Origin of the sequence: Klebsiella sp. CN_Kp097, assembly GCF_040064495.1 — a bacterium.
Classification (GTDB): domain Bacteria; phylum Pseudomonadota; class Gammaproteobacteria; order Enterobacterales; family Enterobacteriaceae; genus Klebsiella; species Klebsiella aerogenes.
Genome location: NZ_JBEAIL010000007.1, coordinates 56,320 through 165,280, shown reverse-complemented (window position 1 = coordinate 165,280; position 108,961 = coordinate 56,320). Strand labels below are relative to the sequence as shown.

Below are 108,961 nucleotides of genomic sequence, written 5' to 3'. Positions count from 1 at the left end.
CTCACCTCTCCGTTTATGTTGCTGATAGCGAACTGCAAATCCTGCGTACCGTCGCTGTTTCTGGCTGGGATGGCGATATCGATAGCTGCGGCTGAAAAGGTTATAACAGCGCCATTTTCGGTCGTCGCTGTAATATCGTCGTAGCCCTTGCAGAAATAATGCACCGTCGAACCGATATTGATTTGCAACGTTTCAATGATGACTTCCGATCCGCTACTGGCATAAAGCCGGTTAAGCACCGTCATGCTTTGGCCACTCCCTGTTTAATGCGATATCAAGCAGTGAACTACCTGCTATCCACTCGGGGTAGTTACCCCACGGCGGAGGCAATAGTGGACGCTCCCATAACTCCAGCGTCGCCGAATACCGCCAGTAGATGGGAGCCACCAGCACTGGCCCCTGGTAGATATCCGTAAAACGACATTTGTAGAATTTTATGCCTGCGGGGGTTTGCAACTTCATCATGAACCAGGCCGCACCATCAGAGAGCGCATCGCGGTACCACGATTCAAACGTCAGCCCCTGAACATCGCTCTCCATAAACCAGAATACAGTCGCTTCCGTGGGAGTCGAGGTATACGCCCTGCGTTGTCTCGCCCGGCCTGTGGTGAGCTGAGTTCGTTTCAAAGGGCTGACTGGCTGGAATCCATAGCCTTCTTGTAAAGGCATAGGGAGATAGTCATGCGGATAAAATATTTCAGCCATTACCCTGTTCTCCGTCCAGTGTTATACCCCCCAGTTAATGCCTTGTGCACTTGGCCAACCCCTTTTGCCAGATCGTTAGCAACCTGCTGGTAACCTTGTTTTGCTCCTTCACGAGTAGCCTGCTGTACAAGCAGCACAGTCGCGTCAGAAGGATTTCCATTGATGGTTATTGGAGGAACCGTGACTGTGGGGCGGATGATGGTCGTTTGCTGGCTGTTGCTAACGTTCTGAACGCCAGTCCCAAACCCCGAACGCCCCAATGTGGCATCAAGTGGCTTGCCGTTCCGTAACGCCTCAAGTTGTGACACGCCGATTCGATTTGTAGACTCCTGGTCGAAAACGTACTCCCCTTTATGAACAATACCCGCTGGCTGATACTTTCCGCCTGAGCCAGTATATCCACCAGAAGCAAAGCCGACGGCGGCAGCACTGGAGATGCTGGACGTTATTGTAGCCATGAGGCCTGCAACAGTAGCCATTGCTGCTAAGTTGTATGGGAATGGCTGGCTTGAAAGCGCCTGCGCCATTGCCATTGGCAATTGAACAGCCGCCTGAGCAAGCGCAAAAGCTTTTTGCGTAACAAATGCCGCTTTATACATTACAGATTGCTCGCCGAACATCGCCCCCATCGAATCGGTGATACTGGAGAAAGAATTTTGCGCTGATTGCATCTGTGCGGCATAAACTGCGGTGCTTAGTGCTTGCTGGTTCTGTTGTCCTTGCTGTTGGAGAGCCAGCAATTGCTGCTGCTTCTGCTGCTCATTCAGTAAAGTACTTTGTGTGATCGCCTGCTGCTGCTGATTCAGCCAGGAAGCATAATCAGTCTGGGCTTGCTTCAGCTTTTCGATAACCTCAAGCTGCGGATCTATTTGCAGCCCTATCATGTTCAATCCCTGTCCTGACAGGTCACTATTGGTTGCTCCAGACGTCAGCGTACCACCGGCCTTGTTCACACCTGATATAACGGAATTAGGCAGCACTGATTTACCAATCAGGTCGCTCGCCTGCTTCCCTGCAGCCTCCGGCGTCAGTTTCTTCAGCTCAACCATCTTCTGAAGAATTTCGAGGCGTTTTTGCAACGTCTCATTTTGGCGCAATTCCTTTGGTGCAATTTGCTCCTGCATTTTCCGGTAGTCATCCAGCGTTTTAACTGAACTCTGCAAAGCCTCCTGCTGCTTATAGGCCTGCAATATTTCGTCAGAACGGGAAAGAATCGACTTCTGGTCGGCGGTTAGTTGCGTTTTAGATTTGAAGTCAGCGATCTGCTGTTCGAACTTAACCCGTGCCTGCGTAGCGCTATTAAGTTTATCGCTGGCATCCAACTGGGACTGCATCGCGGCAGTCTGCTGGTGTATCTGGTCAAGAAGCCGAGTTGCCGCGTCCTCTGCGTAGGCTTTTCCTTGAGGCGTCTTCGCGATCTTTGGTGCTTTTGGATCTTTATACATCTCGTTAATACGAGAAACATTTTTAGCGTACTGGTCTGCCGTGATAGCGCCAGCCTTCAAGAACTCACTCTGCTGCTTAATAGCTTTATTTCGCTTATCAGCATTGCTCAAGTATTGAAGGTTAACCCGATCCGCTTCCTGCTGAGTTTTAATGCGCTTTTGTTCTGCTTTGTCATGATCTGACAAAATATCATTGAGCGTATCTTCCGCTGTAATTTGCGACTGAATAGCATCCCGTTGTTTGAGCATCTCCGGAAGGTTACTAAACCGAGCATTTAACCCGTTCCAAAAACCTCCTTCCGCCTGACCTTTCTGCGCCTCGGCAATGTTTTCATTTAAGGTACTTAACTTGTCTTGTAGGGTCTGCTCGCGCCCAATGTTGAGCATCGCATCCCATGCACCTTTAGCTGCTTTCCCCAACGAGTACCAGGCACTTTCAAGAAGGCCTAGATTCTGATGAATATCATTTGCACGCTGCTGCATGGTATTGGCGTACGCATCGGTCGCTACGTGTGCCGCCTCTTGCTGATTCCCTTCATCCTGCAAGGCCTTAATCTGGTTGTAGGTTGCCAGAGTTAAAAAATGGTATTGGTCGTTTAGTTTAGTAATGGCCGCAACCGGATCAGCTGCAATATCGTTGAAGTCACTCACAAGTTTTTCAGTGGCTATTCCTGTCGCGTCACTGATTTTTATGACTGCAGTTGTTACACGCTCCAGTGAATCGCCTGCGACTTTTCCAGATGAAACTAACTGATTTAACGTTGAAGCGGCTTTCCCAGTGGTTGAATCAGCAACAGCTCCTGCACGAGCAGCCATATCAGCAAGTTGACCGGATGTTTTCCCTACCTGATTACCAGTTAATACGAGGGATTTATAAAATTCGTCCTGCTCTTGAGCGCCTTTATAGTAAGCAAGACCAAGAACACCAACAGCTGCGGCAGTAATCGTAAAAGGGTTAACCAACCCCATAACATAGGTACCAACTCCCTTAATAGCTGGCCCAATACCGCCAAACATATCTTTTAACTGCCCACCCTGCTGCATAAGCACCATAAAAGGGGATTGGCCTGTAGAAAGTCCGACTACGATATCCGTCATCTGAGCGGGAATCATGCGCATTGCAAAAGCTGTCTGGGCAGCAGACTGCCCAGTTTTTTTCAAGTCGTCACGAAAGCCGGTTAATTTGTTACGAGTCTCTTCAATTCGCTTTGAATAAAGCTCAAATGTATCTGTATCTACCATCCCTTTCGATTTGAACTTCGCCAAATCCTGTTGTTGTTTGTCCAACTTATTCAGGGCAGCATTCACCGGGTCAATACGATCGAGAAGTTCAGATAGAGCCTGCTTTTCTTCGTCCGTAGCCTTTGTCACCTTGCCAGCGCTCGAAGCAGCACGGTCTCCAGCCTGAGTCATTTTTACCAGTGCAGTTGCGAGATTATCGGCCTGTTTCTCTGCTCCGGAGCTATCAATAACAATGGCAAGGCGGGAGGTTTGTTCTGTCATTTAGCGATCTCCGGGCAATAAAAAAACCCCGCCGGGGCGAGGTTAGATTTTTAATAAACAATTACTGTCGATATATGATAATTGTTGCGATTAATGAAACAGAGACAATGGCAGCCAGAATTAACCTGAGACTTTGCTATCTGAACACTTAACTGTTTTAAGAGATTCAAGCTGCTGAAGACGTGCCTGCGCCTTTTTACGCGCTTCACTTTTGGCCATACCATTACCGATACCGAAATCTCCCAAAGCTCCCAATACGGTACGCCCATCGAACTGACCTGTAGTTTCGATTTCGTTCTGTATACTGTGAGTTTTAGCTATCTCCTGCTTAATTGCCGCACAATCTAACGCAGCAGACTCTTCGCTCGTAACGGATGGAGCTTGCGGATACTGCTTAGTAGCGCATCCAGAAATAACAAACATCCCAGCTATTACCATCATTAGTTTCTTCATTTTATGCTTCCTATGATTACAATCGGAAACATCCTAACACATGGATATGAGCAGACAATGATATGACTATTTCACTTTTTCCTGTCTTTTCTGCTCTGCTGCCCACTCGTCACGCCACGCATCGTCGAGCGCCAGGATAGCGGCGTCAAACTCGGTGCGGTCAAGCAGGATCGTGCGCGATGCCAAATATAGCTCAATATCATTCAGGGATAATGGGAGCGGTACTCCGGCCATGCCAGCATATTTCCTGCTGCGCGATATCATGGCATAGGCATTGAGGATCTCCCCTGTTACTGCATCAATTTCTGGCTCAGGAATCGGCGGAAGGTTTAATTGCTCCCTACGCCATTTAGCCTTATCTCCCCTTTCGCCCCCGAACTCCTTTAGCCACGCCTGCGCCTCTAGGGCTTTTTTACGGTTTCCTGAGTCTGCTGCTCCTTACCCTGAGCTATGTTCGCAGCCTCTGCCAGAATCAGCCAATACAACGCGGGGTTCTGCTTCAGTAACGCGACGCCAAGTTCTGGCGTATACGCTACAGCCTTCTCAATACCATCCACCAGCTCACCTACTCCCTCCCAGTCTTTCAAAAGGAAGCGCGCGCAGTTATCGATGAGCAGATCATCAATTGAGTCAATTTCACCCACGCTGGCGAGATCGAACGCGTCGGTACCGACCTGATAGCTCGCGTCCATTTTGTCGATATGGCGCCGCACCAGCGCATTGCGTGAGCGGTACTGTGGATTCTCGCTGCTGGCCACCAGCAGACGGAGTTTAAACAGTGCTTCTTCTTCCGGTGTGTATTTCTTTTTACGGACATCAGGCTTTTTAAAAGGGAAAAACCAACGCTCGCCACTCAGATCAAGTTGAGAAGAAATAATCAGCATACAGACTCCATAAAAAGCCCGAACCGCGATGTTCTGCGGAACGGGTCAGGGAAATTAAGGTGCGGTGACAGTGATTTCAGACGTTGCCGTAAAGGTGCGAGCCTTCCCGGTGATCGTGGCGTTACCGGCAGCATTGCGGGTCACTTTCGCCGTTTTTTTCCCGGTAGAAACTACGCTGGCAATCGCAGGATCAGATGACGTCCACTGGACGATATCTGTTGAATCAGCAGGCGTAAGCGTGGCGGTTAATGTCACCGTAGAGCCGACAGCGCCATTTGAAGTGGCTGGCGCAACACTGATTGCCGTCGCCGGTACTTTTGGCGCGCGGGTAATGGTTGGCGGCGTATTGGCGGCCGTGATATCAAGCTGAACCTGTACGATGTCAGTATTCCCGGCGTCCGGCCAGTCGCCAGATATCTGCACTTCAGGGAAGCTGAAGGTATAAGCGCCTTCGGCGTTCTCCAGCGTGAAGGTAAACGGCACCGTTTCGCCGGTGAAGGTTTTTTTATAAATCTCCCAGGCTGCCTTGGACCATGACAGCGTGATCTGGCCTGACGGTGTAAAGGTCGTCGGAATGTTTGCGCCAGCAAATGCTGAGCCGGTACCGATACAACGCTGAGTCTGCATGTTGTTATCAAACTGGATATTAAACGTATCCACACAGAAGCCAGCACCACCCGCCACCCCGTTCAGACTCAGGCCTGTCACTTCCTTAAACGAATAGCGCAGCGCGCCAGCACCATCCACCGGGTTAGTGAAATAGCTGGTATCGTCGGCTTTGGTTTCCCAGTCTAGCCCGGCGAAGGTAATGGTCGCAGTGATGTCGCCATCATTCGGGATTTCAATCTGGAAAGTGGCAACCTGGCAACCGCGGGCAATCTGTGCGATCCCTACATCATCAGCGTATGAAGAAACTGAAAAAGTAATGCGGTTGTTGCCCATCGTCAGCACATTATCGAGCCAATCCGCTCCGAAACAGCTCGCCAGAAAATCATCATGCTGATTCCAGCGAAATTTGGTGCCGACATCACCGCCGACATCAATCGTGCCACGGGAAACGCCCTGCGCCATACGGTCTCCGCCGATTTCATCGTTATCGTTGGTGTTCTGCGTTGGCATCAGCCCGAACGACGAACGGCGTAACAGGTTCCAGACACCAGCAGAGGGTGTCTCTCCCGGTGTGGTTTCGCGAATAAACGCGGTTACTACTTTTGCGCCTGAACTCACAGGAGCCTCCTGTTGATTGTGCGCTACAGAGCGCGATAAGGGATTTGAAGATTGAGCTGAGACCAGCCATCGGTTTCACCTGCCGGGATGGCGGATACGGCGAAATAACTCAGCGCTCCGTCGTCCTGAAACTCGAAGAGTTGCGTTAATTTGTCGGCGGCCTGAGTCAGCTGCAGAGTGCCTGAACCAACAGGGACGAAAAGCTGGATGATGAGAACCCCTGTTCGGTGGACAGTCGGGCCCGCTCCAATTTCGTTAGCACCTGCTTGTCCGGGGATGTCAGTAAGACGCGCCCAGATTTTTCGACCGCTGGGATCGAATACAGGACCGTTTGGATAATCCACCGCATCCTGGGCAATAGCGGTCTGCGTCGTCATTCGTCTGATGACAACGTTTCTTATTTCTGTGAGGGTCATTTGTAGGCCTGAATCACACCATTAAATGAGACGGCATAGACGCCTGTCGGCGCTTGCGTAGAGTGGCCATTCTCCAGCGGTACGGAGTAAGGAAGGTTTGACTGAATGTAAATCACCGAGTAGGCCGGCGCCTGATTGATGATATTTTTCCCGTTGAGGAATGTCATTGTTCCGCGCGGGTCAGGCTCGGATGGTATTGAATGATCTGGTTCTCCAATACTGACAAAGTGTGACGCCCGGAAAGTTCCTGCGCGATACTCAGCCGGACGCCGGATATCCATGCCATCGTTAACACGTGCTTTCTTTCTGAGACGGCCTGTCTTTGTCAGGTTGGCAGGATCGGCATAAAGAGATTCGTTCCATTCACCTACCGCTTTGTTGTACTGAACCGCAGTGGCGTTGATGGCCCACAGTTCCGGGTTACCTACAGGCGATCGCTGAACGATTTCATTCAGCAGCTGAATGGCGATAGTTCTCTGCCGTAACCTCACATCGTCCTCCACCAGCCCGGCGAATGCTGCCGGGTCAATGTTCCAGCCCTTAGCCATATCACGCCCTCCGCAGTTGAATGGAGTACGCAGCACCAGCAGAGTCGGCTGAAGCGGTGATGACCTCGTAACGCTGGAGTACGCCAGTAATCGGGTCAGGAGCCGTGATAATGTGCTCAACCGCTGGCTTGTCGGTGACCTCATTAACCAGGGCGGTGAGTTTCACATCACCATGAAGGATGTTAACGCCATCGATGCGGCGGAGTTTATAGCGCGCCAGCACTCCGCGCCCCGAGTAAGTCACGTGCGTTTCAGTGCCGGTTTCCGTAACCGGGTCCCAGTCACCTCGAACGGTGTATGTTCCAGTGAAATCCTTAACAGCATCCTGCAGGTCAGTATCGAATGCCGCGGCGACTTCGGTTTGCAGTTCGTCACGAATTCCCATTGCACCCACCACTACGCTGCTGAGGTTTAACGATCACCGTACCGTGAAGTTTTCGGGTATAAATTTCGTCGTTGCGCTTAACCCGCAGCGGGAGCGGAGCAAACTCAACAACGCCCTTTGCCGGGTTTGCGTAAACGACATGTCTGATCGGGTTTCCATTCACAAACACATCGCGAGGACCGAGTCCGTCACCGGCATAATGCACATCTGGATTTTGCATGTTCCCCCCTTACCGCCGCTCAATATGAGCATGGATAAAGTCGGTTTTAAGCGACTCCATAGCGCCAACCATCACATAAGGACGACCGCCGTTATGCCAGCAATCAATCGCGTTACCCTCATCATCAAGCAGTATCACTGCGACGCTGTGGCAACCGCCATTTTCTGCACGCTCCAGAGCCTGTTTCAGTAAGCGAATTACCTGATCATTATCGATGTCGTGATGGCTGGACTTTTGAAATGGGACCACTTTCAAATCGGACATATCACGCCCTCACAAAAAACGTCTGAAACGGGTTAAGCATCCACGGCTTGAGCATATCCAGCGCCAGTTGCAAATCAGGATCGAGTAATTCCGTGCTGGTGGTTGAGAGCTCAGCAAAAGTGCGGGAAACCTTCACATCATCGGCCTCGACGCTTTTGCTCGTCACCACCCCGGAATCTGTTTTTTGCTGATAAAGATTGCCTACAGCGGCTACGGAAGCGATAAACGCTCCGGCTTGCTTAACTTCTTCGGGAATATGTTCCGGGTCGATATCCTGAAGGTTAAGCGCCGTCATCCAGGTGTTTGCCTGGAGCACGGCTTTAGCCTTTTTGTCGGCGGCAGCCCAGGTATCCCCCAGCAACTCGTCAACGTCCTGGATTGTTATATAAACGGTCATCGGATCCTCACCAAAAGAAACGGGGCTTTCGCCCCGTCAGTTAACCACCCGCTGGAGCAGTGAACGCAATCGCTTCAGTTGTTTTCACCACGCCGTCAACGGTAGCCGTCACCGTGAAGGAGCCGGCCGTATCAGAGGTGAGCTTCACCGTCGAGCCACCAGCAGACCCTGTCTGTGACGTCGAAGCACTGAGTGTGCCGCCTGTAGACGTCCACGCTACAGATGCCCCGGAGACTCCTGCACCATTTCTGGTGTACTTGAGCGAAACGGTCACCGCGTCGGTACTGTCAGCAGTTGCGGAAGTTTTATCCACTGACAGGGTTACTCCCCCGCCGGGGCTTCCAGCTTAATCAGTACGCCTGCAGTGGATTTGTTACTGGTGAAATGTTTTTTCCAGTTCGCACCAGTGCCGATTTTGGTCAGGTCAGGGTTAGCGCCCTTCGTTTCATCCCAGCTGTAACCCAGCAGTTCAACGTTAACCGTCCCCTCTGCGCGATAACCTACTGCGAGGTTTTCCTGGTTGTTGATGTCGTAAGAACGGAAACCTGGAGCCTGTGATTCCGTTACGGATACCGCGCCGGCCACCAGCCCCAGAATCGCATCAACTGGCATGGTGTCGGTAACCAGTACAGGCTTACCGAGCGTACCTGGCTTTCCGCCATAAACCACCACGCCCGCTTCTTCGTAGATCTTGTTGTCAATAGACTGATCAACAATGTCGAAATAGGTCGTGGAATGCATAACGAACAGCGCAACACGGTTAAACTTATCGCCGTATTTACGCAGGCCGCGGGTCAGGGTTTTCTTACCATCAGTGGCAATATCCGCTGAAACCGTCATATCAGCATTTGCGCCAATGGCTGCCACAAGTCCCTGAAGTGCATACTTGATATAACCTTCAAGCGTTGCATCAGCGACGTCGACGCCGATCACCTCGGAGAATTCGCTTACATCGCGACCACGACGTTTAAACGCTTCTTCAGTGGTTTCATACGGGCCGTATTTCCACGGCGCCTTAACGCTGACAGATTCACCGGCACCGATTTTTTTCCCATTTACAGTGCTGGTGGAGTTAACGTCGCGCGACTCAATGGAGCCGCCAACTTTATAGAAGGTACGTTTACGGAAATCACCCTCAATCAGTTCGTTATCAAGAATGATTGCGCCATTTGAGGCGGCGTTGAAGACTTCCAGATTATCCTGGCGACGCTCAAGAAACGCAGTCTGCGCGAGGTCGTCATAGATAATCAGGTCACTGTTTACGGTCGTAGGCATTGATTAGTCCTTACTTAGGCAATTTGAGATAGGCCTGCTGGCCATGTTTGCGTATGTAGTCCGCTTTATCGCTTGAGCTCATTTCTGAACGTTTGAGGCTTCCGCCGCCGCTACCTGGCTTGTGACCACCAGCCCCGGAGCCTTCAGCACGTGGGAACAGGTGCGGGGCCGTCTCTTTCAGAGATTCAGCCCACTCGACAGGGGTGAGCGGAGTTTTACCGTCTTTACCGAACAGAACATCGCCATTTGCATCAACTGCTACGGCCTCGCCTTCGTCGTTGAGCTGGAAAGTGCCTTTAGCACGTAGAATCAGATCGTCGGATGCTTCTGGCAGCGCGCCAGCCTTAAGCGCTGCGCTGCGGATAGCATCACCCAGGACACGATCACGGAATTTGTTGGAGAACGCTTCCGCCTTTTCAGCGCGTTCATTAGCGGCTTTGATTTGCTTATCCGAATCGGCGCGGAGGCGTTCAGTACGCTTGTTCAGCACCTCATCAATTTTGCCGCCGGCAATAAGCTGCGCTTCTTCATCATCAGAGAAACGCTGGAGAATGGTTTTCACCGCGTCAGGATCGATACCATCAAAACGCTTTAGCGACTCAGCGGACTCTTTGAGCTTACCGAGAAGTTCGCTATTTTTATTTTTCAGGCCAGAGACCTGAGCATTGACCTGCTCATCGATCAGCTTTTGGATTTCCGGCGTAATCTCAGGTGCACCACCACCGGAGCCACCGCCATCACCACCTTCACCACCAGCTGCCGAATAATATTTAATGAGCATGTTACGAATAAGCATGTTGTCCCCTTGGGATAGTTACTGTGGGCCTGACCCAATAAAAAAGGCCGCCCGAGGGCAGCCTGATTGAAGAATGTTTGTTGATTAAACTCTGGCGTTCCTGAATGCCTGCTCATCCTTTGAGCGCAACTGGTCCAGCGTCAGCCACTCGCCCCTGTCGTTGTAGAACTCATCGGGAGACATGCCGCCATCACGAATCAGCCTGGCGCGCGTTTCTCCGACAATCTCAGCTTGTCGCGTGAACGACTGCCGGGAGAACCAGTCCTGGTAATTCGTATCAGCCGGAACCTGTCCATCCATACTGGCGCGCGAGCTTTCCTTGATTTCGCCGACTTTGATACCCAATTCCTCGGACGATTTCAGGATGTACGTTTCGGTGCTACGACAGCAAAAGTGGATTTTTCCAGGTCCCTGCAAATAAGGCACCTTGTGCCCTATCGGTTTGTTATCCAGCGTGTACTTGAGTCGGTCGCGGATCCGACAATCCTTTGATGTCCGGTTATCCAAAGTAGATAACCACTGCTTACCCTTCAGAATGTCGTCGTTCGCCGCCGCAAAACTTTGTCGGGCTGTCGATGCAAGATGCCCTACTGCCGTTTTTGCAATGCTGGCAGCATTGGCCCGGCTCATCTGCAGCGCGCCGTCCTGGTAACCACGATTAGCATGGCCACGGACCTTTTTTGCGATTTGCTCCTGCGTATCGCCCTGCAGGAATCCCTGCCTTACAGTATTGGATATCCGCGCCATCCGATCAGCTTCGAGGTTGCTGGCCCATTCACTCAGCAAACGTCCCTGGAATGGGCGCCCCATCGCCGCGGCATAAACCGCATCCGGGGAGATGCCCACCAGCGGATGAAGAGCAAGAACATCGTCAGGAATAGCAAACTGGAAGAGGCTCATCTGAAAAGTGGCTTCGTGCTTAGCTAGCTCCTGCAGTTCAGCAGTAAGAGCTGCATACATCGATTGAATCGCATCCTTGTTTATCGCCCTGACGCTTACCAGTAACGCTTCCAGACGCGAAACGGTAAAGCTCTCAGCGTCCAGCGTATCAATAGCCACCAGCAACCTTGCGGTAAGTTCGGCTTCGCTGTCATTCAGGACTTTTATCATCCTGTTGGCAACGCCGGTACTGTAGCGACTCACCCATATAGCGTGGGCTACAGATTCATCCAGCAGTTTGTCATTCGCCGTTGCCATTATTGCCACCAATCAGGTTAGGCGCGCCGTTACGAATAGCATCAATGACAGTTTCAGGGTCATCAGCGGGATCTATCAGGTCAAGCCTCTGCAACGCTCTGACCATATCCGTGTCGCGGATCGCACCGGACTGCCAGGCATTGACGATTGCCGTTACCATGCCGGATTCAGCGACTTTGGCAATGAACTCCTGATTAATACTGTAACGGTATCCGTCGCCTTTAATGCCGAGATACCTGGCGCACCAGCCGAGCGCCAGCGTGTAGGCCTCCGAGACATTGGAAACGCAAATGCCCAGCACCGATGTGGATGCGGTTTGTTCACCGCTCGATTGCGTGGCGGTTTTAACCGCGCTGTTTTGCTCGATAAGCCGGGCGCCAAGCTGAACAGAATAATCACGCTTACTGTCCATCGCCTCTTTAGCCAGGGTGTTTGGTTGCGCCTGAGCATACGTAAAACTCCCCTCCTTCGGCAGCAGGAAAGGAGAACGAGAACCGACACGAATTCCCTTATCCTGCAGCCAGTCACGCCATGCTGTATCAAGACCTGAAATCACCGGCTGCACCTGACCGCAGAAAAATACGCTGTCTTCGTAATCTGCCGAATTACGATAATGACCAAGGTTGATTTCAACAAGGGCAGCTAAAGGCGACTCATCGATGGTGGGATCGTTATTCTGCGCACCAACAAAGGTAAAGGGAATTTCATCCCAGAATTCCTCACCTTTTGGCTTCGGCTGATACTCGGAAGTGACGGAAAAAGAGCCTGCGTCAGCTGACTTTCGCCATACCCGGCAGACAAACTTTCCGTTCTCCAGAGCCAGTTCGCGATACTGGATTTCATCCTCGTACGCAAAACCATCTTCCTTTTCCATGCATTCACGTAAAACCACCAGCACGAGTTGATCACGTCCATTGATGCGTTTGGTGCGCCAGTTAATGATGCTTTCCGCCTGATAGCGAAGAATGATCGCCTCTTTGGTCTCTGCTGCATAATCCGTATAAAGCCCCTCGCGCGCGGCCTCCAGAATATTTTCTGTAACCTGCTGGGACTGCTGATAAATGCTTGCACCAGCACCGTCGGCGTTATCACGAAGATAATTCAGCTTATCCGGCGCGGTCATGGTCGGGTCTTTTCGGAATGCCAGCCCCAGTAACCCCACCTTTGTATTGCCCGTTATCGCGTAGAAAACGGCGCGCTGAATATAATCGGCATTGCGCTTTTTATTGCGTGCAGACTTATCGGACGGATCCAGAAAAGGGAGATATTCATTCCCGGCGGCCTTTACAGCATCAGCCCCTTTGCACACGTCACGAATTTTTTTCCACACGGGCATCGCCGCCCTGACCTCAGGGCGAACGTAAGTAATATCGTTATTGGCCATCAGAATGTCGTGTCCAGTGAAATAGAGAATGCAGGTCGAACGATTGGGAATTGCTTCACAATGAAGTAACCGGCGCCATCGTTGGGGTGATCGTTATCGCTCTTTTTATCCGGCTCGCCGTTTTTATCCCACACCTGTTGTTCCAGGCAGTCGGCATAGACCGGGCAGCGAGCCACATTCACCTTGTATCGGCGAGCGCCATTGCCATTGCAGAACATGGCGTTCATGGAGTTGATGCGGTCCTTTACTGGCGGGTTTGCGTCATCAACGATGACGTTAAATCCGGCCTGTCTGAGTTGCTCAATATCTGTTTTGCTGGCGTTGTTTGACTTCCTGGAATCACCAGAGGCATCCGGATAAATATAAATCTCGCGGACCTTGCGGTAGTCTCCGTCGGCATACAGCCAAAAACGCTCCTTGATGATGCGTATCATGTCGGGCGTATCGTAAGCGTTGATAATCTCTGTTACCGCGTGCGGTAAGCCGAGCCTCAATACATGGACGATCCCGGCCATCTTCCCGACGTTGAAGTCCATCCCGATATAGAGTGCTTCACCCGGCTGCTCTTCTTCGCTGGAGTTGTTCAGCACCCTGTCGAACTGGTGATAAATGGTGCCACTGGTCAGGTTAGTAAACTGGCCGTTCAGATATGCCTTGATCAATTCCGGCGGGTAACTTGCCAGGAGCGAAGGAATATAGTCATCCGGCAGGTTCTTTTCGTTGTCGAATGTCGAAGCCTGTACCAGACCATACATCGACCTCAGTTCAGGCTTTTCCCTCACAGCCTTAACAAACTGGTTATAGACGAACTTAAATCCTTCAGGTGTGGTGGTCACGTCAATGCCGTTACGGAGACCATCAACCTTATAACGCATACGCGCGATGATTTTTCGCCACGCCTGACGCGCCTTATCCGCTTTCAGAACGTCGAGCTCATCCACCAGCGCATTGCCGATTTTAAAGCCAACTATCGTGTCTGGCTTTTCCATCGAACGACAAATTGTCGTGCCGCGGTACTGGCGGCCACTGTAGAAATGGACCTCTTTGTTGCTCTCAACGATTTTGACTTTCAGTCCCCAGTCGTGAGCAACCTCTTCCACCGTGGGATAGAAAATATCGCGGATCTGAGGATAGGTAGGGGCAAAGTAGCCCTGGTTTATTTTGGGGAACTCCCAGAACCCTTTGCATATTCCACCGCAGCCAACCCACGTCTTACCGGATCCAAAGCCAGCCACATAGGCTTTGAACTTTTGCTGCATAGCCAGAAAACGAGCCTGGGGAACGTTAAGCGTCGGAGCTATCGCCATCCTCTTCCCTCACTCGCGCATCGACTACGTTGATATTGATTGCAACTGGCGTTGGTTCGTCATCCTCCGGGTCATTGGCCAGTTCTTTGCGAAGTTTGTCTATCTCCAGCTGCCGGCGCTCAATTTCTATCTGCTGCAGACGCTGGGCGAACTCACTATCAGCCAGGCCGAGCCGCTTCATCACCGCCTCGAACATTCGCTCGCGGCTGATAGCGGTTATCTCCACACCGTTCTTTCCGAGCTTCACGCCGGAATAGGCAAGCGCTGCATCAGGCGCCAGCTTGCGAGTATCGGCGAAGTATGGCTGGCCGACGCCATCACCATTGCAGCGTGGGCATGTGGGATTTGGCTCACTAGTGTGGTCGTAACCGTAGCCGCCTCTGTCGTTTGGCTCTTTCCCTTTCTTCGCTAAAGCCTCAGCCAGCTTTTCTTCAAACTCAACAGCATCACGCCATTGATACTGGTGACCGAAGCCCCAGCAGTAACGACAGCTCCCGCGGCGATACTGAGAAAGCTGGTTGGCGTCGAACGTTGCCAGCCGCCACATCTGCTCAAGTACTTCATCAGCACTTCCCAGCGTGCGCACGATGGATGCTTTCTGCTGCTGCGCAATGGCCTGAGCAACTGAAGTTTTCTGAAGCAGTTGATAGCCAATCTGTTCAGCGGTCTTCTTGCTGTAGCCAGCGCGAATAGCTGCCTGTGTGGCGTTGTTGTCTTTCAGGTATTCCGCGACAAATAAACGTTGTTGGCTGGTTAGGCCGTCACCATCCACCAGCTCTTCTGCGCACTTTTCCTTTTGCGCAGTGCGCAATTTCTTCTGCGCAGGTTTTTGCGCAGTTTGCGCAGTGGGTTTCTTGATATATCGGCGGGCAGTAGCGTAATTCAGTCCCTGCGCTTCACACCAATCCTTCGGTGATACGCCGGTTGCGGCATGATCGGACAGGAACCGTTGCTGAAGCTCGCCCCAGTCCGGTTTTGCCATGGATTATTCCTATTTAACGTGAGGGAGGAAAAGGAATTAATGATTCTCCATAAAATATTCACTTTTATGTTTTGGAATTAAGGCTCTTTAGCTCAGGAGTTATTATGAAAAGAATTATGCTTGCTGTTTTTGTGATCTGTGGTGCGCTGTCTCTTTCAGGATGCATCCTTCCGCCTGGCCCCCATGGCGGCGGACATGGGGGAGAACACTTCCATGGTCCAGAGCATCGTTAACCGCCTGAGGGCTTTCATTTTAGAAAGATGAAAAAGGCCGCAAAAATATGCGGCCTTTAGTCACTACCAGCTAGCGTATAAAGAATCTCTTTGGAGTCCCCCTGAAAAACAGACAATAATGTCAGTCCATTGTCTGACGGGCATTATCACAGGCGCTCAGTGAATGCCTGCTGTAATGTTTTAGCTCGCCGGCTCTGCGCTGGTATCAAACAACGCCAGCGCTTCGGTCGCTTCCTGAATCGCCTTGCGGGTTTTCGAGACAATCTCACTTTCCGTGTAAACACGATCGAAAGAGTCTGCAAATAGCTCAGCTTTCAGATTACTGTCGCCAACCCAGTCAATGGCCAGCTTCGCCGCGGCAGTGTCGTAGTTAACTTTCTTGATGATGGTCAGGCGAATTTGTTCTGCAGGTGTAATTTCTGACATGTCTTACCTCTATGCGATGGGGGAGCATTATCGAGGCCACTTTCGAAGTGTCTTCTGTAATGCCATTAAAAAAGCCACCCGGAGGTGGCCTATGCAATGAATATGAATGCAGAATGAATGAAGAGGTTCTCAACTCTATGCTATGCGGTTAGCCGGATGGAGTTTTGAGTTTGAAATATATAGTTTTTGTAAGGTCCTGGCTCGGTTTATTGGTTTCATAACGCCATTGTGACATTGCAGCAATAACTGCAGAGTCGAAGAGGTGTTGGGGTTCTGATTTTAGGATCCATACCTTCGATATTTTCCCATCAACTCCTACGTTATATCTGACTGTCACATCTCCTTCAATCCTGTTAGCCAGTGCGTAATACGGATATGCAGGGGTTGGAGAATATAGCAACTTTGGATGCGGGTTTTTAACGGGGCTGGCACACCCCAGAAGCATACCACACAGGAAGAGCGTACCGATAAATCCCTTTTTCATGACAACACCAATATCGTAAATGATAATCAACATTATCAAGGTACAGCCTTCACGTGTAGATGAGAACACCTATTAATAGTAGACATTGGGGTCCTCATCCGAGGAGAGGTTTCTTTAATGCTTAATCTTCCAACTGAAGTACACCGTGCTTTTCTGACTCAGAGTAGACGACAAGGCCCTCTTAACCCGGCACAGTGCTGCCGTCATCAGCTTCAAATTCGGGGATGCAGGCCTGAGTGATCGTATAAGCGGGTTGACCATCCTGTTCGGCGAAGTCTGCCAGAGCTTTGATTTGCTCTGCGGTAAGAATTAATGGAGTCATGTTTTATCCTTTTATTGGGATATTGTTGGCGTTATCCCTTAATGGGGTTAGTAATCATCGTCAGTCAGGGCAACCGAACGGCACCCTAACATGCACGCCTTTTACATTTCAGTTTTAGCCATAGCAATACAACAAGGAGCAGCATCTCCATCTTACAGGAACTCCATCTGGTCTATCTCAACCAGACGATTCAGGACGTATGTCGCATTTACACCAACCAGATCATTGCGTTGCGCTTTAAGTTCGGCAATTCTTGACTGGATGTCAGGTTTTGACAGGTTTTCGGATGCGGTACGGTTAGCTGTCTTTGCGCTGTACCCCGCCCGAATAGCCGCTTGCGTGGCGTTTAAATCGATGAGGTACTCGCGACAGAACATCTCTTGCTTGTCGGTGAGTGCCATAACCCCTTCTTTAAGGAAACTGCGATGGTTGTTCAAACAAAATCTATTAAACCGAAATTTAAACTTGGTGATTCTGTATACCTAAAATCAGGAGGTCCAGAAATGTCTATCTATGAAGTTCATACAAGAGGAGTGCAAGATGTATTTTCTGGAACTTATCGTTGCCAATGGTTTGCTGGTAAAAAACTTGAAAGCGGCGTATTCGCAGAAGACTCTTTAACAGCAACAAACCCAAAGCCTTAAACCCAAGCGCTACCAAGTTAACTGTCTCTGATGTGTCTGATTGGATGATGTTAAACCTTCAGTCTGATAGATGCCTATATCAACAAGACGTTGTAGATTATCTCATCAAAAAAGGTAACGAACAGCATCTAAAAGAGAACGCTGATGGTAACCAAGCGCTATCAACAAAAGTAATTAATAAATTCAGAGTTGATAGCGGTATTGATGTCGTTTGGGTTAAGCCTGAAAAATACTGGCGTTACCGCGTCCCTGAGGATGAAGACGGCCGAGAAGCCCGCGGTTAATACACAGGGCGTTCATTCGCCCTTTCTTCAACGCTCACTACCAGCGGCCTGAACTGCACGCGCTTCACATCGGCAAGAGCGAAGTACATCCACTCACCGGTCTCGGTCACCAGCGGCACAAAGCCGTTAACCAGCTCAGGTTAACGTCGCGACATCTTGCCCGTGAAGATTTCGCCTGTTTGGGTGGTTAACGTGATTTGGTAGATGTCGGACATTGAGAGCCTCTTTATCCGCTTGTGGGGATACTTGGGTGATTATCCGCTGCAGGGTATATTTCCATTACAATGGTTCAGCCCATTCTGATGACAATGTAACTATACGTAGCGGCAGAAAGCGTATCGAAGTACAATTTCAATTCATTTATTATCCAGTTTCATTTTTTCATGAGAGGTGTTTTTATGAACCCCATCAGCTTTTTTGCAGTTAAGTTAACCTGTTTTCATAATGATAGAGAAATTATGGTTGGAACAGGTTTCCTTTACAGCCATGAAGATTACGAAAACCCCATATTGATAACGAACTATCATGTATTAACTTGTCGCTACCCTAAGGAACCAGAATCATTAATGGGGCAAATAGGTTCATCACCAAATAAAATAACTTGCCACGTTTGGGCCCCAGACGGAAGTTCATTGCATACGTTTCACATTAATATTGATGCTAACACTAGCTGGCTTGAACACCCATTGAGAGATAAAGGGGTAGATCTTGTCGGAATTCCGATAATTTTTAATGGCAACATAGGTTATACAAATCAAGTAACTATTCAAAATAACGATGCCATTCCTCTGCATGTAGCCTCTGACCTCTCAATCGTAGGTTACCCATTCGGCTTGGCTGTTAATACACACCTTCCAATCTGGAAAAAGGGTATTGTTGCCAGTGAACCTAATGTTAAAGTTTCGGGGCTTGATTGTTTTTACATTGATGCAACAACTAAAGAAGGTATGTCAGGCTCACCTGTTTTTACTCATGAATATACTACTCAAATAATAGTTTCTCCTGAGGTGCATGAATTACACCAACGGCGTGAAAGAGGTGAAATATCTGCATTAGATTTCATCAGTGCATTACCGGCTGAATCAATGAAAAATACAATTCAGGTTAAAAAGTTCAAGCTTGTAGGTATTTACTCAGGGAGAGTAACCATTGGTAAATCTATGCCTGAGATAGGTATAGTCTGGAAAGTCAGCTTAATTGAAGAAATGCTGACCGCCAAGAATTGGGTCACATCAGAATATCCACCATTCTAATAACTTAAAAAGCCTCCCTACTGGAGGCTTTATTTTCTTCAATCTTACGAATACTGGCCTTATCCAGATTGCACTGCCCAAGCGCCGTGTAGAGCTGAGCGTTTAACTCCAGACTTGCCTGCCACGTGAACGGAACCACCATTCCGGGGATCGGTGTGTCTGCAGTAAGGTCAGCGCTTATTGGGACTACCGGAGCCGGCACGTAAACCGTCCGCGTATTCCCGCAAGCTGTCAGCAGCGGCAGCAGGAACAAGCTGCTTAGCACACTGATCGCCTTCAAGCGCCTGCCTGATGTAGACAATGCGCGTCTCGCCCTTTTGAGCAAGTTCATTCTTTGCATTCTTGGTAGCCTGTGAGATGTCACGGATGAGGTTCATCGTGGTGATCACGTTGCTGGTGATCGCCTCCGATGTGTCTGCCCTGACCGTCGCTTTGTCGCGCTGGTCTTTGTAGGTGATGGCATTGCCGCGGTAGTGGTTTATCGCCCAAGCCATGGAAACCAGCATGCAGATAACGACAACGCAGATGATTGCGGTTAATCGGACCATTTCTGGCCCCACTCGCAGACTTGGCGCTCTATCTCACGTCGAGAGATCAGTCCCTTCCACTGCTTCCCACCGGCATATGTCCAGCGCTGCAGTTCTTTGCAGGCCGCCAGTATATCATCGGAGTTCAGCTTCTTCAGCAGTGTGGAGCTGGCGAAAGCACCAGGGCCAACGTTATAAGTGAAGGAGTAAAGCGCGGCACGGGTAGGCTCAGGGATGCGAACCTTGATCAGCGGGTCGATGGCGTATGCTACTTTCCGCAAATCTGACTGAAGCAGAGCATCGCACTCTTTGTCAGAGTAACGGTGACCGCGGCGAATATCTGAACCGGTATGTCCATCGCAAACAGTCCAGACGCCGACGACATCCTGGTAAGCGTAATAGCGACGCCCTTCCAGCCCATCAGCGTTACCAAGCATGACAGAAGCGATTGCGATCGCGCCGGAACCTCCGGCGATGGCGCCAATCAGTTTATTCCTGAGCGTCGGGTTCATCTCTGTTCCTGCTTCGTCGGTTGTCTTCGCGGATTTTGAAATACAAATTCGTCAGATACGTTAGTACGGCAATGACAATGCCCACCAGCACGCCGATGGCATTCCACTGCTCGGGACTGTAGGCATTAAGCATGCCGTTCAGGATGCTCCCGGCTGAAGCGCCATAAGCAGCACCAGTGGTTATTTTTTCCATGCGATACATACTCTCACCTCGCGTAGTTAGCGGGTGCTGTGTGTGTTTGAAAGGATCAGGACCGTCGGGCTGATTTATCAACAAAGCTCGTCGCAGATGATTCCCGCGGTCCTGAAATAAAAAAGGCCGCGCAAAAGCGCAGCCTTGAAATGAGTTTTATCGAATGTCGATTTGCCCTATTTGCGGCAAAAAAATGCCTGCTATGGAGCAGGCCAAGAAGTAGGTTCATGTCAGACCAAACCGACAGCATCATTCCAAGTATCCCGAGCTACTGTTTTACCTGGAGGGCAATCGATGCTTCGCTTTGTCTTTCGTATATATAGCATGCGTTACAGAAGTGGGAAACATAGCAAGAACATAAAATTACAGAGTGGTTTTAACGCTCTGTAGACATTAAGATCCGATGTGTACTTAATGACAAGGAGTCAATATGAAACAGGTGATTTTAACAACAGTCTTGCTAGTATCCTCAGCTAGCGGCTTCGCTTCAGACGCAGTCGGAAAATACAAACAAGGCGACTGCATAATAGGTACCGACCCACATTATAGCTGGAATGGCCAGATCGCCGCCGTTGAAGCATATTCTGAAATCTCGGGCTTTTTCGGACCTAAATACATCCTTAATTTTCCAAAATACAAATCTAGTGCTGTAGTCTTCGACAAGGACATCGAAGCGCACTCAACCAAAATTGGAGATAATTTCTGTAGAAATCTTTAAGACAAAAACCCGCTCAGAGGCGGGTTAACGTAAAATTGGCACACTATCAAATTTACATGAAATATATGCGTTTCAATCCAGTTTTGCAAGACTTACATCTAAATTTGTCGCCTTTTGTTGTGAACGTGATCGCGTTACCTGCAATAATGAATCGCTATCAAGGCGCCGCAAGGTGCTTTTCATCTCTTCCCACCGCTCCGTAAACGTTTCTGACCAGTTCTTCGTGGTCACTCCGATCAAGGAGGCAAGCATTTGGTATTCGTATGTGTTGCGCCCAGCTAGTTCAGCTTTGACGTCCTGCGCTGCCAACCAGATAAGTTGACGCAGGCGATCAACGGTTTTCTTTGCAATTCGCACGCCGACCAACTGCTGGCGGAATTGCTCCCACACCCACCGAGTGATCGTCTCCTGATTCTCCCAACGGATATTGTCGCTGTAGTTCCACAATAACCAGGATTTCTGATGCTCTTCCAGCGACAGCAAAGCCCGGCGCCAACTTGCGGTCGAATACTCAACGGGCTGCACCAGTGCTATGGCTGAGCCTTTGGCGCGGGACTGCTTGCCGGGAACCGGAGGATTACTCGGCTTGACCATTCTCCCGGTCGCCGGGTCGACTACCTTCATCCGCTTATTACTGCGTGCCGTCGCTTCAAACATTGCGTTCTCAGCAAAGGCTACCAGTTGCCCTTTCGTCGCACCGCTCAGATCGGCGGTGGCCACTATCAGCTGCTGACGAACATACTCAAGGTACTGGGTATTCATGCTTTCTCTCCTGAATCCTGATAGATGCGGACGAAATTCTTCAAAATTCGGTAGTCAACTAAGACGGTTCCGCGGTGCCGGCAGAGGCGTAGCTTTTGCCAGCGTTCGCAGATGCGTTCGATAACGTCGCGGCTCATGCGGCCTCCATTTCGGTGATAGTCAATTCAAGCCGGCCACCTTTAACAATCGGCATTCTCTTCACGCTGTAGTAATCCACCTGCTGGTCATCAAGCCAAAAACCAGATTTTGTCAGAGCGTCGAAGGTGGCCTTTTGCAAGTTGTCCAGGTCCCGGCGACGCCGATCAGGCATGTGGCACTCGATGCGGATTTTTACTGGTGTGGCCAGGCCAATATCCAGCATTGAGTCTTTGATGATTCTGGCGACGCTGTCGCGGTACGCCTGCCCTTCTGCGCTGATGTGTGTGCGCCCGCGATTATGCCGGTAGTAACGGTTGTTGCTCGGCGGCCACGGGAGGCTGATGCGATATTCATTCATGCTTTTACGAGCCCCTCTTTCAGCCAAATAACCTGCGTGCGAGCCATGCCTTCAAAAGCGCACTCCTTTGCATATTCCGCATCGACCAGACGGATGCGGCGATCAATCTCGTCGTGGCAACTGCTGCATGCGATAGCGGCGATCAGATCAGGCGGTTTGATTCCAGTACCGCACAGTCCAACCAGGCGGATGTGTGCCAGTATAGTGGTTTCAGGATTTCCGTTGCATACGCCGGGGATCCGCACCTGACATTCGCGGCCGCGTGCCGCTTTGCATAAATTAGCCATGCGCCCTCCTTGCCGCGAGACGCAGCCATTTCTGATCCACCAGGCGGGCGGTATAGCCCTTCAGTGTCGGGATATCGGAAGGCTTAACATCTGGCTTACGCTTGTCGCGCGCCGGAACACGGAAGATTTCGTTTGTGATGACGCGGGAAAGTGGAGTAGACATCAGGCCTCCTGCTTGTCGCGAAGTTGCTGGTATTCGCAACTTTGAGGAATGGTCAGGTGACAGCCGATATTCATCGCCCAGGCTTCGACTTTGCACAGGAAAATGTACATCTCGCCTGTTTCCAACTCGGACGTATGGCGGAGGGATTGCACGGTGGTGACCTCGCCGGACACGACGTCCACGCGGTCTTTATCTTCGTAGCCGAGATAGGTGTGCTTCATCGCGTCTTTGACCCACTCAGGAGTAGCGAAGGTCTTGCCGCGGGTGACGAGGTATTCGCTGATTTCGCTATACCACATGTGGCTGAGTGAGTTCTGAGAAAGGCTTCGCTTCTCGCGCCACGGCTTAACCTGCAGGCGGAAGCACTGCCCGGCATCCAGCAGCTGCTGGATATGCTGACCGATGGCCGCGAAGTTACCGCGATGGAGTTTGATGCCGTCTACTGGAAGTGTCATACGGCCTCCTTAACGGAAACCGCAGAATGCAGGAAATCGCAGGTGCATTTCTGCATCTGTGACAAGGTGAGGAGTTCAGATTGTGGTCGCATTTAAGTCCCCTTAAATGCGCAGAAGTCACCGGAGTTGTTCAGGCTCCGATGACATAATTATGGCTGGTTGATAATGGAAAATCAAAGTTCAATTGATTAGATATATGGATGTAAAAGTTGGCTATCGACGTTGATTTTCATGCCCAACTCTAAGAGACATGATATGCGTTTCAATTTTCATCCGAGCTCTCTTAAGACCATCAATCCTGAACATCACTTTTATCATCGATTGATGAGAAGTGAAATTAATCCTTTAAATTCAATCACTAACAAACCACCAGATTTATCATTGACTTCAACAAAGCCAAAATATACTTTTTAAATACTGTATATACATACAGTTAAAATAATCTAACAAGGAGCATGTTATGGCTAACGAAGATTCAATGACAGTTAATGGTAATGCTGGCAGCGGCGTTCACTGGGGTGGTGGCTCTGGTAATGGCAATAATGGAGGTGCTGGCTCAAATGGTGGCGCAAACGTAGCTTTGGGTGGAACCATGGAAGTTGATCTGGGTAATGGCTTTACAATGATCGTTGACGGTACTCATCCTATTAACCCCGGCATTGGTGGTGCGCCATGGTCTGATGATAAGAGTAATAAGAGTGCAGTTGACGCTCTCAATGCAAATAAGAGCAAGCCTGCAAAATTTAAGGCCAATATTCAAAATTATAAATCTGGAACTCAGGGCTCTTTAAATAGCCCGGCAGTTAACAAGTCCAGCAGTTCTGGAGACGTTGATACGTATGCCGTTAGCTTTGGCAAAGAAAAATATAACGTTATGTATAACCGTAAAAAAGATTCATTCACTAGCGGTTACGTTGATGGTGGTGCAACCAAACCTGAACACAGCATGAAAGTTCAGGCTATTGCGGTTGTGCAGCTTTATCTTCTCAACGAAAAGGAAAAAGATGTAATCACTACTGCGGCGGAGATTATTTCCAGCTCTGGAGAAACGATTAGCGGGAAGCTTGGCGAAAAATATAAAGGTCTGGCGCAAGGCGTAGCTAACGATATCCGTAATTTTCAGGGTAAGAAAATCCGTAGCTTTAAAGATGCAATGTCATCCCTTGAACAATTCACGAAAAATCCTAACATGAAGCTGAACCAAGCAGATAAAGCAGCTCTGGTTAATGCTCTCAATCAGGTTAATTTATCAACGCTGGCAGACCGTTTTAAAGGGCTGGAACGAGCCTTCACCTGGGCAGATCGTTTGCTCAAGGCTCAAAAAATTAAAGACGGTGTCGTTACTGGTGTTACCACCGGGAACTGGCAACCATTGGCATTAGAGGTGGAGGCGATGTATCTTAGTGGCGTTGCCGGGAGCGTGGCACTGGGCATTGTTACTGGTATGATTAGTGGATTAGCAGCCCTTATTTCTATACCTGCTTTAGCTGTCACAGCCCTGACCGTAACCGCCGTTATTGGTATTGCTATTGCCACGTCGTATATCAACGCTGATACAGCCAAGGCACTGAACAACGCCGTAGCTGATTTATTCAAATAAGATTTGAATTTAATATAAAGCGGGTTTAGGCCCGCTTTTTAAAGTACGGCAATCCTTTTATGGCATACAAATAAAGCAAGAACATCCATATAAAAACATAGTTTGTTAAAAACAAGCATATGTAATATATCAGTAATAAAAACTCATTATCAGCAATAATTCTTTTCACCCGGTATAGACTATTTGACATATCCTCAACTCCAACATATGTCAAATAATACACTCCCGCCATAAGAACAACAAACCCCGGAAGCAGTTTAACCCATTTTTTAAAATCAAAATCTTTAAGTTTTACACCAAGCTTATTCCAACAAAGAACATACATTAAAATTACAAATAGGGGTGCTAGCTTTGAGTATGAAGAAGCTATTGTACTTACCACAAGATGACGTTCAGAATAATCCCTGTTATATCCCTTAGCCATTTCAAAGAGGACTGACAATAAATTTGAACTTTTATCAAAAAAGTAAACTACAAATATTAATACAATAGGAAAAATTCCGGACATAATTGATATAAAAGTATATTTGAAGAGTCCTCTAGACTTCATAACTTCCCATTTAACCTTCTTCATTTAATCTTAACTGAATCATGCTAAGATGACATAATATACCAGTAATTATTTAAATTATCATGTTGGTAATTTTACGCAACCCAAACTATTTTCACAAACTAAGGCACTGTTAATGCGTAAAACCACTAGCGTCAAGGCCAACGTCAAACGCTGCTTACTTCTGAGGATTTACGCATCGCTATCCTCCAGAGGAGCATCCCCTTTCCTGTACCGCTTCAACTCAGATAATGCGCTTAGTATCTGAGCAGACTCCTCTGCTTCCTGTGCTGAACCTAATTCAGACATCACTTCTGAATGAGCCTGCGCTTTTTCGATGAGAACATTTAGTTCTTCATCAGTGAGAGTCTTTGACATGCTAATTTTCTCTTAAAAGATGAGCCGCTAAACACGCACAGTATCAAAATGCTCAGCATAGAGAGTTACTTCTTCGTATTCTGTTCGGCCATCTCGATGTAACGCGGATCGGAAGCGCGAGGTAGTTGGATGCTCTGCTCGCGGTAGTAGCGAACTCGCTCCATGAAATACTCCCTGAGGTGCTACGGCTGTTCTCTGGCAACCTGCTCTGCTATCACCGGCATGTTCAGGCGTTCTTTGTAGGCGACGCCGGACGCGGCGAGATCAACGTTAACCTTGTCCTGCTCGTCTTTTGGCTTGGCTGCAATGTTCCACTGTGACATAAGAAAATCCCCTCTGGTGTGGAGGGGATTATAATTGCAAATAGCCTAATGTTTGCCAGATTTATTCTTTAACTTATCAGAGAGAAGATCGGCAACAAACAGAAGGATACAAATTGGCCAAAGTAAGAAAACTAAAATGACTAGCGCAAACTGGCTACCGTCATTTCGTACTCTAACCCTGCCAACACTTCCAGCCATAAGGGCAAGCACCGCAAAAATCCCACCTATAAATAAATATATCTGTTGAAATAACATAATTTTACTCCTGCGCGGCTTTGCGTTCTGCTGGGGATTTAGGCATCAGTCATCCCTCATTAACTCGTCGTGACCGTACCTCTTACGCAACTTGCGACGGGTTACAATCATCTGCACCAACGCCAGGATTGGCATAGAAACCGGAAAGGTCACGATGATCGCTATCCATAGCAATGCGCACGCCATTTCCACAGAGAACACTACTGCGCCCATATCACTAACAGCAGCTACAGCCATAGAAAAAGCGTTCTTTAACCAGCCGAAATAACCCATTCGATACCGCTGAATATCATTCACCTTTCACCTCCTGTGGGGCGGCTGGCATCGGCATCCAGTGGGTTATTTTATCTGGCTCCCAGCACTGCCAATGACCATACATGGCATGATGAACTCGCTTATACATTCCGTCGAATGTGAGAACAGATACATCATTCTCCGGCATCCGCTCGCTTACCGGAATCCACGCCCCCGGAATTACCGGAGAGTTGCCCAACTTGTTAGCCGTCGTTACAGGTTCAGCCTGGAGCATGGCGGAGCGGCAGGCGTTCCAGCCGTCCTGATATCCGTCGTGATAATCGTCAGCAGCGCCACCGCATGGCATTTCCTCCGGCGCTACCGGCGCTGACTGCGCTTCACGATACACAGGAATATATCCGGGGCCAGCATCTTCGCTACCAGCTTCACCGTCAACTACACCGCGAGCTAAATATGCATCATTGAGCCACGCTATGGGCTCACGTACTGCTACAAGCTCGCTGTCGGCCTTGCGACGTTCCTGTAGCTCACTGGCTGCGGTCCCGGCAAGCATAAGCAACTCAGCCATTCTTTTTGCTTCTCTCTCTGGTCGTTGCTGGTAGAATGACAAGGCGCTCATGATTCTTAGTTGCAGCGTAATAATCTGTTCGTCTGTTAACTGGTTATTGGTCATTGGTTGGCTCCCGTTGTATTTACCTGGTTGCGGTTAGAGCGACATACCAGCGCCCAAAAGTTCATATCGCAAATTAGCGCTACGCGCATTTCGGCAGTGAAGCGACAGCCAAGCTTATTTGACTTGCCGACTGACCGCCGACGCTTGCGCATTATCTTTCGCGTATGAGCCGCTTGAACCTCAACCTGGCGTTGTCTTGAGGCATAAACACCCTTTGCAGGAATTTTCCGCGCCTGTTTCTGGTAAGCGGTTAATAGGTCATGTACGTCTGTTGATTTAGCCATTACTCAGCCTCCCGCTTATGGCAGTAGTGCCACCCCTCAGGATGGGTTGTTGTCCTTCCGCATCGCGGGCAGGTGAATGACTCGGCGGAAACAGCGCAGGACTCCGCCAGTTGCTTCAGGCCTTCCTCTGACATGCGTTGGTAATGGTCGCGAGACTGGATTACTTGAGCGTGGCTTTCTTCCAGTTCGGCGACTCGCTTACTCAGCTTTGCGCATTCCTCAAAATTGCTGATTGCCTTACTTTCCCATTCAGCAGATTGCTCGCAAAGGTAACCGTTGGCACGCTCCCCCTTCTCCAGCGCCTCTACCAGCGCGTCTAGGTCTTCGAGCTTTACGAACAGAACGTCGTGGCCGAACTCTTTTGCATGGGCTGAACGACGCTTGAGGCTGGCTAACAGTCGGGTGATATCAGTCATCAGAGTTATCCTCGCAGCAATGGTGGGCACCGTCAGGGTCTGTGCTTTTGAAACCGCAGATATCACATTCAATTTCGTCATGGAGTTGCGCTTCTTCCTCGCATTCGTGATTTTCCGGGTCATCAGCTTTGTAATAGCCGCCGCACAAAGGGCAGCGAATATCAGGAGCATCGTCGTAGCTTGTGGTGCCGGTGATCATTTGTCGGCCCCCTCGCGCAGCTGCTGAATCTTGCCATCAAACAGGAAATCGAGATGGTCTACCGAGTCACTGGCCAACATGGATTTTGTGAAGTCTTTCGCCTCCATCCACGCATCAGCCTTAATCCCGGCTACGATGCGAGCGGTGGCGGGGGTTTCATTCAGCACATAACAAACATCGTCAGTGCTGCATGGGTCATCCTTTCCGCAAACCTCGCAGAAGTGAACCGAATGACTATGGTCTGTAATGGCACTCTTCATCCCCACATTCTCCGCCGCCAACTGCTTCACCCAGTCCTGCAGGTCTACGCCATCCGGGCAGCATGAAAGCTCGCGGCATTTCTCGATAGTTAACAGTGCTGCTGTGAGTTCGATTTCGTTATTCATGCCTGCGCTCTCCCGTAGACCGCTAATATTCGTTTCATAACCGGGCTCTGCCGGCACTCGTTGAAAATCTGGTTCGTGCTCTTCTGGCCGGAGATTTCTTCCTCGGTGGCCAGCCGGTAGTGAACCGTTCGCCAGACCTTCGCTACTGCTACCAGTACGCCCTGCTTTGCCAGAATGTTGGCAGCCTGGTTAATGCAGGTGTGAGACATTCCAGAAGCTTCAGCCACATCCGGTGAGCTGCAGGTTTTGTGTGTCTTGAGGTAATTCAGAATTGCATCTTTGCCGGTCATTGTTTGCACCTCCTCAGTCCGTGCTTCTCGCGAATTTCAGCCAACCGGGCCAGTCCCTGCATGCGTGATAACGGCTTACCACCAAGGACAGGAAGTTGCTTAACGGGCTCCGGAATCGTCTCTCCTGAGTTAATTCGGTTAGCCATGCGCGCCAGTTCCTCTGATGCTTTGCGGCGCAACTCAGCGTCGCTGAGGCCGTTTGCGCGCACATTCTGGTACAAGGATGTAACCAGCCAGTAGTGCGCGTTGGACTCCCAGGGGTAGGATTCGGCATCCGGATACTGTCCGCGCGTACGGCAGTACTGGTAAATCATGTCCACCAGTTGTTCGGCGTTAGGTAACCCGGCCGCCGCGGCTTCTTCAGCTTTACACCAGGCGACAAACTGGCCGGGTGACGGAAGGAATGGACGCTCCTGACGACGGGCTACCCGCATGCCAGCAGAAACCTGTTCCATGGTGGTGATGCCGTTTTCCCTGAATGCCAGAACCCACTGGCGCCGGATTTCGTTCATCTCGGTCTGGTCACGGTTTGCAGTGGTTGCCGGGAAGGCGGCCAGCAACTGGCTGAACACGCTGTTGATGACCTGCGCCACCTGCTCAAGCTGCGGTTTCTCGTCGTACTGCTCCGGCAGGTTGTGCGCAACACGGCGCATCTGCTCGCGGTCAAAGTTATGCATCTGCTCTGCAAGGCTTTTCATAGCTGCACTCCGTAAATCCAGTCAGTGTTTGTCAGATCAACTTTCGGCTTGTCGGCAGCAGTTCCGTTGGTCTGCTTCCCTCGCTTGATATCGAGCTGAATCCACTTTTCGCGAAGGGTTGATGGGCACAGGACATTGCCCTTCCAGAACTTGTCTTCACAGGCCCACTTGAACAGCGAGGCGATTTCCTTGTGGGTGCGCTTGTCACGCTCTCGCATCAGGCGGATATCATTCGCCCAGGTGGCGTAGTTCGGTTTTCTTGCAGAGGGGGCGATGCCCTGTACGACGGTGAACAGCCATTCAGCACAGCGGAGGTCTTCAGCGTTTCCCCATTTGGTGCCGCTCTGGATCGCTGCTTCTGGTCTCAAAGCAGGAGTTTTCTTTCCGGGCTTGTCAGAGGATTCGTCAGAATTCTCGGACGAAGAGTTATTTATATTCTTGTTATTACCTTCTTGTTCATGATGTGCGGGGAATTGTGCGGCCTTATGTGCGGCATACCCTTCCGAACCCGCGCCATTACTGGCTTCGTCATGTGCGCTTGTATGTGCGACTTTATGTGCGGGTAAATCGTCCATTTTTTGAGCATATTCGACATAGTTTTTAATGGTGATCACCCTTCCTTTTCGCTTCTCTCCCTCGATGGTGATCATCCCTTCGCGAACGAAAACAGACAGCATTCTCTCCACTGCGTCACGGCTTGTCGGATTACCCTGACGGTCACACAACTGAAGCCCAAGATCTGCAGCAGTGACGACCAGTTGACCGGTTTGCAGAGGCCATTGTTTGCCCTTGAAGAAGGCCGTATATGGCTGTCTGGCTGCGTCAATGAGAAGGTTTTCCCACAATGCGCGCAGGAACACGTCTTTAGCCCATGACTTCTTCTTGATGCTCCGGTACAACGGGACGTAACCAGACTTCTGGTTCTCCATCCTGTTGCTCCTAGCGGCTGAGTGTGCCGCGAAATTGGCGTAAGCTACGTTCGACACAGTTAAACCTCCTGCGCCTGGCGTTTTTGATTAGCGTTTGTCATAATGACCTCGCAATTGACTCGCGTTATTGCATCGAAGGCTGGCTGTGTTGGCGCACAACAGTCTTCATCCATTCCTAACGTCTTCACATAACCCCCAGCATCGATGTCACCATCGTCATCAGTGGGCCTACCTGCTCCGGCATGAGGCGAAACAGCGAAGCGATACCCTCGCTTACCTCCTTCAGTTTCTGATGCTCAGGTGCATTAAGAAGCACCGCCTGCTTGGCCTCTGCACACTCTTTCATTGCCGAAGCTATCAGCGACATGGTGTCGTTCTGTGGCGCCAGCTTGGTGCGGAATTCGAGCGGTAATACGGCCATGATTGCCGGAGTCAGTTGGCGAACGTTCTTGCGGTACTGATCCGAATCAAACCGGTTATCCAGGAAGCGAAAGAGTTTCTGTCGGGCCCGGCTGATATCGTCTGGAAAGCTAATTGAATCGCCGCCCTGCTCCCGGTACTCGTTGATAATCAGTGCCGAAACCACGTCCTGATTGTCGATAGCCGACGCCCAGGCTCTTACTGCATCGCGGATCAGGTCATGATCGTGATCCTGCTTTGATTGAGCGCGATTTATCATCGCGGCCGGAACGAATCCGGTATTGTGTTGATACGTAAGTGATTGCATCGATTTCCCTTCGTGGTTAGGCCGCTGTATCACGCGGCGATGCGAATACCAGGCTTTCTTTGAGGACCGGAGCCTGGCGATGAAAATTCTTCGTGCCTTTTTCGATAGCAGATGCCATTTCTGGTGATGCCCGGCGATTTCCGTAGGCGATCTGGTCCAGGTACCCTGGCGTCGTGTTAGCCAACTTTGCGAGCTGTACCCATTCGTCGGTAGTGGCGGTCTTGCGCCAGCGGTGTAGTTCAGTGCTCATTGATGTCTCCGGGTGAGTCGTTTGATTTGGAGTTTAGCGTTATGCTAAATACTACGCAAGCAACATTTAGCAATTTGCACATTTATCGATTTGCTAAAAGCAGTAACAATGCAGGGATGGAAAATAAAGAAATCAGAAAAGCCAACCTGGAAGCGCTGTATGAGAAGCGCCAGCACGAGTCTGGAATGACCAAGGCGCAGTTCGCCGAACTCATCGAGACAAGTCCGGCTGCCCTTAGCCAGCTCCTGGGACCGACCCCTCATCGCAATATTGGCGATAAGATGGCTCGTAAAATTGAAACCGCTCTTGATCTGCCTTTTGGCTGGATGGATGTTTTACACTCTAATGAAGAACCTTCGAACGTTGCATTTCGAGGACTGAACGATACAAAAGGAAGTTATCCGGTAATAAGCTGGGTAAGCGCGGGGCAATGGATGGAAGCTGTAGAACCTTATCATCGAAGAGCGATTGATCGCTGGTATGACACGACCGTTATCTGTTCGGAAGATTCATTCTGGCTGGACGTCAAAGGAGACTCCATGACCTCCCCTGCAGGCCTGAGCATTCCTGAGGGAGCGGCTATCCTAGTGGATCCTGAAGTGGAACCTCGCAACGGGAAGCTGGTTGTTGCAAAGCTGGAAGGCGATAACGAAGCAACCTTTAAGAAGCTTGTAATCGATGCAGGCAGGCGCTTCCTTAAGCCTCTTAACCCCGCTTACCCAATGATAGAGGTTAATGGCAACTGTAAAATTATCGGTGTAGTGGTTGATGCCAAGATACTGAACATTCCATAGCCTGACACAATACCTATCAAGCCCGCCATCGTGCGGGTTTTTTTACACCCTAAATTCCTGCCCAGTAAATTTTTAATCGCTTATTAATCAATACGCTAAATCTAACCAACCAGAAATTTAGCATTTTGCTATTGATATTAATTTAGCATAACGCTAAATTCACTCCATCGAAACGAAACATCGATGCGGCCACCAGAGTTAAGCCGCGGCGGACAGCAAGTCGCCTGCTCATTAACAAATCAGATAAGCAACACAATCACCCGGAACGCTCCTGGCAAATCGAACAGAGCGCCCAATAGGATTGAGGCAGGTGTGTAACGCGCGGCGGGTATAGCACACGAAGAGGATTACGATCCGGTGATGGTTGGTTGCTCAGTCGCCCTGAACATCGGGGCATCAACTTAGAGGAATGACTCCAATGAAGCATTAAAGCGGATAGACCGCACTTTGTTGCCTTTTCAGGCAGCGTGACGACGGCGTTCATACGGTCGGGTTCCCACGGCGGCGTAGTGAGGGAAAGGAAGCGTAAAGCATCACTGAGTTACCGGTTAGCGCCCGGATAACGCGTAAGCAGCTTCAAAAGATGACCGGGTGACCGGCGCTGGCCACTGCGAGAGTGTGGCGAAGTGCTTCGGGATTGGATGAATGCGCAGGCTGATGCGCTAACGGTAGCGCTTGATAGCGGTATGAAATGTCGGCGAGAAAACACGACGGGATATGGGTTGGTACAGCGGCCGCTTCCGGCAGCCAACCAAAATAACCGATACCACAAAGCCGGAGATCAGCACCGGCCATCCAATCACCAAAGCATTTCTCCCGCATCAGCGGGTAACTAAAGAGGTTAAGGCGATGGAAAAGGAGCAGTTGGCAAAAACTGTGAAAGCACTTAGGCGGCGACAGATGTGCGTAAGGGAAAGCATTTCTATTCTCCGCAGGCAATGGCAGGAAGATCAGAAAACGCTCGAAGAGCTAATGCCTGAAGTGATTGCAGCTGGCTTAACTGTCCAGTTTGAAATCAATGAACCATAGGACCCGCCGCGGCGGGTTTTTTCATACCCAAACGGGTTCAAAGAGCCTGTTTCGTTATGACAACCGGCGGCCATCCACCGCCAGAGATTAAGCGCAGAAGTCTTTCTTGTTCCGCTGGCCGGCGATAAGGCAACGAGGGTGATATGAATCACGATGAATTTGATGATGGTCGTTGCGGTATGTCGCGCCGGTGTTGGCGAAACCTGACACGCATCTGCATTGGCTTGATAGCCATATACCTGCTGATTGCCTTATTTGTGATGGAGGTCTTCCATGATTAGTCAGCACTACGGTACCCAGACCGTTAACCGCGGCGCCGTTCAGCCAGGCATGCTGGTTAAGCATCGCGACGGCACCTGGACGGCATCAGCTCACAAACGCGGCAAGTTGTATCTTCACCGCGGCTGCGAACGTACCTACACCAAAGCCCTGCTTATCGAGATCTACCTCGATGGACGCGGAAACGGCTTAAGCAATTAAACATTATCCAATCTAAATCGTACGGGCGGCCTTTAAGGCGCCGGGATATCTACACCCTTTTCTAGGAGTTCATCATGCAAGCATTACCACGTTTAACCGCTGATCGCCTCGCTGTTCTTCCCGAAGGTACTCGGCTGAAAATGGGCGGCCATATCGTTAAATATGTTGGGCGAGGGTCATTTACCAACGCATCGGGTATCACTCAGAACATGGTTGATTACGTCGATTCTTGCGGCATCCCTGGTAGTTTCGAAGAAAAGATCTTCCTCTCAACAGCTACAGAGCACCTTAACGCAGTTCAATGCGAAAACTGCTTTGCGCTGCGTCTTCCGGAAGATTGTGTTGTTCGGACAATCACTAATTACATGACTACACGTCAGGCTCATTTCTGTGACGACAAAGGTTGCGCTCAGAAATATTTCATCAAGCACCCTGGGCGTCAGCCAAGCGGACGGAGAACCAAATGGTAATAAGCCAACAAGACGGAATGCTGGCGCTGGCCATGGTGATTATTGCCTATGGACTCCAGCCAGAAGATCTCGAAAACGCGGCCAGTCAACTGGCCGAGTACGACGCAGTAACCGACGCAAACACGGAGATGAATGATGTTGCGCGTAATTGATACCGAAACAACCAGTCTTGAAGGCAGCGTCCTAGAGATAGCCAGCGTAGATATTGTCGATGGTGTTATTTGCAACCCAATGAGCGACTTTGTAAAGCCTTCTGAAGAGATCAGCTTCGAGGCTATGGCTATCCACCACATCACAGAAGAAATGGTCGCTGACGCTCCACTGATTAGCGAAGTAATTGGCCGGTATCTTGGTGCAGATGCATATGTTGCCCACAACGCGAAATTCGATAAATCCAAACTTCCCCAAATTGACGCACCATGGATATGCACTTTAAAGCTTGCTCGTACCCAATATCCTGAATTTGAAAGCCACGGTAACCAGTACATGCGTTATCGACTTGGTTTGAAGCCATACCTCCCCGAGGGATTGTATGCGCACCGTGCACTTTATGACTGCTATGTCACCGCTGAGTTGCTCCTTTATATGGGACGGCTTGCCAAATGGACTATGGGAGAGATGCGAACCATCTCAAACAGCCCGTCACTGATGAAGGCGATCCGCTTTGGTAAGCACAAAGGTCTGACTTTCGAAGAAATAGCCAAATTGGACCCTGGCTATCTCCGCTGGCTATCCAGCAACAGCGATGACGAAGACATCCTGTTTACCATCAAGCACTGGTTGAAAGGAGCCTGATATGGGAACGCCTGTACTCATCCTGGGCGACAGCGGCGCCGGCAAGTCATACAGCCTGCGCAACTTCACGCCTGACGAAGTGATCCTGCTGCAATGCATCCCGAAGATGCTCCCGTACCGCGCTACCGGATGGAAGCTGAACGGGAAAGAGTTACCGGATGGCTCTGTTCAGCGCGGAAACATCATCCGTTTTGATGCCTGGGATGCGGTGCTGGACTCCATCAACCGCATGGTGCTTTCGAAGACAAGGCGCGTACTTGTTATCGACGATTTCCAGGTCGTCATGCAGCACGAAAACATGATGCGCGCATACCAGACCGGGTATCAGAAGTATACGGAAATGGCCGATCACGTGTGGCAAATCATCATGGCTGCCACCCGGCTTCCGGACGACTTTCGGGTTTACTTCTTGGCCCACACCGAAGAGTCGGACGGGAAAATCCGGATGAAAACCACCGGCAAAATGCTGAATGAAAAGCTTACGCCTGAGGGTTATTTCTCCATCGTTCTGAGGGCCATCAAGAAAGACGGGAAGCACGTTTTTTTGATTAAGGGTGACGACAACGACACCGCAAAAGCGCCGCCGGACCTATTCCCTGGACTAACTGAAATGGATAACGACCTGAAAGCCGTTGACGTCGCTATCACCGAATTTATGACCGAATTATAAGGAATCACCACCATGAACCAACCAATGTCTTTTGTATGGAACACCGAAGCTGCTTCTATGGCTAAGAAAGCAGGCGCTACTGGCGGAATTAGCGAAACTGGCGCTTATGAGGGATTTATCACCTCAGCCATTTATACCTTCGGTAAGGATGGCAGTCAGTCACAGGCGCTTGAGTTGAGCCTCGACAGTGACGGCGCCAAAGCCAACTATCTGCGCATCAACTACATCGGGAAAGATGGTCAGCAAACTTTCGGCATGGGGTTGATCTCTGCCCTTCTCTGGGCCGCCCAGGTAAAAAGCGCTCAGCCAGAACAGGTGCAAAACGAAAATGGTGTTGAGTGGCATTGCCCGGCGCTGGTAGGAAAGAAAGTTGGCCTATTCCTGCAGAAAGTCCTGTACACCAAAGGCGATGGAACTGACGGCTATAAATTCGAAGTCCGCCACGTTTTCCAGCCTGGTTCCCGTCGCACTTATGCCGAATACAGCGAAAACGAAGCGGCAACCGCTATCGCTGCCCTGGAGAAGTCGATGAAAGATAAAGACGATCGCGTCCAGGGTAATCCTCAGTTTTCCGGTGGCGGTCGCCAGCAGGCTGGCGCTAACCCTTATGCGCAAAACCCTAACGCAGTACCTCATTCTCGGTTGCAGCAAGCTGCCAGTCAGCATGCTCAGAACATCCAGAATCCGCCGGACTTCGACGACGACATTCCCTTTTGACGGCGGTCGAGCATGAAGCACGCTCAGGGTGATATCAGGGTTGGCGCGGTGCGCCTCCCCCCCACTGAAACGCAGGGAATGAGAAGAGGCATGCAATGAACAAGCCATACTCCCTAATTTATGCAGACCCGCCCTGGTCATATGGCAACACCATTAGCAACGGTGCTGCTGTTGACCACTACTCCACAATGAAACTCATCGATATGAAACGGCTCCCTGTATGGGAGCTCGCAGCGGAAAACGCCGTGCTGGCGATGTGGTACACCGGCACCCATAACCAGGAGGCGATCGAGCTGGCCGAGGCCTGGGGCTTTACGGTACGCACGATGAAAGGCTTCACCTGGGTGAAGTTGAATCAGCTGGCCGAGCTGCGCATTACCAAGGCTCTGGCAGAGGGAGACGTCGCCGATTTTTACGACTTCCTCGACCTGCTGAATGCAGAGACGCGCATGAACGGTGGCAACCACACTCGCGCCAACACGGAAGACGTGCTGATCGCCACCCGCGGCGCCGGGCTGGAACGCAAGCATGCCGGCATTAAGCAGGTGGTCTACAGCCCGCTCGGGGCGCACAGCGAGAAACCTTGGGAAGTTCGCCACCGTCTGGAGTTGCTCTATGGCGACGTGCCTAGGATTGAGCTTTTCAGCCGCAGCGCAGCGCCAGGCTGGAGCCACTGGGGAAACCAGTGCGCCACCGCTTCCGTTGAGCTGATCCCCGGCTGCGCCATCGACGTTGTGAAGACGGAGGCAGCATGACGCCAGCGGCTTACTACAACGAAATAGACCCCTTCGCCGCCCAATGGCTGCGCAACCTGATCGCCGCCGGGCATATCGCCCCGGGCGAAGTTGACGAACGGAGTATTGAAGATGTCACACCTGACGACCTCAGAGGATTTACCCAGTGCCACTTTTTCGCCGGAATTGGCGTCTGGTCCCATTCCCTCCGTCTCGCAGGATGGCCTGACGATCGCCCGGTCTGGACTGGCTCCTGCCCGTGCCAGCCTTTCAGCGCGGCAGGCAAAGGCGATGGGTTTGCTGACGAGCGGCACCTTTGGCCTCACTTCTTCCACCTCATCAGCGAGCGCAGACCTCAGCATGTCTTTGGCGAACAGGTTGCAAGCGGTAACGCAAACACATGGTTCGACCTTGTACAAGCAGACCTGGAAGGAGTGGGATACGCCTTCGGGCTTGTGCCGTTTACGTCAGCGGGCATCGGTGCGCCGCACATCAGAGAGCGGGCCTACTGGGTGGCCAACGCCGACAGCGTCATCAGTGACCGGCGCGGGAACGTCTGGGCGCCAGGGCGGGATGAATATTCAAACAGCGGCGATGATGTCCGGCTGGCCGACGCCAACCACGATCGACAACAACCAGGTCAGGGGATTGGGTGCCACTGCATATGCACCGAACAGGGGATCGACATTGGGCGGAGCCGCAAGATTGGCAGGCTGGGTAACACCGACCTCACGCGACTGGAAGGACTCAGCGGGAATGACAGCGCAGAGGGACGGGAAGGATCGACTGGACCAACTGCCGCGCCAGGTGTTCATGACGGGTTGGCCAACACCGACAACGAGCAACACTCGATCGCCATCAGTAGATGCGGCCATGAACATGCATCGACAGGACGGGAGCAAGACCCAGCAGCGTTTGCAGGACTTCGCGGGGATTACCGGCCCCTTGAGGTTAACGGTTTTTGGCGAGATGCGGATTGGCTCTTATGTCGAGATGGGAAATGGCGTCCAGTTGAACCCGGCACATTCCCGCTGGTTGATGGGGCTGCCGCACGCCTGGGACGAGTCGAGCCCGGGGTGGCAAGAGTGGCAAGCAGCAACCGCGTCGGCAGACTCAAAGGCTACGGCAACGCCATAAACGCTCAGGCTGCCGCTGAGTTCATTCGTGCTTATGTGGGGGGCGGATGACGCCAGAAGAAAAGAAAAATGCTCTCAGAAGTATTGCGCGCAGGGCTAACGATGAAGTTAAGGCAAAACGGCGGTCATCCCCCGCCTTAAGTTGCGACGATATATCACGGCTGATCCTTAACGGATGCATGCCACTAATTAGGCAGCTTGGATTAACGCCAAGCCATCTCTATGTGGAAATCGGCATTTTGAACGGAAAGATAAAGGAGCGATGACATGCCAGAAATCATCGATCAGGCCAACGAGCTTGCGCAGCAGCGAATCGACATGGCGATCGCAGCACACCGCATCAACCGCAACACCGTATCAGCTGAGCATTGTAGTGAATGCGGGGAAGACATCCCGGCGCCGCGGCGCGCTGCCGTTCCCGGCTGCCAGACATGCGCGGAATGTCAGGCTGACTTAGAGCTGATTATGAAGCAGAGAGGTAAGTGATATGCATTCCTTGCAAGACGTACACAACAAGTTAGCCGATCTTGCATCAGAGGCGCACAAAGTAGCGTGTGCCCTCGATGTTGGTGACGAGCGCACTGAAGCTTTCGAGCTATACGAGGCACTTCGCCGACTTCAGCGCCAAGGTGCAGCAGCTGAGCTTCTTTCCGCGACCAACCCTCTTCTGGCCTCTCCTTATTACGACGAGGACTGGGAAGAAGATGAAGATGACTAACGCAACTTATAGCCAGTTATGAGCTGGCTATTGGGTGCGAAAACACCGCCTCCGTTATCCCTTTAACCCGGCCAGGCGCCGGGTTCTTTTTGCCTGGAGAACACAGATGAATGACAGCATCCTGGTTACAAGCGAAATCCTTGCCCGTTACAAAATTTCCCGAAGCACGCTCTATTTCTGGAGCACTCCATCCCGGATGCCATCGTACTTTTCTCAGCCGTTTCCGAAGCCAAAAATAAATGGCAGCCCTAAAAGATGGCGTTTGTCAGATCTTCTTGCCTGGGAAGACAACATGAGTATCAAACCAGAGGCTGGCCAATCAACTTCTCAAGATGACGCTGCCAAACAGCTAGCCAATGACGCTGATCATCCAAATAATCGTGGAGGTTATACCGCGCCATGACTCCAGACATATGATGCCCTAGTAGCTTTTCCACAACATGTGGTGGTGCACCTAATTCAGAAAGGCGCGTCGCCACTGTTCTTCTCAGATCATGAAGCGACCAAGGTTTCATCCCTGTTTTTGAAATAATCTGCGCAGAGAACAGAGCCACGTTTGGTTGAAGTGGCGGCCTGTCATCTTCTGGCCCCTTGTATCGTGACAACGTCACAACATGTTTTGAAACTGATGTTTCTTTTTCAGCTACCATCATCTGTATTACAGCCTCAGGAAGCGCCCTTCTCACCGACTTCCCAGTTTTATAGTCACTTGCCGGGATAGTCCATGTTTGTTCCTTGAAATCAAACCATTCCCATTTTGCTGTTCTGATCTCTGTACTTCGACAGCCAGTCATAATGAGAAACTTCATTATCAATTGCTGCCTATATTTCATCTCAGGCAGGGCATTCCAAACTGTAATGATTTCATCATCACTTAACCTGCGGTCTTTTACAGCTGCTGTGAGCCCTACATCTGATCGTCTAAGGCTTTCAATAGGGTTCACGTTAATTACCCCACGGTTGGAACAGAAACGAAATGTGCGCTGCATCAAACCCAGCATTTGCCCTGTAACCACCCTTCGTCCCATACCGTCAAAAAGATTAAGCCAGTGAGCTTTAGTTGTCTGATCTACAATCATATTTCCGAGTACTGGAGCTATATGATTATTGAAGTCCCGGCGATTCACTTTGATTTTTACCAGTCCTTCTGGAATGCAGTAGTACTTCTCCCAGTAATCGAATGCTTCTTTCACTGTAAGCGCTTCTACTTTTTTCTGTTTCTCGAGTACTACTTGCCGTCTAGGATCAAGCCCTTCCGCTAGCCAAGCCCTGAACTGCTGCCTACGTTCTCGCGCATGAGCTAATGAGGTGGTTGGATAATCACCAATCGTTAGTTGAGCGGCTTTCCCGTTCCATCTGTAGCGGTAAAAGAATGTTATACTGCCGGATGTAGACAACCTGACATTCAGACCATGTGCGTCTGAAATGACCTCGATTTGGTCTCTTTTTTTGCCAAGAGCTTTTCTTAATTTTGTGTCGGTAAGCAATGTGTACACTCCGGAAGAAGATATACACATTAGTGTACACATTATGCGTAAATTGATAACCTTCAAATCTATGAAGAACACACAAAAATAAAGCGTTACATACTGGCAAGGCGTTGATAATAGCGGGATTATTAAAAAGACATAAAGCATGACTAACAAACTTAAAACGGATTCATATGCCCTACGATAGCGTCTATCTCGAAAAGCGCCCGCCCGGCGCATTGCGCACCGTATGGCGTAAATTCTACGGCGATACCACCGCGATGATTGGTTTATACGGCTGCGGCGCGCTGGTGCTGTTGTGCGTATTCGGCGGCTGGTTCGCGCCCTATGGCATCGATCAGCAGTTCCTCGGTTACCAGCTACTGCCGCCTTCATGGTCGCGCTACGGCGAAGTGTCGTTTTTCCTCGGTACCGACGATCTTGGTCGCGATGTGTTAAGTCGCCTGCTCAGCGGCGCGGCGCCGACCGTCGGCGGCGCCTTTGTGGTAACGCTCGGCGCCGCGCTGTTCGGCCTGGTACTCGGCGTGATTGCCGGTTCCACCCATGGTTTGCGATCAGCGGTAATGAACCACATTCTCGACACCCTGCTGTCGATTCCGTCGCTGCTGCTGGCGATTATCGTCGTCGCTTTTGCCGGGCCGCATCTGAGCCATGCGATGTTTGCCGTCTGGCTGGCGCTGCTGCCGCGCATGGTGCGCTCGGTCTACAGTATGGTGCACGATGAACTGGAAAAAGAGTATGTGATTGCCGCCCGCCTCGACGGCGCTTCCACGCTCAATATTCTCTGGTTTGCGGTTCTACCTAATATTACCGCCGGGCTGGTCACCGAAATTACCCGCGCGCTGTCGATGGCGATCCTCGACATTGCCGCGCTCGGTTTTCTCGACCTCGGCGCCCAGCTCCCCTCTCCGGAATGGGGCGCCATGCTCGGCGACGCGCTGGAACTGATTTACGTCGCCCCCTGGACGGTCATGCTGCCGGGGGCGGCCATCATGATAAGCGTACTGCTCATCAATCTGCTGGGCGACGGTATTCGCCGCGCAATTATTGCCGGGGTTCAATAATGCCGTTACTGGATATTCGTAATCTCACCATTGAGTTTAAAACCAACGAGGGCTGGGTAAAGGCCGTCGATCGGGTCAGCCTGACGCTGGCTGAAGGTGAAGTCCGTGGTCTGGTCGGTGAGTCAGGTTCCGGCAAAAGCTTAATCGCCAAGGCGATTTGCGGCGTCACCAAAGATAACTGGCGGGTCACCGCCGACCGTATGCGTTTTGATGATATCGATCTGCTGCGCCTCTCTAACCGCGAGCGCCGAAAACTGATTGGCCACAACGTATCGATGATCTTCCAGGAGCCGCAATCCTGTCTCGATCCTTCCGAGCGTATTGGGCTGCAGTTGATGCAAAATATCCCCGGCTGGACCTTTAAAGGCCACTGGTGGCAACGCTTTGGCTGGCGTAAGCGCCGCGCTATTGAACTGCTGCACCGGGTGGGGATTAAAGATCACAAAGATATTATGCGCAGCTTCCCCTACGAGCTGACCGACGGCGAATGTCAGAAGGTCATGATCGCCATCGCGCTTGCCAACCAGCCGCGCTTGCTGATTGCTGATGAACCCACTAACGCCATGGAGCCAACCACCCAGGCGCAGATTATTCGCCTGTTGACCCGGCTCAACCAGAATAACAACACCACTATTTTGCTGATCAGTCACGATATGCAGATGCTCAGCAAATGGGCGGATAAAATTAACGTCATGTATTGCGGGCAGACGGTGGAAACCGCGCCGAGCGAAGAGCTGGTGACCATCCCTCATCACCCCTACACTCAAGCGCTGATTCGCGCCATCCCGGATTTCGGCAGCTCAATGCCGCATAAAAGCCGGCTGAATACCCTGCCCGGCGCCATTCCGCTGCTGGAACAACTGCCCATTGGCTGTCGGCTGGGGCCGCGTTGTCCCTATGCGCAACGCGAGTGTATCGTCACGCCGCGTTTGACCGGCGCGCGTAATCATCTATACGCCTGTCATTTCCCGCTGAACATGGAGAAAGAGTGAAATGGTCGAAACATTGCTGGAAGTTCGCAATCTGAGTAAGACCTTTCGCTATCGCACCGGCTGGTTCCACCGTCAGACGGTAGAGGCGGTGAAGCCGCTGAGCTTTACCCTGCGCGAGCGTCAGACGCTGGCGATTATTGGTGAAAACGGCTCCGGTAAATCAACGCTGGCCAAAATGCTGGCCGGGATGGTTGAGCCGACCACCGGCGAACTGTTGATTGACGACCATCCGCTGGAGTTTGGCGACTACTCATTCCGCAGCCAGCGTATTCGCATGATTTTTCAGGATCCCTCGACCTCGCTCAACCCGCGTCAGCGTATTTCGCAGATCCTCGATTTCCCGCTGCGGCTCAATACCGATCTTGAACCAGAAGCCCGGGAAAAGCAGATTATCGAGACGATGCGCATGGTGGGCCTGCTACCGGACCACGTCAGCTACTATCCGCATATGCTGGCGCCGGGGCAAAAGCAGCGCCTGGGTCTTGCTCGTGCCTTGATCCTGCGTCCGAAAGTGATTATCTGCGATGAGGCGCTGGCCTCGTTGGATATGTCAATGCGTTCGCAGCTAATCAACCTGATGCTGGAACTACAGGAAAAACAGGGAATATCCTACATCTATGTCACCCAGCATCTGGGGATGATGAAGCATATCAGCGATCAGGTGCTGGTGATGCATGAGGGTGAAGTGGTCGAACGCGGCAGCACCGCCGATGTGCTGGCCTCGCCGCTCCACGAACTGACCAAGCGGCTGATCGCCGGCCATTTCGGCGAGGCGCTGACTGCCGACGCCTGGCGAAAAGATGGTAAATAGCGTTAACCTTCCTTCAGGGGCGGCATAATAGCCGCCCCAGCTATTTATCACTGCGGAAACACACTCTGCGCCGGTAATGGTCGGCGGTCAAAGCGGCGCAGCGCATAATACAACCATCCGGTACCTACCCAGCCGATAATCCATGACACATCATTGCCGGCGAATATCCACGTCAGCGAACCATGGAACAGCGGGTTCTCAATAAACGGCAGTTGAATAAGCACGCCAATGATATAAATGGTAATGGCATACAAATTCCAAAAACCATAGCGCTGATGCGGATCGCTAAGCGCCGGAATATCGACCGCGCCTTTAGAAATAATGTAGTAATCGGTCAGGCTGATGGCGCTCCAGGGAACGAAAAAGGCCAGCAGGAATAACAGGAAATGGGTAAAGTGCTTTAAGAAAGCCGGTTCGCTAAGCAGCGCGATAATACACGAAGCCGCGACCATCAGGACGACGAAAGCAACGCGGCATTTCTGCGACAACGCCGTCTGGCGACGGAAACCGGAAACAATGGTGGTCAGAGACATAAAACTGCCGTAGGCGTTAAGCGTCGTGAAGGTGATCTTGCCAAAGCAAATAGCAAAGTAGATAACCATCGCCATCACCTGGCTTTTACCCAATCCCACCAGATAACTCACTTCATGACCGGGGAAAGCGCTGCCGGCAATCGCGGCGGTAAACACCCCCAGCGTCATAGATGTCTGGGTTCCCAATACGGTACCGAAAAACACCGAGCAGAACGTTTTCGTTGCCGATACATTGCGTGGCAGGTAGCGCGAATAGTCGGACACATACGGGCAAAACGCGATTTGCCACGACGAGGACAGCGACACGGCCAGCAGGAACATCGGCAGGGAGAAATGGTTATTTTGCGCCAGGGCCGCGAGATCCGCCGACATCAGCAGGGTAACGAACATATAGACGAAGGCCAGAATGCCGATAATGCTCGCCAGTTTACCCAGCTTATGAATCACCTTATAACCCAGCACCGCAATAACAATAATAATTGCACTGAATAGTAGCATTCCGGCTACATTGCTGATACTCAACAGTTTTGCCATCGCCTGCCCCGCCAGTACGGTACCGCTGGCGGAGAAACCGACATACATAATGCAGACCAGTACCAACGGCACTACTGCGCCAAAGACGCCAAACTGGGCGCGGCTGATTATCATCTGCGGCAAACCCAGCCGTGGTCCCTGCAGCGCATGCAGCGACATTACCGCCGCCCCCAGCACCTGACCGAGGAGAAGACCTATCAGCGACCACACCACGTCGCCGCCCAGCACCACGGCTAAAGCGCCGGTGACAATAGCGGTAATCTGCAGGTTGCCGCCAAACCACAGGGTAAACTGGCTAAACGGATGCCCATGCCTTTCGCGCTCGGGGATGTAATCAATCGACCGCGTTTCACTTAATCCAGCCTGACTATTTTTTGACTGCCCATCTGTAGATGAAAAAGAAGACATAGGTACCTCGCTATTATTATTTATTCACTCCCCATCTGACCGATCCTGTATATACAAGCATTGACAACTGCCCGCACCGCACGCATCCTATTTTTGTGATGAATATGTAAATTCTTTGTATTGCAAAAAGTAACAAAACCATAACAATAACGTTGATAACGCCTGCGCATACCGCGCTAAACCGAGGTGTAACGCTCATGATCGTTCCCGTCCAACTATCCACTCTGCCCGTCACGCCCTGGAAAAATGGCGCAGGCGAGACCCGTGAGATAGTCTGTGTCCCCTCTCCTGACGCCCCTTTTTTATGGCGAGCCAGCATTGCCACTCTGCAAAATGATGGTCCGTTTTCCTGCTTTCCCGGCGTCGACCGGGTCATTACTCTACTGGCCGGGCAGCCGCTGCGCCTGAAAGGCGAAGCTATCGATCACCCTTTAGCGCTTTGGCAACCCTGGGCTTTTGCCGGCGAGTGGCCGCTGCGTAGCGAAGGGATCCGCGAACCCGGTCTCGACTTTAATATCATGACCCAGCGCAACCGCGCCGCCGCCGAGGTACGGGTCGTTGATGATATACAGACTCCCGGCGACGAAGGCGTCGCTTGGGTATTACAGGGGCGCTGGCAACTTGGTGAACGGCAATGTGAAGCGCAATCGGGTATTTTCTGGCATCAGCAAGCGCCGGGCGAACTCGCGCCGCTCACGACGGACGCCCTACTGTTACTCACCACGATCGTGCGCCGTTAACCGCAGAAATATCGGTAACGCGTCGTGATCTCACGGTAAATCGTAGTGATTATCCGGTGATATACTGGGGTAAGCGCATTTATCATTACGCGCTGCGTTGCGATAGGCGGCACAAAAAATCGTGACACAAGGGGTCTTCAGTGGGATATAATTCCCGGCTAAATTTGAGTTATTTTGAAATAACAACGTTAACCGTTTGATTGTTAGAGTAAAAATAAGCAATAACGATAAGGATTAAAGCTATGGGTTTTCTTTCCGGTAAGCGCATTCTGATCACTGGCGTGGCCAGTAAACTGTCCATCGCCTACGGTATTGCGCAAGCAATGCACCGTGAAGGGGCTGAACTGGCATTCACCTATCAGAACGAAAAACTGAAAGGCCGCGTAGAAGAGTTTGCTGCTGCGCTGGGTTCTAACATTGTGCTGCAGTGCGACGTGGCTGAAGACGAAAGCATCACCGCGCTGTTCACTGAGCTTGAAAAAGTATGGCCGAAATTTGATGGTTTCGTGCACTCTATCGGTTATGCGCCGGCTGACCAGTTAGATGGCGACTACGTCAATGCCGTCACCCGCGAAGGTTTCAAAATTGCCCACGACATCAGCGCTTACAGCTTCGTGGCAATGGCGAAAGCTTGCCGCTCGATGCTGAACCCGGGCTCCGCGCTGCTGACCCTCTCCTATCTGGGCGCTGAGCGCGCTATCCCGAACTATAACGTGATGGGTCTGGCAAAAGCGTCTCTGGAAGCCAACGTCCGCTATATGGCGAACGCGATGGGTCCGGAAGGTATTCGCGTTAACGCCATCTCCGCGGGTCCGATCCGCACCCTGGCGGCATCCGGTATCAAAGATTTCCGTAAAATGCTGGCGCACTGTGAAGCGGTCACCCCGATCCGTCGCACCGTCACCATCGAAGACGTCGGCAACAGCGCGGCCTTCCTGTGCTCTAACCTGTCTGCGGGCATCTCTGGTGAAGTCGTTCACGTTGACGGCGGTTTCAGCATCGCTGCGATGAACGAACTGGAACTGAAATAAGTTCCCTATCCTCCTCACCCCGGTGAGGAGGATCTCTCTCCTTTCTCTGCTTACGCTTCTCTTCTGATATTCCAATCCGCTATTTGTTAGTACGTATCAATATTTTCTCCTGCTTCAGGGTTACGCCAGGATAGTTGTGCATAGAGGTACCGCGAAACGGCGGTTCGCCACCTACCGAACAAGGAACGCCCATGGAGCAACGCCGCGTGTATGGCAAAAACCACTGGTATCACGAGACCCAGTCAACCAATAGCCCGGTCGAGATTCTTCCTCTGGTCCCGGAGGCCGCTGACGTTGATGACCGTTTTTTGCTCGATCTGCCACTCGCAGCCGATCTCAGCCACCCTCATGAAGGCTGGCTGGCGCCCGCGCGTCAGTTGACAAAGGTCCTTTTCCCGGACAACGTCACGGTAACCCGATTACAAACCTTCAGCGCCTACGACCGTCTTAGCACCGCCCTGACCGTCGCTCAGGTCTACGGCATACAGCGCTTGTGTAACCACTACGCCGCCCGTCTGGCGCCGTTGCCTGGCCCTGACTCCTCACGAGAAAGTAATCACCGGTTGGCGCAGATAACCCAGTACGCCCGCCAGTTAGCCAGTTCTCCCTCGGTTATCAACGAGGTCTCCCGCCGCCAGCTTGAGGAGGTCGGGCTGACCAGCCGCGATATTGTGTTAATTAACCAAATTATCGGCTTCGTGGGCTTTCAGGCCCGCGCGGTGGCCGCATTTCAGGCCGCGCTTGGGCAACCGGTACGCTGGCTTCCCGGTATGCCGCAGCAGAATGATGCCCCGGCAGAACGCTTTACTGATGTTACTGGAGAGTGGTCCCTGGATATCGATGATGCCGACCTGCGTTACGCCAATGATGACAAGCAAGTCAGGCTCGCCGCATGGAACCGTCATCCCGGCCTGCAGCCTCTCGCCCCCCTTCTGGCAACGGATGAAGGCGCGTTGGCCCTGCTACATCAACTGCTGAATCAACTGGATAATTCTGCGCAGCCCTTAAGCGCAATGGCGGCGTTACTCGCGGCGCGAATCAACGGCAGCGTCAGCTGTTTTAACGCCTGGAGAGCTCGCTGGACAGGTGACAACGGATTGTTGCAGGCATTGCGCGGCGATGAACGAACGGTTCAGCACTGGGCGCGAAGCCATTCTTTGGAACACGTTTTCCTACAGGCGGCGCAGCTATTGACTCGTGCGCCGGACCGTTTTAGCGCCGCGCAGCTAACTCCCCTCACTGAATATGGGCTTTCCCGCGTTGAGGCTATCGATCTGCTGGCGTGGTGCGGCCTCTGCGGGTGGCTGAACCGGCTTAAAATCGCCCTCGGTGAGGTACGTCAAGCGACGTAAAATGCTGAAACAGCGCTTGCTGAGGCAGGCATATTCGCGTAAAAATGTCAGCCGCTCTTTTAGCCACGAAAAAACCTAATTATGTTTCAGGACAACCCGCTGCTAGCGCAGCTTAAACAGCAATTGCATTCCCAGACTCCCCGCGTTGAAGGGGTCGTTAAAGGCACGGAAAAAGGTTTTGGCTTCCTTGAAGTCGACTCGCAAAAAAGCTACTTCATTCCGCCGCCGCAAATGAAAAAAGTGATGCATGGCGATCGTATTATCGCTGTGGTCCATACCGAAAAAGAACGTGAAAGCGCCGAGCCGGAAGAGCTGGTTGAGCCTTTCCTGACCCGTTTTGTCGGTAAAGTGCAGAAAAAAGACGATCGTCTGTCTATTGTTCCTGATCATCCGCTGCTGAAAGACGCCATCCCTTGCCGCGCCGCGCGCGGCGTAGAACACGACTTCAAACAGGGTGACTGGGCGGTGGCTGAAATGCGTCGCCATCCGCTGAAAGGCGACCGCGGTTTCTATGCCGAATTAACGCAATTCATCACCTTTAGCGACGATCATTTCGTGCCGTGGTGGGTGACGCTGGCGCGTCATAACCTGGAAAAAGAAGCGCCGAATGGCGTTGCCACCGAGATGCTCGATGAAGGACTGGAACGCCGCGATCTGACGCCGCTTGAGTTCGTAACCATCGACAGCGCCAGCACCGAAGATATGGACGATGCGCTGTATGTCGAGCGCGCCGACGACGGTAAACTGCTGCTGACCGTCGCTATCGCCGATCCGACAGCGTGGATTGCCGAGGGCAGTAAACTGGACAACGCGGCGAAAATCCGCGCCTTCACCAACTATCTGCCGGGCTTTAATATCCCAATGTTGCCGCGCGAGCTGTCTGACGATTTGTGTTCGCTGCGCGCCAACGAAGTGCGTCCGGTACTCGCCTGCCGCATGACTCTGGCGGCTGACGGCGCCATTGAAGATAATATCGAATTCTTCGCCGCAACTATCGAATCTAAAGCCAAACTGGCTTATGACGACGTCTCCAACTGGCTGGAAAATATCGGCTCATGGCAGCCTGCTGATGACGCTATCGCGCAGCAAATCAAACTGCTGCAGGAAGTCTGCCAGCGCCGCAGCGAATGGCGTCAAACCCACGCGCTGGTATTCAAAGACCGCCCTGATTATCGCTTCGTGTTGGGTGAGAAAGGTGAAGTGCTGGATATCGTTGCCGAACCGCGCCGCATCGCCAACCGCATCGTTGAAGAGTCAATGATTGCCGCTAATATCTGCGCGGCACGCGTGCTGCGAGATAACCTGGGCTTTGGCGTTTATAACGTGCACACCGGTTTCGATCCGGCCAACACCGAACAACTGGCCGCGCTGCTGAAGACGCACGATGTGCACGTCGATCCGCAGGAAGTCCTGACACTCGACGGTTTCTGTAAACTGCGCCGCGAACTGGATGCTCAGCCTTCAGGTTTCCTTGATAGCCGCATCCGCCGCTTCCAGTCGTTCGCCGAAATCAGTACCGAACCGGGCCCGCACTTCGGCCTTGGGCTGGAAGCTTACGCCACCTGGACTTCGCCAATCCGTAAATACGGCGATATGATCAACCACCGTCTGTTAAAAGCCGTCATCAAAGGCGAGACCATTGGTCGCCCGCAGGATGACGTCACCGTGCAGATGGCGGAACGCCGTCGTCTGAACCGGATGGCGGAACGCGACGTCGCAGATTGGCTGTATGCTCGCTTCCTCAATGATAAAGCCGGAACCGATACCCGCTACGCGGCAGAAATCATTGATGTCAGCCGCGGCGGCATGCGCGTGCGCCTGGTCGATAACGGCGCTGTCGCCTTTATCCCGGCACCTTTCCTGCACGCGGTGCGCGATGAACTGGTCTGCAGTCAGGAGAACGGAACCGTACAGATTAAAGGTGAAGTCGTTTACAAAGTCACCGATGTTATCGACGTGACTATCGCTGAAGTCCGTATGGAAACCCGCAGCGTCATCGCCCGTCCGGCGGCGTAACGCTTTTATGGCCCCTGCCCAGGGGCCATACATTTCTCGTTTTGAGTGAATATCGCCAGCCGCGCAAGGATGTGCGTTTTTTTCGCTTCTCTTTTGCAACTGTTTTTTGCATCATTGATTTCATTCATTTTTGTAACCAGGATAATGCTATGTCTGATCTGAATGCCCGCCTGCTCGCCCAACGTATCGATACCGTGCTGGATATTCTGGTTGCCGGAGATTATCACTCGGCGATCCATAATCTGGAGATCCTCAAAGCCGAGCTGCAGGCGTTGTCTCACGACGAGCCAGAGAAGGACTCAGGGCAATCGAAAGCGCCGTGGGAAATCTAATTCATTCCTGTCCCCCAGCACGCCTTAAGGCCTGCTGGGCGCCGTATAGACCTCTAACTGTGATGTAGCTATGAACGCCCGACAACAAAGTATTTTGCAAATGGTCATCGATAAAGGCCGTATGAGCGTAGCCGATCTGGCCAGGATGACCGGTGTCTCAGAAGTCACTATTCGTCAGGATCTGAATTCGCTGGAAAAACAAAGCTACCTGCGCCGTACCCACGGCTTTGCGGTACCGCTGGATAGTGAAGACGTCGAAACCCGGATGATGACCAACTTTGCCATTAAGCGTGAACTCGCCGCGCACGCCGCGTCGCTGGTGGCAGCCGGAGAGACGGTGTTCATCGAAAATGGCAGTTCAAACGCCCTTCTGGCTCGCACATTGGCGGAACGCGGCGATATCACCATCATCACCGTGAGCAGCTATATCGCGCATTTACTCAAGGAAACGCCGGGCGAGGTGATTCTGCTGGGCGGTATTTATCAGAAGCGCAGTGAAAGCATGGTCGGCCCGTTAACCCGCCAGTGCATTCAGCAGGTACACTTTAGCAAGGCATTTATCGGCGTTGACGGCTGGCAGAGCGAAACCGGCTTCACCGGCCGCGACATGATGCGTGCCGATGTGGTTAATGCGGTGCTGGAAAAACAGTGCGAAGCCATTGTGCTGAGCGACAGCTCGAAATTCAGCGTTGTGCATCCCTATCCGCTGGGCCCGATTTCCCGTTTCAATCGCATCATTACCGATAATAATTTGCACGACACTATCCGCCAGCAGCTCACCGACAGCGGTTTAACCGTCGATATTCTTAATCCCGCCTGATCGCCTCCGCCAGCGCCCGATAAAATGGCGTTGGCGTCCCTTCTGCGTCTGAGAGTATTCCGACCCGCAATTAAGATTTTTTACCTGACGTTAAATTTTAAAATAAGTAGAATTATTATTAGCGATATAACAGGAAGTGACTATCACCTGCGTGATTAGAGCAACACCTGCGCAACTTAAGTTTCATGGAATAACCCGTAAGTCATAGCCTGTTGCTATGCTTAAAGGAAGTTGTATCCATGAATAGATTATTCAGGAGAATAAAATGATGACTTCGATGAGCAAAAAAATGGCTGCGGCCGTACTGGCGGTTACTGTAGTAATGTCTCTGAGCGCTTGCTCTCACTGGTCTAAACGCGACCGTAACACCGCAATCGGCGCCGGCGCCGGCGCACTGGGCGGCGCGGTATTAACTGACGGCAGCACCCTGGGCACCCTGGGCGGCGCAGCGGTTGGCGGCATCATTGGCCACCAGGTTGGCAAATAACCACCCCGCATATTAAATTAATAATAATTTCGTAGTTACTGACTCACGCATCTACAAATAATTAAGGCCACGGTAAATACCGTGGCCTTGTTGTTTATTTCATAGAAATTATCTTAGCCACCCGCTAATTTCACTTTCATCCCTTTGGCTTCCAGCAGTGATTTCAGCAAGTCGCGTTTATCCCCCTGAATTTCAATCACTCCATCTTTCAGTGAACCGCCGCAGCCGCATTTCTTTTTCAGCTCAGCGGCCAGCTTCGCCAGCGCGTCGTCATCCAGATCGATGCCGGTAATCAGGCAGACGCCCTTTCCTTTGCGCCCGCTGGTCTGGCGTTGAATACGCACGATGCCATCGCCTTTCGCTCGTTGCGGCGCCGCTTTCGGCTCTTCGATACGGCCGCTATCGGTGGAGTAAACCAGGCGGCTATTAGAATCACTCATTACGCCCCCTGCTTCAGCGATGCGTTGATTGCCGCAAGCGTTGCCGCCGGATCGGCAGACTGGGTAACCGGGCGACCAATCACCATATAATCAACTCCCGCCTGCTGCGCCTGTTCCGGGGTCATGATTCGGCGCTGGTCGCCAGCATCGCTGCCTGTAGGGCGGATCCCTGGCGTGACTAACTTAAATTCCTGCCCTAACTCCTGCTTAAAGCGGACGGCTTCCTGCGCGGAACAGACTACGCCGTCGAGACCACAGCGTTTGGTTAGCGCAGCCAGTTTAGCGGCATGATCGGCAGGAGAAAGCGTGATGCCAAGGTCCTGCAAATCGCTGGCTTCCATGCTGGTCAATACGGTGACCGCAATCAGTAACGGCGCCTCTTTTCCGAACGGCAACAGCGCCTCGCGGGCAGCCGTCATCATACGCGCGCCGCCGGAGGCGTGAACGTTCACCATCCATACGCCGAGTTCCGCCGCAGCGGCGACCGCACGTGCGGTGGTATTAGGAATATCGTGGAATTTCAGGTCGAGGAACACTTCAAAGCCGCGTTGATGCAGGTCGCGAACAAACTGCGGCCCCAGCAGCGTGAACATCTCCTTACCTACTTTCAACCGGCAGTCGCGGGGATCGATTCGATCAACAAAGGCTAACGCCTTGTCACGGTTATCATAATCAAGCGCAACAACGACGGGAGAGGATGTGATAACACGAGGAAAAGAGGTAGCAGTAGACGTCATGACCGGACCTTAATTGTGGATGAGCGCCGCCAGGGCGCAAAAAAGGTAAACGGGCAGCATTCTACCTGCGAAGTGGGGAAAATGACAGGCTGCTTTTGCCCCTCTACAGACAAAAACGGGCACGCGGCAACAGGATTGGGCATGGTAAAACCCAGATAAGTATGTTGTAACTAAAGTCTGGCTTTTTTTAGAAGTTACTGACCATCCAGGCCGCGAATCGGCTTGATAGTCGCCCACGAGCGGCAGGACGGGCAGTGCCAGTACAGGGTGTGGGAAGTAAAACCGCATTTCTGGCAGCGGTAGCGCGGTTTGCTCCGCACCTGTTCACCAACCATGTTACGCAAAACCCCCAGACTCGCCTTCGCGCGCCCTTCTTCCGCCTCATTAAGATGGTAGTCCATCAGTTTATGGAACACGCGCATCGTTGGGTGACGTTCCAACTGGCGAGTTACATAGCTTTGCGCCGCTTCCGCCCCTTCCTGCTGCTCGATAATCTGCGCCAGCATGAGTTCCGCCGTCGCACCGGTGTTCTCTTCTACACAGCGGCGCAAAAACGCTTCCCACTCCGCATGCTTACCCAACTGCTGATAACAGGTTTGCAGCATTTCCAGGGTTTCACCCACCAGTTCTTTATCCTGGCCAATCACCCGTTCCAGGCTTTCTACCGCTTTCGCGTAGTCGCCTTTTTCCATCCACACGCGCCCCATCATAATCGAGACGCGGGCGCTGTTGCGGTCCGCAGACGCGCCTTTCTTCAGCAGCGTCATCGCTTTATCGAGATCGTTGCTGGCCATCTGCTGTAGCGCCAGTTCACACCAGAAGTTGGCGATGTCGCTGCGATGTTTTTCTTTGCCCAATTTTACCAGCCGTTCGGCGACTTCAATCGCGGACTGCCAATCGCTGGTCAGTTGATAAATCTGCAGCAGTTGTTGTAGCGCGCCCAGGCGGAAGTCGGTTTCATCCACCAGCTGCTTGAACATATCTTCCGCGCGATCGTACAAGCCGGCGGCCATATAATCGCGCCCCAACTGTTGGACGGCGAGCAGGCGTTGATCGTAGGTGAGCGAGGCGCTCTCCATCAGGCTTTGGTGAATACGGATGGCGCGGTCAACTTCGCCACGGGAACGAAACAGGTTGCCAAGCGTCAGATGAGCTTCGACGGTGCCGGTGTCCTCTTTTAACATATCGAGGAACAGATCTACGGCTTTGTCCTGCTGATTGCTCAGCAGGAAGTTGACCCCGGCCACGTAATCACGCGACAGGCGACTAGCATCGTCCTGTTTGGACTGTTGTGCGCTCCTGCGCCCCATATACCATCCATAGGCAGCGGCAACGGGAAGAAGCAGAAACAACAACTCCAGCATAGAAGGTTATTCCTTGACCGCAGGGACGCCGGCATCAGCGGGCGCCGCGGCCACTGGCGCGATCTGCTGCTCCAGGCGTTTAATTTTACGCTCGGCGCGCGCCAACGACACACGTACCCGCAGCCAGAACAGACCACAGATCAGCCAACCAATGGCAAATCCGCCAGCAAACAGTACCGCCAGCAGCGTGGAGATACGGAACTCACCCTGGGCAAGCAAATAGTTGAACGTGACCAGTTGGTCATTTTGCGCGCCCAGCGTCACAGAGATGACGAAGATAGCTAATACCAGTAAGAAAATAAGTAAATATTTCACATGACTTCCCGTTCTGTGGGTGGCGCGAGTAAAACGCGTTCAAGCCCTATAAAGTATCATTTTCACCGCAGTGGTGAAATGGAAAAGCATGACACCCATCATGATATGCGGCCAGATGCCGCGAAATTCAACATAAACGCCGTCAGGTTGCGCGTTTTTTGATATCGCTCGCCTCTTCAACAGGCGGGGTTAACGGGCCGCAAAAACGCTGCGTGAGCCAGGTCGCCGCGGTAACCAGCAGCCATGAAAGGCTGGTCGCCACGATAAGATCCTGCGGCCAGTGCATACCCAACGCCAGACGACTGCCCATGACCGCAGTAGCCCAACCCAACAGCAAACCGATAGTTACCCAGCGCCGGCGCGGCCACAACAGCCCTACCCCCAGTAGCGCCCAACTGGCGGCAAACATGGTATGCCCGGACGGAAAGGCAAAACCGGTCTCTTTTTGCCAGTGTTTACGCAAGAACCCCGGTATTGTCTGTTGTTCAGCCAATTGCTCATGCACCAGTTTAGCGCGTTCTTTACGTTTTAACTCATAGAATTGCGCCACCGGAACCTGTTGGGTTCGTTCTAACCAAATCACAAACGGCCGTGGTTCCTGCACCCGTTCTTTGATCCAGGATTTAAGCCCCTGTCCTGCCAGGATAGCGGCGCCGAGAATGAGAAACAGCACCAGCGCTTCGCGCAGACGAAAACGTAAACACCACAAAAACCAGCCAAATAGCGCTACGTGAGTAATTATTCCCCACGGCTGGGTGACGGTTTCAGTCACCCAGTACCACATTTTCAACATGGCCGGTGCTTGACCCGGCTGCCACTGCCAGCCGGAGAGCCAGACTATAACGGGCATAACAAGCAATAGCGCCGCCCCGATGGCGGTCCTTTTGGCAATCAACAGCATCGTATCTCCTTCTCTTTCCTTCTGAATATCATAACGGAAAGTAGATCGTTTGTGCGCTTTCCGCGCAGGCGGTCGTTGGTAATTAGGAGAACGTCGCGGCGTTGTGGCAAAATAGTAGTAAACAGAAAGCACATTCAGGTGCTGTCAGAATCTGGAGAATCACATGCAGCTTAAACGTGTGGCAGAAGCCAAACTGCCAACCCCCTGGGGCGATTTCCTGATGGTGGGCTTTGAAGAACTGGCAACCGGGCAGGATCATGTCGCGCTGGTGTATGGCGATATTTCGGGGCAAGCCCCGGTACTGGCTCGCGTACACTCAGAATGTCTGACGGGCGATGCCCTTTTTAGTCTGCGTTGTGATTGCGGTTTTCAGCTGGAAGCGGCGCTGTCGCACATCGCTGAAGAGGGGCGCGGGATCCTGCTCTATCACCGTCAGGAAGGCCGAAATATCGGTTTGCTAAATAAAATTCGCGCTTACGCGCTACAGGATCAAGGCTACGATACCGTCGAAGCCAACCACCAGCTTGGCTTTGCCGCCGATGAGCGCGACTTTACGCTATGCGCCGACATGTTCAAACTGCTCGGCGTAGAGCAGGTTCGCCTGTTGACCAACAACCCGAAGAAAGTCGAAATTCTGACCGAGGCGGGGATCAATATCGTCGAGCGCGTGCCGCTCATCGTCGGGCGTAACCCGAAAAACGAACACTATCTCGATACCAAAGCTGCCAAGATGGGGCATCTGCTGAATAAATAAATCAGCTCCAGAATGAATCAGGGCCAGCATTCGCTGGCCCTTTCTTTTACAGCATATTACGAATCACATAATGCAGAATGCCGTCGTTCTGATAGTAAGTCAGTTCTGTCGCAGTATCGATACGACAGCGACACTGAATGACCTCCTGCTGTCCATCGGCGCGGGTAATCGTGACTGGAACCGTTGCCGCAGGATGCAGCGCCTGCAGGTTACTGATATCGATCCGCTCTTCACCGGTCAGCTGTAGCGTTTTACGCGTCACGCCCTGCGGGAACTCCAGCGGTAATATCCCCATGCCAATGAGGTTGGAGCGGTGAATACGCTCGAAGGACTCGGCAATGACCACCCGCACGCCCAACAGACGCGGCCCTTTTGCCGCCCAGTCGCGGCTGGAGCCTGAGCCATATTCTTTACCGGCGATCACCGCCAGAGGGGTACCTTCAGCTTTATACAGCATAGCCGCATCGTAGATGGCGATAGGCTGCGTGTCCGGCAAATGACACGTCATTCCCCCTTCCACGCCCGGCACCATTTCGTTGCGGATACGGATATTCGCAAAGGTGCCGCGCATCATGACTTCATGGTTACCGCGTCGCGACCCATAAGAGTTGAAATCACCGCGCGCCACGCCGTGCTCCTGCAAATAGCGTCCTGCCGGGCTATCTGCCTTGATGCTTCCTGCCGGAGAGATATGGTCGGTGGTCACTGAATCGCCTAACATCGCCAGGATCCGGGCGCCGTGAATATCTTCTACCGGTTTCGGCTCAACCTCCATCTCATCAAAGAACGGCGACAGGCGAATATAGGTAGAGTCATCCTGCCAGCGATAGGTATCGGAACGCTCAACCTGAATCGCTTTCCACTCCTCGGTGCCTTCGAAGACTTCGGCATACTCTTTACGGAACATGTCGGTGGAAACCTGCTGCACCGCGCGAGCAATCTCCTCGCCGCTCGGCCAGATATCCTTCAGGAACACCGGCTTACCGTCTTTACCGACGCCGAGCGGTTCACGGGTCAGGTCAATGTTCATATTGCCAGCCAGCGCATAAGCCACGACCAGCGGTGGCGACGCCAGCCAGTTGGTTTTCACCAGCGGATGGATACGACCTTCGAAGTTACGGTTGCCGGAGAGCACTGCGCCGACGGTCAGGTCACCTTTTTTGATTGCCTCTTCGATAGGTTCCGGCAGCGGCCCGGAGTTACCGATACAGGTTGTGCAACCGTACCCTACGAGGTTAAAGCCCAACTCATCAAGATAAGGCGTCAACCCGGCATGCGCCAGATAATCAGAAACCACTTTCGAACCCGGCGCCAGCGAGGCTTTCACCCACGGCTGCGGTTTCAGGCCGCGCTCAACGGCGTTCTTCGCCAGCAGGCCGGCGGCCATCAGCACGCTCGGGTTGGAGGTATTGGTACATGAGGTGATTGCCGCAATCGCCACCGCGCCTTCCGGCAGCGAATAGCGTTGCCCATTGAGCGTATAATCAACCGGCTGGCGCGATTTTTGCGTTTGATTCACTTCCAGTTCGTTACTGGCGGCAAACGCTTTCGGCACATCGCCCAACGCGACGCGATCCTGCGGCCGTTTCGGCCCGGCGAGGCTGGCCTCAACCGTGCCCATATCCAGCGCCAGGGTGCTGGTAAAGACCGGCTCATCGCCCGTCTGCCGCCACATACCCTGCGCTTTGGCATAAGCTTCAACCAACGCCACCTGCTCTTCGCTGCGCCCGCTCAGGCGCATATAGCTGAGGGTCACTGCATCGATCGGGAAGAATCCGCAGGTCGCGCCATATTCCGGCGACATATTCGCAATGGTCGCCCGGTCGGCCAGCGGTAACGAGTCGAGGCCATCGCCATAGAATTCGACGAACTTGCCTACCACACCGTGTTTGCGCAGCATCTGGGTCACTGTCAGCACCAGGTCGGTCGCGGTGATCCCTTCACGCAGTTTACCGGTCAGCTTGAAACCAACGACATCGGGAATGAGCATGGATACCGGCTGGCCAAGCATCGCGGCTTCCGCTTCAATCCCACCGACGCCCCACCCTAATACGCCAAGGCCGTTGATCATGGTGGTGTGCGAATCGGTACCCACCAGCGTATCCGGGTACGCCACCCATTCGCCATTCTGCAGTTCGCTCCAGACGGCACGGCCGAGATATTCAAGGTTCACCTGGTGGCAGATCCCGGTACCCGGCGGCACAACGCTAAAGCGGCTAAAGGCCTGCTGTCCCCAGCGCAGGAAAGCATAACGCTCGTGGTTCCGCTCCATTTCAAGACGCACGTTGTCTTCAAAAGCGTTTTCATTACCAAAACGGTCCACCGTCACCGAGTGGTCAATCACCAGGTCAACCGGCGAGAGCGGATTCACTTTCGCCGTATCGCCGCCCAGACGTTTTACCGCTTCGCGCATGGCAGCTAAATCGACCACCGCCGGTACGCCGGTGAAATCCTGCATCAGCACGCGTGCCGGGCGATAAGCGATTTCGCGGTCAGCATGTGCTGTCGCCAGCCAGCCGGCCAGCGCCTGAATGTCCTGTTCGGTGACCGAATCGCCGTCCTGCCAGCGCAGGAGGTTTTCAAGCAGAACTTTGAGAGATTTGGGCAGTCGGGTGAGATCGCCCAGTTGTTTAGCGGCCAGCGCCAGGCTGTAGTAATGGTAGGTTTTGTCTTTGACCTGTAGCGTATCCTTACTGGCTGCTCGTAATGTTGACGACATAGCTCCTCCTTTATCACAGGGATGCATGCCCTGAACTCCTCAGGGTCTTTATTAAAGATAACACAAACCTGACATAACACTTTGATAACAACTCAAATTGCTAAAATTGACAAAACCGTACAATTCAGAAATTTTGACGAGAATAGTATTACAGCGCGGATATATTTGATGAGAGTAAGTAAGTTCCGAAGCTGTTCACTGAGCGGGAATAGAAAAAGAGCTAATCACGACAAGCCGTGATTAGCTCAGGATGGATTAACATTTAAAGCTGATAAGTCGGAAAATAATTTCTTCCACAGTGTTTCACAATTCCGGGTGCTAATTTTACCAACCTCCTTTTGTCACAAAAGTGAAATATAACTTTCTCTGATAAACTGCTTTAGCTAATAATCCAGATGAATAATGCAACGATGCACCAGAAAGCGCTAAGTCCCACCAGTAGTGAGCCCCAGACCTGACTGCGCAGCGTTGGATCGATTTCCGCTTTGTCACTTTGGTATGCCATCGCGAGCTTTGTATAATCGATATTGTTTATCATTTCATCACCACCAATTGCTAAAATCATCAGGTACAGATAAATCTTAATAAGATATATAAAATAGATCCAGCTAATTCGGGAACAGGTAAAAGGCTTTTAGCCGTTATTTTGATCGCAGCGGGTATAATGAAAAAGTAATGAAGTGAAATACGCAGAAATGTGATTACAACGAGGTTTATAAGTTCTGATAAGGTCCATAATAGAAAATGGCACTCCCCGGAGGAAATGCCATTTAGCAATACGATTATTTTTCCGGCAGTTTAATATCTTTGAACATCGCCTCAATATCCTCATTCGAACGTAGCGCCACGGCTGTGTCTACCACATCCCGCGTCAAATGTGGCGCAAAACGCTGAATAAAATCATACATATAACTTCTGAGGAAGGTGCTTCGGCGGAAGCCTATCTTGGTGGTGCTGTGGCTGAAAATACCATTGGCATCAAGTTTTACCAGGTCCGGATCGGACACTGGATCGACCGCCATGCTGGCAATGACCCCAACACCAAGCCCTAAACGCACATAGGTTTTGATAACATCGGCATCAGTCGCGGTGAAGACGATACGCGGAGTTAGCCCGGCGCGATTAAACGCGGTATCCAGTTCGGAACGTCCGGTGAAGCCGAAGGTATAAGTCACCAGCGGGTACTGCGCCAGCTCTTCAATGGTCACCGAGCCTTTAGAAGCGAGCGGGTGATCCGGGGTCACCACAATTGAGCGGTTCCAGTGGTAACACGGCAGCATCACCAAATCGTCGTACAGATGCAGCGCTTCGGTAGCAATGGCAAAGTCGGCATTGCCCTTCGAAACCGCTTCAGCAATCTGCGTCGGCGACCCCTGATGCATATGCAAAGAGACCCGCGGATAACGCTCAATAAAGCCCTTAATCACCCCAGGCAGCGCGTAACGCGCCTGAGTATGGGTGGTGGCGACGTACAATGAGCCTTTATCCGGCCAGGTGTGCTCCCCTGCCACGGATTTAATGGCCTCAACTTTGGACAGCACTTCGCGCGCGATGCGGATAATTTCCTGCCCGGCTGGAGTGACCTGAGTTAAATGCTTGCCGCTGCGGGCAAATATCTGAATCCCTAACTCATCTTCCAGCATCCGCACCTGCTTGCTGATGCCTGGCTGCGAAGTATACAAACCTTCGGCGGTAGAGGAGACATTCAGGTTATGGTTAACAACCTCAACGATGTAGCGGAGTTGCTGTAGTTTCATGGCTGATATCCGTAAACGCGTAAAATGAATCCGCTTAATACACATTACGTTCAGACTGCTGCCTGCTGGCGGCAAAATGCCAGACATTCCCTGCGGCGCGCCGAACCAGCGCCACAACGCGTCCTGAAACCGATGATGTATAAGACGATTTGATAATAAAAAAGTGATTCTCTATAACCACTATATCATTTATATCTACAGTGTATAGATGGTAACAAAAAATAATAAGTCGGTTATAAAGCGGGAGCGACGAGGCGGTGCGCGTGGATAATCGGAGAGAAAATGGGCCGCATTGCGGCCCATTCAGAAGGTTACTTTTTCGCTTCAGTCCATTTGCCGTCGATAAAGAAAGCGGACCAGCCGGTCGCTTTGCCCTCTTTCTCGGAGGAGACGTACTGTTGCTTGGTCTTACGACTAAAGCGTACCAGCGTTTTATTGCCTTCCGGATCCTGCTGCGGCGCATCGGCCAGATAACGCAGCTTTTCAGGCAGGCGATCGCGGAAGCGGTACAACTCTTCCACTAATGGCGCACGCGTTTCACGTGATTTCGGGAAGGTGTTTGCCGCCAGGAAAACGCCCGCCGCGCCATCGCGCAGGACGAAGTAAGCGTCGGACTTCTCGCATGGCAGTTCCGGTAAAGGCACCGGATCTTCCTTCGGCGGAGCCACTTCGCCATTACGCAGGATCTTACGCGTATTTTTACACTCGTCGTTGGTACAAGCCATGTACTTACCAAAACGCCCCATTTTCAGGTGCATTTCGGAGCCGCATTTCTCACACTCCACGATAGGGCCGTCATAGCCTTTGATACGGAACTCGCCCTCTTCAATCTCATAGCCATCGCAGGTCGGGTTGTTGCCGCAGACATGCAGTTTGCGCTTCGGATCGATAAGGTAACTGTCCATCGCGGTGCCGCATTTCTGACAGCGACGTTTAGCGCGCAGCGCGTTGGTTTCGGCATCATCGCCTTCCAGCACGTTGAGGACTTCGTTTTCCGGTACCAGGTTAATAGTGGTTTTGCAACGCTCTTTCGGCGACAGCGCGTAGCCAGAGCAGCCGAGGAATACCCCGGTACTGGCAGTACGAATGCCCATTTTACGCCCGCAGGTCGGACAGTCGATACTGGTCAGCACCATTGGGTTCGGCTGCATGCCGCCTTCTTCAGGATCCTTCTCAGCCGTCTGTAGCTGGGAAGTGAAATCGCCAAAGAAGTTATCCAGTACCTGTTTCCACTCGGCCTGATGATTAGCCACCTGATCGAGGCGGTCTTCCATCTGAGCGGTAAAATCGTAGTTCATCAGATCGCGGAAGTTCTCTTCCAGACGGTCGGTGACGATTTCACCCATCTTTTCAGCGTAAAAACGACGGTTCTCGGCACGTACATAGCCGCGGTCCTGGATGGTCGAAATGATCGACGCATAAGTGGACGGACGACCAATGCCGCGTTTTTCCAGCTCTTTCACCAGCGAGGCTTCGCTGAAACGCGCAGGCGGTTTGGTGAAGTGCTGCGCTGGGGTCAGTTCCACCAGGCTCAGGCTGTCGCCCTGATTGACCACCGGTAACGTACGGTCTTCATCGCCTTTACGCAGCGCGGGCATCACTTTCGTCCAGCCGTCAAAGCGCAGCGTACGTCCGCGGGCTTTCAGTTTGAACTCGCCAGCCTGTACCGTCAGGGTGGTTGAGTCGTATTTTGCCGGGGTCATCTGACAGGCGACGAACTGACGCCAAATCAGTTGATATAATTTCTGCGCATCGGCTTCCATGTCTTTCAGCGATTCCGCCATCACGTTCACGTCAGAAGGACGAATCGCTTCGTGCGCTTCCTGCGAATTTTCTTTGCTGGCGTACTGATTCGCGTTTTCAGGCAGGTATTTTTTGCCGAAGTTATCGCCGATATAGCCGCGAACCATGTTCAGCGCATCCTGACTCAGGTTGGTTGAGTCGGTACGCATGTATGTAATATGGCCGGCTTCATAAAGACGCTGGGCCATCATCATGGTTTTCTTCACGCCGAAGCCAAGACGGGTACTGGCGGCCTGCTGCAGCGTGGAGGTGATAAACGGCGCGCCCGGCTTGCTGCTGGTCGGCTTATCTTCGCGCTCCAGCACGCTATAGCGCGCTTTTTCCAGCAGCGCGACGGCAGCCATGGTTTCGTCGCGGTTAACCGGACGGAACGGCTTGTCATTCTTGTGAGTCACCTGCAGCGGTAATGCATCGCCGCCCGGCGTGGTAGTACTGGCGTCGATCTCCCAGAACTCTTCCGGAACGAAGGCTTTAATTTCGCGCTCGCGTTCAACGACCAGGCGGACTGCGACAGACTGCACGCGTCCTGCGGACAGACCGCGGGCAATTTTTTTCCACAGCAGTGGAGAAACCATATACCCCACCACGCGGTCCATAAAGCGACGCGCCTGCTGGGCATTAACACGATCGATATTCAGCTCGCCCGGCTTCTCAAAGGCCTGACGAATCGCGTTTTTGGTGATTTCGTTAAACACCACGCGGCTGTACCGTTGCTCATCACCACCGATAACTTCCCGCAGGTGCCACGCAATGGCTTCCCCTTCGCGGTCAAGGTCGGTTGCGAGATAGATGTGGTCGGCTTTTTCCGCCAACTGTTTGAGTTCTGAAACTACCTTTTCTTTACCCGGAAGTACTTCATAATGCGCATTCCAGTCGTGCCATGGGTCCACGCCCATGCGGTTGACCAGAGCGCCACGTTCATCCTTTTTAGGCTTTTTAGCCCCTTTGGTGGAGGTAGAGTCGGCGCTCTTTTTGGAAGCTGAGCCACTGGTCGGCAAATCGCGGATATGACCGACGCTGGATTTCACCACGTAGTCATTACCCAGATACTTATTGATCGTTTTGGCTTTTGCCGGGGACTCAACGATAACGAGAGCTTTACCCATATTCACCTTTACCTAATTTAATTCATCCAGGAATACATCGCACATTGATTCACCATCCACTAGCGACGTGCCTGATATGTTGCGGCCACGTCGATGGATATCAACCCTCTGCACGCCCAGTTTCACATCCATAAAACCAGATAGCTGAGTTTGCTGGCTTTTGCGAGCCAGGTTGCATAGCACGAAGAATTTTTGGCCGAATGTCAAGCAAATCTGTTGCCAGATCGCTGAAAGCGTCACACTGTACCTGATAAAATTCGTTACGCAACTTTATTAGCATGCAAAAGCTAACTCCGCCAGTAAAGTGATGTTTCTTAGCCAGTTGCAATTACCCCTGCACAATCAATGGAAAATTTGCCCGTTGCCCTCTCGCGGCGTAGACTACCGGCGAAGAACTACAGGAGTCCGTTATGCAAGGTACAACCCAACCCATCGAACGCCAGGCGTTACTTGAAATTGCCAACCAACTCATTCGCGATCATGAAGATACGTTAGCCGGAATTGAAGCCACCAACGTCGTTCAGCGTAACGGGGTTTTGGTGTTCAGCGGCGAGTTTTATCTTGATGAACAAGGTTTGCCGACAGCGAAGAGCACTGCCGTATTTAACATGTTCAAGTATCTCGCTCATGAGTTGTCAGATAAGTATCACCTGGTTGATTAACCGCCAGTCATTGATGGGCCGGCTCTCGGCTTAAGCCAGCCAGAAAAAACAACGCGAGGTATCAGCCTCGCGTTGTTTTTATTACATTAACGGTTTTTGTCCACGCTGCCACCAGCGCAACAATAGACGGTCAGCGCTTTCCGCCGCGCTCCCGGTAACGCGATCGAGCAATTTCTTACGCTGCTGATAACGCACGCTAATCACATCGTGATTATCCATCATGCTCAACAGGAGTTCATCGCTGGTTTGTACCGCATCCGCCAGCCCTTTTTCCAGCGCCTGCACGCCGTACCAGTGCTCGCCGGTCGCCACCTTTTCGATATCCAGCGACGGGCGCATCTGATGGACGAAATCTTTAAAAAGCTGATGGGTTTCATTGAGATCGTCGCGAAACTTCTGTCGACCTTCCTCGGTGTTCTCGCCCAACATGGTTAACGTGCGTTTATATTGCCCGGCGGTATGGAGTTCAATATCGATGTCTTTGTTTTTCAGGAAGCGATTGATGTTGGGGATCTGCGCCACTACGCCAATCGAGCCAAGGATAGCAAACGGCGCGCAGACGATTTTGTTCGCCACGCAGGCCATCATATAGCCGCCGCTGGCAGCGACCTTATCGACCGCGACCGTTAGCGGGATTTGTTTATCACGTAAGCGCTGCAGCTGCGAAGCCGCCAGGCCATAGCCGTGAACCACTCCGCCAGGGCTTTCCAGACGCACCACCACCTGGTCGCGCGCCTTCGCCGAAGCCAGCACCGCCGTAATTTCTTCGCGCAGGCCGCTTACCTCGTGAGCATCCATACTGCCTTTGAAATCCAGCACCCAGACACGCGCCTTGCCGCTGGGTTCCGCGGTACCCAATTTTGCCCGGGCTTTGGCCTGTTTGGCTTCCTGCTTATGTTTTTTCTTCTGCGCTTTATGCCAGAGTTTTTGCTGCGGGCCATCCAGTAGCGCCACCGCCAGCTCTTCTTTCATCTCCTTATATTGCTCGCTAAGATTCGTTACCCGCAGCTCGCCGCGCTGCTTCTTACGCTGAGTCAGATTAACGATAATGGCGGCGATAACCGCAATGGCGACGACGATAGTCGCAGCCTTGGCTAAAAATAAGCCGTACTGAGCAAGTAATTCCACGTTTTCACCTTGTGTAAAGCACTGACGTTGACGCACAGTGTACATCAGCCTTTATCATCAAGTCTCTGCGCTTTCCGTGCGCTGCGAGGCGCATTCCCGTTTTTTTTGTCGCAATGAAATCGTTGCAAGATATTAATTCTGCGAAGAGTTTCCCTTTGACTGATTGCAATCATCAATCGTTTGAGGCATAAAGCGCAAAAGTAAGATACCGAATAAGACATGGCCGTACGCAGGCCAGCAGAGGAGTCGCCGTGCACTATCAACCGCAATATCACCTACTTAAAGACCGTATCATTCTGGTCACCGGCGCCAGCGACGGCATTGGCCGTGAAGCCGCCCTCACCTATGCGCGCTACAGCGCAAGCGTGGTCCTGGTTGGTCGCAATGAAGAAAAACTGCGCGGGGTCGCGCAAGAAATTGAACAGGCTGGCGGTATTGCGGCACGCTGGTTCACCCTCGACCTGTTGACCTGCACGCCGCAGGAGTGCCAGCAGCTGGCGCAGAAAATCGCGATTCACTACCCGCGCCTTGACGGCGTGCTGCACAATGCCGGCCTGCTTGGCGACGTCTGTCCGATGGACCAGCAGGATCCTGAGGTATGGCAGCAGGTGATGCAGGTAAACGTTAACGGCACGTTTATGCTCACCCAGGCGCTTCTTCCTTTATTACTCAAGTCCGATTCCGGCTCGCTGGTGTTTACCTCTTCCAGCGTTGGCCGCCAGGGCCGCGCCAACTGGGGCGCCTACGCGGCCTCTAAATTCGCTACCGAAGGGATGATGCAGGTCCTGGCCGAAGAGTACCAAAGCCGTCATCTGCGGGTAAATTGTATTAATCCCGGCGGTACGCGTACCAAAATGCGCGCCAGCGCCTTCCCGACAGAAGATCCGCAAAAGCTGAAAACCCCCGCCGATATCATGCCGGTCTATTTATGGCTGATGGGCGACGATAGCCGGCGCAAAACCGGTATGACCTTCGATGCCCAGCCGGGGCGTAAACCAGGGATCTCCCAATGAGCGATCAACGCTACCGCGAGCGCCAGCAGCGGGTAAAAGACAAAGTCGATGCGCGGGTCGCCGCCGCCCAGCAAGAACGCGGCTTGATCATGGTATTTACCGGTAACGGCAAAGGCAAAACCACCGCCGCCTTCGGTACCGTCACCCGCGCGGTTGGACACGGTAAAAAAGCCGGCGTGGTGCAATTCATCAAAGGTACCTGGCCTAACGGTGAGCGTAATTTGCTGGAGCCGCACGGCGTCGAGTTCCAGGTGATGGCCACCGGCTTTACCTGGGATACGCAAAATCGCGACAGCGATACCGCCGCCTGCCTCGATGTCTGGCAGCACGGGCGCCGGATGCTCGCCGACGATAGCCTGGATCTGGTACTACTGGATGAACTGACCTACATGGTGGCTTACGACTATCTGCCGCTGGAAGAGGTGCTGACGGCGCTGCGCAACCGCCCAGCGCATCAAACGGTGATGATTACCGGCCGCGGCTGCCACCGCGAGATTATCGAGATAGCCGACACCGTCAGCGAACTACGCCCGGTAAAGCACGCCTTTGACGCCGGGGTCAAAGCGCAGATGGGGATTGATTACTAACCGCCAGCCTCGCCAGCAGTTGGCCGTTTAATGGCAGGCATACGCAGTCCTCGCCGAGCGCCAGCTGCTGGTCGAGGACGTTTTGCCGCGAAACAAAGCGTTTGCGGTACTCGGTCGGCGTCAGTCCGCAGTATTTGTTAAAGGCGGCGATCAGGTATTTGTGCTCCTGAAAACCGCAGCTATGGCTGATTTCGGTGATCGGCGTACGCGTATCACGCAGTAGATTGCGAGCCTTATTCAGCCGCACCAGGGTCAGATACTCTTTAAAGTTGTAACGACTCACCCGCTTAAACAGCCGGGAAAACCACGAATAGCTCATGCCGCTGTGCTCTGCCACTTCGCTCAAGGTCAATGGCCGGTCGTAATGCAGATTAATATAATCAATGCCTTTTTTAATCATCGACTCTTCGCGTAGCGAGCTCTCCTCCCGCTCCTGCGGCTCTCCTGCCGTCACTAGCGCATCAAGCAGCAAATATATCGCCGCGATACGCTGGAATGGCGTACGGTTATCGACAAGCTGTTGCAGCAGCGCCGTTAACCGCTGGCGCACCTGCCAATCCACGCTCTGCGCAATACGCCCGGCGGTACACCACTCCAGCCGCGGAGAAGGATGCATTTCATCAAACAGACCTGGCGAAAACTGCACGGTGACCAGTTGGCTACCGGGCATCTCCGCGCTGAGTGAATGCACCTCCTCCGCGTTGATATACAACATATCGCCCGCGCGCAATTGCCACTCCCGCTGGCCGACGGCCAGCGTGAAACCGCCATGCAGGACGGTGATAAGCTCCGGCGCCGGGTGCCAGTGAGGTTCGCAGTAGCGCACCTCGGCGGCGAAGACGTTGAGTTTCTCAGCGTCGAAGGCGATCAGCTCGTAGCCGCTATTGGTCGCCGGCTGCCCGCTTTGTGTCACCTGACGGGGATGCGTCACTGAAAACGGGAACACGGAGTACCTCCTGAACTTTTGTTGATTAATGACCCGCCAGCACGGCATTGAGTTCGTCGCGATCGATATCCAGCGCCAGGAACTCAGTCAATGCAATCAGCAAACCACAGAACAGATCTGGCGCCAGGCGGATAAGCTTTTCACGTACCAGGTCTGGCGCTACCCCGCTCTTCGCCGATATCAGCGCTACCACGCGGGCAAAGGCTTCTGGCTGTTGAATAAGCTGCTGCAGAGAATTGTCGTCGCGCAGCGGTACGTAGCGCGCAGGGCAATCAATCTCAACGCTTGCCGTTAAGGGAAGATCGCGAGACGAGGCACCCACGTAGATTTGCCACTGCCCTGGGGTCACCAGCCAATCCGCCAGCCCTGGATGATAGCAGGCTAAATCAGCGACGGGCAGCGCAAGCTCAACGCGACGCGTTTCCCCTGCCAGCAACGACACTTTGCTAAAGGCTTTCAGCGCGCGAACCTCGCGGATCAGCTCCCCTTTCGGGGCCGTAACATACAGCTGTACAATCTCCTTGCCCTCGCAATCGCCGATATTCGTTAAATCAAAGGCGACATGCAGGGTTTCGCCTTCGGCAAGCCGCGATGCGGAAAGCGCAAGATTGGCATAGCTGAATTGGGTATAGCTCAGGCCAAAGCCAAACGGGAAACGCGGCGAAAGAAGGCGTTTATCGTAATAGCGATAGCCGACAAATAGGCCCTCGCCATAGTGATGGCGCAGGTTTTCCCCCGGATACTGTAGCCAGGCAGGCGTCTCTTCGAGAGTATTTGGCACCGTGACGGTTAGCTTACCGCAGGGGTTGCGCTTACCGAAGAGAATTTCAGCCACGGCGCGCCCCATCCCCTGTCCGGCGAAGAAGGTTTCCAGCAGCGCCCGGCATTCGCCAAGCCATGGCATCACCACCGCATCGCTGTTGGCCAACACCACAACCAGGTTTGGCTGTACCCCGGCGACCTCACGGATCAGCTGTTCGTGCGCGGGAAGAATATTCAGATCCTGGCGATCGCCATTCTCGCCATCTTCACCGACCGCCGTGCTGACAAAAATCACTGCCACATCGGCGGCTCCGGCGACGTCACGCGCCTGCGCCAGCGCCTGCTCGTCGCTTTGATTGTCGTCTGGCGCGCCCGGCGCCCAAGTGACCTTAAAGTCATCCCCGGCAAGATCGAAAATCTCATCCAGCGGACGGTCGAGTAAATAGGGAACCGTGGTGGCACAACCCGAGCCCTGAATAACCGGCTCCTGAGCGGGTTTACCGATCACCGCGATGCGCGGCGTTTTGTGTGGCTTCAGCGGCAGCAGGTTGTCTTCATTTTTCAGCAATACGATGGATTCTGCCGCTAAACGCTGCGATAACGCATGGTGTGCGGCAAAGTCAGCACGCGTGTGCGGCCGGCGATGTCGTTGCACTTTATCAACCAGTTCCAGCATCCGCAGACACGCCTGGTCGATCACTGGCATCGGTACCTCGCCGCTGGAGATTGCCGCCAGCAGGGTTTGTTTGTCCCGGCGGGTTTCCGGCATCGCCAGGTCATTGCCGGCAAGCAGCGATGCCGGGCGATCTTTAATACCGTACCAGTCGGACATCACCAGACCGTCATACCCCCATTCATCACGCAATACCTGGGTCAGTAAGAACGGATCCTGCGATGTTTGAACGCCATTTAGACGGTTATAAGAAGACATCACCGTCCAGGGCTGGGATTTGGCGATCGCTCGTTGAAATCCGGCGAGATAGATTTCACGCAGCGCCCGCTCCTCAATAATCGAATCCATTTCGGTACGCCGATACTCGGAGTTATTGGCGGCAAAATGTTTAAGGCTGGCGCCGACGCCTTCGGCCTGTAAGCCGTTAATCAGTGCCGCGGCGATATCCCCGCTAACGACCGGGTCCTCTGAATAGTATTCATAGCCGCGTCCAGCCAGCGGGGTGCGCCGAATGTTAATTCCCGGCCCCAATAGAATACCCACCCCCATCTGTTGGCATTCGCGACCCAGCGCTTCGCCCATCTCCCGTACCAGTTCAACATCCCAGCTACAGGCCAGACTGGAGCCATTCGGAAAACAGGTGGCCGGCAGCGAGGCGCTGAACAACGCTTCGCTGCCGCCCTTGGCGACAGGCTCGTCGGCGCTGGCCTGGTCGGCGGTTTGGGTAATCACCGAGATGAAGTCATCCATGCTCCACTTTTCATTGCCATCTATTTGCGCGCTGCTATAGCGCACGCCGTAGGTACCATCGGTCATCACGATATCGGGGATATCGTGCTGCGGCATCGATGCCGTGCGCCACAGGCCGCTGCCGGTCAGCAGCGCCACTTTTTCCTCTACCGACATGGCGGCGATAACGGTACTAAAATCGTTGTTCATCTCTCTGACTCCTTGAGGTTAAAGCGCGTTTTGCTTACGCAGGCTGATTTTCTGCACGATATCGCGATAGGTTTTTTCATCTAACGCATAGCAGGCCACGAAGATGGCGCTGATGGCGAACATTGCGCCGGGGAAAAGCGTCATCAGAATATTGATGCCATTAATCGCATCGCTGGTCACATTACCCGCATCATAGTGATAGAGATCCAGCATCCAGCCCGCGCAGCCGCCGCCAATCGCCATCGCAATTTTGGTGATGAAGTTAAAGAAACCGTAGATGGCGCCCTCAGAGCGTACACCGTGATGCCATTCAGCATATTCGACGGTGTCGGCAATCATCGACCACATGGCGACAAAGCCCATGCCAAGCGTAATGCTGTAAAGACACACGCCAATCATTATCAGCCACAGGTTATTACCAGCAATGAAATATTGCATCAGCACTCCCAGCACGCCAATTAACAACGCCAGAAGCGCCATTTTCTTTTTCCCCATTAACGCAATCACTTTCTCAGAGATTATGGTTCCAATAATATAAGCGCCAGACTGAATCATGAAGAAAGTAGCGGTAAACCCTTCGCTACCGATAATGTATTTAATAAAGTAAATAGCGATCGCCATCCATACGGTATAGGCGATATAGAAAAACACGGTAAATAATGAAAGATGAATCAGTGGTGCATTACCTAATACCGCACGGAACATTTCGCGAAGCGTCGGCGCATTCATTTTATCCTCTTCACCAACGCGTTCTTTGGTCATGCCAAAACAGGCAAGAAACATAAAAGTCGCTAACAGTGCAAAGCAGGAAACGGCAAAGACATAGCCCATTTGTTTGTCGTTAAAGGGCGAAATCAGCCAGTCTGCCGTTGTGGAAACAATCAGATACCCGACAATAGCCAACACAAAGCGATATACCGACAGCGACGAACGCGAGGCCTCATGCTGCGTCAAGCGATTGGTCAATGCCGAATAAGGTGTGTTAACCGCCGTATAGGCCAGGCAATAGATGGTATAGGAGGCCAGCGCGAAATAAAATTTAGCTTCCCCGCCAAATGGCACAAAACACAACACGGTTAAAAAGCCTAACGGTATCGCACCATATAATAGCCAGGGACGCAATTTGCCATATTTACTCTGCGTTTTATCAATTGCAAAGCCAATCAGGATATTAAAAATTGCGTCAATCACCCGGGCAATCACAAAGATCAGACTCGCCTGTACCGCGCTGATGCCATAAACATTCGTATAAAAAAACAGTAAGAATAACGAGACAAAACCGAACGATAAATTAGAGGCGAAATCGCCTAAGCCATAGCCTATCTTTTCTTTTACGCCGATGACCACATAGCTTGCCGATAACTTTGTTGTTGTACTCATTGCGGGCTACCTGTTTTGTAATCAGTGCCGACAGTATATGGCGACGCTAATAACATCACTTTGCGTTATTTGTCTGCGTAATTCCTGTTTCTTGTCTTTATGCGAAAGTGTGAAAAATGTCACAAGCGAGGGAAAAGAGGAGCATCCCGGCGGGAACCCGCCGGAATGTACAGCATTAGCCGTTAGTCTTGTTGCGGGTGCTGGAACGGCGGTTGCCGTTATTCCCCTGGCGAGGATTGCCGCTGGTCTGGCTATGACGCTTGACGGCGCGGCGGATTTGATTCGCTTTCATACGACGGCGATCTTTCTCCACCGCTACTTTGCTTTCGGTTTCCGCTGGCAGCTCCACCAGTTCACGAAGATAGTTGGTCTGCGCCAGATCCAGTTCAGTCCAGCCGCCGCGCGGCAGGCCTTTCGGCAGCAGAATATCGCCGTAGCGTACGCGGATAAGACGGCTGACCTGAACGCCGACGGCTTCCCACAGGCGACGCACTTCGCGGTTGCGCCCTTCGGTCAAGGTAACGTTATACCATTGGTTGATCCCTTCACCGCCGGTGAACTTAATCGTTTTAAACGCTGCAGGGCCATCTTCTAACTGTACGCCACGCGCCAGCTGGCGCAGTTTGTCTTCATCGACCTGGCCGAAAACGCGGACGGCGTATTCACGCTCAACTTCGCGGCTTGGGTGCATCAAACGGTTCGCCAGTTCACCATCGGTGGTAAACAGCAGCAGGCCGCAGGTGTTCACATCGAGGCGACCTACCGCAATCCAGCGCGCGCCGCGCAGTTTCGGCAGACGGTCGAAAACCGTTGGGCGCCCTTCCGGATCGTTACGGGTGCAGAGTTCGCCTTCTGGTTTGTAATAGGCCAATACCCGACAAATTTGCTCGGCAGATTCTTTTACCGAAATAAGATGACCGTCGATACGGATTTTCAAACCAGGTACGATTTCAACACGATCGCCGAGGGTTGCGATCTTACCATCCACGCTGACGCGTCCAGCTTCGATGATAGTTTCAATTTCGCGGCGGGAGCCATGGCCAGCACGAGCCAGCACTTTCTGTAATTTCTCGCTCATAGAGCTTCCTTTAGGTGTCGCCTTCCCAGGCGTCTGATATGCTTTGGCAACAACAGGCCATATAAAACCACCAACCTGTTGTTATATAAATACTTTACACATTTTAAGGCGCCATTCGTCAGCACTGTAAAACAGCGCGCGCGCCTGCGTGGGCGAACATACTACACTAACTTCAAAATGAATGCTTCACTGCGATACATTTCTCTGTCTATAGATTATCGCTCGCCGTCAATGCACTTGCCAGGAAGGGAAAGTCGGCAAATGGCGCCGGGTGACCAAACAGATAACCTTGCGCTTTCTGGCAACCGAGGTCGCGTAACTGGTTTTTTATCGCCTCATCTTCAATACCCTCAGCAACGACGGGTACCTTAAACCCCTGAGCCAGCACAATCAGCGATGCAATCATCGATTCTGCTTTATCATCATCGGCAAATTGGCAAATCAGACGGCGGTCAATTTTGATGCTATCAAATGACAGCGTATGTAAATAAGGCAAACTGGATAAATTGACGCCAAAATCATCCAGCGCGACGGCAATACCATGGCGGCGGAGATAAGCAATCATCCGGCTAATTCGCACAGCATCATTCATCAATAACCGTTCGGTTATCTCAAGACAAATATTGCCCGTGACCAGCCCATGACGATAAATCGCATCCATTAAATGCCAGGCAAAATCCTGTTGCAGGAGTTGAATCGCCGATACGTTGATATGCAGAATAAAGTTCGCCGGCGCCCCGCGGAGAATCATCGCGGAAAGTTCCCGACAGGCCTGTTCAATAATCCAGCGTCCCAGCGGGATTATCAACCCGCTCTCTTCCGCCAGGGGGAGGAAACGATCGGGAGGAATTTCGCCTACCGTTTCGGAGCGCCAGCGAAGCAAACATTCTCCTTCCTGAAAAGCGCTTTGATCCTGCAAATCCACAATTGGCTGTAGCATCAGATGAAATTCATGTTGCTGGATCGCATCATGAAGATGCTCATGGAGTTGGATATTATAAAGCTCAGCCTCATGCATCTCGCCGCTGAAAAACGTCGCAACGCCGTTTCCCTGTTTCTGCGCATGGCGTAATGCAATCCATGCCTCACGCAACGTTTGTTCAATATTCTCTGCGTGGATCTCAGTCTTCACCAGGCCAATATTGCCGGTATAAACGTATTTGCTTGCCGTAGGAGACGCTTCATTATTGACGTCGATAAATAGTGAGGAGAGCAGTTCTCTGTAGCGCTGACGCTCTTTTGGCTGAGTTTGTCCTGGAAAAACCACGATGAGCTTATCCACTGTATCGCGGGCAATCAGCGTATTCGTCGGCAGTAAATTATGCAGGCGAAGAATATAATCGCTAATAAATTTTTCACCATACTCCGTACTTAAGGAATTGATAATAGCGTTCATATTACTGATATGCACCAGCGCGAGCAGGTTTCTACCTTGATATAGCGATGTCTGACGCAGTAACCCTGTCCGTGAGAATAACCCGGTGGTTTTATCCTCCTCTATTTCACGCCGTTGGGCGTCGAAACTTTCTGCCAGCTTATGCGATAGCGCCATAAATGTGGTTTCCAGAGAGGCTATTTCCGGGAAATGTCGCTTATTATCTGGCGGCGTCCAGCGGTGCGTCGCAAGCTGATCCGCTTTACGGACAATATCTCGCAGAGGTTTTACCACCTTCGCCAGGCCATAGAAAACCACCAGCAGACCAAGTACAAAAATGACAAACAGCATGCTCATGGTAATGGCTATATATTTAATGATGGTATGGGTAATCATTCTCGCCGGGCTAATCACAATCCCCGTCCAGTGCAATATGTCATCACGGTCGGTGATTGGAAAAGCATCAACATAATATTCTTCTTTGCCGGAACTGAAAAACTGCAATCCCGTATGGTGATTCGCTTTTAACGTGCGACTGGCTGCCACAACAACCGGTAAATGAGTGTTTTCAAGCGTTTGTAGATTCAGCCGTGAGTGTTTCCCCCCGGCCAGCATATTTCGCGTCAATGATGGCACTGATGAAGAAATGAGCTCATTTTTTTCATTAACAATCAGCAGAATACTTTCAGGATGGGGTTTAAATTTTTCCAGACTTTTATTTAGTTCGTTGAGGTGCAACTCGCTGGCGACGACGCCAACAAACTGTCCCTGGCGATTGAATGCCGGTGAGCTGAACGCAACGCCAATTTCATTTTCATATTCATAATCGCGAAAGGGTTTTGTCCAGTGCGGACGCTGGTCTTTGGCAACCGCCGCATACCATTCGCGCTGCGTTATTTGATAATCCGCAAGCACCGCTTTTTCCAATGAGTTCACCGTCAGGTGACTATACGCCGTCAGATGGTGATCTGTTTGCGCATCTTTTACCGCAAGATAATCATTCGACTCGGCCTGGCCGCGCGCCACTTGAATAAAATCGCCATTGACCGCGCCAAATCCGACCAGATTCAGATAATGTTTGTTGCTGAAGACGTTATTGGTGGTATTGACCATTTCGCCGATCAGGCTGCGAACCGGGATCGCAGTACTGGATTGACGTCCGATCGCATGAACCAGTATCGCGTTCGATTGGGCGGGAACATCAATATAATCGTGGATGACTTCCTCGATATTGACTCTTTTCGCACGCAGAATATCCTCACTCACCTCATCAAAAAAAGCATAACCTTCGTAGTAGAGAAAAGCATATGTCGTCAGCAGCACGACGAGAATTGTCGTGGCTAAGGTAAATATGATGGCCTGAGTTAGGGTGAACGGGTAGCTGTTGACCGAAAGCTGTTTTTTTAATATTTGCATCGTTATTATCGCCGTTGGTCTATCTCATCATTCCGGTTCAACAACGAAAAACCCATTGGCGACGTCAAAACTATCAAACGTTTTCGGCCGGGAATAATAATATCCCTGGGCCAAATCACAGCCCATCTCCTGCAGTTTTTCTGCCATTTCGCGCGTTTCAACGCCTTCGGCCACCAGCGGCACGGAAAAACTTCGCGCCAACATTAACACCGAGGCGATAACCGCTTCGTTTTTTTTATCATCAAGCACATTGCTGACAAACCCGCGGTCAATCTTCAGACAATCAAATGGCAGCGAATGCAGATACGAGAGGCTGGAATAACCGGAACCAAAATCATCAATCGCGATACATACGCCAAGACGACGTAGATAAGCCAGTATTTCGACAATTCGCCACGTGTCATGCAGCAAGACGCTTTCGGTGATTTCAAGACAAATATTGCTGTTCATCAAATCATTAGCGTGAATTGATTCCAGCAGATGCTGAGCAAAATCAGGTTGCTGAAGCTGAATTGCCGAGATATTGACGTGCAGTTTAAAATCACGCGGCGCGCCGCGCGTGATAAACGCGGCAAGTTCACGACAGGCGGTTTCAATTATCCATTTCCCTAACGGCACAATCATGCCGGTGTGCTCGGCAAGGGCGATAAATTTGTCGGGCGGCACGAAACCCAACACATTTGATTGCCAGCGGATCAGGCATTCACCTTCTTTACAAGGCCGCTGCGATTCAAATGAAACGATCGGCTGCAAAACCAGATGGAAACCTTCCGAATGGAGATCGTCGCATAACGCCTGATGCAGACGCAGATTATTCACTTCCTCTTCACGCATGGCGGCCGTGAAAAGTTTACTCGTGCCGCTACGCTCCATCTGGGCATGCTGTAAAGCCAGACTAACATTCATCAGACATTCGCCGATGTTCTCTGGGGTTAATGATTCAATCAACATGCCAATATGGCCAGTAAATATATGCGATTCGCCGGGCATATCAGAAGCAGACATACGAAAAACAGAAGCAAGTAGCGCGCTGTACCAGTCGACATCCTTTTCGGCATACATGCCATCAAAAGCGATAATGAACAAGTCTTCTCGATCACGACAACATAGTGCCCCTTCAGGCAATATTTTGCGAAGGCGTAAAGTAAACTGGTGAATAAACTGTCGGGCCTGAGTCGTACCGAGCACATTCTTAACCGAGTTGTAGTTGTTAACGTATACCATCGCCAGCATATTGCGATGACGGTACAGCGACTCACAATGCAGTAAACCGCTACGGGTTAAAAAACCGGTTTCGCTATCTTCTTCCAGCTTCCGGCGTTTAGATTCGAAAGTGTCTGGAATAATTGCATACAGGTTGCTCAATGCTGCATCCAACGATGCTATTTCCGGAAATACGCGTTTAGTTGGTTTATTCCACGGCATTAACCCCAGACGCACTTTATCTGCAACGTCCTTTAAGGCGCCGGTGAAATGAGAAATAATCATCATCAGAATCAATATCAGAATAAAAATAAACAGTGTCGTGGCGAAGGTCACAAGTTGACGCTGTTTATTCATTTCCGCCATTTCCGCATGCTGTGGCGCGATAAGTACCGCCTTCCAGTTCAGCAGATGTTGGCGGTCCTGCACGCTAAAGGCGGTCGCCAACAAAGACTCGTCCTCTGTACGCAAGGAAAATGACGTCGGCGACGGCTGCGCCGAGGTAAGCTTTGCTATCAATTGGCGGTCCTGCTGCCATTTATGTTGGTTGCCGGAACGCGCGACAATGCGATTGTTGTCATCGATAAGCAGAAGAGCATAGCTTTTATCCGGCAGGAGACTCTGTAAATAAGCGGTCATATCTGCAGGTGTGGCGCCGCTGGCGATCGCCCCGATGAAGCGGCCTTGTTTATCGTACACTGGCTGGTTCCAGCTCATGATCAAACTGCCGGTAGAGAGAGAGCGTTGCCAGAAACCTTGCGTTTGCTGGCGAGCGCGGCGAAACTGCGGTAAATCAGCAACATTAAACGCGTTATTGACGTTGACAATATTGGTCTGCGGGCTTAACCCGCTGTATTTAACCAAGGAGTGATGATTATCACGCTGGGTTCGTTGTAAATAAATTTGATTACTATGATTGTCACGAATAACAGCAATACTGGAGCCATTTTCCGCAAACCACGACAGGCTCTGGAAGGCGGGCATGGTTTTAAACGCGCTCGCCGTCAAATACACCATTTCAGGAACTAAAGTATCCTTATCGATGTTGTTATTTTCGCCCTGAATATATTGTAAAAATAGATTCGTTATTTGTCGTGGGCGATCGACGGCATCCTCAAGTTTATGCTGAATAAACGCATACTGAGAACCAATGATTTTTTTATCAATGGCACTACTGACCTGACGCGACTGATAGTTAAACAAGCCAGTCAAACTGATAATAATCAGTATTAGCGCCAGCAGTGAAACCACCAGCACGCTTTTTACCAGGGTGATGGGATAGGTATTTGGGGTCAGCTTTGGCATATATTAACGGTATGTAATCACTATTATAAGATTATTATCACTGAATACCACCAGAGCTTAATGTATGACTTTACCCACCAGATATAAGGTAACGGTAACACTGGAAAGCATGAAAAAAATTAACAGTACTTTCTTCCGCTTAAACGCGTCAGAGGGTTAAATAGTCAGCTTATACATAATGTTGAATTTCTTTCTGGAAGCAATATCAATGAGTGATATCGTAAGCGGACTAATAATATAAAGAAGAAAGGAGCGACTCAATGCGGAAAGAATTTTAAAATAAATTTAAGCCGCGGGCGACGCGTGAAACGCCACCCGCGAGAAGCATCACTGGAAGGGTTTGATATCACCGACGCCTTCACGAAGCACCACCGGCGCGTCTTCGGTCAGGTCGATAACCGTCGTCGGCTGCTGGCCAAGATAACCGCCGTGAATAATCAGATCGACCACCTTCTCCAGACGGTCTTTAATCTCTTCCGGATCGGACTCCGTGAATTCATTACCTGGCAGCATCAAGGATGTCGAGAGCATCGGTTCGCCAAGCGTTTCCAGCAGCATCTGGGCGATAGGGTTCGCCGGCACGCGCATCCCAATGGTTTTACGCTTTTCTTGCAACAGGCGGCGCGGCACCTCTTTCGTTCCCTTAAGAATGAACGTGTAGTTGCCCGGCGTATTGTTTTTGATAAGACGAAACGCCACGTTATCGACAAACGCGTAGGTCGATAACTCGGAGAGATCGCGGCACATCAGGGTGAAATTGTGGCCATCCGGCAACTGACGGATACGGCAGATCCGCTCCATTGCCCCTTTATCTTCGATTTTGCAACCCAGGGCATAGCCAGAGTCCGTTGGATAAACGATAACCCCGCCCTTACGCACAATTTCCACCGCCTGATTAATCAACCGCGCCTGCGGATTATCGGGATGGATATAGAAAAACTGGCTCATACTTCCCTCTCAATTTGTTCAGCGGCCACTTCCCAACTGCGCCAGATCCCTTCCACGCCAGCGGGTAGCCAAAGTTTGCGCCCCAGTTCAATCCACGGGCAGGGCTGGTGGAAATCCGAACCCTGCGACGCCATCAAACCAAACTGTTTCGCGTAGCTCGCCAGCTGCGCGCGCTCATGCGGCGCCTGCTGGCATTGGGCGACCTCCATCGCGTCGCCGCCCTGCTCGCTAAAATGGGCCAACAGCCGTTTCAACCATTTGGCGGAAAGATCGTAACGCCCCGGATGGGCGATCACCGCTTTGCCGCCAGAATGATGAATGACATCAATCGCTTGTTTTATTGTACACCACTGCGGCGGAACGTATCCGGTTTTCCCGCGGGCGAGATATTTTTTGAATACATCGGCAATATTGCTCGCAAAGCCGGCTTCAACTAAAAAGCGGGCAAAATGGCCGCGGGTGACCGCGCCGCCATTGGCGAGCTTTAACGCCCCTTCCCAGGCACCGGGGATACGCGCTTTCTCCAACCGTTCGGCAATCATCTGCCCGCGCTGGTTGCGCCGCGCTTTCTGTTCACAGAGCAGTTGCGTCATCGCCGGATGGTTGATATCAATATTCAGTCCGACGATATGAATTTCGTGATTTTCCCACAGGGTGGAAATTTCTACCCCGGTGATAAGCGTGAGCGGCAGTTCAGCCCGCGCTATTTCGGCACGCGCTGCCGGAATTGCCGCCACGCTATCGTGATCGGTGATTGCCAGCGTCCCCACCCGCATCTCATGCGCGCGATGTACCAGCTCTTCTGGAGTCAATCGCCCATCGGAGGCGACGGTATGGCTGTGCAGGTCATAAATGACCGCGTAATTAGTGTCGCTCAAAATGGCTCCTGGTGGACCTGAACTGAAATAAGCGCATTATGATAACGACTGAGAAAGAAAATCTGCAAACAAGGGTTGACTTTATTTTCATGGACTAGTTAACTAGTACGCAAGTTCACACAACGGGTATCTCTGATGAAAGCGCAAATTATTACTCTTCATAGCTGGTGGCGTCGTTCCTGGAATCGGGCGGCGTGATCGCGTTTTGCACTCAGCAAACAGATACCGGGCCCGCCACTGAGCGGGCTTTTTTTTGAACAAAATAATGAACAGAACAGGCGAGAATGATAATGCAAACATCAAAACCAGCGCTCGAGCTTCTCACCAGCGACGCCATCTATCGCGAAAACCCGACGGCGTTATTCCATCAATTATGCGGCGCGCGCCCGGCAACCTTGCTGCTGGAATCGGCCGACATCGATAGTAAAGACGATTTAAAAAGCCTGCTACTGGTCGATAGCGCCCTGCGCATTACCGCTCTTGGCAATACCGTCACTGTTCAGGCGCTGTCAGCGAACGGCGCCGCGCTGCTTGAACTGCTGGATAACGCATTGCCGTCCGGCATTGAGAATCTGCGCCAGCCGAACAGCCGGGTACTCACCTTCCCACCGGTTAGCGCCCTGTTGGATGAAGACGCTCGCCTGTGCTCGTTATCGGTGTTCGATGCGTTTCGTCTGTTACAGGATTTGGTCAGCGTCCCGCAGGCCGAGCGCGAAGCGATGTTCTTTGGCGGCCTGTTCGCTTACGACCTGGTGGCCGGTTTTGAGGATTTACCACCGCTCAATACCGATACCGCCTGCCCGGATTACTGTTTCTACCTGGCGGAGACGCTGCTGGTTATCGATCACCAGACCAAAAGCACCCGCATTCAGGCGAGCCTGTTCACGCCGCTGGAGAATGAGAAACAGCGTCTTCTGCAACGTATCGCCCAGCTTCGCCAGCAGTTAAATGAACCGCCCGCGCCGCTGCCGGTAACGACGGTTGCCGAAATGCGCTGCGACGTCGATCAGAGCGATGAAGAGTACGGCGCCGTGGTGCGCAAAATGCAGCGCGCCATTCGCGCGGGCGAAATTTTCCAGGTCGTGCCGTCGCGCCGTTTCTCACTTCCCTGCCCGTCGCCGCTGGCCTCGTACGATGTGCTGAAAAAGAGCAATCCCAGCCCGTATATGTTCTTTATGCAGGATAACGATTTCACCCTGTTTGGCGCATCGCCGGAAAGCTCGTTGAAATACGACGCCGTCAGCCGCCAGATTGAGATCTACCCCATTGCCGGCACTCGTCCTCGCGGCCGCCGCGCCGATGGTTCACTGGATCGCGATCTCGATAGCCGTATTGAGCTGGAGATGCGTACCGACCACAAAGAGCTTTCTGAACATCTGATGCTGGTTGACCTGGCCCGTAACGATCTGGCCCGCATCTGTACCCCGGGTAGCCGCTACGTAGCGGATTTGACCAAAGTCGATCGCTACTCTTTTGTGATGCATCTGGTTTCCCGCGTGGTCGGCGAACTGCGCCGCGACCTTGATGTCCTGCACGCCTACCGCGCCTGCATGAATATGGGCACCCTTAGCGGCGCGCCGAAAGTTCGCGCCATGCAGCTAATCGCCGCCGCGGAAGGCAAGCGTCGCGGTAGCTACGGCGGCGCGGTCGGCTACTTTACCGCCCATGGCGACCTCGATACCTGCATCGTGATCCGCTCAGCCTACGTTGAGGATGGCATTGCCACCGTGCAGGCGGGCGCCGGTATCGTGCTCGATTCCGTTCCGCAATCCGAGGCGGATGAAACCCGTAATAAAGCTCGCGCCGTGCTGCGCGCCATTGCTCAGGCCCACCACGCGAAGGAGACTTTCTAATGGCCGACATCCTGCTGCTCGATAATATCGACTCCTTTACCTATAACCTCGCCGACCAGCTGCGGGCTAACGGCCACAACGTGGTTATTTATCGTAATACCGTACCGGCGCAATCGCTGATTGAACGTATCGGCACCATGGATAATCCGGTGCTGATGCTCTCTCCGGGGCCGGGAACCCCAAGCGAAGCCGGCTGCATGCCCGAGCTGCTGACCCGCCTGCGCGGCAAGTTACCGATTATCGGTATCTGCCTCGGCCACCAGGCCATCGTGGAAGCCTACGGCGGCTATGTCGGCCAGGCGGGAGAAATCCTTCACGGCAAAGCGTCAAGCATTGAGCATGACGGCCAGGCGATGTTCGCCGGTCTCGCCAACCCGCTGCCGGTGGCCCGCTACCATTCTCTTGTCGGCAGCAATATTCCGGCCGGGCTCACCATTAACGCCAATTTCAACGGTATGGTGATGGCGGTTCGCCACGACGCCGATCGCGTCTGCGGCTTCCAGTTCCATCCGGAATCGATTCTGACTACCCAAGGAGCGCTACTGCTGGAGCAAACGCTGGCATGGGCGCTGCAGAAACTGGAGCAGACCAATGTCGTACAGCCGATTCTGGAAAAACTGTACCAGGCCGAGACGCTGAGCCAGCAGGAGAGCCACGTGCTGTTTTCCGCCGTCGTGCGCGGCGAAGTGAAGCCGGAACAGCTGGCCGCCGCGCTGGTAAGCATGAAAGTGCGCGGCGAACAACCACAGGAAATTGCCGGCGCCGCTACCGCGCTGCTGGAAAACGCCGCGCCGTTCCCGCGCCCGGATTATCAGTTTGCCGATATCGTCGGTACCGGCGGCGATGGCAGCAACAGTATCAATATCTCAACCGCCAGCGCCTTTGTCGCCGCCGCCTGCGGTTTAAAAGTGGCGAAACACGGTAACCGCAGCGTCTCCAGTAAATCAGGTTCGTCCGACCTGCTGGCCGCGTTTGGCATCAACCTGGATATGAATGCCGATAAATCGCGCGCCGCGTTGGATGAACTGGGCGTCTGCTTTCTGTTCGCGCCGAAATACCACACCGGTTTCCGCCACGCGATGCCGGTCCGCCAGCAGTTGAAAACGCGCACCCTGTTTAACGTGTTGGGGCCGCTTATCAACCCGGCGCACCCGCCGCTGGCGTTGATTGGCGTCTACAGCCCGGAACTGGTGTTGCCGATTGCAGAAACCTTGCGCGTACTCGGTTATCAACGTGCCGCCGTGGTACACAGCGGCGGCATGGACGAAGTCTCGTTGCATGCGCCGACCGTGGTCGCCGAACTCAATAACGGCGAAATCCAAAGCTATCAGCTGACCGCCGCCGACTTCGGCCTGACGCCATATCATCAGGATCAACTGGCCGGCGGCACGCCGGAAGAAAACCGTGACATTCTCACGCGCTTGCTACAAGGTAAAGGTGAAGCCGCTCATGAAGCCGCCGTCGCCGCCAACGTCGCCATGTTGATGCGTTTACACGGGCATGAAGACCTGAAAGCCAACGCCCAGCAGGTGCTGGATGTGCTGCACAGCGGAGCGGCCTATGACAGAGTGACCGCATTAGCGGCAAGAGGGTAAATAATGCAGACCGTTTTAGCAAAAATCGTTGCCGACAAAGCGATTTGGGTAGAAGCCCGCAAACAACAACAACCGTTAGCCAGTTTTCAGAATGACATCGTGCCGTCCGAACGCCATTTTTACGATGCGCTGGCCGGCGCCCGCACCGCTTTTATTCTCGAGTGCAAAAAAGCGTCGCCGTCGAAGGGACTGATTCGTGAAGATTTCGACCCGGCGACCATCGCCGGGGTTTATAAGCACTACGCCTCGGCAATTTCGGTACTGTGTGATGAGAAATATTTTCAGGGCAGCTTTGATTTTCTGCCGATTGTCAGCAAGGTCGCGCCGCAGCCGATTCTGTGTAAAGACTTCACCATCGATCCTTACCAGATTTACCTCGCGCGTTACTACCAGGCCGATGCCTGCCTGTTGATGCTTTCGGTGCTCGATGATGATCAATATCGGCAGCTCGCCGCCGTCGCCCACAGTCTCAATATGGGCGTCCTGACCGAGGTCAGCAATGAAGAGGAGCTGGAGCGCGCGATTGCGCTGAAGGCCAAAGTCGTCGGCATTAACAACCGCGATCTGCGCGATATGTCGATTGATCTGAACCGCACGCGGCAATTGGCGCCGCGTCTCGGCCCGGATGTCACCGTGATCAGCGAATCCGGAATCCATACCTATGGCGAAGTCCGCGAGCTTAGCCACTTCGCCAACGGCTTCCTGATTGGCTCGGCGCTGATGGAACAGCCGGACCTCAGCGCTGCGGTGAAGCGCGTGCTTTTAGGTGAGAACAAGGTCTGCGGCCTGACTCGTCCGCAGGATGCGCAAGCCGCCTGGGAGGCGGGCGCCATCTACGGCGGCCTGATTTTCGTCGATGGTTCGCCGCGTGCCGTTAACGACCAGCAGGCACAGGCGGTAATGGCCGCCGCGCCGCTTAGCTACGTTGGCGTGTTCCGTGATGCAGCCGTTGAAGAGGTCGTCACCCGCGCGACCAAATTGAAACTCGCCGCGGTCCAGCTTCATGGGAGCGAAGACCAGGCCTGGATTGATGCCCTCCGCGCGGCGCTGCCGGAGCAGATCCAAATCTGGAAGGCGCTGAGCGTAGGCGAAACACTGCCGCCGCGTAATCTCAATCATGTGGCCAGATATGTCTTTGACAACGGTCAGGGCGGGAGCGGACAACGTTTCGACTGGTCGCTGCTGCAGGGCCAGGACCTGCGTAACGTGATACTGGCAGGCGGCCTTAGCGCCGATAACTGCGTAGAAGCCGCGAAAAGCGGCTGTGCCGGACTCGATTTCAACTCAGGCGTAGAGTCGCAGCCGGGAATAAAAGAGGCAAGCCTGGTGGCTGCCGTTTTCCAGACGCTGCGCGCATATTAAGGAGCAATGCAATAATGAGCACTTTACTGAACCCGTATTTCGGCGAATTCGGCGGTATGTACGTTCCGCAGATCCTGATGCCCGCCCTGCGCCAGCTGGAAGAAGCTTTCGTCAGCGCGCAAAAAGATCCTGAATTTCAGGCTGAATTCACCGACCTGCTGAAAAACTACGCGGGCCGTCCGACGGCGCTGACCAAATGCCGCAATCTGACCGAAGGCACCCGCACCACGCTGTACCTCAAACGTGAAGATCTGCTCCACGGTGGCGCGCACAAAACCAACCAGGTGCTGGGCCAGGCGCTACTGGCCAAACGTATGGGCAAAACGGAAATTATCGCCGAAACCGGTGCCGGCCAACACGGGGTCGCCTCGGCGCTGGCCAGCGCCCTGCTCGGTCTGAAATGCCGCATCTATATGGGCGCTAAAGACGTCGAGCGCCAGTCGCCGAACGTCTTCCGCATGCGCCTGATGGGTGCGGAAGTCATTCCAGTGCACAGCGGTTCCGCCACCCTGAAAGATGCCTGTAACGAAGCGCTGCGCGACTGGTCCGGCAGCTACGAGAAGGCGCACTACATGCTCGGCACTGCCGCTGGCCCGCATCCATTCCCGACTATCGTGCGTGAATTCCAGCGCATGATCGGCGAAGAAACCAAAGCGCAGATCCTTGAGAAAGAAGGACGCCTGCCGGACGCGGTGATCGCCTGCGTTGGCGGTGGTTCTAACGCCATCGGCATGTTCGCTGATTTCATTGATGAATCCCGCGTTGGCCTGATTGGCGTCGAGCCTGCCGGCCACGGTATCGAAACCGGCGAGCACGGCGCGCCGCTGAAGCACGGTCGCGTCGGCATTTACTTCGGCATGAAGTCGCCGATGATGCAAACTTCCGACGGGCAGATCGAAGAATCTTATTCTATCTCCGCCGGGCTGGATTTCCCGTCAGTGGGTCCGCAGCATGCGTTCCTTAACAGCACCGGGCGCGCCGAGTATGTGTCAATTACCGACAACGAAGCGCTGGATGCCTTTAAAGCGCTCTCCCGCCATGAAGGCATTATCCCGGCGCTGGAGTCGTCGCACGCTCTGGCGCACGCGCTGAAGATGATGCGCGAGAACCCGGATAAAGAGCAGTTGCTGGTGGTTAACCTGTCCGGCCGCGGCGATAAAGACATCTTCACCGTACACGACATTTTGAAAGCGCGAGGGGAAATCTGATGGAACGTTACGAGACGCTATTTGCACAGTTAAAAAACCGCCAGGAAGGCGCCTTTGTTCCCTTCGTCACCCTCGGCGATCCGGGGCCGGAGCAGTCGCTGAAAATCATCGATGCGCTGATTGAAGCCGGCGCCGATGCGCTGGAACTGGGGATCCCCTTCTCTGACCCGCTGGCCGACGGCCCGACGATTCAGGGCGCCACATTGCGCGCTTTTGCCGCCGGCGTCACCCCGGCGCAGTGCTTCGAAATGCTGGCGGCAATCCGTCACAAGCATCCGACAATCCCAATCGGCCTTTTGATGTACGCGAACCTGGTGTTCAGCCCGGGGATTGATGAGTTCTACGCCGAATGCGCGCGTGTCGGCGTGGATTCGGTTCTGGTCGCCGACGTGCCGGTCGAAGAGTCCGCCCCGTTCCGTCAGGCAGCGCTGCGCCATAACATTGCGCCGATTTTCATCTGCCCGCCAAATGCCGATGACGATTTACTGCGCCAGATTGCCTCCTATGGCCGCGGCTACACCTACCTGCTATCGCGCGCTGGCGTGACAGGCGCGGAAAACCGCGCCGCGCTTCCGCTGCATCATCTGATTGAAAAACTGGCGGAATACAACGCCGCGCCGCCGCTACAGGGCTTTGGCATCTCGGCGCCGGAGCAGGTTTCGGCCGCTATTGACGCCGGCGCCGCCGGGGCAATATCCGGCTCGGCCATCGTCAAGATTATCGAGCGTAACCTTGAGCAGCCGCAAAACATGCTCGCAGAGCTAAAAACCTTCGTGCACAGTTTGAAAGCAGCGACCAAAACCGCCTGACCCTTTGTCGCCCGGCCTCACGCCGGGCGGCTATTTCCGCTGCAGGCTGTTGGCGTATTTTCGCGTTAAGCGAAACAGCGCCAGCACCTCATCTTCTGACCATCCAGCCAGCACCTGATTCATTAACCGCCGCCGCGCAACGGCAATAGCGTCGATCATCCGCTGCCCCTTTTCGCTAAGCGTCACCTCGCTAATCCGCCGGTCTTTGGCATTGGCCTGCTTGCAGGCAAGGCCCTGAGCCTCCAGCTTTTTCACCTGCCGGCTGACGGTGGTGTAATCGCGGCCTAAATGATCCGCCAGCTCAACTACACCCACCGGGCCATAGCGCCATACCGCCACCAGTAGTGGAAACAGCATCTGTTCAAGCTGTACCCCTGCCGCCTGCAATATTTGCTCATCGCGCAGCGGTTGATTCATCACGCTGATGATATCCAGCAGCGCGCCGTGAAAGTCGGTGATGTCGTAATTATTATGTGCATCTTGCATATATTAGTTAACCGCGTATAGTGCTCCTGAAGAATATGTGCATATTACACATAATTATCATCAGGGGATAATGTTATGAAAGCCGCCGTGGTGTTTGATCTTAACGATGGCCCGATATGGGCCGATTTTAGCGAACCGCAGCCTGCAGCCGGATACACGCTGATCGACGTTCGCGCCGCCGCCATTAGCCACGTAGTTAAGGGCCGGGCATCGGGACGTCATTATAGTTTTGACGGCACACTGCCATTTGTCGTCGGTATCGATGGCGTCGGTATGACCTCTGACGGCCAGCGCGTCTATTTTGCTTTCCCCAGTGCGCCGTTCGGCAGTATGGCGCAACGCGCGCCGGTCGCGCTGCAGAATTGCCTGCCGCTGCCGGATGCACTTGATGACATCAGCGCCGCGGCCATGGCCAATCCGGGCATGTCTGCCTGGGCTGCGCTTGTCAAACGGGCGCAGTTTCAGGCCGGCGAAACGGTACTGATTAACGGCGCCACCGGCAGCGCCGGGCAGCTGGCGGTGCAGATTGCCCGCTACCTCGGTGCGAAAAAAATCATTGCCACCGGGCGCAATGCGCAAGCGCTGACCGCCCTCGCAGCCGATGAATGCATTAACTTAACGGCCGATGAGCAGACGCTAAACGCGCAGTTTGCCGCCGCCAGCGCCGGGCAAATCGATGTGGTTGTGGATTATTTGTGGGGCCGCAGCGCAGAGTTGCTGCTGCCTATACTAGCGAAATATACCCCCGGCGATAAGCCGGTACGTTATGTGCAGGTGGGTTCTCTTGCCGGAGCGGATATCGGATTAAATGGCGCGGTGCTTCGCGCCGCGCCGCTACAGCTCATGGGTAGCGGCATCGGCAGCCTGACCATGCCGCAACTGCTGGCGGCAACCGGGGAGATGCTGCAGGCGGCGGTTCCCGGTCAGTTTACCATCGCCACCACGCCGCTGCCGCTCCGCGATGTCGCTACGGCATGGCCGCGTGATAATAGTCAGAAACGCACGGTTTTCACTCTTGATTAAAAAAATGCACCTCCGCACAAACTCTGGGGTTGATATCTTAAATGAGAAATATTATCTTTCTCATTACCGAATAGTTGAGTGAACAACTCAGGTATTCGGTACGACATTGCTCACATTGCTTCCAGTATTTTTGCCCGCGTTTATCGCGGGCTTTTTTTTGACTCAACTTCAGCTTTTAGTGGTCGAGATACAGATAATGCAACCAGCTGGTCATCCGTAACAGCACCTTACGCATCACCGACACGTGGGCAAAATGGTCGGTATACACCGCCGCCTGGGCACTGACCCCATCAGGTAAATGGGCAAGATCGCGGCTCGCCGCCAGGTCAATCATCACATAAACCCCTTCCCGACCGGGCGTGGCGCTTAAACCCTGTAATGCGCCGCTCGCCTGGTAACTACCGTCGGGAATGGTTGGCAGTACCTTTGTGACCTTGCCGGCATACACCTGCCCCGGTAAGCCATTAAACACCACCTCTGCCTCGTCCCCCTGCTCCAGGCGCAGGATGGCGTTCTGGCGAAATACCGCCACCACCTGGCGTTTCTGCTGCGGAATAAAAATCATCACCGGTTTGAACGGCAGACGAACTGCCGTGGTTCCCGGACGCGCCAGCACCTGAGTGACATAACCATCGCTGGGCGCGCGGAATACCGTCTGTTCAAGGTCATAACGCGCCTCGGCAATCTGCGATTTCAGGCTGGCGATTTGCGCATCCTCGCCATTGAAACGCGCCGAAAGTCTTTCGAACTCCTGTTGATACTGGGCTTTAGCCGCCCGCAGGGCCGCAGATTGCGCTTGATATTGCTGCTCGGCGTGATTCACGTCCTGCTCAGAAAAAGGGTTAACCGGCATGGCCGCGCCTTTCGCATAGCGTTGATAATCCTGACGGGCACGTTCATATTCCGCCGTCATCCGCTGGACGTTAGCGGCGGATTCACTTAATGCCGCTTTCCGGGTTCTGATATCCGCTTCGGCGGCACTGAGATCCGCCTCCAGTTTATTCAGTCGCGCGCGATAGCGGCTATCATCAAGACGAAACAGTACCTCGCCTTTGCGTAATAATACATTCGTTTTATCGGTAACTTCTACGATGGCCCCCGACACCTGCGGCACAATCGGGATCGACAGAGCTATTTTTTGCGCCCGGTCGGTGTACGGGTGATTATAATTCATAGTCAGAATTAGCGCGCCGACAATAAACACCCCACCAAGGACCGCCGTCGGTACCGTCCATTTATTTACCGGGATACGGAAAATTTTAAATACGCCATAGGCCAACGCCACATAGCTAAGAATAATGAGTAAATCCATACATTGGCCTCAGCGTTTATTTGACGAGTTTGTCGTAACAGTTATTTGTTGTTCCTGCAGACGCTTGAGCTCGCTTTCAAGTTGCCTGATTCGCTGATGCATTTCGGCATTATCTTCGCCTTTATGCGCCATTCCCCACCCGCGCTCGGGGCGATACAGCGTCGCCCAGATCCACAACAGCGGCCAAATCGCATGTAGGGTGAACAGGCTCACCCAGCCGGCGACATGGATCGCATCCTGGTGAGGATGCTGGCGTTTCTTGGCCAATAAATAGGGAATATCATGAATAATAATAATGCCGTAAAATAAAATTAAAAACACGGCAACTAACACGCCTAAGGCGAAATAGTTAAGAAACATAATAACACCTGGTAATAAGAAACGGTAAAACAGTACTGATTACGCTGTTTTATAATTAGCCGCGCCACTCGGTTTAATCTCGGGACTCAGCCACGAATGATAGTTTGCCGACTGATAGACCAAATATTGATAACGGTAAAAATCAGTACTTTTATCTTTCCGGTATAAAATCTCTTCCCCTGAAACCGATAGCCCTCTGATAATATCGTCATATTCAATCTTTTTTTCTTTTTCGGTTTTGCTGGAAGCGCACGCCGCCAGCAGCAACATTGCAGATAACGCAGCCATTGTTGTTATTTTCATCGAATTATTTCTCTGTATTCTTCGGCTGTAATAAATAATCCACGCAAATAATACTCAGCTACTGACCAGAAGTCATATGACAATGACGGCAAAGATGTATATCATTTTTGATATAGCAAACCAAAAGAACCTACCTTGTGAAAGAAAAAGACCTGCGCATTGACGAACTCCGCATCGTCCGCGTGATTGCCGAAACGGCAAGCGTGAGCAAAGCCGCCCAACTACTGGACATGCCGCAGTCGAATGTGTCGCGGGCGCTGAATGCGCTGGAACGGCGCCTGGGGCTGGAGATCTTTATCCGCCATCCACGGGCGTTAATCCTGAGCGAATTTGGAGAGCAGTTCCTGCGCCGGGCGGACATTCTGCTGGATAAGCATAATGATCTGCTGGATATGTCCGGTACCTGGAAACGCAGCCTCAACGGCATGGTGACGCTCGGCGCGCCGATCGGCATTCAGGCTTTCCTTGCCCGATACCTTTTGCCGCCGGTGCTACGTTCGGCGCCGGAATTAACCGTCAATATTCTCACCCGCAATCCCGACGAGCGCGAACAGAAACACGGGACGCTTTTCGATAGCGATTGCGACCTACTGATTAGCTTTTTCCAACCGCAGGACGAAAGCCTGATCGCAAGGCCTCTCACCCGTTTTCGCATGGGGCTGTTTGCCTGCGCGGATTATATTGCGCAGTCGCCCCTGCACGATCTTGACGAGCTTGCGCAGCACCGCTGCATCACTTTGCGTACGCTGGGCGGGATCCGCAACAGTTGGCATTGCTATAACGCCGCGGGTGAGAGTATTCAGGTAGAGATCAACGGTTCCAGCGTATGCGATAACATTTTGCCGGCCATTGAGCTTGCCAAACAGGGGCTGGGCATCGTTTATGCCCCTTTTTACTCCGTTGCCGCAGAATTAGAGGCCGGTACGTTACGGCCCTGTCTGCCACGGGAACGCGGCGTGAATATGCAGGCGTGGTTGATTTATCGTCAGCGAGGCGTGTTGCCGCATCGCGTGCAGGTGATTATGGATAGCATTATGGAAAGCGCCAAACTGCACGCCCATCGGCTGGTCTGAAGAGGATAAAACTGGCCGCGAACGGCCAGTTTTTTAAACCATTAGAATCGATAGCCCGCGGAGAACATAAACACCCACGGATCCAGACGGGTACTGACTTTCTGGTTAACGCCGTTAGCTTTAAATTTCACATCGGTGTCGATATCCATGTACCAGACCGACATGTTCAGCAGCCAATTGCGGTCAATCAGATAATCCAGGCCAACCTGTCCTGCCGCGCCCCATGAATCCTTCAGGCTCAGGTCGGAAAGCCCGGCGTCCTTACCGGTATCGTTGAAATCATTGTTAAAGAAGGTTGTATAGTTAATACCGGCGCCGACATACGGGCGCACTTTGCTTTGCGCATCGCCAAAGTACCACTGCGCCATCAGCGTCGGCGGTAACTGGTGTACGGTAGCGATGGTGCCCGTCGGCCCGGTACCGACCTTGTGGCGGAACGGCGTTGCCGCCAGCAGTTCGATACCGATATTGTCGGTCGCCATATAGGTAAAGGTTAAACCTAACTGGGTGTTATTACTGACGTTAAAACCGCCGAGGCTACCCAGTACGTTGTCAGAACCTTCAGTCGGGCGAACCGTCGCCGAACCCGCGCGAATAAAAAACTCCCCCGCTTCATGCGCCCAGGCGCTACCACCAGAAAGCGTACCTAAGATCAATGCCGCCGCTGCAATTTTCTTCATATCCATGTCCCCATTATGGTTTTTATCAGCGGCAGCAAATATACCTACAATGAGTTAGTTTTGATCTGTTTTAGATCACACCAGGCCATTAGATTTAACATTTATTGATCCAGATTAATTTTTGCAGCACTCAGTAACGTTCTGATTTGTCCTTACATCAATTTTTACCCGTGAGAAAAATTTTTGCGTCCCCCTCTTGTCGCCGATCGTGCGGATAGCTAATTTAATTGCCGACAATTTGTGTTGATGCGTTTTTTTCAGGTGTAATTATGAGTGAAATCAACCCGTGCATGACGTGCGGTGCCTGTTGTGCGTATTTTCGAGTCTCCTTCTATTGGGCTGAAGCCGACGACGCCGGCGGCGTGGTACCTACGCAGCTCACCGAACCCCTTACCCCTTTTCTGCGCTGCATGAGCGGCACCAATCAGCGGCAAAGCCGCTGCACAGCCTTAAGCGGCGAAATCGGCGAATCGGTGCACTGCACCATCTATCATCAGCGGCCTTCCCCCTGCCGCGAGTTTGCTATGTCAGGCGAAGGCGGCGAACTCAACGAAGCGTGCGATCGCGCCCGTGCCCGCTACGGCCTGCCGCCGCTGGGAACTCTTTACAAAGATATACTTACCGTGACAGCGGCAGAGACTGCTACCCAACCACGTTTTGCGGTACAATCCCCGGCTAGTTAAAACACCTGCAAGACTCAAGGAGAATGCATGTCTATCACGGCGAAGTCCGTCTACCGTGACACGGGGAATTTTTTTCGTAATCAGTTCGTTACTATTCTGCTGATTGCGTTGTTATGCGCGTTCATCACGGTAGTCATTGGCCATGCCTTTTCGCCCAGTGACGAGCAGTTATCGATCCTCAGCGAAGGCGATAACCTGGCGGGCAGCGCCGGCTTGTTTGAGCTGGTGCAGAACATGACGCCGGAACAGCAGCAGATCTTGCTGCGCGCGTCGGCAGCCTCAACCTTCTCCGGCCTGGTGGGGAATGCCATCCTCGTCGGCGGCGTACTGTTGCTGATCCAGTTGATCTCCGCCGGGCATCGCGTCAGCGCGCTGCGGGCGATCGGCGCCGCGGCGCCGGTTCTGCCGAAATTGTTGCTGCTTATCCTGTTCACCACCTTCGTGGTACAGATGGGGATGATGCTGGTGCTGGTGCCGGGCGTGCTGCTGGCGATTGTCCTGGCGTTCGCGCCGGTGATGCTGGTGCAGGATAAAATCGGCATCTTTAGCGCAATGCGCGGCAGTATGCGTCTGGCGTGGGCTAATATGCGTCTGGTGGCGCCAGCGGTACTGGGCTGGCTGCTGGCAAAAACGGCGCTGCTGCTGCTTGCTTCAAGCTTCGCAACGCTGTCGCCAAACGTCGCCGCCGTGGTCATTAATACCATCAGCAATCTGTTCTCTGCGCTGTTGCTGATCTATTTGTTCCGCTTGTATATGCTTATTCGCAACTAACTTTAATCTGGGCCGGGTATTCCGGTCCTTCCTGAACGACGGAATTGATGTATGAAGCAGTTTCTCGATTTTTTACCGCTCGTAGTCTTCTTCGCTTTTTATAAGATTTACGATATCTACGCCGCAACCACCGCGCTGATCGTCGCCACCGCGGTGGTCCTCATTTATAGCTGGGTGCGCTATCGTAAAGTTGAAAAGATGGCGCTGATCACTTTTGTGCTGGTCGCCGTCTTCGGCGGTCTGACTATCTTCTTCCACAACGATGAATTCATTAAGTGGAAAGTGACCGTCATCTACGCCCTGTTTGCTGGCGCCCTGCTGTTCAGCCAGTGGGTAATGAAAAAACCGCTTATCCAACGCATGCTTGGCAAAGAGCTGACGCTGCCGCAGCAGGTGTGGTCACGGCTGAATCTGGCCTGGGCGCTGTTCTTTATTCTCTGCGGGCTGGCCAATATCTACATCGCGTTCTGGCTGCCGCAAAATATCTGGGTCAACTTCAAAGTCTTCGGTTTAACGGCATTGACCCTGGTCTTTACCCTGTTGAGCGGCGTCTATATCTACCGCCACATGCCGCAGGACGATAAGCACTAATCCCTCTCAACGGTACGCGCTGGCCGGCGCGTACCGCCTTCTTTTATCAACTTGCGTCCCGACCTTTGCCAAAACCCCGTTTTAACCGTACCGACGGGCGTATTCCCCTATTCTCTCTGCGCCGTTTTCATAGTAGCATCGCGCCTGATCTTCTTTGACTAGTACAGAGTATAGAATGACAACAACAGATCTCGCCCCGAAGGGCGAATTGGTTTTACGCACCCTGGCCATGCCGGCGGATACCAACGCGAACGGCGATATTTTTGGCGGCTGGTTGATGTCGCAGATGGATATCGGCGGCGCGATTATGGCCAAAGAGATTGCCCGCGGCCGCGTTGTGACCGTCCGTGTTGATGGTATGACTTTTTTACGCCCGGTCGCCGTTGGCGATGTCGTGTGCTGCTATGCCCGCTGCGTAAAACGCGGCAACACCTCAATCACCATTAATATTGAGGTATGGGTGAAAAAAGTATCGACGGAACCGCTGGGCCAGCGTTACAAGGCGACGGAAGCCCTGTTTATTTATGTGGCGGTAGACAATGAAGGCAAGCCGCGAGCGCTGCCTGCCGAATGATAAATGGCCCGGTTACCCGGGCCGTTTGTCTATTTACAGGAAGCCAAGCAGTGAGAAGAAAACATAGCCAATCACAATCACCACAATCGGCAGCACGTAAAGCGTAAAATACTGCTTCAGGATGGTATGACGCGGTACGACAATACGTTCGGCAAGCTGTTCACGAGACAGGCCTTCCGCTCCTTTAGCCTGTTCCAGAATCAACTGATCTTCCACCCCTTCGCGTAGAAACTTCGCCTGGCGGCCCATCCGCGCGCCGGAAGCCTGCAACGCCATGCCAACAAACACCAGCGCGTAGATAATCCAGAAACCGATGTTCAACGCATGTTTGAACTCCGGCAGCGGCGAGTTGTACCAGAAGAAATTCAGGAACGGCGTATTAAAACGCACCATCTCAATCATCAGGTGGGCGAAATCCATCATCACCGCATCAATACCCGGTTTCTTTTCGCTATGCTCGTACATAAATTTCAGTACGGAAATCAGCGTAGACAGCACGGCTGGAATGAAGATGACCCATCCCAAAATGCGTTTAATGACCGCAATGCGTCCAGCTTGTTGATACGTCATGAGTTCCCCTTGTTTAAAACGCCAGACTCTCCATGCCGCCATAGAGTCAGGTATAAGTCTATCTTCGTCAGCGAATTTCGCCTGCTTCAGCGCGGTATGATATACCATATGGACAATTTCGTTATCTACTTACGCCAATGGAGAGGAACTTATGTCAGCGAAGCGTCAGATTCTTGCCGCTATTTTCGATATGGATGGCCTGCTTATCGATTCAGAGCCGCTATGGGACCGCGCAGAGCTGGAGGTACTGGACAGCCTCGGAGTGGATATTAGCCGCCGTGATGAATTGCCGGACCTGCTGGGGCTGCGCATCGACCTGGTGGTCGATTTGTGGTTTGCGCAACAGCCCTGGCGCGGCCCGGACCGCGCAGAGGTAACCGCCAGCATTATCCGCCGCGCCATTCAACTGGTCGAGGAGTCGCGGCCGTTGCTGCCCGGCGTGCGTGAAGCCGTGGCGCTGTGTAAAGCCCAGGGACTAAAAATCGGTCTCGCTTCGGCGTCGCCGCTGCATATGCTGGAAAAAGTGCTGGAAATGTTTGAACTACGCGACCAGTTTGACGCGCTGGCTTCCGCCGAACATCTGCCATACAGCAAACCGCACCCCCAGGTCTATCTCGATTGCGCCGCTAAGCTTGGCATCGCGCCGATGTCTTGCGTGGCGCTGGAGGATTCTGTTAACGGCATGATCGCCAGCAAAGCGGCGCGAATGCGCTCAATTGTGGTTCCGGAAGCAGAAAACAGCCGCGATCCGCGTTTTGTACTGGCCGATGTGAAACTGACGTCTCTGCAGCAGCTGACGGTATCAGATCTGCGCGGCTAAGCGGCGTGCGCTGACATTGGCGTCGTCAAAATGTGTCAACCTTGTGACAAAGAGTTACACCGTCACCTCTTCCGTATACTGTATAAAAACCCTATACTGTATGAATTGACAGTTTAGGGTTTTTATCATGACGGCGGAAGGCCACCTCTTCTTTTCTATCGCCTGTGCGGTATTTGCAAAAAATGCAGAATTAACCCCCGTGCTGGCGCAGGGGGACTGGTGGCATATCGTTCCTTCCGCCGTGCTGACCTGCCTGCTGCCCGATATCGATCATCCGAAATCTTTCCTCGGGCAGCGTTTAAGCTGGGTCTCAAAACCGGTAGCCCGCGCCTTCGGCCATCGCGGTTTTACCCACAGCCTGCTGGCGGTATTCGGCGCGCTGGCGCTGTTCTATCTTAAAGTGCCTGATAGCTGGATTATCCCGGCCGATGCGCTGCAGGGTTTAGTGCTCGGCTACCTCAGTCATATACTCGCCGATATGCTCACCCCGGCCGGCGTACCGCTGTTGTGGCCCTGCCGCTGGCGGTTCCGCCTACCGATCCTCGCGCCGCGCAAAGGCAATCAATTAGAACGCGCGCTGTGCATGGCGCTGTTCATTTACGCCGTCTGGATGCCGCAAAGCATGGCCGAAAATAGCGCCGTGCGCTGGTCATCAAATATGATTAATTCGCTGCAAATAACCTTTAATCGCTTTATTAGCCATCAGGCTGAACGATAAATACGCTAAATGATTTTTTGGTTATAACCCATTCCATTTGAGTATAAGAAAGCAATAAGGCCTTCTGCTACTCTTGGCGCCATAAGAGTTGGTTTCAGACCAACCCAGGTAACAAGATATCAGGAGAACGGGGATGAATTTTCCATTAATAGCGAACGTTGTCGTGTTCGCGGTTTTACTGTTTGCGCTGGCTCAAACCCGCCACAAACAGTGGAGCCTCGCTAAAAAAGTACTGGTCGGTCTCGTTATCGGCGTTATCTTTGGTCTCGGCCTGCAGCTGGTTTACGGCTCCGACAGCCAGGTTCTGAAAGATTCTATTCAGTGGTTCAATATCGTCGGTAACGGCTATGTGCAACTGCTGCAGATGATCGTTATGCCGCTGGTCTTCGCCTCTATTCTGAGCGCGGTGGCGCGCCTGCACAATGCCTCACAGCTGGGTAAAATCAGTTTCCTGAGCATCGGTACGCTGTTGTTCACCACCCTTATCGCCGCGCTGGTCGGCGTACTGGTGACCAACCTGTTTGGCCTCACCGCTGAAGGCCTGGTACAGGGCAGCGCGGAAACCGCCCGTCTGAACGCCATCCAGAGCAACTATGTCGGTAAAGTATCAGATCTGAGCGTTCCGCAGCTGATCCTGTCGTTTGTGCCGAAAAACCCGTTTGCCGATTTGACCGGCGCAAACCCGACCTCGATCATCAGTATCGTTATCTTCTCGGCGTTCCTTGGCGTCGCGGCGCTGAAGCTGCTGAAAGACGATGTGGAGAAAGGCCAACGCGTCCTGACCGCCATCGACACGCTGCAGGGCTGGGTGATGAAGCTGGTGCGTCTGGTGATGCAGTTAACTCCGTACGGCGTGCTGGCGCTGATGACCAAAGTGGTTGCCGGTTCCAACCTGCACGACATCATCAAGCTCGGCGGTTTCGTAGTGGCTTCTTACATCGCGCTGGGCATCATGTTTGTGGTGCACGGTCTGCTGTTAGCCGTCAATGGCGTCAGTCCGCTGAAGTATTTCCGTAAAGTCTGGCCGGTGATTACCTTCGCCTTCACCAGCCGTTCCAGCGCGGCTTCTATTCCGCTGAACGTGGAAGCGCAGACGCGCCGTCTGGGCGTACCGGAATCCATTGCCAGCTTCTCCGCCTCATTCGGCGCGACGATTGGCCAGAACGGCTGCGCCGGTATCTATCCGGCAATGCTGGCGGTAATGGTCGCGCCAACCGTTGGCATCAACCCGCTGGATCCAATGTGGATTGCCACCCTCGTGGGTATCGTCACCGTGAGCTCCGCGGGCGTAGCCGGCGTTGGCGGCGGCGCCACCTTCGCGGCCTTGATCGTGCTGCCGGCGATGGGTCTGCCGGTCACGCTGGTCGCACTGTTGATTTCCGTCGAGCCGCTGATTGATATGGGCCGTACCGCCCTCAACGTTAACGGTTCAATGACCGCCGGCACGCTGACCAGTCAGTGGCTGCGCCAGACGGATAAAGCCATCCTCGATAGCGAAGAAGACGCCGAACTGGCGCATCGCTAACGTTAACAGCCACAAAAAAGCCGCTGAATTTCAGCGGCTTTTTTATTTTACCCACGAGGTCAGGCCTCTAATTCACCTTCCTGGCGTATCTGATTAGCCCAACGCTGCGCCGATTCCGGCACGGTGAACGCCGGTGAACGGCGGAAACGCTCGCCCATCAGTACAAAGGCGACATATTTGCCCCGCAATATCCAGACATCGCGAAAATGGTCCATTTTAACGGCATGATCCGGCGGCGCAGGCTCGACGCGCGGCACGTAGCTAATGATAGGGCGATTTTGTTGGCGCAATGATTTCATAACAGATGGATTCACTAAGCAAAGCGGGAACATAAACCCCTATCATAGCCGATCGCCTCCCTTTTCGTCGCCCCCCATGGGCCAATGCGCATTTTAGGATAACTCTATTCCTACCTGAGCAGCATCCTCAGCACAATGTTCTATAGTTAGAAGGGTTTTGGTTTAGCAACGACCACTTTTAGCAATGAAAGCAGGAGACGAGCAGATGTCAGAAAAACACCACGACCCACACAGCCGACAGGCTCCGGTACACGATAGCGACGAAGCAAAACCGGGCCTCGATTCACTGGCGCCAGAAGACCGTGAGTGGCGCCCTACCCCCCAGCCAACCGCCCCCGGGGAAGAGCCGACGGCGCCGGGTAGCCTGAAAGCGCCGGATACCCACAGCATTAAATTAGATACCCTCGAGCCGCAGCGTAAAGGTGGTGAAAACTTCCCGCTGACCACCAATCAGGGGGTACGCATCGCCGACGATCAAAATTCGTTGCGCGCCGGCAACCGCGGACCAACGTTGCTGGAAGATTTTATCCTGCGTGAGAAAATTACCCACTTTGACCATGAACGCATTCCCGAGCGTATCGTTCATGCTCGCGGTTCCGCCGCACACGGCTATTTCCAGCCTTACAAAAGCCTGAAAGAAATTACCAAAGCCGATTTTCTGTCCGCGCCGGAAAAAATCACCCCCGTTTTTGTCCGCTTCTCTACCGTTCAGGGCGGCGCGGGTTCAGCCGATACCGTGCGCGATATCCGCGGCTTCGCCACCAAATTCTATACCGAAGAGGGCATTTTCGACCTGGTGGGCAACAACACGCCAATTTTCTTTATCCAGGATGCGATTAAATTTCCCGACTTTGTTCATGCGGTGAAACCCGAACCGCACTGGGCAATCCCGCAGGGACAAAGCGCCCATGACACCTTCTGGGATTATGTTTCGCTACAGCCGGAAACGCTGCATAACGTCATGTGGGCGATGTCCGACCGCGGCCTGCCGCGCAGCTATCGCACGATGGAAGGTTTCGGTATTCATACCTTCCGCCTGATTAACGCCGAAGGGAAGGCTACCTTTGTGCGCTTCCACTGGAAGCCGGTGGCCGGTAAAGCATCACTGGTATGGGATGAGGCGCAGAAATTAACAGGCCGCGATCCGGACTTCCATCGCCGCGATCTGTGGGAAGCCATCGAGGCTGGCGATTATCCGGAATTCGAGCTCGGCCTGCAGTTAATTCCGGAGGAAAACGAGTTCAATTTTGACTTCGATCTGCTGGATCCGACCAAGCTCATTCCGGAAGCGCTGGTGCCCGTTCAACGAGTCGGCAAAATGGTGCTTAACCGTAACCCCGACAACTTCTTCGCTGAGAACGAACAGGCGGCATTCCATCCGGGTCATATTGTGCCGGGTATCGATTTTAGTAACGATCCGCTGTTACAAGGGCGACTCTTCTCCTATACCGATACGCAAATTAGCCGCCTCGGTGGGCCAAATTTCCACGAAATTCCGATTAACCGCCCTACCTGCCCGTATCATAATTTCCAGCGTGACGGCATGCACCGAATGGAGATTGATACCAATCCGGCAAACTATGAACCCAACTCTATCAACGATAACTGGCCTCGTGAAACGCCGCCGGCGCCGAAACGCGGCGGCTTTGAATCGCTGGCGGAACGCGTTGATGGCGAGAAAATCCGTAACCGTAGCCCCTCCTTCGGCGAGTACTACGCCCAGCCTCGCCTGTTCTGGCTCAGCCAGACGCCGATTGAGCAGCAGCACATTATCGGCGGCTTTAGTTTTGAGCTGAGCAAAGTGGTCAGAGTCTGGATCCGCGAGCGGGTGGTCGATCATCTGGCGCATATTGATATCGGGCTGGCGGAAGCGGTAGCCAACAATCTCGGTATCGAACTCAGCGATGAGCAGCGGAATATAGCGCCGCCTGCGCCGGTTAACGGCGTGGAGAAAGACCCGACCCTCAGCCTTTACGCCGATGGCGATGGCGACGTAAAAGGACGAATTGTCGCGGTATTACTCAACGAGAAGACCTGCGCGCAGGATGTACTCAACCTGCTACAGGCGCTACAGGCCAGAGGCGTTCACAGCAAACTGCTCTATTCGCGTATGGGCGAAGTCAGCGCCGATGATGGATCGATGCTACCGATCGCCGGAACCTTCGCTGGCTCGCCGTCGTTGACGGTTGATGCGGTTATCGTTCCCGGCGGCGATCTGAGCAGCATCAGCGATAACGGCGATGCCCGCTACTATCTGCTGGAAGCCTATAAGCATCTGAAGCCCATTTTACTGGCGGGCGATGCGCGGCAGTTTAGTTCGCTGCTACAGGTGCCCGCTACGGGTGAAGAAGGGGTTATCGAATGCGACGCGATTAACACGCTTAGCGTCGATAAACTGCTGACGCTACTGGCCGCGCATCGCGTCTGGTCAAGAAGCAGTAAAGTTGCGGCCATACCCGCGTAACAAAAAGCCCGGCAGTTATGGCTGCCGGGCTTTCCTCTCTTTATACGTCGCGATAGTTTCCGAGCCGGTAGCCACGTTCCGCAATAGCGTACTTCAGTTCGCCGGACGTCAGCACGTCCAGTTCGGTCAGCCGCGGATAGCAGTAAGCGCTGCACATAATGGTGTTATCGACAAATGCCGGATGACACATCACTTCCAGCGAGTTTTCCTGCCGTTCAATCGACGCATCCAGCGTCTGCAGGAACAGCGCTTGTGAAACCGCTTCACCATAAAATTCGCTGCTGAAGCCATCGCTACTGCGCGCCGCATCCTGGTCGAGGCCATTCAGCGCCGCCACCTGACGATCGATACGCAAAGCGACGCCCTTTTCGCGCACAAAGGCGGCGACAATGGGATAGATCTGCGCGATCATATGCACATGGTGGTGGCTGTCGATATGCGTTGGTTCGCAACCAAACAGTTCGATAAAACGCCGGTACTGACACTCCAGTTCGTGGGCGATCTCATCCAACGGCAGGCTGTCCTCTTCCGCCATCTGCCAAATCCATTTGCCCAACCGCCCGTCGCGGGTTAACCCCGGCATCGCCGATAATGGCTCGCCCAGCGTCAACACAAAGTGCATGCCTACCGCCAGCTCAGGCAGGCTACGGCTTAATTGGGCGGCGTGGCCGATAGCCGCGCCGTTGACCAACCCCGTAGTCGATGTCACCAGTCCATTCTTGCAGGCTTCGATAATGCCGTAATTCTGCCCTTTGCTCAGGCCATAATCATCGGCGTTAACGATCAATACGCGTTCCATCGGCCGCTCCCGTTACTGTTTCAGTTTTTCGATAGTCGCTGCAAAGTTCGGCAGCCACTTCTCATGGGCGAGGATCATCTCCCGCGCCAACTGTTCGGCATCACGATCCGAATGAATCAGCGGGCTTAAATTGAGCGCCAGCAGCACATCATTGAGCTCACCGCTCATTGCCGCCTGGCTGGCCGCCACTTCAAAGCCTTTGATGGTATAAATCAGCCCCAACACTTTTTCATCAAAATGCGTGATTCGCGGCGTGGGCTTCGCGCCGTCGCGGCCCAGCGTGCAGGTCATTTCTACCGCCCAGTCGGCCGGAATATTATCAACATGGCCATGGTGCGGAATATTCACATAGTGCTCGGCCTGCTTATCATTGTAGATGGCATTAATCACCTCGCAGGCGGCATCAGAGTAGTAAGCCCCGCCGCGCTGCTCAAGCTCCTTCGGCTTAATGTTCAGATCCGGATTTTTGTACAGTTCGAACAGCTGCTTTTCAACCTTCTGTACGACCTGAGCGCGCGCGCCGCCTTTGTAGTACTCGCCCATCTCAATCGCCAGCATCTCTTTCGGCTTGAAGTAATAAAGCAGATATGAGCATGGGATCAGGCGCAGTGAGCGAATCAGCCCTTCGCTAAACGGCAGGTCGAAGATATTTTTCACCGAGTTCGCGGTCAGACGGCCAGAAGCCACGCCGTCCAGTAGTTCATCGAAGCGCGACACGCCATTGACCAGCACATCGCGAACGAACACCAGGTGGTTAAGGCCGAACAGATCGATATTCAACTCATCGCTCGGGCTCAGTTGCAGCACATCGGTAATAAACATCTTCATACCGATTGGAATGTTGCACACGCCGATAAAGCGTTTGAAATTGGTATGGCGGTATACCGCCTCGGTGACCATACCCGCCGGGTTGGTAAAGTTAATGATCCACGCATCGGGGCAAATTTCCTGCACATCTTTGACGATATCGAAAATCACCGGGATGGTACGCAGACCTTTAAACAGACCGCCCGCACCGTTGGTTTCCTGGCCAAGATAGCCATGGCTTAGCGGGATACGTTCATCTTTTTCACGCGCTTTCAGCTGGCCAACGCGCAGCTGCGTGGTGACGAAATCCGCCCCTTCCAGCGCCGCGCGGCGATCGAGAGTTTTGTAGACTTTCATCGGCACGCCGGCTTTTTCCACCATCCGCTGGCACAGCGCATGGATGATATCGAGCTTTTCCTGCCCTTCTTCCACGTCCACCAGCCACAGTTCCGTTACCGGCAGCTCGTGATAGCGTTTGAGGAAACCTTCCAGTAATTCCGGGGTATAGCTGCTGCCGCCGCCAATAGTCACGACTTTTAATTTCTGGCTCATATCTCTCTCCCTTAGGCGCTACGCGTAGACGTAGACCGCTCTCCGCATAAATGCGGACAGTTAACTTGAATGAATAAACCGCGCGGTAAATACCGCTGCGAGTTAATTAATATTGGTCAGTTGTTTGCGATAACTGCTTGGCGTAAATGAAGTCAGCCTTTTGAACGTTTTAATAAACAGACTTGGGCTGCTATATCCTGATTCATACGCAATATCAGTGACCGAATAGTTGGTGATTTCCAGCTGTTTTTTCGCGAAATTGATGCGGATATCATTAATGATCTGCATCGGCGTCTTACCATAATAGCGCTGGGTCGCCCGGGTTAAATATTCTTGCGTTTTCCCGGACAATTGCACCATATTTTCCAGCGCGCTTTCGCCAAATTTATTTTTATCGTGCATATCCTCTACGGTATTTTTCAGCCAGTGAGGGATCACATCTTCAACGGGCTCTTCACGATAATGACGCAAGCGGTTAATGGTGTAAAACGAGACCAGTTCAATAAATTCGTCAAATTCAGTCTCGCGAAAATTCAGTGAAGCAATAACCGACTCGATATAGCTGAGAAAGGCGCTTTGCACCGCATAGACCTGAGAGGCGACCAGCCCGAACGGCAGCAGCGGCAGATAATGTTTCTCAAAGAAGCGTCTGCTGATGCCAACGTTAAGAATGCGCGTCGCACCAAATTCATAAAAGCTCTGATGGTGCGACCCCATTGGGATGAAAACAAAATCCCCGCGCTCCAGCAGCACCCGTTTGCCATTAATTTCCTGATAATAGCGCCCGGTTAAAACGATAGTGAACTCGTAGTAATCATGCTGGTGAAGCCCGCTCACGCTCTCCGTTTTGTTATAGATGACCACATGAAAGTTTTTCCCGTTGAAGAGCTGTTGTTCCCTGGCGGTACTGATCTCTGTGGTCATCATTTTCGGCTGCCTCATCGTTCGGATAGCCTATTGTACCTTCTCGTGCAGCTCGATCAATTCGGCCACCAGTTCACGGGCCAGCATTGAGGTCATCAGATGATCCTGCGCATGAACCAGCACCAGACTCACCTTCATCTTGCCCTCGCCTTCATCGCTTTCAATAAGCTGGGTCTGGACGCGATGCGCTTCACTCAGCGCCATTCGCGATTGCTCCATCATCGATTTCGCGGCGGCAAAATCTCCCTGCTTCGCCTGCTTCAGCGCCGCATAGGCCAGGCTACGCGCCTGTCCGGAGTTGATAATCAGCCCCATCACCACCTCTTCGAGGTCATTTTCCGGGGTTTCTACCGCGTCGATGTTATCCAGATCAAACATAATATTTCCCTCGTTTCTCAGGCGGTACGGGGAGAGCCCGTACCGCTCGACATCAGAATTTCAGTGCGTTAGCAATATCTTCTTCGCTTTCTTCCTGCTCGATGGTGCTCTGCGCTTTGTTCGACAGGATGACGAACGGCAGGTACACGGCAGTAGCGACACAAAGGTTGAAGAGCGCGACCAACAGGGCAGCAACGCTACCGTTACTGTTAAAGAAGGCCCCCAAACCGGTTGGCATCGTCCACGGCGCCAGGTTGGTCACTGGTGGGATAATGCCCAGGCTGTAAGCGGCCAGCGTAATCGCGGCCAGAATCGGTTGTACCAGCACGAACGGGATGAACATGACCGGGTTCATGATGATCGGCAGGCCGAACAGAATCGGTTCGTTAATCTGGAAGATGCCTGACGGCAGCGCCAGTTTAGCCACCTGACGATGATCGGCGCGGCGAGAAGCGATGAAGATGGCGATAATCAGACCCAGCGTCGCACCGGAACCACCCAGCAGGATGTAGGAGTCGAGCATCGGCTTCGCCCAGAAGTGGAACTGTTTGCCGGCTTCAATGGCCGCGTCGACAGAGCCATACTGGTTATACAGCGCGATGTTTTCCAGCGCCCACGGCGTCATAATGCCGTTATCCAGCGCCGTCAGCGCCAGCGAACCGTGCACCCCGAAGAACCACAGCAGGGAGTTAAAGATAACGTACGCCCAGCCAACGACGCTGCCCATCGCCGCCAGCGGCGTGGAGATGGAGTCCATGATGATCTGATGGAAGTTGCTGCCGTAGTTTGACAGAATCCACGAAATAATGCCGAAGACCGACAAAATCAGGAAGCCCGGGATCAGCGCCGAGAAGGAGCGCGATACCGATGACGGCACGCTATCCGGCAGTTTGATGACCCAGTTGCGGCGAATGACAAAGGTGAACAGTTCCGCCACCACCAGGCCGATAATCATCCCGGAGATGATGTTCTGCCCGCCGAGCCAGTTGGCGCCGACGGCATAGGCTTCACCCACGCTATAAGGCGTGACGGTCATAAAGGCGGCGACCGCCAGCAGACCAGCTGCCATAGGGTCGACTTTACGCTCTTCGGCCAGCGCGGCGCCGATAAAGAACGGCGCCATCAGCGACATAATGCCCAACGTACCGTTGTAAACATTACCGCCGATGGCTTTAAAGCCGTTTAAGGTTTCAATGGTGGAGGCATCCAGGCGAATCCCCATTGAATAAAAGAAAGAACCTTCACCAAAGCTCAGAAAAACGTTGTTGATTAATACGAACATGGCCCCGGCGAGGGTCAGCGGCATTAATTTAATAAAGCCGTTTTTAATCGCATTAATGTGCGGTTGCTTTCCTATTTTAACTGCAAAAGGAAGGAGTACCTTTTCAAGCGAATCGATCACTTTACTCATAGTCAATACCCTTAAAAGCCGCAATAAAATATTACGGCGATGATGTATGAAATTACTCTTTGACGGGAAAATAAACTGTTGAATATAGTGGCGGCTAGTATTAATTAACCACCAGACGCCAACATATCGCGAGTTTAAAAAATAAAATTATTGTGCTGCAGCTTTCTTAATGGCCGCGACGGCCGCCTTCAATACACCTAAACCATCGACTTTACCGTACAGAATGGAATCAATGACCTCTACCGGCTTGTTTGGCAGCAGACGTTGAATTTCCGGCAGCATATAAGCGATTTGGGGTCCTAATAATACAACATCAGCTTCCGGTCCTTTTTCACCGGCCAGCGTTTCAGGATACGCTTCAATAATTACCGGGACTTCATACTTTTCCGCCTGGGCGCGCATTTTGGAGACCAGTAATGAAGTGGACATGCCAGCCGAGCAGAACAGATAGATATGTTTCTTTTCCATGAACGCTTCCTCAATGTGTAGGACCTGGGCTTCAGCAATGGCTGAGAGCCGGTAAGACTGGTAACTTGCGGTTAGTTTTGTTTATGCATTGAGTATACGGCAACATTTGGCGGCAGGATAATTCCCTGTTGAACAGAATTGTCTCTCATTGACCTCGCGTTTTGACTACCCTCACATTTCCCCCAAATAATTCGCGCAATTAAATAAGCATTAGCCGCCATAAAAAAGCCCGACCAATAGTCGGGCTTTCGTAGCTCTCAGCTTGTGACGCGTAGTTATTTGTTGTTACGCGGATCGGTGTCGTACTCGGCGCAGGTCTGGTAGCCGGAGTTCATCACGTGGCCGGTCTCGTCCAGCGCGACAAAGTAGGTTTCAATTTTACCATCCCGTTGACCCAGGATATAAGTCTGGCAGGTTCCGCGCGCGTGAATCATGGTGACTTCAGACGACGGTTTACCGGCAATCTGCATAACCTGGCTACGGGTCATGCCTTTTTTGACATCCTTAACAACTGGCTGTGTGAACTGATCTTTGGTGCGGTCATAGGCCGTACACCCTGCCAGCATGGTTAATACTGCTGCTGCGCCCATCAATCCTGCTAATTTTTTGTTCATATTCCGTCCTCATTATGTAATCGGCGTGTTTTAAGCCTGGAATAAAAAGCGTTATTTTTCAAGCCAAACGTCGAATTCATGTAAATTCAGAACTTTTCTGGTAACCAGATGTGTGCAAAAAATCAGCGACGGAACATACTCCACTACCGATGTTTTCCCGCACCATAAATAAATGCTATGCCATTGGTTGCCTTCTTTTCCGTCAGTCAGCGGTACCAGCCTTGTCGTTTCAGCAGCAAAGAGGTAGTTTTAGACCATGCTGGTTGCCATACAGGCTCACTTTCCGGAGGGCGTAATGACGCTTCAACAACAAATTATTCAGGCGCTGGGCGCGAAGCCGCAGATTGATGTCGAAGGCGAAATTCGCCGCAGCGTGGATTTCCTGAAATCCTATCTGCAGACCTATCCGTTCATTAAATCACTGGTGCTCGGCATTAGCGGCGGCCAGGATTCGACCCTTACCGGCAAACTATGCCAGATGGCGATCGATGAGCTGCGCGCGGAAAGCGGCGATCGCAGCCTGCAATTTATCGCCGTGCGCCTGCCTTATGGCGTCCAGGCCGATGAGCAGGATTGCCAGGATGCCATCGAATTTATCCAGCCCGACCGCGTGCTGACGGTCAATATCAAAGGCGCGGTGCTGGCCAGCGAGCAGGCGTTGCGAGAAGCGGGTATTGAGCTGAGCGACTTTGTTCGCGGCAACGAGAAAGCCCGTGAGCGAATGAAAGCGCAATACAGTATCGCCGGCATGACCAAAGGCGTGGTCGTGGGAACAGACCATGCCGCAGAAGCGATCACCGGCTTCTTTACCAAATACGGCGATGGCGGTACCGACATTAACCCGATCTTCCGTCTCAATAAACGTCAGGGCAAACAGCTACTGGCGCAGTTGGGCTGTCCTGAGCACCTTTATATGAAGCAGCCGACCGCCGACCTCGAAGATGACCGCCCTTCTCTGCCGGATGAAGTCGCGCTAGGCGTGACCTACGACAACATTGATGACTATCTGGAAGGCAAAACCCTGGACGAGAACATCGCCAAAACCATTGAAGGCTGGTATCTGAAAACCGAGCATAAGCGCCGCCCGCCAATCACCGTCTTCGACGATTTCTGGAAGAAGTAACGACTTCCCGACACCCCGGCCAGCGCCGGGGTTATTTTTTGTCCTTTTCGCCGCAAAACTCGCCTGCTATACTGGATGCATGAACAGTATCAGGAGTTGTTGTGGCCAGAAAACAATCTGCCCCGCGTCTGGAATTTGAGGCGGCGGCAATCTATGAGTATCCCGAACATTTGCGCCCATGGCTGGAGGCCTTGCCAAAGCTGCCTGGGGTGTATCAGTTCCATGGTGAAAGCGAGACGCTGCCGCTTTATATTGGTAAGAGCGTGAATATCCGCAGCCGGGTGCTGTCGCATTTGCGTACCGCTGATGAGGCCTCCATGTTGCGCCAGGCGCGACGCATCAGTTGGCAACGCACCGCCGGTGAATTAGGCGCGCTGTTACTTGAAGCGCGGTTAATTAAAGAACAGCAGCCGCTGTTTAATAAACGACTGCGGCGTAATAAACAGCTCTGCTCCTGGCTGCTGGAGTCGGGTAAACCGCAAGTTGTGTATGCGCGAGAAGTCGATTTCTCCCATCAGCAGCACCTGTACGGCCTGTTCGCTAACCGCCGCGCGGCATTACAGGCGCTACAAACCATCGCCGATGAGCACCGTCTGTGTTATGGCATTCTGGGGCTGGAGCCGCTGAGTCGCGGGCGCGCCTGTTTTCGTTCCGCACTGGGGCGCTGCGCCGGCGCCTGCTGTGGTAAAGAGAGCGTCGAAGATCATAACCAGCGGCTGCTGGCGCAAATGAGTAAGCTTCAGCTGGTGTGCTGGCCGTGGGCGGGTCCGGTGGCACTGGAAGAGCGCGGCCCGGATATGGTTCAGTACCATATCATTCATAACTGGCTGTGGCTGGGCGCGGTAGATTCACTGGCGCAAGCCGCTAAACTCACCACACTGCCTGCCGGTTTCGATCACGATGGCTACAAGATTCTTTGTAAGCCATTGCTCAGCGGTGAGTATCCGCTGCACCTTCTTGGCTAATGATTTCGCAAACGTAAAAAACCGCCGGCCCTGCCCAAAGCCTTAATGGCAATGATTGGGCAAGACCGGCGGTCTTCATTCCGCGCGCTGAGTTACTCAGCAGGTGCAGGCATTTTACCTTCCGGCGCTTTACGTTCTG

Annotated in this window: 128 protein-coding genes, 4 pseudogenes and 1 other annotated feature (2 of these 133 running past the window's edge); of the genes and pseudogenes, 49 read left to right on the top strand and 83 right to left on the bottom strand. The window is 52.7% G+C overall.

Features of this window, described 5'->3' with window-relative positions:
* The 23 genes and pseudogenes from ABLV07_RS11170 to ABLV07_RS11060 all read right to left on the bottom strand — a co-directional run.
* A protein-coding gene (locus tag ABLV07_RS11170) for a DUF1833 family protein (RefSeq protein WP_348853407.1) crosses the window boundary here: on the bottom strand, positions 1 to 245 show its 5' portion. Its footprint begins 238 nt before the window's first position; the window shows 245 of its 483 coding nt (coding positions 1-245); it begins with the start codon at positions 243 to 245; its stop codon lies off the left edge, out of view.
* Complete coding sequence (locus ABLV07_RS11165) at positions 232 to 705, bottom strand: hypothetical protein (RefSeq protein WP_260841339.1); 474 nt, start codon at positions 703 to 705, stop codon at positions 232 to 234. The genes ABLV07_RS11170 and ABLV07_RS11165 overlap by 14 nt, the downstream gene beginning before the upstream one ends.
* Positions 705 to 3,653, bottom strand: coding sequence for a phage tail length tape measure family protein (locus ABLV07_RS11160; protein ID WP_348853406.1), 2,949 nt, complete (start codon positions 3,651 to 3,653; stop codon positions 705 to 707). Before ABLV07_RS11160 ends, ABLV07_RS11165 begins: the two co-directional genes overlap by 1 nt.
* 120 nt (positions 3,654 to 3,773) lie before the next feature.
* Positions 3,774 to 4,106, bottom strand: coding sequence for a lipoprotein (locus tag ABLV07_RS11155; protein WP_032712205.1), 333 nt, complete (start codon positions 4,104 to 4,106; stop codon positions 3,774 to 3,776).
* Positions 4,107 to 4,172: 66 nt separating this feature from the next.
* Complete coding sequence (locus ABLV07_RS11150; RefSeq protein ID WP_227541699.1) at positions 4,173 to 4,340, bottom strand: hypothetical protein; 168 nt, start codon at positions 4,338 to 4,340, stop codon at positions 4,173 to 4,175.
* Between the two features lie 167 nt (positions 4,341 to 4,507).
* Positions 4,508 to 4,990, bottom strand: a complete 483-nt coding sequence (locus ABLV07_RS11145) for a hypothetical protein (RefSeq protein WP_348853404.1) — start codon at positions 4,988 to 4,990, stop codon at positions 4,508 to 4,510.
* Between the two features lie 54 nt (positions 4,991 to 5,044).
* The gene (locus ABLV07_RS11140) at positions 5,045 to 6,217 is read right to left on the bottom strand and encodes a phage tail tube protein (RefSeq protein ID WP_126027262.1); all 1,173 of its coding nucleotides are present in this window, start codon (positions 6,215 to 6,217) and stop codon (positions 5,045 to 5,047) included.
* A 23-nt stretch (positions 6,218 to 6,240) separates the two neighbouring features.
* Positions 6,241 to 6,633: a phage tail terminator-like protein gene (locus ABLV07_RS11135; protein WP_015705691.1), complete on the bottom strand. Its 393-nt coding sequence runs from the start codon at positions 6,631 to 6,633 to the stop codon at positions 6,241 to 6,243.
* On the bottom strand, positions 6,630 to 7,181 hold the full coding sequence (locus tag ABLV07_RS11130) for a hypothetical protein (RefSeq protein ID WP_045419374.1): 552 nt from the start codon (positions 7,179 to 7,181) through the stop codon (positions 6,630 to 6,632). The genes ABLV07_RS11135 and ABLV07_RS11130 overlap by 4 nt, the downstream gene beginning before the upstream one ends.
* Before the next feature lies 1 nt (position 7,182).
* Complete coding sequence (locus ABLV07_RS11125) at positions 7,183 to 7,566, bottom strand: glutamate 5-kinase (protein WP_126027261.1); 384 nt, start codon at positions 7,564 to 7,566, stop codon at positions 7,183 to 7,185.
* Positions 7,553 to 7,786, bottom strand: a complete 234-nt coding sequence (locus ABLV07_RS11120; RefSeq protein ID WP_058674196.1) for a hypothetical protein — start codon at positions 7,784 to 7,786, stop codon at positions 7,553 to 7,555. Before ABLV07_RS11120 ends, ABLV07_RS11125 begins: the two co-directional genes overlap by 14 nt.
* A gap of 9 nt (positions 7,787 to 7,795) precedes the next feature.
* The gene (locus ABLV07_RS11115; protein ID WP_042896379.1) at positions 7,796 to 8,050 is read right to left on the bottom strand and encodes a hypothetical protein; all 255 of its coding nucleotides are present in this window, start codon (positions 8,048 to 8,050) and stop codon (positions 7,796 to 7,798) included.
* A gap of 1 nt (position 8,051) precedes the next feature.
* On the bottom strand, positions 8,052 to 8,447 hold the full coding sequence (locus tag ABLV07_RS11110; protein WP_348853403.1) for a protein singed: 396 nt from the start codon (positions 8,445 to 8,447) through the stop codon (positions 8,052 to 8,054).
* A 321-nt stretch (positions 8,448 to 8,768) separates the two neighbouring features.
* The gene (locus tag ABLV07_RS11105; protein WP_348853401.1) at positions 8,769 to 9,722 is read right to left on the bottom strand and encodes a major capsid protein; all 954 of its coding nucleotides are present in this window, start codon (positions 9,720 to 9,722) and stop codon (positions 8,769 to 8,771) included.
* Positions 9,723 to 9,732: 10 nt separating this feature from the next.
* Positions 9,733 to 10,518 carry a hypothetical protein gene (locus ABLV07_RS11100; protein ID WP_348853400.1) on the bottom strand — a complete coding sequence of 262 codons (786 nt, stop codon included), beginning with the start codon at positions 10,516 to 10,518 and terminating at the stop codon, positions 9,733 to 9,735.
* An 84-nt stretch (positions 10,519 to 10,602) separates the two neighbouring features.
* Positions 10,603 to 11,715, bottom strand: coding sequence for a phage minor head protein (locus ABLV07_RS11095; RefSeq protein ID WP_348853398.1), 1,113 nt, complete (start codon positions 11,713 to 11,715; stop codon positions 10,603 to 10,605).
* On the bottom strand, positions 11,699 to 13,099 hold the full coding sequence (locus ABLV07_RS11090; protein WP_348853396.1) for a DUF4055 domain-containing protein: 1,401 nt from the start codon (positions 13,097 to 13,099) through the stop codon (positions 11,699 to 11,701). The genes ABLV07_RS11095 and ABLV07_RS11090 overlap by 17 nt, the downstream gene beginning before the upstream one ends.
* A complete protein-coding gene (locus ABLV07_RS11085) occupies positions 13,099 to 14,406 on the bottom strand; it encodes a terminase family protein (RefSeq protein WP_348853395.1) in 1,308 nt (435 codons plus the stop codon). The genes ABLV07_RS11090 and ABLV07_RS11085 overlap by 1 nt, the downstream gene beginning before the upstream one ends.
* Positions 14,384 to 15,388 carry a terminase small subunit gene (locus tag ABLV07_RS11080; protein WP_262831328.1) on the bottom strand — a complete coding sequence of 335 codons (1,005 nt, stop codon included), beginning with the start codon at positions 15,386 to 15,388 and terminating at the stop codon, positions 14,384 to 14,386. The genes ABLV07_RS11085 and ABLV07_RS11080 overlap by 23 nt, the downstream gene beginning before the upstream one ends.
* 413 nt (positions 15,389 to 15,801) lie before the next feature.
* Positions 15,802 to 16,047: a DUF2560 family protein gene (locus tag ABLV07_RS11075; RefSeq protein WP_262831327.1), complete on the bottom strand. Its 246-nt coding sequence runs from the start codon at positions 16,045 to 16,047 to the stop codon at positions 15,802 to 15,804.
* 148 nt (positions 16,048 to 16,195) lie between these two features.
* Complete coding sequence (locus ABLV07_RS11070; protein ID WP_262831326.1) at positions 16,196 to 16,564, bottom strand: TonB family protein; 369 nt, start codon at positions 16,562 to 16,564, stop codon at positions 16,196 to 16,198.
* Positions 16,565 to 16,712: 148 nt separating this feature from the next.
* Entirely contained in the window at positions 16,713 to 16,853 is a 141-nt protein-coding gene (locus ABLV07_RS11065) for a hypothetical protein (protein WP_348853421.1), read from the bottom strand.
* Positions 16,854 to 17,014: 161 nt separating this feature from the next.
* Positions 17,015 to 17,254 (bottom strand): annotated as a pseudogene (locus ABLV07_RS11060) (terminase small subunit); the annotation flags it as partial.
* Between the two features lie 24 nt (positions 17,255 to 17,278).
* Between ABLV07_RS11060 and ABLV07_RS11055 the strand changes: the two are divergent.
* Together ABLV07_RS11055 and ABLV07_RS11050 are read left to right on the top strand one after the other, a co-directional pair.
* Complete coding sequence (locus ABLV07_RS11055; RefSeq protein ID WP_348853393.1) at positions 17,279 to 17,497, top strand: DUF2158 domain-containing protein; 219 nt, start codon at positions 17,279 to 17,281, stop codon at positions 17,495 to 17,497.
* A gap of 47 nt (positions 17,498 to 17,544) precedes the next feature.
* Positions 17,545 to 17,781 (top strand): ATP-dependent RNA helicase HrpA, encoded by a 237-nt coding sequence (locus tag ABLV07_RS11050; protein WP_325950712.1) that lies wholly within the window; start codon positions 17,545 to 17,547, stop codon positions 17,779 to 17,781.
* Here the strand turns inward: ABLV07_RS11050 and ABLV07_RS11045 are convergent.
* Positions 17,778 to 17,996, bottom strand: a pseudogene (locus ABLV07_RS11045) (hypothetical protein). The gene ABLV07_RS11050 and the pseudogene ABLV07_RS11045 overlap by 4 nt on opposite strands.
* 183 nt (positions 17,997 to 18,179) lie before the next feature.
* Here ABLV07_RS11045 and ABLV07_RS11040 point away from each other — a divergent pair.
* Positions 18,180 to 19,034, top strand: coding sequence for a trypsin-like peptidase domain-containing protein (locus ABLV07_RS11040; RefSeq protein WP_348853392.1), 855 nt, complete (start codon positions 18,180 to 18,182; stop codon positions 19,032 to 19,034).
* Between the two features lie 170 nt (positions 19,035 to 19,204).
* On the opposite strand, the gene ABLV07_RS11035 is transcribed toward ABLV07_RS11040, so the two are convergent.
* From ABLV07_RS11035 to ABLV07_RS11025, 3 genes are read right to left on the bottom strand one after another with little or no spacing between them, the layout of a single operon-like run.
* Positions 19,205 to 19,582 carry a DUF2570 domain-containing protein gene (locus ABLV07_RS11035; RefSeq protein ID WP_348853391.1) on the bottom strand — a complete coding sequence of 126 codons (378 nt, stop codon included), beginning with the start codon at positions 19,580 to 19,582 and terminating at the stop codon, positions 19,205 to 19,207.
* Positions 19,570 to 20,073: a lysozyme gene (locus tag ABLV07_RS11030; RefSeq protein ID WP_348853390.1), complete on the bottom strand. Its 504-nt coding sequence runs from the start codon at positions 20,071 to 20,073 to the stop codon at positions 19,570 to 19,572. Before ABLV07_RS11030 ends, ABLV07_RS11035 begins: the two co-directional genes overlap by 13 nt.
* Entirely contained in the window at positions 20,051 to 20,275 is a 225-nt protein-coding gene (locus ABLV07_RS11025) for a class II holin family protein (RefSeq protein ID WP_348853389.1), read from the bottom strand. The genes ABLV07_RS11030 and ABLV07_RS11025 overlap by 23 nt, the downstream gene beginning before the upstream one ends.
* A gap of 421 nt (positions 20,276 to 20,696) precedes the next feature.
* Here ABLV07_RS11025 and ABLV07_RS11020 point away from each other — a divergent pair, with 421 nt between their 5' ends.
* Positions 20,697 to 20,984, top strand: coding sequence for a hypothetical protein (locus ABLV07_RS11020; RefSeq protein WP_047075687.1), 288 nt, complete (start codon positions 20,697 to 20,699; stop codon positions 20,982 to 20,984).
* 72 nt (positions 20,985 to 21,056) lie between these two features.
* Here the strand turns inward: ABLV07_RS11020 and ABLV07_RS11015 are convergent, their stop codons facing one another.
* The 6 genes from ABLV07_RS11015 to ABLV07_RS10990 are packed head-to-tail and all read right to left on the bottom strand — an operon-like array spanning position 21,057 to position 23,147.
* Positions 21,057 to 21,746 (bottom strand): bacteriophage antitermination protein Q, encoded by a 690-nt coding sequence (locus ABLV07_RS11015; RefSeq protein WP_348853388.1) that lies wholly within the window; start codon positions 21,744 to 21,746, stop codon positions 21,057 to 21,059.
* Positions 21,743 to 21,883 carry a YlcG family protein gene (locus ABLV07_RS11010; protein WP_103825992.1) on the bottom strand — a complete coding sequence of 47 codons (141 nt, stop codon included), beginning with the start codon at positions 21,881 to 21,883 and terminating at the stop codon, positions 21,743 to 21,745. Before ABLV07_RS11010 ends, ABLV07_RS11015 begins: the two co-directional genes overlap by 4 nt.
* Positions 21,880 to 22,242: a crossover junction endodeoxyribonuclease RusA gene (rusA, locus tag ABLV07_RS11005; RefSeq protein ID WP_337087478.1), complete on the bottom strand. Its 363-nt coding sequence runs from the start codon at positions 22,240 to 22,242 to the stop codon at positions 21,880 to 21,882. The genes ABLV07_RS11010 and rusA overlap by 4 nt, the downstream gene beginning before the upstream one ends.
* Positions 22,239 to 22,529: a DUF1364 domain-containing protein gene (locus ABLV07_RS11000; protein WP_348853387.1), complete on the bottom strand. Its 291-nt coding sequence runs from the start codon at positions 22,527 to 22,529 to the stop codon at positions 22,239 to 22,241. The genes rusA and ABLV07_RS11000 overlap by 4 nt, the downstream gene beginning before the upstream one ends.
* Positions 22,522 to 22,692, bottom strand: coding sequence for a NinE family protein (locus ABLV07_RS10995; RefSeq protein ID WP_348853386.1), 171 nt, complete (start codon positions 22,690 to 22,692; stop codon positions 22,522 to 22,524). The genes ABLV07_RS11000 and ABLV07_RS10995 overlap by 8 nt, the downstream gene beginning before the upstream one ends.
* Positions 22,692 to 23,147: a YbcN family protein gene (locus ABLV07_RS10990; RefSeq protein ID WP_348853385.1), complete on the bottom strand. Its 456-nt coding sequence runs from the start codon at positions 23,145 to 23,147 to the stop codon at positions 22,692 to 22,694. Before ABLV07_RS10990 ends, ABLV07_RS10995 begins: the two co-directional genes overlap by 1 nt.
* A 460-nt stretch (positions 23,148 to 23,607) precedes the next feature.
* On the opposite strand from ABLV07_RS10990, the gene ABLV07_RS10985 reads away from it, so the two are divergent.
* Positions 23,608 to 24,747 (top strand): colicin-like pore-forming protein, encoded by a 1,140-nt coding sequence (locus tag ABLV07_RS10985; protein ID WP_348853384.1) that lies wholly within the window; start codon positions 23,608 to 23,610, stop codon positions 24,745 to 24,747.
* 25 nt (positions 24,748 to 24,772) lie between these two features.
* Here ABLV07_RS10985 and ABLV07_RS10980 read toward each other — a convergent pair whose 3' ends face one another.
* From ABLV07_RS10980 to ABLV07_RS10915, 14 genes and pseudogenes are all read right to left on the bottom strand, one after another.
* The gene (locus ABLV07_RS10980; RefSeq protein WP_348853383.1) at positions 24,773 to 25,321 is read right to left on the bottom strand and encodes a hypothetical protein; all 549 of its coding nucleotides are present in this window, start codon (positions 25,319 to 25,321) and stop codon (positions 24,773 to 24,775) included.
* A gap of 168 nt (positions 25,322 to 25,489) precedes the next feature.
* Positions 25,490 to 25,675: a hypothetical protein gene (locus tag ABLV07_RS10975; RefSeq protein ID WP_348853382.1), complete on the bottom strand. Its 186-nt coding sequence runs from the start codon at positions 25,673 to 25,675 to the stop codon at positions 25,490 to 25,492.
* A gap of 65 nt (positions 25,676 to 25,740) precedes the next feature.
* Positions 25,741 to 25,998, bottom strand: a pseudogene (locus ABLV07_RS10970) (DNA polymerase III subunit theta).
* Between the two features lie 45 nt (positions 25,999 to 26,043).
* Positions 26,044 to 26,253 carry a hypothetical protein gene (locus ABLV07_RS10965; protein WP_348853381.1) on the bottom strand — a complete coding sequence of 70 codons (210 nt, stop codon included), beginning with the start codon at positions 26,251 to 26,253 and terminating at the stop codon, positions 26,044 to 26,046.
* A gap of 45 nt (positions 26,254 to 26,298) precedes the next feature.
* Positions 26,299 to 26,550, bottom strand: coding sequence for a hypothetical protein (locus ABLV07_RS10960; RefSeq protein ID WP_348853380.1), 252 nt, complete (start codon positions 26,548 to 26,550; stop codon positions 26,299 to 26,301).
* Positions 26,543 to 27,181, bottom strand: a complete 639-nt coding sequence (locus ABLV07_RS10955) for a DUF551 domain-containing protein (protein WP_348853379.1) — start codon at positions 27,179 to 27,181, stop codon at positions 26,543 to 26,545. The genes ABLV07_RS10960 and ABLV07_RS10955 overlap by 8 nt, the downstream gene beginning before the upstream one ends.
* Positions 27,182 to 27,464: 283 nt before the next feature.
* Positions 27,465 to 27,881 (bottom strand): hypothetical protein, encoded by a 417-nt coding sequence (locus ABLV07_RS10950; protein WP_348853378.1) that lies wholly within the window; start codon positions 27,879 to 27,881, stop codon positions 27,465 to 27,467.
* Entirely contained in the window at positions 27,874 to 28,080 is a 207-nt protein-coding gene (locus ABLV07_RS10945; protein ID WP_348853420.1) for a hypothetical protein, read from the bottom strand. Before ABLV07_RS10945 ends, ABLV07_RS10950 begins: the two co-directional genes overlap by 8 nt.
* Complete coding sequence (locus ABLV07_RS10940; RefSeq protein WP_348853377.1) at positions 28,077 to 28,466, bottom strand: hypothetical protein; 390 nt, start codon at positions 28,464 to 28,466, stop codon at positions 28,077 to 28,079. The genes ABLV07_RS10945 and ABLV07_RS10940 overlap by 4 nt, the downstream gene beginning before the upstream one ends.
* A complete protein-coding gene (locus ABLV07_RS10935; RefSeq protein ID WP_047076787.1) occupies positions 28,463 to 28,756 on the bottom strand; it encodes a protein ren in 294 nt (97 codons plus the stop codon). Before ABLV07_RS10935 ends, ABLV07_RS10940 begins: the two co-directional genes overlap by 4 nt.
* Complete coding sequence (locus ABLV07_RS10930; protein WP_348853376.1) at positions 28,753 to 29,454, bottom strand: replication protein P; 702 nt, start codon at positions 29,452 to 29,454, stop codon at positions 28,753 to 28,755. Before ABLV07_RS10930 ends, ABLV07_RS10935 begins: the two co-directional genes overlap by 4 nt.
* Positions 29,451 to 30,383, bottom strand: a complete 933-nt coding sequence (locus ABLV07_RS10925; protein WP_348853375.1) for a replication protein — start codon at positions 30,381 to 30,383, stop codon at positions 29,451 to 29,453. The genes ABLV07_RS10930 and ABLV07_RS10925 overlap by 4 nt, the downstream gene beginning before the upstream one ends.
* Positions 30,384 to 30,567: 184 nt before the next feature.
* A complete protein-coding gene (locus tag ABLV07_RS10920) occupies positions 30,568 to 31,110 on the bottom strand; it encodes a toxin YdaT domain-containing protein (RefSeq protein ID WP_348853374.1) in 543 nt (180 codons plus the stop codon).
* 16 nt (positions 31,111 to 31,126) lie between these two features.
* A complete protein-coding gene (locus ABLV07_RS10915) occupies positions 31,127 to 31,360 on the bottom strand; it encodes a transcriptional regulator (protein WP_348853373.1) in 234 nt (77 codons plus the stop codon).
* Between the two features lie 41 nt (positions 31,361 to 31,401).
* Here ABLV07_RS10915 and ABLV07_RS10910 point away from each other — a divergent pair, with 41 nt between their 5' ends.
* The 13 genes from ABLV07_RS10910 (at position 31,402) to ABLV07_RS10850 (ending at position 38,903) form a co-directional block, all read left to right on the top strand.
* A complete protein-coding gene (locus tag ABLV07_RS10910) occupies positions 31,402 to 32,154 on the top strand; it encodes a LexA family transcriptional regulator (protein ID WP_032709994.1) in 753 nt (250 codons plus the stop codon).
* A gap of 717 nt (positions 32,155 to 32,871) precedes the next feature.
* Positions 32,872 to 33,183, top strand: a complete 312-nt coding sequence (locus ABLV07_RS10905; RefSeq protein WP_348853372.1) for a hypothetical protein — start codon at positions 32,872 to 32,874, stop codon at positions 33,181 to 33,183.
* Between the two features lie 273 nt (positions 33,184 to 33,456).
* A complete protein-coding gene (locus ABLV07_RS10900) occupies positions 33,457 to 33,663 on the top strand; it encodes a phage encoded cell division inhibitor protein (RefSeq protein ID WP_015705909.1) in 207 nt (68 codons plus the stop codon).
* Between the two features lie 74 nt (positions 33,664 to 33,737).
* The gene (locus ABLV07_RS10895) at positions 33,738 to 34,133 is read left to right on the top strand and encodes a hypothetical protein (protein WP_071993150.1); all 396 of its coding nucleotides are present in this window, start codon (positions 33,738 to 33,740) and stop codon (positions 34,131 to 34,133) included.
* The gene (locus ABLV07_RS10890; RefSeq protein ID WP_155953464.1) at positions 34,127 to 34,285 is read left to right on the top strand and encodes a hypothetical protein; all 159 of its coding nucleotides are present in this window, start codon (positions 34,127 to 34,129) and stop codon (positions 34,283 to 34,285) included. The genes ABLV07_RS10895 and ABLV07_RS10890 overlap by 7 nt, the downstream gene beginning before the upstream one ends.
* Positions 34,269 to 34,928, top strand: coding sequence for an exodeoxyribonuclease X (gene exoX, locus ABLV07_RS10885; protein ID WP_042892795.1), 660 nt, complete (start codon positions 34,269 to 34,271; stop codon positions 34,926 to 34,928). The genes ABLV07_RS10890 and exoX overlap by 17 nt, the downstream gene beginning before the upstream one ends.
* A 1-nt stretch (position 34,929) precedes the next feature.
* Positions 34,930 to 35,598, top strand: coding sequence for an AAA family ATPase (locus ABLV07_RS10880; RefSeq protein WP_032708527.1), 669 nt, complete (start codon positions 34,930 to 34,932; stop codon positions 35,596 to 35,598).
* A gap of 12 nt (positions 35,599 to 35,610) precedes the next feature.
* Positions 35,611 to 36,315 (top strand): hypothetical protein, encoded by a 705-nt coding sequence (locus ABLV07_RS10875; RefSeq protein WP_032708528.1) that lies wholly within the window; start codon positions 35,611 to 35,613, stop codon positions 36,313 to 36,315.
* Positions 36,316 to 36,410: 95 nt separating this feature from the next.
* Positions 36,411 to 37,070 carry an MT-A70 family methyltransferase gene (locus tag ABLV07_RS10870; protein WP_348853371.1) on the top strand — a complete coding sequence of 220 codons (660 nt, stop codon included), beginning with the start codon at positions 36,411 to 36,413 and terminating at the stop codon, positions 37,068 to 37,070.
* Positions 37,067 to 38,236, top strand: coding sequence for a DNA cytosine methyltransferase (locus ABLV07_RS10865; RefSeq protein WP_149271004.1), 1,170 nt, complete (start codon positions 37,067 to 37,069; stop codon positions 38,234 to 38,236). The genes ABLV07_RS10870 and ABLV07_RS10865 overlap by 4 nt, the downstream gene beginning before the upstream one ends.
* Positions 38,233 to 38,451 carry a hypothetical protein gene (locus ABLV07_RS10860; RefSeq protein WP_348853370.1) on the top strand — a complete coding sequence of 73 codons (219 nt, stop codon included), beginning with the start codon at positions 38,233 to 38,235 and terminating at the stop codon, positions 38,449 to 38,451. The genes ABLV07_RS10865 and ABLV07_RS10860 overlap by 4 nt, the downstream gene beginning before the upstream one ends.
* Position 38,452: 1 nt before the next feature.
* On the top strand, positions 38,453 to 38,671 hold the full coding sequence (locus ABLV07_RS10855; RefSeq protein ID WP_348853369.1) for a TraR/DksA family transcriptional regulator: 219 nt from the start codon (positions 38,453 to 38,455) through the stop codon (positions 38,669 to 38,671).
* A gap of 1 nt (position 38,672) precedes the next feature.
* The gene (locus ABLV07_RS10850; RefSeq protein ID WP_348853368.1) at positions 38,673 to 38,903 is read left to right on the top strand and encodes a hypothetical protein; all 231 of its coding nucleotides are present in this window, start codon (positions 38,673 to 38,675) and stop codon (positions 38,901 to 38,903) included.
* Between the two features lie 299 nt (positions 38,904 to 39,202).
* Here the strand turns inward: ABLV07_RS10850 and ABLV07_RS10845 are convergent, their stop codons facing one another.
* Entirely contained in the window at positions 39,203 to 40,420 is a 1,218-nt protein-coding gene (locus ABLV07_RS10845) for a tyrosine-type recombinase/integrase (protein WP_348853367.1), read from the bottom strand.
* A gap of 146 nt (positions 40,421 to 40,566) precedes the next feature.
* Between ABLV07_RS10845 and sapC the strand changes: the two genes are divergently transcribed.
* The 3 genes from sapC to sapF are packed head-to-tail and all read left to right on the top strand — an operon-like array spanning position 40,567 to position 43,260.
* Positions 40,567 to 41,457 carry a putrescine export ABC transporter permease SapC gene (gene sapC, locus ABLV07_RS10840; RefSeq protein WP_015366244.1) on the top strand — a complete coding sequence of 297 codons (891 nt, stop codon included), beginning with the start codon at positions 40,567 to 40,569 and terminating at the stop codon, positions 41,455 to 41,457.
* Positions 41,457 to 42,449, top strand: a complete 993-nt coding sequence (gene sapD / locus ABLV07_RS10835; RefSeq protein WP_015366243.1) for a putrescine export ABC transporter ATP-binding protein SapD — start codon at positions 41,457 to 41,459, stop codon at positions 42,447 to 42,449. The genes sapC and sapD overlap by 1 nt, the downstream gene beginning before the upstream one ends.
* Before the next feature lies 1 nt (position 42,450).
* Positions 42,451 to 43,260, top strand: coding sequence for a peptide ABC transporter ATP-binding protein SapF (gene sapF / locus ABLV07_RS10830; RefSeq protein ID WP_015366242.1), 810 nt, complete (start codon positions 42,451 to 42,453; stop codon positions 43,258 to 43,260).
* 47 nt (positions 43,261 to 43,307) lie between these two features.
* On the opposite strand, the gene ABLV07_RS10825 is transcribed toward sapF, so the two are convergent.
* Positions 43,308 to 44,735, bottom strand: a complete 1,428-nt coding sequence (locus tag ABLV07_RS10825; RefSeq protein WP_032714708.1) for a cytosine permease — start codon at positions 44,733 to 44,735, stop codon at positions 43,308 to 43,310.
* A 197-nt stretch (positions 44,736 to 44,932) separates the two neighbouring features.
* On the opposite strand from ABLV07_RS10825, the gene ABLV07_RS10820 reads away from it, so the two are divergent.
* From ABLV07_RS10820 to osmB, 7 genes are all read left to right on the top strand, one after another.
* The gene (locus ABLV07_RS10820) at positions 44,933 to 45,475 is read left to right on the top strand and encodes a HutD family protein (RefSeq protein WP_316501984.1); all 543 of its coding nucleotides are present in this window, start codon (positions 44,933 to 44,935) and stop codon (positions 45,473 to 45,475) included.
* Between the two features lie 242 nt (positions 45,476 to 45,717).
* The gene (fabI, locus tag ABLV07_RS10815; protein WP_015366239.1) at positions 45,718 to 46,506 is read left to right on the top strand and encodes an enoyl-ACP reductase FabI; all 789 of its coding nucleotides are present in this window, start codon (positions 45,718 to 45,720) and stop codon (positions 46,504 to 46,506) included.
* Between the two features lie 191 nt (positions 46,507 to 46,697).
* Positions 46,698 to 47,858 (top strand): carboxymuconolactone decarboxylase family protein, encoded by a 1,161-nt coding sequence (locus ABLV07_RS10810; RefSeq protein WP_015705732.1) that lies wholly within the window; start codon positions 46,698 to 46,700, stop codon positions 47,856 to 47,858.
* Between the two features lie 81 nt (positions 47,859 to 47,939).
* Positions 47,940 to 49,874, top strand: coding sequence for an exoribonuclease II (locus ABLV07_RS10805; RefSeq protein ID WP_015705733.1), 1,935 nt, complete (start codon positions 47,940 to 47,942; stop codon positions 49,872 to 49,874).
* Between the two features lie 149 nt (positions 49,875 to 50,023).
* Complete coding sequence (locus tag ABLV07_RS10800) at positions 50,024 to 50,206, top strand: hypothetical protein (protein WP_015366235.1); 183 nt, start codon at positions 50,024 to 50,026, stop codon at positions 50,204 to 50,206.
* A 70-nt stretch (positions 50,207 to 50,276) separates the two neighbouring features.
* Entirely contained in the window at positions 50,277 to 51,026 is a 750-nt protein-coding gene (locus tag ABLV07_RS10795; protein WP_348853366.1) for a DNA-binding transcriptional regulator YciT, read from the top strand.
* 268 nt (positions 51,027 to 51,294) lie between these two features.
* Complete coding sequence (gene osmB, locus ABLV07_RS10790) at positions 51,295 to 51,513, top strand: osmotically-inducible lipoprotein OsmB (RefSeq protein WP_026612282.1); 219 nt, start codon at positions 51,295 to 51,297, stop codon at positions 51,511 to 51,513.
* 113 nt (positions 51,514 to 51,626) lie between these two features.
* Here osmB and yciH read toward each other — a convergent pair whose 3' ends face one another.
* The 5 genes from yciH to pgpB all read right to left on the bottom strand — a co-directional run bounded on the left by yciH (position 51,627) and on the right by pgpB (position 55,270).
* Positions 51,627 to 51,953, bottom strand: coding sequence for a stress response translation initiation inhibitor YciH (gene yciH, locus ABLV07_RS10785; protein WP_015705734.1), 327 nt, complete (start codon positions 51,951 to 51,953; stop codon positions 51,627 to 51,629).
* The gene (pyrF, locus tag ABLV07_RS10780; RefSeq protein ID WP_049053267.1) at positions 51,953 to 52,690 is read right to left on the bottom strand and encodes an orotidine-5'-phosphate decarboxylase; all 738 of its coding nucleotides are present in this window, start codon (positions 52,688 to 52,690) and stop codon (positions 51,953 to 51,955) included. Before pyrF ends, yciH begins: the two co-directional genes overlap by 1 nt.
* A gap of 194 nt (positions 52,691 to 52,884) precedes the next feature.
* Positions 52,885 to 54,054, bottom strand: coding sequence for a lipopolysaccharide assembly protein LapB (gene lapB / locus ABLV07_RS10775; protein WP_015366230.1), 1,170 nt, complete (start codon positions 54,052 to 54,054; stop codon positions 52,885 to 52,887).
* A 6-nt stretch (positions 54,055 to 54,060) separates the two neighbouring features.
* Entirely contained in the window at positions 54,061 to 54,369 is a 309-nt protein-coding gene (locus tag ABLV07_RS10770) for a LapA family protein (protein WP_015366229.1), read from the bottom strand.
* 142 nt (positions 54,370 to 54,511) lie between these two features.
* Entirely contained in the window at positions 54,512 to 55,270 is a 759-nt protein-coding gene (gene pgpB, locus ABLV07_RS10765; RefSeq protein WP_015366228.1) for a phosphatidylglycerophosphatase B, read from the bottom strand.
* Positions 55,271 to 55,433: 163 nt separating this feature from the next.
* Between pgpB and ribA the strand changes: the two genes are divergently transcribed.
* Positions 55,434 to 56,024: a GTP cyclohydrolase II gene (gene ribA / locus ABLV07_RS10760; RefSeq protein WP_015366227.1), complete on the top strand. Its 591-nt coding sequence runs from the start codon at positions 55,434 to 55,436 to the stop codon at positions 56,022 to 56,024.
* A gap of 46 nt (positions 56,025 to 56,070) precedes the next feature.
* Here ribA and acnA read toward each other — a convergent pair whose 3' ends face one another.
* From acnA to topA, 4 genes are all read right to left on the bottom strand, one after another.
* Entirely contained in the window at positions 56,071 to 58,743 is a 2,673-nt protein-coding gene (gene acnA, locus ABLV07_RS10755) for an aconitate hydratase AcnA (protein WP_047037735.1), read from the bottom strand.
* A gap of 379 nt (positions 58,744 to 59,122) precedes the next feature.
* On the bottom strand, positions 59,123 to 59,281 hold the full coding sequence (locus tag ABLV07_RS10750) for a YmiA family putative membrane protein (RefSeq protein ID WP_020078578.1): 159 nt from the start codon (positions 59,279 to 59,281) through the stop codon (positions 59,123 to 59,125).
* A gap of 244 nt (positions 59,282 to 59,525) precedes the next feature.
* Complete coding sequence (cysB, locus tag ABLV07_RS10745; RefSeq protein ID WP_015705738.1) at positions 59,526 to 60,500, bottom strand: HTH-type transcriptional regulator CysB; 975 nt, start codon at positions 60,498 to 60,500, stop codon at positions 59,526 to 59,528.
* A 311-nt stretch (positions 60,501 to 60,811) separates the two neighbouring features.
* The gene (gene topA / locus ABLV07_RS10740; protein ID WP_015366223.1) at positions 60,812 to 63,409 is read right to left on the bottom strand and encodes a type I DNA topoisomerase; all 2,598 of its coding nucleotides are present in this window, start codon (positions 63,407 to 63,409) and stop codon (positions 60,812 to 60,814) included.
* A 410-nt stretch (positions 63,410 to 63,819) separates the two neighbouring features.
* Here topA and ABLV07_RS10735 point away from each other — a divergent pair, with 410 nt between their 5' ends.
* Positions 63,820 to 64,071 (top strand): YciN family protein, encoded by a 252-nt coding sequence (locus ABLV07_RS10735; RefSeq protein WP_015366222.1) that lies wholly within the window; start codon positions 63,820 to 63,822, stop codon positions 64,069 to 64,071.
* Between the two features lie 81 nt (positions 64,072 to 64,152).
* On the opposite strand, the gene sohB is transcribed toward ABLV07_RS10735, so the two are convergent.
* Positions 64,153 to 65,199, bottom strand: coding sequence for a protease SohB (gene sohB / locus ABLV07_RS10730; RefSeq protein ID WP_045363798.1), 1,047 nt, complete (start codon positions 65,197 to 65,199; stop codon positions 64,153 to 64,155).
* Between the two features lie 251 nt (positions 65,200 to 65,450).
* Between sohB and ABLV07_RS10725 the strand changes: the two genes are divergently transcribed.
* Entirely contained in the window at positions 65,451 to 66,212 is a 762-nt protein-coding gene (locus ABLV07_RS10725; protein ID WP_015366220.1) for a YciK family oxidoreductase, read from the top strand.
* Positions 66,209 to 66,799 (top strand): cob(I)yrinic acid a,c-diamide adenosyltransferase, encoded by a 591-nt coding sequence (gene cobO, locus ABLV07_RS10720; protein ID WP_015366219.1) that lies wholly within the window; start codon positions 66,209 to 66,211, stop codon positions 66,797 to 66,799. The genes ABLV07_RS10725 and cobO overlap by 4 nt, the downstream gene beginning before the upstream one ends.
* Here the strand turns inward: cobO and ABLV07_RS10715 are convergent.
* The 8 genes from ABLV07_RS10715 to rnm all read right to left on the bottom strand — a co-directional run bounded on the left by ABLV07_RS10715 (position 66,771) and on the right by rnm (position 79,702).
* The gene (locus ABLV07_RS10715; protein WP_015366218.1) at positions 66,771 to 67,745 is read right to left on the bottom strand and encodes an AraC family transcriptional regulator; all 975 of its coding nucleotides are present in this window, start codon (positions 67,743 to 67,745) and stop codon (positions 66,771 to 66,773) included. The genes cobO and ABLV07_RS10715 overlap by 29 nt on opposite strands.
* 25 nt (positions 67,746 to 67,770) lie before the next feature.
* Positions 67,771 to 70,119 (bottom strand): glycoside hydrolase family 3 C-terminal domain-containing protein, encoded by a 2,349-nt coding sequence (locus ABLV07_RS10710; protein WP_316501986.1) that lies wholly within the window; start codon positions 70,117 to 70,119, stop codon positions 67,771 to 67,773.
* 18 nt (positions 70,120 to 70,137) lie between these two features.
* Positions 70,138 to 71,499, bottom strand: coding sequence for an MFS transporter (locus tag ABLV07_RS10705; protein WP_032708278.1), 1,362 nt, complete (start codon positions 71,497 to 71,499; stop codon positions 70,138 to 70,140).
* A 175-nt stretch (positions 71,500 to 71,674) separates the two neighbouring features.
* Entirely contained in the window at positions 71,675 to 72,577 is a 903-nt protein-coding gene (gene rluB / locus ABLV07_RS10700; protein ID WP_015366215.1) for a 23S rRNA pseudouridine(2605) synthase RluB, read from the bottom strand.
* A gap of 208 nt (positions 72,578 to 72,785) precedes the next feature.
* On the bottom strand, positions 72,786 to 75,368 hold the full coding sequence (locus tag ABLV07_RS10695; RefSeq protein ID WP_047063798.1) for an EAL domain-containing protein: 2,583 nt from the start codon (positions 75,366 to 75,368) through the stop codon (positions 72,786 to 72,788).
* Between the two features lie 27 nt (positions 75,369 to 75,395).
* Positions 75,396 to 77,876, bottom strand: coding sequence for an EAL domain-containing protein (locus ABLV07_RS10690; protein WP_047063796.1), 2,481 nt, complete (start codon positions 77,874 to 77,876; stop codon positions 75,396 to 75,398).
* Positions 77,877 to 78,203: 327 nt separating this feature from the next.
* A complete protein-coding gene (locus tag ABLV07_RS10685; RefSeq protein ID WP_015366212.1) occupies positions 78,204 to 78,824 on the bottom strand; it encodes an L-threonylcarbamoyladenylate synthase in 621 nt (206 codons plus the stop codon).
* Positions 78,821 to 79,702, bottom strand: coding sequence for an RNase AM (gene rnm / locus ABLV07_RS10680; protein WP_047063795.1), 882 nt, complete (start codon positions 79,700 to 79,702; stop codon positions 78,821 to 78,823). The genes ABLV07_RS10685 and rnm overlap by 4 nt, the downstream gene beginning before the upstream one ends.
* 159 nt (positions 79,703 to 79,861) lie before the next feature.
* Positions 79,862 to 79,957 (top strand) — a sequence feature (Trp leader region).
* Positions 79,958 to 79,992: 35 nt separating this feature from the next.
* Here rnm and ABLV07_RS10675 point away from each other — a divergent pair.
* The 5 genes from ABLV07_RS10675 to trpA are packed head-to-tail and all read left to right on the top strand — an operon-like array spanning position 79,993 to position 86,529.
* Entirely contained in the window at positions 79,993 to 81,555 is a 1,563-nt protein-coding gene (locus ABLV07_RS10675) for an anthranilate synthase component 1 (RefSeq protein WP_015366210.1), read from the top strand.
* Positions 81,555 to 83,150 carry a bifunctional anthranilate synthase glutamate amidotransferase component TrpG/anthranilate phosphoribosyltransferase TrpD gene (trpD, locus tag ABLV07_RS10670; protein WP_046883196.1) on the top strand — a complete coding sequence of 532 codons (1,596 nt, stop codon included), beginning with the start codon at positions 81,555 to 81,557 and terminating at the stop codon, positions 83,148 to 83,150. The genes ABLV07_RS10675 and trpD overlap by 1 nt, the downstream gene beginning before the upstream one ends.
* Positions 83,151 to 83,153: 3 nt before the next feature.
* On the top strand, positions 83,154 to 84,512 hold the full coding sequence (gene trpCF, locus ABLV07_RS10665; protein WP_046883195.1) for a bifunctional indole-3-glycerol-phosphate synthase TrpC/phosphoribosylanthranilate isomerase TrpF: 1,359 nt from the start codon (positions 83,154 to 83,156) through the stop codon (positions 84,510 to 84,512).
* Between the two features lie 14 nt (positions 84,513 to 84,526).
* Positions 84,527 to 85,720 carry a tryptophan synthase subunit beta gene (trpB, locus tag ABLV07_RS10660; RefSeq protein WP_015366207.1) on the top strand — a complete coding sequence of 398 codons (1,194 nt, stop codon included), beginning with the start codon at positions 84,527 to 84,529 and terminating at the stop codon, positions 85,718 to 85,720.
* Positions 85,720 to 86,529, top strand: coding sequence for a tryptophan synthase subunit alpha (trpA, locus tag ABLV07_RS10655; protein ID WP_015366206.1), 810 nt, complete (start codon positions 85,720 to 85,722; stop codon positions 86,527 to 86,529). Before trpB ends, trpA begins: the two co-directional genes overlap by 1 nt.
* A 30-nt stretch (positions 86,530 to 86,559) precedes the next feature.
* On the opposite strand, the gene ABLV07_RS10650 is transcribed toward trpA, so the two are convergent.
* A complete protein-coding gene (locus ABLV07_RS10650) occupies positions 86,560 to 87,015 on the bottom strand; it encodes a MarR family winged helix-turn-helix transcriptional regulator (protein WP_015366205.1) in 456 nt (151 codons plus the stop codon).
* Between the two features lie 75 nt (positions 87,016 to 87,090).
* Between ABLV07_RS10650 and ABLV07_RS10645 the strand changes: the two genes are divergently transcribed.
* Entirely contained in the window at positions 87,091 to 88,038 is a 948-nt protein-coding gene (locus tag ABLV07_RS10645) for a zinc-binding alcohol dehydrogenase family protein (protein ID WP_348853365.1), read from the top strand.
* 175 nt (positions 88,039 to 88,213) lie between these two features.
* Here the strand turns inward: ABLV07_RS10645 and ABLV07_RS10640 are convergent, their stop codons facing one another.
* From ABLV07_RS10640 to ABLV07_RS10630, 3 genes are read right to left on the bottom strand one after another with little or no spacing between them, the layout of a single operon-like run.
* Positions 88,214 to 89,350: an HlyD family secretion protein gene (locus tag ABLV07_RS10640; protein ID WP_020078567.1), complete on the bottom strand. Its 1,137-nt coding sequence runs from the start codon at positions 89,348 to 89,350 to the stop codon at positions 88,214 to 88,216.
* Positions 89,351 to 89,359: 9 nt separating this feature from the next.
* Positions 89,360 to 89,710, bottom strand: a complete 351-nt coding sequence (locus ABLV07_RS10635; RefSeq protein WP_063410683.1) for a DUF3302 domain-containing protein — start codon at positions 89,708 to 89,710, stop codon at positions 89,360 to 89,362.
* Between the two features lie 39 nt (positions 89,711 to 89,749).
* Positions 89,750 to 90,013, bottom strand: a complete 264-nt coding sequence (locus ABLV07_RS10630; protein ID WP_046883190.1) for a hypothetical protein — start codon at positions 90,011 to 90,013, stop codon at positions 89,750 to 89,752.
* A 137-nt stretch (positions 90,014 to 90,150) separates the two neighbouring features.
* On the opposite strand from ABLV07_RS10630, the gene ABLV07_RS10625 reads away from it, so the two are divergent.
* Positions 90,151 to 91,086: a LysR family transcriptional regulator gene (locus ABLV07_RS10625; RefSeq protein ID WP_063410682.1), complete on the top strand. Its 936-nt coding sequence runs from the start codon at positions 90,151 to 90,153 to the stop codon at positions 91,084 to 91,086.
* Between the two features lie 41 nt (positions 91,087 to 91,127).
* On the opposite strand, the gene ompW is transcribed toward ABLV07_RS10625, so the two are convergent.
* Positions 91,128 to 91,766 (bottom strand): outer membrane protein OmpW, encoded by a 639-nt coding sequence (gene ompW, locus ABLV07_RS10620; RefSeq protein ID WP_032706228.1) that lies wholly within the window; start codon positions 91,764 to 91,766, stop codon positions 91,128 to 91,130.
* A gap of 269 nt (positions 91,767 to 92,035) precedes the next feature.
* Between ompW and ABLV07_RS10615 the strand changes: the two genes are divergently transcribed.
* The 4 genes from ABLV07_RS10615 (at position 92,036) to yciA (ending at position 94,385) form a co-directional block, all read left to right on the top strand.
* Positions 92,036 to 92,449, top strand: a complete 414-nt coding sequence (locus tag ABLV07_RS10615) for a YkgJ family cysteine cluster protein (protein WP_015366198.1) — start codon at positions 92,036 to 92,038, stop codon at positions 92,447 to 92,449.
* A gap of 27 nt (positions 92,450 to 92,476) precedes the next feature.
* Positions 92,477 to 93,220: a YciC family protein gene (locus ABLV07_RS10610; RefSeq protein WP_015366197.1), complete on the top strand. Its 744-nt coding sequence runs from the start codon at positions 92,477 to 92,479 to the stop codon at positions 93,218 to 93,220.
* Positions 93,221 to 93,271: 51 nt separating this feature from the next.
* A complete protein-coding gene (locus ABLV07_RS10605) occupies positions 93,272 to 93,811 on the top strand; it encodes a septation protein A (protein WP_015366196.1) in 540 nt (179 codons plus the stop codon).
* 175 nt (positions 93,812 to 93,986) lie between these two features.
* Positions 93,987 to 94,385, top strand: a complete 399-nt coding sequence (gene yciA / locus ABLV07_RS10600; protein ID WP_015705756.1) for an acyl-CoA thioester hydrolase YciA — start codon at positions 93,987 to 93,989, stop codon at positions 94,383 to 94,385.
* A gap of 33 nt (positions 94,386 to 94,418) precedes the next feature.
* Here yciA and ABLV07_RS10595 read toward each other — a convergent pair whose 3' ends face one another.
* Complete coding sequence (locus ABLV07_RS10595) at positions 94,419 to 94,955, bottom strand: YniB family protein (RefSeq protein WP_015705757.1); 537 nt, start codon at positions 94,953 to 94,955, stop codon at positions 94,419 to 94,421.
* 151 nt (positions 94,956 to 95,106) lie between these two features.
* Between ABLV07_RS10595 and hxpB the strand changes: the two genes are divergently transcribed.
* The 3 genes from hxpB to ABLV07_RS10580 all read left to right on the top strand — a co-directional run bounded on the left by hxpB (position 95,107) and on the right by ABLV07_RS10580 (position 98,018).
* Positions 95,107 to 95,775 (top strand): hexitol phosphatase HxpB, encoded by a 669-nt coding sequence (gene hxpB / locus ABLV07_RS10590; RefSeq protein ID WP_046883187.1) that lies wholly within the window; start codon positions 95,107 to 95,109, stop codon positions 95,773 to 95,775.
* A gap of 127 nt (positions 95,776 to 95,902) precedes the next feature.
* A complete protein-coding gene (locus ABLV07_RS10585) occupies positions 95,903 to 96,493 on the top strand; it encodes a metal-dependent hydrolase (protein WP_015366192.1) in 591 nt (196 codons plus the stop codon).
* A gap of 133 nt (positions 96,494 to 96,626) precedes the next feature.
* Positions 96,627 to 98,018, top strand: a complete 1,392-nt coding sequence (locus tag ABLV07_RS10580) for an L-cystine transporter (protein ID WP_015366191.1) — start codon at positions 96,627 to 96,629, stop codon at positions 98,016 to 98,018.
* 59 nt (positions 98,019 to 98,077) lie between these two features.
* Here the strand turns inward: ABLV07_RS10580 and cedA are convergent, their stop codons facing one another.
* Positions 98,078 to 98,350, bottom strand: coding sequence for a cell division activator CedA (cedA, locus tag ABLV07_RS10575; RefSeq protein ID WP_071609828.1), 273 nt, complete (start codon positions 98,348 to 98,350; stop codon positions 98,078 to 98,080).
* A 172-nt stretch (positions 98,351 to 98,522) separates the two neighbouring features.
* On the opposite strand from cedA, the gene katE reads away from it, so the two are divergent.
* Positions 98,523 to 100,781 carry a catalase HPII gene (gene katE / locus ABLV07_RS10570; protein ID WP_116289336.1) on the top strand — a complete coding sequence of 753 codons (2,259 nt, stop codon included), beginning with the start codon at positions 98,523 to 98,525 and terminating at the stop codon, positions 100,779 to 100,781.
* Positions 100,782 to 100,821: 40 nt separating this feature from the next.
* Here the strand turns inward: katE and chbG are convergent, their stop codons facing one another.
* From chbG to osmE, 8 genes and pseudogenes are all read right to left on the bottom strand, one after another.
* Positions 100,822 to 101,580, bottom strand: a complete 759-nt coding sequence (gene chbG / locus ABLV07_RS10565; protein WP_348853364.1) for a chitin disaccharide deacetylase — start codon at positions 101,578 to 101,580, stop codon at positions 100,822 to 100,824.
* A gap of 12 nt (positions 101,581 to 101,592) precedes the next feature.
* On the bottom strand, positions 101,593 to 102,939 hold the full coding sequence (locus ABLV07_RS10560; protein WP_015366187.1) for a 6-phospho-beta-glucosidase: 1,347 nt from the start codon (positions 102,937 to 102,939) through the stop codon (positions 101,593 to 101,595).
* A gap of 102 nt (positions 102,940 to 103,041) precedes the next feature.
* Positions 103,042 to 103,881, bottom strand: a complete 840-nt coding sequence (chbR, locus tag ABLV07_RS10555; RefSeq protein ID WP_026612280.1) for a transcriptional regulator ChbR — start codon at positions 103,879 to 103,881, stop codon at positions 103,042 to 103,044.
* Between the two features lie 12 nt (positions 103,882 to 103,893).
* A complete protein-coding gene (chbA, locus tag ABLV07_RS10550) occupies positions 103,894 to 104,241 on the bottom strand; it encodes a PTS N,N'-diacetylchitobiose transporter subunit IIA (RefSeq protein ID WP_015366185.1) in 348 nt (115 codons plus the stop codon).
* 52 nt (positions 104,242 to 104,293) lie between these two features.
* Positions 104,294 to 105,652 carry a PTS N,N'-diacetylchitobiose transporter subunit IIC gene (gene chbC, locus ABLV07_RS10545; protein ID WP_015366184.1) on the bottom strand — a complete coding sequence of 453 codons (1,359 nt, stop codon included), beginning with the start codon at positions 105,650 to 105,652 and terminating at the stop codon, positions 104,294 to 104,296.
* Positions 105,653 to 105,663: 11 nt separating this feature from the next.
* Positions 105,664 to 105,729 (bottom strand): annotated as a pseudogene (locus ABLV07_RS10540) (hypothetical protein); the annotation flags it as partial.
* A 70-nt stretch (positions 105,730 to 105,799) separates the two neighbouring features.
* Positions 105,800 to 106,120, bottom strand: a complete 321-nt coding sequence (chbB, locus tag ABLV07_RS10535) for a PTS N,N'-diacetylchitobiose transporter subunit IIB (protein ID WP_015366183.1) — start codon at positions 106,118 to 106,120, stop codon at positions 105,800 to 105,802.
* Between the two features lie 275 nt (positions 106,121 to 106,395).
* A complete protein-coding gene (gene osmE, locus ABLV07_RS10530; protein ID WP_015366182.1) occupies positions 106,396 to 106,734 on the bottom strand; it encodes an osmotically-inducible lipoprotein OsmE in 339 nt (112 codons plus the stop codon).
* 295 nt (positions 106,735 to 107,029) lie between these two features.
* Here osmE and nadE point away from each other — a divergent pair, with 295 nt between their 5' ends.
* Positions 107,030 to 107,857 (top strand): ammonia-dependent NAD(+) synthetase, encoded by an 828-nt coding sequence (nadE, locus tag ABLV07_RS10525; RefSeq protein WP_032711849.1) that lies wholly within the window; start codon positions 107,030 to 107,032, stop codon positions 107,855 to 107,857.
* A gap of 101 nt (positions 107,858 to 107,958) precedes the next feature.
* On the top strand, positions 107,959 to 108,822 hold the full coding sequence (gene cho / locus ABLV07_RS10520; protein ID WP_032708300.1) for an excinuclease Cho: 864 nt from the start codon (positions 107,959 to 107,961) through the stop codon (positions 108,820 to 108,822).
* 92 nt (positions 108,823 to 108,914) lie between these two features.
* On the opposite strand, the gene spy is transcribed toward cho, so the two are convergent.
* On the bottom strand, positions 108,915 to 108,961 hold the final stretch of the coding sequence (gene spy, locus ABLV07_RS10515) for an ATP-independent periplasmic protein-refolding chaperone Spy (protein WP_015366179.1). 436 nt of this gene lie beyond the right edge of the window; only the last 47 of its 483 coding nucleotides appear in the window; its start codon lies off the right edge, out of view; the stop codon is at positions 108,915 to 108,917.

Excerpts from the sequence above, each read along its gene's own strand:
- ABLV07_RS11165 (WP_260841339.1), bottom strand. The coding sequence starts at position 705 with ATGGCTGAAATATTTTATCCGCATGACTATCTCCCTATGCCTTTACAA.
- ABLV07_RS11160 (WP_348853406.1), bottom strand. The coding sequence starts at position 3,653 with ATGACAGAACAAACCTCCCGCCTTGCCATTGTTATTGATAGCTCCGGA.
- ABLV07_RS11155 (WP_032712205.1), bottom strand. The coding sequence starts at position 4,106 with ATGAAGAAACTAATGATGGTAATAGCTGGGATGTTTGTTATTTCTGGA.
- ABLV07_RS11150 (WP_227541699.1), bottom strand. The coding sequence starts at position 4,340 with ATGGCCGGAGTACCGCTCCCATTATCCCTGAATGATATTGAGCTATAT.
- ABLV07_RS11145 (WP_348853404.1), bottom strand. The coding sequence starts at position 4,990 with ATGCTGATTATTTCTTCTCAACTTGATCTGAGTGGCGAGCGTTGGTTT.
- ABLV07_RS11135 (WP_015705691.1), bottom strand. The coding sequence starts at position 6,633 with ATGACCCTCACAGAAATAAGAAACGTTGTCATCAGACGAATGACGACG.
- ABLV07_RS11130 (WP_045419374.1), bottom strand. The coding sequence starts at position 7,181 with ATGGCTAAGGGCTGGAACATTGACCCGGCAGCATTCGCCGGGCTGGTG.
- ABLV07_RS11125 (WP_126027261.1), bottom strand. The coding sequence starts at position 7,566 with ATGGGAATTCGTGACGAACTGCAAACCGAAGTCGCCGCGGCATTCGAT.
- ABLV07_RS11120 (WP_058674196.1), bottom strand. The coding sequence starts at position 7,786 with ATGCAAAATCCAGATGTGCATTATGCCGGTGACGGACTCGGTCCTCGC.
- ABLV07_RS11115 (WP_042896379.1), bottom strand. The coding sequence starts at position 8,050 with ATGTCCGATTTGAAAGTGGTCCCATTTCAAAAGTCCAGCCATCACGAC.
- ABLV07_RS11110 (WP_348853403.1), bottom strand. The coding sequence starts at position 8,447 with ATGACCGTTTATATAACAATCCAGGACGTTGACGAGTTGCTGGGGGAT.
- ABLV07_RS11105 (WP_348853401.1), bottom strand. The coding sequence starts at position 9,722 with ATGCCTACGACCGTAAACAGTGACCTGATTATCTATGACGACCTCGCG.
- ABLV07_RS11100 (WP_348853400.1), bottom strand. The coding sequence starts at position 10,518 with ATGCTTATTCGTAACATGCTCATTAAATATTATTCGGCAGCTGGTGGT.
- ABLV07_RS11095 (WP_348853398.1), bottom strand. The coding sequence starts at position 11,715 with ATGGCAACGGCGAATGACAAACTGCTGGATGAATCTGTAGCCCACGCT.
- ABLV07_RS11090 (WP_348853396.1), bottom strand. The coding sequence starts at position 13,099 with ATGGCCAATAACGATATTACTTACGTTCGCCCTGAGGTCAGGGCGGCG.
- ABLV07_RS11085 (WP_348853395.1), bottom strand. The coding sequence starts at position 14,406 with ATGGCGATAGCTCCGACGCTTAACGTTCCCCAGGCTCGTTTTCTGGCT.
- ABLV07_RS11080 (WP_262831328.1), bottom strand. The coding sequence starts at position 15,388 with ATGGCAAAACCGGACTGGGGCGAGCTTCAGCAACGGTTCCTGTCCGAT.
- ABLV07_RS11075 (WP_262831327.1), bottom strand. The coding sequence starts at position 16,047 with ATGTCAGAAATTACACCTGCAGAACAAATTCGCCTGACCATCATCAAG.
- ABLV07_RS11070 (WP_262831326.1), bottom strand. The coding sequence starts at position 16,564 with ATGTTGATTATCATTTACGATATTGGTGTTGTCATGAAAAAGGGATTT.
- ABLV07_RS11065 (WP_348853421.1), bottom strand. The coding sequence starts at position 16,853 with ATGACTCCATTAATTCTTACCGCAGAGCAAATCAAAGCTCTGGCAGAC.
- ABLV07_RS11055 (WP_348853393.1), top strand. The coding sequence starts at position 17,279 with ATGGTTGTTCAAACAAAATCTATTAAACCGAAATTTAAACTTGGTGAT.
- ABLV07_RS11050 (WP_325950712.1), top strand. The coding sequence starts at position 17,545 with ATGTTAAACCTTCAGTCTGATAGATGCCTATATCAACAAGACGTTGTA.
- ABLV07_RS11040 (WP_348853392.1), top strand. The coding sequence starts at position 18,180 with ATGAACCCCATCAGCTTTTTTGCAGTTAAGTTAACCTGTTTTCATAAT.
- ABLV07_RS11035 (WP_348853391.1), bottom strand. The coding sequence starts at position 19,582 with ATGGTCCGATTAACCGCAATCATCTGCGTTGTCGTTATCTGCATGCTG.
- ABLV07_RS11030 (WP_348853390.1), bottom strand. The coding sequence starts at position 20,073 with ATGAACCCGACGCTCAGGAATAAACTGATTGGCGCCATCGCCGGAGGT.
- ABLV07_RS11025 (WP_348853389.1), bottom strand. The coding sequence starts at position 20,275 with ATGTATCGCATGGAAAAAATAACCACTGGTGCTGCTTATGGCGCTTCA.
- ABLV07_RS11020 (WP_047075687.1), top strand. The coding sequence starts at position 20,697 with ATGAAACAGGTGATTTTAACAACAGTCTTGCTAGTATCCTCAGCTAGC.
- ABLV07_RS11015 (WP_348853388.1), bottom strand. The coding sequence starts at position 21,746 with ATGAATACCCAGTACCTTGAGTATGTTCGTCAGCAGCTGATAGTGGCC.
- ABLV07_RS11010 (WP_103825992.1), bottom strand. The coding sequence starts at position 21,883 with ATGAGCCGCGACGTTATCGAACGCATCTGCGAACGCTGGCAAAAGCTA.
- rusA (WP_337087478.1), bottom strand. The coding sequence starts at position 22,242 with ATGAATGAATATCGCATCAGCCTCCCGTGGCCGCCGAGCAACAACCGT.
- ABLV07_RS11000 (WP_348853387.1), bottom strand. The coding sequence starts at position 22,529 with ATGGCTAATTTATGCAAAGCGGCACGCGGCCGCGAATGTCAGGTGCGG.
- ABLV07_RS10995 (WP_348853386.1), bottom strand. The coding sequence starts at position 22,692 with ATGTCTACTCCACTTTCCCGCGTCATCACAAACGAAATCTTCCGTGTT.
- ABLV07_RS10990 (WP_348853385.1), bottom strand. The coding sequence starts at position 23,147 with ATGACACTTCCAGTAGACGGCATCAAACTCCATCGCGGTAACTTCGCG.
- ABLV07_RS10985 (WP_348853384.1), top strand. The coding sequence starts at position 23,608 with ATGGCTAACGAAGATTCAATGACAGTTAATGGTAATGCTGGCAGCGGC.
- ABLV07_RS10980 (WP_348853383.1), bottom strand. The coding sequence starts at position 25,321 with ATGAAGAAGGTTAAATGGGAAGTTATGAAGTCTAGAGGACTCTTCAAA.
- ABLV07_RS10975 (WP_348853382.1), bottom strand. The coding sequence starts at position 25,675 with ATGTCAAAGACTCTCACTGATGAAGAACTAAATGTTCTCATCGAAAAA.
- ABLV07_RS10965 (WP_348853381.1), bottom strand. The coding sequence starts at position 26,253 with ATGTTATTTCAACAGATATATTTATTTATAGGTGGGATTTTTGCGGTG.
- ABLV07_RS10955 (WP_348853379.1), bottom strand. The coding sequence starts at position 27,181 with ATGACCAATAACCAGTTAACAGACGAACAGATTATTACGCTGCAACTA.
- ABLV07_RS10950 (WP_348853378.1), bottom strand. The coding sequence starts at position 27,881 with ATGACTGATATCACCCGACTGTTAGCCAGCCTCAAGCGTCGTTCAGCC.
- ABLV07_RS10945 (WP_348853420.1), bottom strand. The coding sequence starts at position 28,080 with ATGATCACCGGCACCACAAGCTACGACGATGCTCCTGATATTCGCTGC.
- ABLV07_RS10940 (WP_348853377.1), bottom strand. The coding sequence starts at position 28,466 with ATGAATAACGAAATCGAACTCACAGCAGCACTGTTAACTATCGAGAAA.
- ABLV07_RS10935 (WP_047076787.1), bottom strand. The coding sequence starts at position 28,756 with ATGACCGGCAAAGATGCAATTCTGAATTACCTCAAGACACACAAAACC.
- ABLV07_RS10930 (WP_348853376.1), bottom strand. The coding sequence starts at position 29,454 with ATGAAAAGCCTTGCAGAGCAGATGCATAACTTTGACCGCGAGCAGATG.
- ABLV07_RS10925 (WP_348853375.1), bottom strand. The coding sequence starts at position 30,383 with ATGGAGAACCAGAAGTCTGGTTACGTCCCGTTGTACCGGAGCATCAAG.
- ABLV07_RS10920 (WP_348853374.1), bottom strand. The coding sequence starts at position 31,110 with ATGCAATCACTTACGTATCAACACAATACCGGATTCGTTCCGGCCGCG.
- ABLV07_RS10915 (WP_348853373.1), bottom strand. The coding sequence starts at position 31,360 with ATGAGCACTGAACTACACCGCTGGCGCAAGACCGCCACTACCGACGAA.
- ABLV07_RS10910 (WP_032709994.1), top strand. The coding sequence starts at position 31,402 with ATGCTAAATACTACGCAAGCAACATTTAGCAATTTGCACATTTATCGA.
- ABLV07_RS10905 (WP_348853372.1), top strand. The coding sequence starts at position 32,872 with ATGGGTTGGTACAGCGGCCGCTTCCGGCAGCCAACCAAAATAACCGAT.
- ABLV07_RS10900 (WP_015705909.1), top strand. The coding sequence starts at position 33,457 with ATGATTAGTCAGCACTACGGTACCCAGACCGTTAACCGCGGCGCCGTT.
- ABLV07_RS10895 (WP_071993150.1), top strand. The coding sequence starts at position 33,738 with ATGCAAGCATTACCACGTTTAACCGCTGATCGCCTCGCTGTTCTTCCC.
- ABLV07_RS10890 (WP_155953464.1), top strand. The coding sequence starts at position 34,127 with ATGGTAATAAGCCAACAAGACGGAATGCTGGCGCTGGCCATGGTGATT.
- exoX (WP_042892795.1), top strand. The coding sequence starts at position 34,269 with ATGTTGCGCGTAATTGATACCGAAACAACCAGTCTTGAAGGCAGCGTC.
- ABLV07_RS10880 (WP_032708527.1), top strand. The coding sequence starts at position 34,930 with ATGGGAACGCCTGTACTCATCCTGGGCGACAGCGGCGCCGGCAAGTCA.
- ABLV07_RS10875 (WP_032708528.1), top strand. The coding sequence starts at position 35,611 with ATGAACCAACCAATGTCTTTTGTATGGAACACCGAAGCTGCTTCTATG.
- ABLV07_RS10870 (WP_348853371.1), top strand. The coding sequence starts at position 36,411 with ATGAACAAGCCATACTCCCTAATTTATGCAGACCCGCCCTGGTCATAT.
- ABLV07_RS10865 (WP_149271004.1), top strand. The coding sequence starts at position 37,067 with ATGACGCCAGCGGCTTACTACAACGAAATAGACCCCTTCGCCGCCCAA.
- ABLV07_RS10860 (WP_348853370.1), top strand. The coding sequence starts at position 38,233 with ATGACGCCAGAAGAAAAGAAAAATGCTCTCAGAAGTATTGCGCGCAGG.
- ABLV07_RS10855 (WP_348853369.1), top strand. The coding sequence starts at position 38,453 with ATGCCAGAAATCATCGATCAGGCCAACGAGCTTGCGCAGCAGCGAATC.
- ABLV07_RS10850 (WP_348853368.1), top strand. The coding sequence starts at position 38,673 with ATGCATTCCTTGCAAGACGTACACAACAAGTTAGCCGATCTTGCATCA.
- ABLV07_RS10845 (WP_348853367.1), bottom strand. The coding sequence starts at position 40,420 with ATGTGTATATCTTCTTCCGGAGTGTACACATTGCTTACCGACACAAAA.
- sapC (WP_015366244.1), top strand. The coding sequence starts at position 40,567 with ATGCCCTACGATAGCGTCTATCTCGAAAAGCGCCCGCCCGGCGCATTG.
- sapD (WP_015366243.1), top strand. The coding sequence starts at position 41,457 with ATGCCGTTACTGGATATTCGTAATCTCACCATTGAGTTTAAAACCAAC.
- sapF (WP_015366242.1), top strand. The coding sequence starts at position 42,451 with ATGGTCGAAACATTGCTGGAAGTTCGCAATCTGAGTAAGACCTTTCGC.
- ABLV07_RS10825 (WP_032714708.1), bottom strand. The coding sequence starts at position 44,735 with ATGTCTTCTTTTTCATCTACAGATGGGCAGTCAAAAAATAGTCAGGCT.
- ABLV07_RS10820 (WP_316501984.1), top strand. The coding sequence starts at position 44,933 with ATGATCGTTCCCGTCCAACTATCCACTCTGCCCGTCACGCCCTGGAAA.
- fabI (WP_015366239.1), top strand. The coding sequence starts at position 45,718 with ATGGGTTTTCTTTCCGGTAAGCGCATTCTGATCACTGGCGTGGCCAGT.
- ABLV07_RS10810 (WP_015705732.1), top strand. The coding sequence starts at position 46,698 with ATGGAGCAACGCCGCGTGTATGGCAAAAACCACTGGTATCACGAGACC.
- ABLV07_RS10805 (WP_015705733.1), top strand. The coding sequence starts at position 47,940 with ATGTTTCAGGACAACCCGCTGCTAGCGCAGCTTAAACAGCAATTGCAT.
- ABLV07_RS10800 (WP_015366235.1), top strand. The coding sequence starts at position 50,024 with ATGTCTGATCTGAATGCCCGCCTGCTCGCCCAACGTATCGATACCGTG.
- ABLV07_RS10795 (WP_348853366.1), top strand. The coding sequence starts at position 50,277 with ATGAACGCCCGACAACAAAGTATTTTGCAAATGGTCATCGATAAAGGC.
- osmB (WP_026612282.1), top strand. The coding sequence starts at position 51,295 with ATGACTTCGATGAGCAAAAAAATGGCTGCGGCCGTACTGGCGGTTACT.
- yciH (WP_015705734.1), bottom strand. The coding sequence starts at position 51,953 with ATGAGTGATTCTAATAGCCGCCTGGTTTACTCCACCGATAGCGGCCGT.
- pyrF (WP_049053267.1), bottom strand. The coding sequence starts at position 52,690 with ATGACGTCTACTGCTACCTCTTTTCCTCGTGTTATCACATCCTCTCCC.
- lapB (WP_015366230.1), bottom strand. The coding sequence starts at position 54,054 with ATGCTGGAGTTGTTGTTTCTGCTTCTTCCCGTTGCCGCTGCCTATGGA.
- pgpB (WP_015366228.1), bottom strand. The coding sequence starts at position 55,270 with ATGCTGTTGATTGCCAAAAGGACCGCCATCGGGGCGGCGCTATTGCTT.
- ribA (WP_015366227.1), top strand. The coding sequence starts at position 55,434 with ATGCAGCTTAAACGTGTGGCAGAAGCCAAACTGCCAACCCCCTGGGGC.
- acnA (WP_047037735.1), bottom strand. The coding sequence starts at position 58,743 with ATGTCGTCAACATTACGAGCAGCCAGTAAGGATACGCTACAGGTCAAA.
- ABLV07_RS10750 (WP_020078578.1), bottom strand. The coding sequence starts at position 59,281 with ATGATAAACAATATCGATTATACAAAGCTCGCGATGGCATACCAAAGT.
- cysB (WP_015705738.1), bottom strand. The coding sequence starts at position 60,500 with ATGAAACTACAGCAACTCCGCTACATCGTTGAGGTTGTTAACCATAAC.
- topA (WP_015366223.1), bottom strand. The coding sequence starts at position 63,409 with ATGGGTAAAGCTCTCGTTATCGTTGAGTCCCCGGCAAAAGCCAAAACG.
- ABLV07_RS10735 (WP_015366222.1), top strand. The coding sequence starts at position 63,820 with ATGCAAGGTACAACCCAACCCATCGAACGCCAGGCGTTACTTGAAATT.
- cobO (WP_015366219.1), top strand. The coding sequence starts at position 66,209 with ATGAGCGATCAACGCTACCGCGAGCGCCAGCAGCGGGTAAAAGACAAA.
- ABLV07_RS10710 (WP_316501986.1), bottom strand. The coding sequence starts at position 70,119 with ATGAACAACGATTTTAGTACCGTTATCGCCGCCATGTCGGTAGAGGAA.
- ABLV07_RS10705 (WP_032708278.1), bottom strand. The coding sequence starts at position 71,499 with ATGAGTACAACAACAAAGTTATCGGCAAGCTATGTGGTCATCGGCGTA.
- rluB (WP_015366215.1), bottom strand. The coding sequence starts at position 72,577 with ATGAGCGAGAAATTACAGAAAGTGCTGGCTCGTGCTGGCCATGGCTCC.
- ABLV07_RS10695 (WP_047063798.1), bottom strand. The coding sequence starts at position 75,368 with ATGCAAATATTAAAAAAACAGCTTTCGGTCAACAGCTACCCGTTCACC.
- ABLV07_RS10690 (WP_047063796.1), bottom strand. The coding sequence starts at position 77,876 with ATGCCAAAGCTGACCCCAAATACCTATCCCATCACCCTGGTAAAAAGC.
- ABLV07_RS10685 (WP_015366212.1), bottom strand. The coding sequence starts at position 78,824 with ATGAGCCAGTTTTTCTATATCCATCCCGATAATCCGCAGGCGCGGTTG.
- ABLV07_RS10675 (WP_015366210.1), top strand. The coding sequence starts at position 79,993 with ATGCAAACATCAAAACCAGCGCTCGAGCTTCTCACCAGCGACGCCATC.
- trpD (WP_046883196.1), top strand. The coding sequence starts at position 81,555 with ATGGCCGACATCCTGCTGCTCGATAATATCGACTCCTTTACCTATAAC.
- trpCF (WP_046883195.1), top strand. The coding sequence starts at position 83,154 with ATGCAGACCGTTTTAGCAAAAATCGTTGCCGACAAAGCGATTTGGGTA.
- trpB (WP_015366207.1), top strand. The coding sequence starts at position 84,527 with ATGAGCACTTTACTGAACCCGTATTTCGGCGAATTCGGCGGTATGTAC.
- trpA (WP_015366206.1), top strand. The coding sequence starts at position 85,720 with ATGGAACGTTACGAGACGCTATTTGCACAGTTAAAAAACCGCCAGGAA.
- ABLV07_RS10650 (WP_015366205.1), bottom strand. The coding sequence starts at position 87,015 with ATGCAAGATGCACATAATAATTACGACATCACCGACTTTCACGGCGCG.
- ABLV07_RS10645 (WP_348853365.1), top strand. The coding sequence starts at position 87,091 with ATGAAAGCCGCCGTGGTGTTTGATCTTAACGATGGCCCGATATGGGCC.
- ABLV07_RS10640 (WP_020078567.1), bottom strand. The coding sequence starts at position 89,350 with ATGGATTTACTCATTATTCTTAGCTATGTGGCGTTGGCCTATGGCGTA.
- ABLV07_RS10635 (WP_063410683.1), bottom strand. The coding sequence starts at position 89,710 with ATGTTTCTTAACTATTTCGCCTTAGGCGTGTTAGTTGCCGTGTTTTTA.
- ABLV07_RS10630 (WP_046883190.1), bottom strand. The coding sequence starts at position 90,013 with ATGAAAATAACAACAATGGCTGCGTTATCTGCAATGTTGCTGCTGGCG.
- ompW (WP_032706228.1), bottom strand. The coding sequence starts at position 91,766 with ATGAAGAAAATTGCAGCGGCGGCATTGATCTTAGGTACGCTTTCTGGT.
- ABLV07_RS10615 (WP_015366198.1), top strand. The coding sequence starts at position 92,036 with ATGAGTGAAATCAACCCGTGCATGACGTGCGGTGCCTGTTGTGCGTAT.
- ABLV07_RS10610 (WP_015366197.1), top strand. The coding sequence starts at position 92,477 with ATGTCTATCACGGCGAAGTCCGTCTACCGTGACACGGGGAATTTTTTT.
- ABLV07_RS10605 (WP_015366196.1), top strand. The coding sequence starts at position 93,272 with ATGAAGCAGTTTCTCGATTTTTTACCGCTCGTAGTCTTCTTCGCTTTT.
- yciA (WP_015705756.1), top strand. The coding sequence starts at position 93,987 with ATGACAACAACAGATCTCGCCCCGAAGGGCGAATTGGTTTTACGCACC.
- ABLV07_RS10595 (WP_015705757.1), bottom strand. The coding sequence starts at position 94,955 with ATGACGTATCAACAAGCTGGACGCATTGCGGTCATTAAACGCATTTTG.
- hxpB (WP_046883187.1), top strand. The coding sequence starts at position 95,107 with ATGTCAGCGAAGCGTCAGATTCTTGCCGCTATTTTCGATATGGATGGC.
- ABLV07_RS10585 (WP_015366192.1), top strand. The coding sequence starts at position 95,903 with ATGACGGCGGAAGGCCACCTCTTCTTTTCTATCGCCTGTGCGGTATTT.
- ABLV07_RS10580 (WP_015366191.1), top strand. The coding sequence starts at position 96,627 with ATGAATTTTCCATTAATAGCGAACGTTGTCGTGTTCGCGGTTTTACTG.
- cedA (WP_071609828.1), bottom strand. The coding sequence starts at position 98,350 with ATGTTCCCGCTTTGCTTAGTGAATCCATCTGTTATGAAATCATTGCGC.
- katE (WP_116289336.1), top strand. The coding sequence starts at position 98,523 with ATGTCAGAAAAACACCACGACCCACACAGCCGACAGGCTCCGGTACAC.
- chbG (WP_348853364.1), bottom strand. The coding sequence starts at position 101,580 with ATGGAACGCGTATTGATCGTTAACGCCGATGATTATGGCCTGAGCAAA.
- ABLV07_RS10560 (WP_015366187.1), bottom strand. The coding sequence starts at position 102,939 with ATGAGCCAGAAATTAAAAGTCGTGACTATTGGCGGCGGCAGCAGCTAT.
- chbR (WP_026612280.1), bottom strand. The coding sequence starts at position 103,881 with ATGAGGCAGCCGAAAATGATGACCACAGAGATCAGTACCGCCAGGGAA.
- chbA (WP_015366185.1), bottom strand. The coding sequence starts at position 104,241 with ATGTTTGATCTGGATAACATCGACGCGGTAGAAACCCCGGAAAATGAC.
- chbC (WP_015366184.1), bottom strand. The coding sequence starts at position 105,652 with ATGAGTAAAGTGATCGATTCGCTTGAAAAGGTACTCCTTCCTTTTGCA.
- chbB (WP_015366183.1), bottom strand. The coding sequence starts at position 106,120 with ATGGAAAAGAAACATATCTATCTGTTCTGCTCGGCTGGCATGTCCACT.
- osmE (WP_015366182.1), bottom strand. The coding sequence starts at position 106,734 with ATGAACAAAAAATTAGCAGGATTGATGGGCGCAGCAGCAGTATTAACC.
- nadE (WP_032711849.1), top strand. The coding sequence starts at position 107,030 with ATGACGCTTCAACAACAAATTATTCAGGCGCTGGGCGCGAAGCCGCAG.